Source organism: Kistimonas asteriae (genome assembly GCF_018263925.1).
Lineage (GTDB): Bacteria > Pseudomonadota > Gammaproteobacteria > Pseudomonadales > Endozoicomonadaceae > Kistimonas > Kistimonas asteriae.
The window spans coordinates 115,344-199,045 of record NZ_JAEVHF010000009.1; the positions used below are offsets into that span (position 1 = coordinate 115,344).

The window sequence follows — 83,702 nt, forward strand, 5'->3', positions numbered from 1 at the left end:
TACCCGGCTTACCAGCTCTGCGACTTTCACAGCCGCTTTCCGTCCTTATCACAGGGCACCAGTTCGCCTTTTCCTACCAGTCGGCGCATACCCGGAGCGGCAATCAGTACCCGCTTATTCTTGGGATTCAGGCAGTATTCATAATCGGATTCAACCACAGCGGCAGTGGGCTTTGCGCTATCCGCAGTCTCTCCGGCATACAACGCTTTCACCTGGACTCGCAGATCGTCCACTTTGTCACGGCCATTCAATTCGGTGTTGAACATATCCTGCGCGTGCTGGATCAGTTCATCCTTAGTGGCCGTATCAATATCAAAGATGTCCATTGGATACCTGTTCTTAAAGTAGAGAGTTCAGAAAGAGAAAAGCCCTGCCGAATGACAGGGCTTATTGAGTACCGGTTAAGACTTCTTAACCACCGACATAACCAACGCATCCGACTTCACGACCTTGCGACCGTAAACCTTCAGACCACGATGGCCCTTACCAAACTTGCTTTCCAACGTAAGCGTCTCGTGGTTAACAAACTGACCTGCAAACGCCGTCGCGTGCTTGGTACCAGCCAGAATGTTGAACTTGCCAGCGGCAACCGGCAGCGTGTTGGAGTTGTAGATCGTGAACCGATCAATCACCCCAAGGCGACCAGTACGCAAAGCAGACGAGCCATCACCGGAAAGGCTGGCGTCTTTCAATTCCGATTTCTTGATCATGCCGCATACCCAGGGCGGCAATTTGATGAAGCGGCCTGACTCCGGCACGTTGTTTTCATCGAGCAAGGTACCCATGTCAACGATGAAATCCAGCACATTGCTCTTATCCAGAACATCGCCGTTGGTGGTGTCACCAAAGGTCAAGCCAGCATTAGCCGCCATGACTGCGTGAACGTCTGTTTCAACATGAATTTTCATGTTTTCAGCAGCGTCAATGGTGGCTTCGTCCACTTCCTTGATGTTGGACTGCAAGCTCTGGATATAGTCATCCAGGAATGAATACGCCTTGGCCTGGTCAATCGGCAGGCTGATCTTTCCGGGTTCAAGACCCTGGTAGGTCACGGTGCCGTCGTAATCGTAAATATCCACGCCCGGACGGGAGCGAATCACAACCTCGGAGCCTTCGCCCTGAATCTCACCTTCCCAGTCGGTATTACAGGTTTCCATCAGGGACGTAGCGGCGTAGAACTTGGCGTTCAGCTTCTTGGAGTAGATGATAGACAGGCCGTTAGCGGCGTTGCCTGTAGGAAAAGCGGGCATTTCTCACCTCAATGGCGCGTACCTGCGCCTAGATAACCTCCCCGTTTTGAATAGCCCGGTCGATTTCCACCTCATTTTTGGCGTAATCAGCAGTAGACATCGATTCAATCTGCTTCCAGGTAAACTTTGCACGGGAGGATTGTGTTTGTGGTTGTGAGCGGCTGCGCAGGGTCGGCTCTGCCAGTTGCGCGGCTTGCTCGTGCTTATTCCCCATGCCGATGGATTGCTTGTAGCGGTCGAAGACTTCAATCACGTCATCAGCCGTGCCCGTGTTGAACGCCATTTCTGCAGCGCGCTTGTCCAGACCAGAAAGGCGACTCATCCAACCCTGGAACTCCGGAGACTGGTAAACCTGAGCATGGTCGGCGTGCTTAGCGGCAATGCGTCCGTAATAGTCCTGCTGGGTCTGCTGTTGCCGGCTGGCCTTCATTTCGCGGATAACCTCATCCTGGGCCTTGAGTTTTTTCACCAGGGGTGAAAGTTCCTCAAAGTCCTTGGCGGCGTTCTCCAGCTCATCGGGCTCGTCCGGTTTCAGTGCGCTGGCCGGTGACTGCTGGCTTAACTGGTTCAACTGCTGCTGCATGTTTTCCAGTTGGCGTCTGAGGTCAGCGTTCTCCTGAGCCTTGCGGGTATGATCGGCTCGCAGGTTCTTGTAACGTTCATCCAGATTGCCCTCCCCGGTGTCCGCATTCGGTGCGGGCGGTGCAGGCGGCTGGTCGTCAGTTACTGTGGGCATGACAGGTTCGGTGGGCTGCGATGGCGGCGTGTCCTGCGTTGCTTTATGTTCTGCAGGGGCCGGCTTCATCAACCGTTCGTAATCTGCGTTTGCTTCTGCTTCCAGTTGCTTGGGGTCAATTGCCATGGGTTTTTATCTCCTGTGGGGCCGGTAGCGTGTCCACTGAGGTTTGATGCCGGGGCTTGCGCGTGTCCGGCCATAAAAAAACCCCGAAGGCGGCAAACCAACGGGGTTTTGTGTTCAGTACCTGGCGACTAACGCCTGGCTTTTATGAATTCTTCTGCTCGATCGGTGAGCCGTAACATGTCTTTCAGTTTTCTGGCTTCACCCTGGAGCCTGAGTGTTCTGTTATGGTCGTCGCAGTTGACCAGCGACTCATGCACTTTATCCAGGCTGGCCTTGAGGTAGACCGTTAGCGCCTGGTAATGGGTGCTGAACCGGAGCGCCAGCAGGGCCTGCGCCGTTTCCTTGTCCAAGTTGAGCATTGAATTCCTCGTCGCTAACCATTGCTTTGTCGGTGTCCAGGTCGTTAGCCCGCAGGTATTCCTCCAGCAGATAACCTCGGTTGGTACGCGGTCCATCTACCGGGTTGGCGGTAAACGACATTACCTGCATCAGTTTCTGTGACTGCAGCTCTTTGGCTACCAGTGCGCTGGAGCCTTGCGCCACCACATCAAGATCGCCGCGCTTAGATTCAATGTCAGACCAACGCATAGTGAAGTGATACAGGCTGTCGATCAGAGGACGGGTCAGATAGTCATCGATATTCTTGACGACACTTTTCAACGCGACATTGGCTGCACTCATCAGCATGGACATACCAGTAGCGGTCTTGTTCATGCTCTGGCCCTGCTCGCCATGGGTATAAGACGGCAGACTGGTTTCCTCGTCAGCAAAGCGGCGGAACATTTCAAAAACCGCCTGGAGCTGGGTCTGGTTGCTCTGGATGTTGTTAACTTTGACTGCAGGGCCTTCCCCTCCTTTGCTGGAGTCGTAGAAGTTCACCTTAAACGGGTAAATCTTCCTGGCTTCATCCAGTGTCACCGATTCCGGCAGCCGGGCAACGTCGATATCCAGCATGGGACCTGCGGTCAGTGCGACGTTATCAAGCAGAGCATTAACTGCCGCATTCATGCTCGCTTGAGCATCGGACATCATGGCAGGAATACCCATCCCCCAGAACCGATGCGCCAGGGTCTGATAGGGCACGAACTTATAGGGTATGGATTCAGGCTTCAGCGGATTCAGCGAGGCCATAATGACGCGGTTACCGGTAAACCAGACGTTTGCCTGGTACTCAATGTAAGGGTCGTCCACTTTGACGCCGTAACGCTCCAGATCAGCACCGTCTATCAGTCCCCAATACTCAAACACGTCGTAACGCTTGCTGGCATCCTGATAGCGCTCGTCATTATCGTTGAGATTGCGCAGGGTGCGTTCCCACTGTTCATCCTCATGATTGCCGTTAGGGGTATCCGTGAGGATTTCACCAATGCGGTCACCATCAAAGCGAGGCACAGAGGCAAGCTGTCGCAGCTCTGAACGGGTCAATACACGACGACGAATCACGTCCTCCGGGTCTTTCGGATCAGTAGCCCAACTATTTGGGTATACCTCCCAGATAGATACATGCTCAACGTCCGGGGCAATGGTTTTCTCGCCGGTCAAATTCCACTGGCCGTCATCGTCAGACTCCCAGCCCTGGCGTTCCAGATACTTGACCGTAGCCGTTTTGAAACAGCCGGTACCAGTGCAAACCATTTCGTAGACTGTCTTTTTCAGCGCAGTGAGGGCTTCAGCCTGAACCAGATAGTCCTTGATCTGGCGTCGAATCGAGACGCAGGCTTCTTCTGCACTATCCAGCGAGTCGGCCATAATGGCGTCTTCGAGCTTGGTCAATATCTGCGGCTGCAGCTGCTCGACCAGGGCGGCACGCTGCTGTGCCGGCACCGGTTCCTGCATAGCCATTACTACTGCGTCTTGTCTGGCCTGGTTGCGAATCACATCTTTGATAGCCTTGGGCAATGACGCTATGGGTGACGGCACAATATCCCAGAAGCTATCGACCTGCTGAAACAGCATATCTATGAGCCGGGAATAGGCGGCGTTCACCTTGGTAAGCGTGATTTTTACAAAGAGCTGGGAAAGCTGGCCATTTTCCGCCATCCGTGACAGAGCTTCCGGGCTGTGCTCCCCTTTGATCGCACGATAAGCATCAAGCCACTCGGTTTCTATTTCACGGCGGGCATCTTTTCGCCGCTCCCACTGACTGTAGAGATCACCGGCCAGGGCATCCTTGACTAGCTCCGTCGTCTGTTCGGCCTGCGCCTCGGCATCCGTGTTCGGTACATTGACCGCGTTAAGGGTGGCCGATTGTGCGGTTGGTGCGTTGTGTGGCTGATACATTAGGCGTAACCGGCTTTACCTGGTGTGTAGTTGGATGGGGGAATCGCTCGCTTGATCTTCGGTAATCGCTTGACCATCTGCCTGCAAATTGCGGTGGCAATCACCCCGTCGTCTTTACAGCCTGCCTGGGCATTGGTGCTGCCGTTGTCTTCGATCACATAGGTCTGACACTGGTCGACCGCTTCAGCATCCACGATGCCGTGTATCTCATCGCGTAACAGCTCATTGAGATAGTCGATCATCAGCGGCTTGGTTTTGGCGTTGGTGTGCCAGCCGTAACGCTTGCGGCGCTTGTCTGACTTGTGTTCGGTGTCTTCTTCAACGTAGAGATTGGGATAGTTGTAACTCCCCTCAGCACCGGGCTTTAACCGGCCAATCACCGCATGACCGTGATTGTTGCGCTCAACACCGAGTAAGGCATTGTTGTACCACCGGCCTACCTGGTTCAGCATGCCAGCGAAAATGTCCGGGTCTGGATGGCCTTTGAATCGCGCTACCTGGTAGCCGTCCTTATCGGCGACATCAATCCAGCTATCGTCACCATGCTCCAACCCTTCCGCCACGTCAGCACCAATGGCGTAAAACATATCCGGCTTGGGCTTTTCCCATACCAGCAGATAGCCAGACGTGGACTCACCTTTTTGAAACTGCTTTTTATGTGACGGCTCCAGCTTATTGGCCGCCAGGTCATAGATATATTTGAAGCGGTAGCAGTTTTCTTTTGCTGCCGCCGTGTCGTTGGGGTCAAAGGCTGGACGGCCAGAAAACAGAAACGCCTCCATCACGTGGCAGGGGTATTCCTGTTTGAACTTATCAAGCGACTTCAGCTCGTAGATTTTTTTACGTCGCCATTGCAACTGCTCATCGGTCAGCGTGTGTGACCATTCAGCACCGTCGGGATGATGCTTTACCAGCAGCGCCAGTTTTCTTTCTTCGTCGGTGCGCTCAAAGTCTGCAGGCACCGGTGACACATATTCTTCCTGCCAGTACCAGGGAATAAATATCAGCTCGTACTCACCCTCACCGGCCCTGGCATCCATCACATAGTCGTAGAAGACGCCACCAACACCGTTGGCCGTGCTTTCCAGTATTCCCTCTGTACCGTCTTCATTGGATAGCGCCTGCAGTGCGCCAGCCAAATGCTCATCGGCATGCGGCCAGAATGCGACTTCCGAACCATGGAAGTAATGAAAGGTTTGCGAGCGGCCTGAACCCCGGTTACCGGCGGTGCCTACCTTGTAGTCTGATTTCAGCTTAGGGAATGACAGCTCCTTAGAGCTATCTGAACCAACTACCGGCTTGAGCATTGACGGACAAAGCTCATGGTAGAGCTTGGCCATGCTGAACAACTGACTTGTTGCTTCCGCTTCATGGGTCAGTATGTAGGCCCTCATCCCTTTGCGGCCGGTTACTTTCCAGTAGCCCCGCCCCTGGGAGTAGGTGCTGAATCCTTGTTGCCGGCCTTTCAGGACAACCTTTCTGACTTTGCCGGTACGCTTTAGCTGTTCCTCAATCTTTTCGTGGGCGTACCGTTGCGCCCTATTGAGAATAAACGGGAGAATTTGCCCGGACTTGGTTTTAATCTTTAGGCAGCGCTCAGCAAAGTTCGGGAAAAAGCGTCTGATCTTGCCAATCAGTTCTCGCCGTCTTCCCGCATCCATTACAGCCCCTTTGCCAATTCTTCCAGGTCTTCCTCGTAGTTTGTGGAAACCTCAACCCGGTCAACCCACAACTTCATGTGCTTACCGAGTAATTCCAGGGCGGCCTTTTTGTCGGCGGTCTTATAGGACAGCTCAGTGATAGGCTCGCTGTCGCCCTTAGTGCCACCGATCACCCGGTGACGTATTTCGGAAATGGTCGCCGCCACATCTGCTGGCAGCTCTTTGACCGGTATCAGCTCACCATTGTCTTTATACAGGTCCCGGGTATTGGAAAACGCCAGCTTTGCCACTTCAGCAATTACCCTGTCTGCCGTAATCAATGTGCGGCGGGCTCTTGCGTTCATCTGTTCTTGAATGGCTTTCTGTACTGGAGTTTTTTGAAGCAACTGATAACCGATAGAAGATGCGTTCTTATCGCTGTAGTCGGCGCGCCTGGCTGCTTGAGTAGCGTTAAGGTCAGTCATGTACTCAAGAACAAATCTCGCCTGTTGCGGATTTAAGGCATGAGCGTCATTGATTGCCGTCACTTCGGCAAGCTCATCATCGCTAGGTTCGCGTTCTGGCTTGCGTCGAACCCAGCCCTTCTCCTTGGCCTTCTTCCTTATAGCTGTATCAGAGCAGCCGTACTTTCTGCCCAGAGCACAATTTGACAGCTCACCAGCGCAGTAATCTATTTCGACCGCTTCCCAGTCGATTTGTTTACGCTTGCCAGTAGTCATGCAATTAACCTAACTCCGATAGTGACAGCCGCACCGAACAGGCTCGCTCCAATAAATTGTGCCAGTCCAACCACAAAGCCATTCCTGTTTACTTTGGTCAGTGTGCCAGCAATATCCTTATCGTGAGTATCAAGCCGTTCCTCAGTGCGGTCCTGGCGACGTGATAGATTGGTTATCCGCTCGTCGTGCTTGGCCAGGGCGACAACTACCTCAGTGAGCTGGTCTAGCTTGCTCTCTATCCTTGATAGCCGGTTATCATCCATTACTTACCAACCTTGGCCCTTAAAGCCCCTTCTACGGCACCGCCTGCAAAATAGAACGTTACGATTAGGGCGAAAGGCGTACCAAGTGTTTCATTGTTAAGCGTGGCAAGCTCTTTAGCCCGCATTGGCAGAATGCTTGCCCGGCATACCTGGTCAGTAGAACACGGCTCCAGAAATGCAGAGATGGCAATCATCAATGCGCAGAGAATCCAAATCAGAACAAAGGGGATACCAACCATTAGGGCGGTTAGGCGCTGGGCAACCTTAAACGGCTCATAGGCTTTGAGCAGCCGGAGATAATAGTTCGCCTTTTCCTCATCGGTATAAACAAGGGCATCGACGCCTTTGTATATCCCATCAACCGCCTTTTTGCTTCCCAGCAATCTACCGAACAAGCTCATGGGTAACTTACCGTCTTGGTGACAATGCGAACCTGGAACCGGTCAGGCAGAATCTGGCGCAGCTCGTCAATTGCCTGGTCAGAATCAACCAGGGTGTAGGTTTTCTCGGAAAGCGCTTTGCCGGTCAGTACGCAGCCTTTGGTATGCTTCACTCTGACGCCGGCATGAAACAAGATAAATGACCGATCCGGTACATCAGCCAATACCCAAACATTTTTGTATTTCTTGCCGTTGTGGGGCTGGCAGTCATAAATCCCTTCAGGGATACAGCTCACGTAAGATTGATTCTGACGCCAGGCTGGCTCGATCGTGTAATAGGTGCCACCACCAGGAACGTGCAATTCACCAATTGTGCAGTGAGGCAGATAACTGCGTTCCAGGGTAAGCAACATAAAATTTTATCCAAAAAAAAGCCCCGGTGGTTGCCGGGGCTTTTAATAATAGAATTGGGCTTAAACAGTAATAACCGACGCAATAGTGGTCAGTCTGGCATTTATTATATGTACAAATAGACAGTAGTTCAAATTTATTGAGAATATTGAACTTAATGTACTAATTTATAAAAATCACTGAAGATTCACATTGCCCACCTTAGACTCACATACTGGCTGACATAGATTGGATTGAAAAATGCCATCTCTTTTTCTCATCATGCTCACTTCTTGCAGCAATCAATAATTTTTCTCACGTGATCGCCGCGATATTGCCTAGCCGCTTTTTCATTTACAGCTTCTTTGCCAAAGTCAAAGTACTTACTTTCTTCAGGAGTAATAGACTGAAGATCAATACCAGCATAATATCTCTTACTTTTCACATCAAGTTCTTCAAGCTTCTGCTTAATCTTAACAGAATCATATTCTTCTAGATTAATCTTTGAAAACTCAACCAACAAAGTAAATGTATTAGATTTGGTAAACCAATAGCTACCTTTATTAAAGGAAAGTAAATTATAAACACTAAGAGATTTATCCAAAGCTTGCTCTATAGCCTGCTGTCTATCAAATGATGCATTATACCTTTCAATATAATCCGATACCTTTTGATTTCTATTAAAATAATCTGATTCAATAAGAGTTGCAACCAATGTCATGACGAACTGCAAATCAATCATACGCTTAACATCATTTTCAGAGAAAATATTATTATCAGAGAAGAACGTTAGTACTTTCTCTCTAAATTCTTGCTCTACTAATGAGTCAGTAACATCTTCAGTGGGGATATAATCAGCATCAACTAACTGCTTACAGAATACAATAAACTCACCATCTCCATATTGAGCATTGATCTTCTCAATAGCATTTAATGAGTACTCTGTATTATTGATTCTCATAAAAATATCTTTAATTATATCCATAGAGAGATTCTTTAAATCTCGCACAGACACAAAATAGTTAAGAAATCTTTTTTTCTCATCAACGGTCAACTCATTAAATGACTTAACCTTATTCTGACTTTTAAAATCGCCTACCGACTTTATATAATCAACTATTGTTGATAACCTTTGCTGTCCGTCAACAACAACTTCTGAGGATGTTATATTTGTAACATCCATTTCAGCACTAGCAATATAAACTTCCGGAAAAGGATAATTATAAAGTACTGTTTCAATGAAATGAAACTTATGTTGTTTTTTCCATACCAGCTTTCTTTGGAAGGTTGGATCAATAATTAATGTTTTCGCATCAATTTTATTGTAGAGCTCGATAATTTTAACGTTTGTAGATGGTATACTTTCAAGTAATTGATTCATTATTCTCACGCAATTAAATTAAGAGATAGTGTATGAATATTGTTCGTATGATATTTTTCAAAAAAATACCATGATTTATATATCCCAATATTCACATCCCTACTGTATTTTGAGGAAAGGTCCTGTTGGACTTTTTCTATATTAGGTGAAATGGTATAATTTCTAGGCAATAAATCAGGCCTTATCCATCCTTTTAAAATATATTTTGAAAACTGATTTCTTTCCCTAGCTGGAAATGAAGCTAAAAGATAAGAATCAGTATGCTCATAAAGATTCCTTAACTGCTCATCAAAAAGCCTGCTAGAAACTATTGCCACATCAAGATCGGATTTTTTATTACCCGTATCTTTATCATAATCATAATCAAAAGATTTAAACCTATATAGACCTGGCTCATCCTTATCTGGTTTTATGCTAAACCCCAGTTTTCCAGAACCAACTATCACAATATCTCTGATATGAACATTTAAGCTGTCTGCTATCGACTTCTTGAATAAAAACTCTTCATCTTCGTCATAATAAAGGTTGAAAAAATAGCTAGCACCATCTATCAAGTGCTTCTGAACGACCTCTTCTACACCTTTATCCTGGCAATCACTTTTAAACTTAACAAGTTCAGCAACTTCGATTGAACTATAATCTTGGGTCTCAAATGTATTCATAATATTCTTTGTTAGTATAAACGCCTCGCGAGAAAGTAATAAACATAAAATATGTATTGATGGATTAAACCGCCCAAGTAATTGCAAAAAATCAATCTGACATTTTATCTTCTAAATTCTGCAGCTTATAGACTGGCCAGCTGTGAAGTTGCTTAGTGATGCACTTAGAAAAACTACAACAAACACACTTTTACAAGTTATCCTCACTAATTTCAAGAGCAATCAAAGATAGCAAAGTCTAAACATAATCCATTTAACTAAACAAATTTGTTGAAAAAAATTATACTTTTCCCAGTTTGATTCTACGCTGGACACTCACACATAAAAACCAGTCGATAAAGACAGTTGAGCGAAAATCGTTATCCCTGAATAGAATTTGATGCACTTTTTACATTCTTTGGCTCAATGTATTTTTTTTGGATTATAAATTCTGAAGGCAAACTAATAACCTTGGAGCTTTCCCCATCAAAAATAGCTATTTGCTTTTCGTTTCTGATAATCATTAATCCTTTATCCACCACTTCATCATATTCTCCATATATTACTATACAGCGACTCCAATTCTTTTCCGCCTCATTCTCGCAACCATTAGAAACATAGTCCTTTATGGACCGTTCCGATACCCCATAGCCAACATTATACGCAGCACCTGGAAGCAAGACCCAGCATAAAACAGCAAACATAATAACATATACAATCAGAATCACACTATATGAAGCTAAACCACCTATACCTACAGCTTTTGTGAAATCGTTATTTTTCCAATGTAGATGCGATATAACTTTTAAAACAAAGTTATATATATCACCACCCTTAAATGATGACTCACACCTTATTACTTTTATCAGAAGATAAATAAAAATAATTAATAAAAGAAAGCCTGAGAGCAAAATTAAAAGCGATCTACTTTCAAAGGTAAGACCAAGAAAAGAAACAATCTCTTTAACGACCGCAACAAAAAAATGAGTAGAAGCATAATATGCAGACACATACGCCTCTTGTATTGTTATGGGAAAGTTAGATGTATTTATGCCGGCCCCTGCCAGAATACCCTGATTGTAACTTAAGCCAATTATATAAGCTCCTGGCGCTGCGACTGCAATGATCGACAGTATAAGACTTAGCATGTTTAATTTATTCGGTACATCTTTTTTATTTTCCACAACCCTATCCTTGCAGTGTAAGAATTGGTTTCAGGCAACATACACGTATGATTTTTAGCACTATTTTTTCTTATCTTTCCACCAAGCTTTAAGATTATCGCTATATATCGAGCATTCAGGAATTTTTATAGTTTTACTATTCCATGCTGACTTATAGGACGGTTTAAAATTCGACCCTATATTTATACCCACCCCCTGCATTGGTGTTTTATATCTACGAGATGTTTTGAAGTAACCACCTGATGAATTTTCATGCCCACTTGAATCAAACCATACCGATGATTCAATATAAGTTTGGTAATCACCAAAATGAAATGGAACTACTACCAAATCTGAAAGCCAGTAATAAACACGTCCGAAATATACCGCATGAAGCCACTTCTCCCATGCTTTAGGGCTATAGGCTTGATTGTTAAGCTTTTTATCAAGCAGGCATAACCACAGAACATATATTCCTTTTTCATGATACGTCCTTGTTCTTTTTGAAATTTCGTTAACCGTCAAATCACTTTTTTGAATTTCAATTGCAACAGGTACACCGTTAATCTCTGCATATATATCTGCCACATTATCTCCAAAATTTTTTTCTAATTCACATAATGAGACATGAGGCAGCTCACAAAGTTTATTAAATATCGTTTCCTTACAATTACGGTGTGCGTCCGACTCTCCTGCACCATACCTACATTTATACGGGGGTTTATGAGCAAAATGATGAGTTTTTATTGCTCCCTTTTTAACATTAACTTCTCTTTTACATCCTGGGCAATAAAAAGGTCCTTCAACTTTTTTAGAACTTCGAGCAATTACTTTTATTTTATCAGAATCACGAATTGCACATAGCATGTCATTACTCCTACCAGCCTAACAATTAACATCAACTCTTCCTGAACAAAAGCAGGCTCAGTTCATCATCTACAACCCAAAACACACGAGAAGATCAGCTTGAACAACTTTACTTAAGCCCTTTGAGCGCTATAAATTCCACTCATAATTCTGCCCCATAAACAAAAACCACGCTACCGCCCGCCAACTTCATACCACCATTGTCGGAAGGGCTTTAGGTAGTGTATGTATCCAGTTTCGCGCTACGACACCTCAAAAATAAAGGGGTGATCGTACCGGAAATTTGACATCTTTTGGATACCGTTACATACCGAAAAGCCAAGTGCTCGGAAATTACAAGAGTCAGCCCTACATGCTGACGGGACTCACAACTGACAGGAGTTCACTACATAGCTGTTTTCGTTACCTTGAGCCTTTGAGATCGCCCTCTCTCTATCACATTCCCAGCCTTGAGCCTTGTACTGCCTGCTCCAGGCTTCCATTAGCTGCCGTTGAGCCTTGGATAGCTGAACACCGTACTTGTCTGACATATAGAGGTAGGTTCTAGCGACGGCTCCTTTGGCTGAATCCGGTGGCTCTGCCTGCTTATTTTTGAAGTCAATTTTCATCGGGCAATCGCCATACATACTCATGCCGGGGCTACCGATCCAGGCACTGAACCGGTAGTTTGAGCGGTCACCGTTCACTTCCCCAATGGAAGGAAAGAGGTTGTGCATGTCAGCTTCTGCTTTCTTAAACCACTCATCATTCTTACTACAGTTCTTGCGCCCCCCCTCCTTCCAGCAGGCGCGGGTACCCTGTCGCGCTATGTTATAAGCAGGTACGACATGCTCCCACTCAATACGCTCAGCTCTTGTACGCTGCTTTCGGACTTTATAACCAACGGCATCCAGATCAGGTATGCCTTTCTTACCCTGCCAGATTATGGGGGCCTGACAGTATATGGTCGTCTGCCCTTTCAACTCATTCTGGTAAATTTTGACCAGGTTCTTTTTGGCTGCATAAAAACTGGTTGGCTGCGCATAAACAATGCTGCAAGGTGTAAAGGCGCTGAATAACACCAGCGAAACGATCATTAGATGTGACTTATTACGTCTGTTCACTTTAATCACCGACCTTACAGTACTGGGTAGAATTGAATGCTGATTCTACACGACAAACTCATTACTTCTTAGCAAAGCAGAGCAGACTTAAGCTCCAGCTCTGCAGCTTCGTGCGCCGCATCAAGCAGTGCACGGACCGCCTTTTTCACTTCACACTGGTGCTTGTTCACTGTTGCCTGCTGCTCACTACCACTGGCCTGGTAGGCGCTTTTGACAAGCTCCGGGCGCAAAGCTCTCAGTGTTAGATACTGGAACCTGACAGCATTATTTACCACTGTTTTCCGGATAGCGCCTGATTCAACCAGCGCACGGCGCACGTCCAACCAACCTTCAATTAACGCGGTTCTTGTATTGTCTGTCATCGCCAGCCGCAGGGTATCGTTACCTGTATCGATATTTTCGCCATCATGGGTGTAACGCATCTTGAGTACGTGGTAATGAGCCGGCTTCAGCTTTACGCGCAAAAGGCCTGCAGTCATTCCAGCTTGTGTCGCCCAATCAACACGGCACAACCTGTCTTGGTCATAATGGACTGCATTAGGCGCAACAGCCTCCAGCTCCGGCCACTTGTCCGCCAGAGCTGAAGCAAGCGCCTGCCAGCCTGCTGACTTGCAACTATCAAACAGGGAGGCATTGAACGCATTAATCAGTGCTGCTCCGGTTGTTGGATACATGCTCATTTACGTGACACCTCCAATGTCGGTATTTTCTTAACGACATTAATCTCAATGCCAAACCGCGCTTCTACTTCCCGGCGCTTGATCTTAAAAGCGTCTGTCTCAATGCCTTTGACATCAGTAAACAGCACAGAGCCGTCTGACCAGAACTCCATGAAATCAATCACCAACCGAGTGCCGCCTTTCAGGTGGAAAGGTGACTGCCTCAAAAAGAACAACAGCGCCCCGCTTGCCTCTTGCACTTTCAACCAGTCGTAATATCTGGCTTCAAGCTTGCTGTCGAAGCGGATACCATCACGCTCGGTTCTCACCGCGTTGAACTTGTGGCGCACCGGACGCATCAGCCAAATCTCCGGGTACTGCGCCACTCGTTAATGCGTGAGCGGCGAATCCATGGCGACTTGTGACCACATACAGCACAGGTGTGGCGGTACTCGGTACGCATGTAACGCCCCTTGCTGGTTCTAAGGGTCTTCGCGTCCCAGGACAGTTCGAAGGTGTGGCCGATTAGCCGGCAGAGCATCCGACTTAAAAATGAGGCCGGTTTGTTTTTGTCTTTCATAGCAATCCCCCAACAAACGATGAGCGATATACCGCCAGTTCTCTGCGAGTCTGCTCCAGCAAATCAAGCTCGTGGCCATGCTGTGCGGTGAAGCGTGCAGGACTGACGTGTACTGCATCTTCGCCTTGCCTGTGGTGGTTCGGACAAAGGGGGATCACGTCGTAGTCGTTTCTTTCCTGGCCTGTGCCGTAGCCACTGGTGATATGGTGAACCTCTGCCGGTGACTCTCCGTATCCCGCATTACGGCAGGCGATACAGCCCAACGCTGCAACGTCCCCCAGGTGTCGCCGTTGGTCAGCGGTCTTATTTTTTCTTGCCATCAAACCATCCCCAATATGCGATCAACGTGTCGATCAAGATCGGTACGGGTGTAGCTCCTTAAAACCCGATGCAGCAATACGTCGGCGGTCTTGCTGTACACAGCTTCAAACTCGTCCTGACTCATCTTTGCAAAGCTAATGCTCTTGGCTTCGACCCTAATATCTCCATTCAGGTTGGTTACCACGTCGTAGAATCCAGCAGCACAGGTCACGTCCTTACGGAACCGTTCAAAATTCTTCTGCGCTGGCAATCCCTTGTACTCACTCTCCGCCGCCTCAAAGGCATCAAAACCGATATTGAGCAAAGAAAAATACTTGCGGTGAAATCCAATGTTACGAGGCTGCTTCCACTCGCCCCGGATACCTGAACCGATCTTTATCCGGTCACATTTCTCGGCGTCCTGGTGCGTGGCTGGCACAAAACTGCCATCCAGCCGCTTGACCAGTGTCAGCGTTGTCACTTGCGATACTCCGCCGCAAGCGCGAGATGGTTATCCATCCAGCGGATAACCTCAGCCAGTGAAAACAGCATTGGGTCATTCTGCACTGGCATCAGTCGATAGCGGCGTCCGTTGTGGTTCTTCCAGTTCTTAACCGTGGTGACGTGTGCGCCGGTCAGCTTTGAGACTTCTTCCACCGTGACAAGATCATTAGGATTGCGCTTGATCCAGTCCCGTGATGACCGAAGTTTCTTGTGGTTGAACTTCGCCGCAAGCCTGCGGGAATTGATGCTGCGGCCTTGGCGTGTTGCCGATGATGCATCGAACTCGTGATTTAGCTCAATCTGTCCTACCTGTGTAACCTTGCCGCCAGACTTCAGGAAGAATTCAACCTGTGCAGCTAACGTTTCACGCTCTTCTGCACGCTGCTCAGGACTACAAAAGGCGTTGGTATTATCAGGGATAAATGCGATTTCCATTTCTTATTCTCTCTCGCTCAAGTTTTCCGACGTCCTGCCGATAAGCTTATGTTTTGTACTACCGGAATACAAGGTGTACTACTTCATAAGCCAAAAAAACACTATTTCAGTTGAGCAATGCAGCCCCATTGGCCAGTAACCAGAACATCACCACCATAAATCCTGCCAGCATTGCGCCCCCTGCCAGGGTATTCGCCAGGGATTCAGGCTCACCGTGTGTTGTCATGGGTTTGTTGTTGTTCATCTCAAAGCCCCCTGATCGTTTTTAGGAATTCAGCGCGTCCACCGCTTGGATTTATGCCCTGCTTGCGCATAGTGTCTGACAGTTGTTGTGCGTTATGCCGCTCTGTCGCCTCGACTGGGTCAATGCGGCTCAGGTCTTCCAAGGCCTTGCCAACCTTGCCGGTTATATCCTCACCTCTCACCGCCCGATTTATGAGTGTCTGGTATGCGTGATCAAATTCTCTCCTGGTCTGCTGCTCGTCTGAGTAGCCCTTTAGGGTTAACCAGCCAACTGCGCGACCGGCAAGCCTTACTGCGTCATGGCTCCAGTTCCATGAAGTGGGCTCGTGGCTGTGATTACAGGCTTCCAACCATGCGTCCCGCACTTTAGGCATTCCCAGGTCTTCAGCGGTGATTCGACAGTAATCTTCTGCAAACTCAACCGGGTCTGGTAGCCACTCAATGCGAGCGTTACGCAGCTTTTCAATGCCGTGTCGCACCATGGATGAATTCAAGCCGTTCCACTGAAGCATGTATTCATCCTTTGCCATTTCTATGATCTCCGGCGTCGGGTAAGCTGAGGTAAGCTGGTGTGGCTTCTTCAACTGCATGATCTTGAACAGGTCGTTCACTAGCTGCTGCTTGGCCTCGTTGATCTGCTCTGGGGTCGCTGCCGACTCCTGGCGCTCCCCAAATTGCTGCAATGGTTTCCTGTTTTTGGTTACGGCATCCAGAAGTTCTTTTGTTGTTTTCATGATTAACCGTCCATGCGTTTTCAAAGTTGCCAGTGTCATTCAGGAAGGTCGTTGCCTGCTTGACGTACTCCGTTCCGATCTTTCCGGTTACGTCGCAGTAATGGCGGTAACGGTGAACAGCGTTCAACAGGTCTTGCTCGCTGAAACCGTTTTTCAGGTGTATCAGGTAGGTGCGTTCGGCGGTTTTTTTGTTGCCCTTGGAACCTTGACGTTTCGGGTAACTTTTCCACCAATCTCCGAACGAATCACACAATATATTTAACTGACTGGGTAATACTGACTGGGTAACAGTAGAACGAGAGTTCACCTCGTGAACTTTCGGTGTCCGTGAAATGAACTTTCGGGATAGTTCATTTGGTGAACTTTCGGGATTGGTAATCAGACGATAAATCGTCGTTTTACTACCGCCTGTGAACACTGGTCTTTTATGTCTCTCGATGTAGCCAGCCACCTCCAAACTATTCAGTTTTTTGGCCAGTGTCGCCCGTGATTTGATCCGGGTTCTTTCCATCAGTCGTTCATAACCCGGCCAGCATTCACCATCCTCGTTGGCAAGATCAGCTAAGGCGAGCAACAATAACAGCTCAACATAATCATTTAATGGGCGCTTCCATGCCCAAACAATCGCTTCCAGACTCATACATCTGCCTCCGCCAGAAACTGCCCAAGCTCCAGCATGTCGGACTTATCCAGTCGGATAACTTGCGCGTTCTTGTTGATCTGAAGCTCTGCCACACCACCCGGCTTGAGGTTGATCTGAAACTCGGCCCGGTGTTCCCGGCCAGGCTCGAGGCCTTCCAGGCACTCCATACCCATGAGGATATTTTCAATACTGGTTTCGTAGAGAACGGCCAGATTGCTGAGCTGTTCCGGCAATGGCTTTGATTCGCCTTTCTCCCACGCAAACACCGTCAAATGATGCACACCGCAATAGTGCGCCAATTGATAGGTCGACAGCCCCGTACCCTCTCTCAACGCCTTCAGGCACTTGCCGATACCCTGATTAGGAGTGGCACGCTCAGCAGAATTAGATGGTTTGTAAAAATTTTTTGACTGCTCCATACTGAGATTGTTCATTTGCTTTTTCTCTCGAAAAGTTAATGACGTTGGCAAAAACCCGCTCCGGCGGGTTTTACTTTTTCTGGCCTTCCATTTCTTTCAGGATGTTGCGCGTTTCCTGTCCAATGAAATAATCCGCAATACTCTCAATGGTCAGCTTCCCCTTACTGGCTTTAACCATCTGGGCAATACGACGATTGGACGGATGGCGACGCTGCTCCGGCTTGGGCTTCAGATAGGCGGTGTGAACATTCAGGATTTGGCATCCTATAGCGTCCGCAAACGCCTGTTTTTCTTCTTTGGTGCATTGAAACCAGAATTCTCGCAAGTCCATAAGGCTCTCTCCGTTACTGACAACCTTACTTTAATACTTCCTGTGCTACTTTATCAAGTTATTAGTCCATTTTGTTTCTTTCACTGTATTTGTGGACGCTTAAAATAGACAAATAGTTCTAGGAATGTGTTATGGACATAAAGCAGATACGACGCGATAACGCCCTAAGAATCATAAAAGAGCAACGGATTAACCGATCCGAGTTTGCGCACAGGATCGGCAAGACTCCGCAGGTTGTCAGCGTTTATCTGCGTGATAATCCCACTCGCTCCATCGGTCATAAGGTGGCAAGAGAGATTGAAAAGGCGTTTGGATTGGCTGAAGGCTGGCTAGACAAGCCTGCCGGTGGTGGCGACAAGATTACAAAACCGGCTCCAGGTAACATAGCTGCACTGGTTCGTTATGCCGGCCAGTGCGCCAGACGTTACTCCGACGCCCAAGCCGACTGGCTGAAAGCGCGACGTGACAGCCTGCGTGGTATTGAGGATGATTTCAGTGACAGCCTTGAAAAACAGGGCTTACAGGTCACTGATATAGCTGGCACGTTTGATTACACGGTATCAAACAGCAGGCACCAGACCCGAACCATAAACCTGTTCCTGCCATTCCCCGGGTTCGATGGGTGGCAGCCTCCCCTGAGCGATTCAAGCTGGCCTGATTATCTGGTGGTGCCGTTGCTCACTGACCTGAGACTTGATTACGCCATTATCCCTGCCGCCATGCTGCGTGATGCCCTGGGGGACAGCAAAGCCCCTCTTATGGTCGATTATTCCAACCTGACAATAGGACACGGCGACAAGACTATTTCCCTCGACGACTGCATCAACCGATTCGACCTGCTCTAACCTCTCCCTCTTATTCCCTTCCCTTAACCGTCTTCCGACGGTTAGTGCAAATTGTTTAACTCTTTCTGTTGACTGTAGTACATAGTGTATTTATATTTAGTACTGCCAACGTTAAACAGCGACAGGGAGAAACAGGATGAACCACTGCCATACATCGGCGCAGGAACGCGCCTACTCAGAACACCAAGGCAAGCTGGATAAGCAGGACGCGGCCATTGAAGCGGCGGCTCTGGAAGTATTCGACAGCATCGGCGCAGCACTGATTGACGCCGCCCAAAACAGTAAGGGCAGCAATTGGGGTTCCCGTTATCAGGTAATCACCCTGGATGCAGCTTGCGCAGCAGCCTTCCACGAAATCTTTGATGACCCTGACGGCCTAACGCTGAACAAGGCCATTGACCGGGTTGTCAAAAAATCACTGGCATCTGGTGACGAGCTATGAAGCTCACCTATCTGGACGTGCTTCGAAACGATCTTTTGCGAAGTGTCGCCATGTACCGCAAAGAGCAAGAAGCCTGTAAAGGAACTGACGCAGAACAGGTGATAAAGATTCACGCTGATGCGCGTGCCTGTGTGTTGGAGCTGGTCAATACGCTCCGGCAGGAAGAAATCGAGGAGGGGAATCCGTGAGCAATGATTCAAAAAACAACACCATGGAGCTGTGGAGTCAGGTCTGCAAGACCAACCCCGCCTTCACTAAACGAGTGAATCAGCGTGGCGGCTTTACTGCCATTTGCGCCCAAAGCCAGATCATGGAGGCTACCCGACAGTGGGGTTCCTATGGTTCCAGCTGGGGATTGCGTGAAGTAAATATGGATTTCGAGACACTGCGCAAGAGTAACACATGCCTGTATGCGGCTGAGTTCTATTACCCCGGTGGCAGCTTCGTAGTAAACAACGCTATTCAATACCTGAACGGCGACCGTATTGATGATGACTTTGCCAAGAAAGTGGAAACGGACACCCTGACCAAGGCTCTGAGTCGTCTGGGCTTTAACGCTGATGTATTCCTCGGCTTCTTTGATGACCAGCGCTATATCAAGGAGCGCATCACCGAAGTGGCTGAAGCAGCCTCGCAGAACAATAATGAACCTGCTATTGAAGACCCTGTGGCAACTATCAAAGCCATTATCCAACAAAAAAACCGAACCAATGAAGAGTTCTTTCAGTGGGCCTCTCAAAAGGTTGACTGCCTTATCCAGTCATTTGACGACCTCTCCAACGATCAGCTTCAGAGCCTCGCTTATCACATGGAGAACAGCAAATGAGAGACTTTTATCAGGAGCTGAAAAAACACGCTGACACGTTTGGCTTTGACCCTACGAAAATAGAACAAGGCTCACCTGAGTGGCACCGTATGCGTGCCGGAGTAGTTACAGCGTCCCGTGCTGATTGCCTTCTTGCAGGTAAAGACACCGCAAAACGCCAAAGCTATCTTGCCGAACTGGTAGCGCAGGTTTGCACGGGCTTAATCCCCGAAGAAATTAATGCCAAGGCTCTAAATTGGGGAAAGGATAACGAGCTTAATGCCAGAGAGGCATACAGCGCGGAAACTTTCAGTGTCGTTAAGAGCATTCCCCTTATCTACAAGGACGACCTGATGCGCTTCGGCTGTTCGCCAGATGGGTTACTGAGTGAGCGGGGGCTCGAGCTGAAATGCCCCTGGGCATCGAGAACGTATATCGAATTCGTCTGCTCCGACAAGATCAAACCCGAATATCAAAAGCAGTGCCAGTTTTCCATGTGGGTAACTGACCTTGAAAAGTGGGACTTTGCGAGCTTCGACCCACGCATGCGGACCAAGAAACTTCAAATTGTAACAATCAAGCGCGACGAAAAGATGATGCGGCAATTTGATACGTGCGCAGCAGAGTTTTTAGCAGACATGGACATCATGCTCGCAAGATTGAGTACTGAGTTTGGTACTCATTGGTAATCAAGGATTAGCGAGCAATCAACCCGGCTATAGGCCAAAAAAAGAAAACCTTGGAGGGTAAACAATGAGTAATGCCACGGATGTTGTTGAGTTTATTGAAGACCTGGACGGCGGAGTACTGAAAGAGAAGCTGGCCCACATGCTGAGCGATGTAGCGCTAGGGACGGTTCTGAATGGCGACAGGTCGCGTAAGGGCAAGCTAAATCTTGAACTCACTTTTCAGCGGGTTGGTGAGCATAGCCAAGTGATCATCTCCCACAAACTCTCCCACTCCACCCCAACTACCCGGGGTAAGAAGATGGAAGAAAACACCACTGAAACCCCGATGTTTGTGGCCAAGGGGGGCCGGCTCAGCATTGAGCAGCCCAAGGAAGAACACGACGGGCAGTATGCCCTGGTTCACCAGATCGACGGTCAACGCAAGTAACCCAACGGCCAGCCTGAGCCGCAAATCAGGCAAAACCTGACCCATAAGAAATAAAGGAATGTACGACGTGGACAAGACCGCCATTGAGCAAATCCAGAAAAGCGCCAATATCCCTGCCCTGCTGCAACAGGTTAATGACCGCCACCCAGAGGCAACCGTAGCCGTGTTGCCTGATAATTTCACGATTGCTGATCTTGAGCGTTATATGCCTTACCGGAACAGTTATCGGGCCTCGATGAGTACCGATAGCATGGCGGACTTTGTTGAGTATGCCAGCGAGTTCCAACAGGAAGGTTCGCACTGCTACATCAGCACTGACAGCATGAAAGCTGAAATCGTCTTTGATCTTGGCACCCTGGGCCAGCCCGGCCATCAACGTCACAAAGCCTCACTCTCCCTGACCAGAACCGCCGCGTACAGAGCGCTGATGCAAATCAACGGTGAGCGTGTTGATCAAAAGAAACTGGCAGAGTGGATTGAAGACTGGGCCGAAAACATTAAAGCCCATGACACTGCCGGCGATTCCATGTCAGCCAAAACTGCCGCTGCAGCAATTCGCCGGATGACTATTGAACAGGTCAGAAAAGTCGAAAGCGAAGTTCAGGACTACAGCGCTAACATGAGCGCAATGGAGCGTATCGAAGCGAAAAGCAAAGATACTATGCCAGCCGGCTTTGTCTTTACCTGTACTCCGTACAACAGCCTGGGTGAGTACAGCTTTGAGGTTCGTATCAGCGTTCTGACTGGTGCAGAAAAGCCGATGCTTTCACTGCGCATTCGTCAGTTTGAACTGGCGCAAGAATCCATGACCAAAGAGTTCAAGGAATTACTGGTGAGCGAGTTAAGCGGCGGTCATATCGAAACCTATATCGGCCACTTGGGATAAAGGCTAACAAGCACTAAATCGATCCTCCGGAATAAAGGCTAACAGGAACCGGGGCTGAAATATCGGCCCCGCCAATCGAGGGAAAGTCATCATGGCAAGAGGCGTTAATAAGATCATCCTCATCGGTAATCTCGGCGGTGACCCTGAAACCCGGTACACACCGAACGGCTCTGCGGTGTGCAATCTCACTGTCGCCACCTCTGAACGTTGGAAGGACAAGCAAACCGGACAGCCACAAGAAAAAACTGAATGGCATCGGGTTGTGGTGTTTGGAAAGCTGGCGGAAATTGCCGGTCAGTACCTGGTTAAAGGCTCCAAGGTTTATATCGAGGGCAAGCTGCAAACCCGCAAGTGGCAAGACCAACAAGGCAACGACCGCTACACCACTGAGATTGTGGTCGATATGCGAGGTCAGATGCAGATGCTTGATAACCGGGATGCAGGCAACGGAGAAGGTAACGGCCAGCAATACCAGAAACAGCCTCAACGCGGTACAGATCAGCAACAAGCGCCACTGCAACAGCAGTCACCGCCAAACAGTGGGTTTGATGACTTTGATGACGATATCCCCTTCTAGATAAGGGCAAAAATTAATTATGTAGATAACGATAAAATAAAGGGCAAGCCAATGAATACAGAATTAATGTTGTTTGCTAGATACGAAAAGCCCTATGTACGACTGGAAGAAATTTGCGATGAGTTCTTTAATCTCTGCGAAAAGAAGGCAAAAGTAGCAGCTGCTTCCCAGCAGTTGCCTGTGCCGGTCATGCGCATGACTGAAAGCCGGAAATCACCACTCATGGTGCGACTGTCTGATCTGGCCCAATACTTGGATAGTCGGCATCAGACATACACTGACGCCTGGGAAAAAGTGAAGGGCGTCAGTTGACGCCCAGTGCTTCCCGGACACGTGGGTTTTTTATTTCGTTGGCCTGCCAGTATTCGTTCTCTATCACCTTGCACATGCCCCATAAATCGGCAGGCTCATTGTGCAAAAGGTGGGTATAGCGGCGCAGGTGCTCCCAGGTTTTGTGTCCACTTCTGAGTGCCACTTCAGGAATCGACATTTTATGTTCAAACAATCGTGAGATGCCGTCGTGCCGAAAGGAGTGAAAGCGCACTTCAGGGAAACCCAGCGTTTCCGTCAGTATTGAAAAACGCGACGATACAGATTTCGCCTTGTATGGAAAAATTCTATCCTCCCCTTCTATCACTGGCTGCCGGTCAATGATCTCAATGCACTCTGCCGGGATGGGTACCTTTTGGTGGTTACCAAATTTATTACTCGGGTCTTTTCGGTCTTCGATGATGACAAGACCGTTTTCCCGGTCAAGCTGGCTGCGCTTTATGCCGCATATCTCCCCCTCCCTGAAGGTGCTGTAAATGCTGAATAGCATCAGGTGGTGATATGGGATAACGCTGCTGTTGTAGTTGTATACGGCCAGCAATTCCCGATACAACATCAGAACCTGGTCTGTGGTCGGTCGCACATCATGACGGCGTGACTTTCCAACAAGCTTCAGCTTCCATAGCTCTTTCATTACGCTGTCGGTGATAAACTGCTTGAAGAAATAACCCACTCGCTTCTGCCAGTCGATAGCACGTCTCAGCACGGACACGTACAAATGATTGGTTGATGGCGTTACCTGTTCTAACCGCTTATCCAAATACTTGATCAGGTGGTCGCCAGTTATCTGGTTGCTTCGCAGTTTGCCCAGCTTTGAACGCTGCCAAAACTTGATGGCCAGCATATCTCGGTGGCTGATCTGCTTATCTTTGGGTAGTGATTCTATCTTTGTCTGGTACTTCTCAAGGTAGTCTTTCAGGGTTATGTCACCGGAACGGGATCGGGCGGCATCATACTCTGGATTATCCTGTGCCGCCTGCTTCAGCATTTCCTTTTCAACCTGCTTAGCCCAGGCAAGGCCAGAGCTACGGTCCGGAAATGTCATCTGTTCCTGTGCCTGAAAATGGGCAGTTCTGACTCTTACAATGTACTTGTAAACCGTGCCTTTTTTCCGCTTACGAATATCCAGACTAATACTCATGGCGATACCTCCTACCAGCCCTACACGCCTTAAATATTTTTGGGAACCAATTTGGGAACCAATCGTTATAATTATATAGTGTATAAGAGGCTATTTTAGTTCCCCAAAGTACCAGTCATTCACGAAAAATCAATAACTTACGATCACATAAGCGTGTATCAGTGTAATGTGGTATGAGTTCCAGGCAGGCGGTTTTGAGAATGAAAACAAAGGCTTAGACGAAGAGTAACAGTTTTGGGGTCCAATTTCGTGGACCCCAAAACCTAAAAAGGGTGGCGAATCCGGCCTGATGGTTCTGAATCAGGCCGAAACAGCCACCAGCTATACGAGGGTATTAATCAATATTAGCGGCAAGACATTCTATCTCTCTTGTTAGCTATTCTGTCTAATTTTGCAAACGCTCCACTGCAAGCCTTCCTGCCATCGTGCTCTTTCTGTAGATGTTGCACTAACCCAATAAACACATTTGCTAACCATACCCAAGCGGGTTAACGCAACCTATATAGACCTTTTACTCGCTCACCGGCTCCCGCTTAAAATACACTGAAACACCAAAGATTTATGCGGAGTCATCAAAACGTTGTCGAATGCCACCACGGGTATATCGAGCCTCTATTGCGCCACTATTAGGCCATCAAACCTTCTCAATCCATAAGTCCTCAACCCACACCAGCTCACAGGCCCCTCGACCTGTATCCTCCCGGCTCAGGCTACTGTTCCAATACCAGCCGTCAGCACCTTTGACATTTACCAGTTTGCCTCGAATATGCACAATATCGCCTTCCACCACCTCATCCAGCTGATCAGCGACGTACTCATTGGCTGGTATCATATGCATATTGGCGCTGTTGGTTTCTATCTGGCGACGTGGCACCGGGAAACTATCTACTGACCAGTAATAAAACCGGTTCCGCTGACTAATGCGTATCTGTTCCAATACTGCATAATCTGACATCACACCCCACCCTAGCGCGAGATCGGTAGGTGATATATCAGCCTCTCTCCCCAAGCGATAATCCTCTCGACCCAGCACCCGGGCCTTGAGAGAAAATTCCGCAATAGGTTCAACCTGGTAGTTATTCCAATCAAAGTCATTCGTCATCAGCAGGCGACTTTGCTCAGGAACTTCATTAACCAGTACACCTGGGCCATAGTCTATGGGACGACTGCCCCACCATCGGAGTAGGCCTCCAAGGACAACCAAGATTAATAGCCAGCGTTTCATCTATTAGTTATTGCTACTCAATCTGTATGCCAACATTGCAGCAATAGACCTTATACGACAACAATCGTAAATAGTCACCATCTCCATCCATATGAGACCTGATAACCAATCTGAGCACTCATATCTGCAATAGGTCTTTAGTGTGTGTTCTCTAATTTATCTTTTTATACCTTTCTATTCTAAGAAAAATCCTAAGGCCATACCCCCCCGCGAAAAGCCCGAACCCACCCCAAATAAGGAGGGATATTTCTAGGGCAAGACTACTCAGAGGCCCGTTAACAAAATCAAGCATTTTAAAAAAAATATAACCTGTCAGGATTCCTGCAGCTGGAAATCCCACAATATAAATAACAAAAAAGACTAATTTTTTCATAAACCTAATTCTTACCATTTTGGTAAATAGACATGTTAGATATAGTATTACTCGCAGCATTCGATATTGTTACACCACCGGGTATAAGAACAGGCTGCGGGTAACCATAAATCGCGTTAGAACCTAGCATTAATCGTGTAGCAAGTGGCAAAGAGTTATAGCGCGCCCGGTTCAGAGCAGATATTCCACTTGACATAGCCGCTCCAGCACCAGCACCAAAACCACCTACAAGAAAACCATTGATTGCAGCATCTGAAATGCTATTACAGCTTCCCGTCAATTTATTTTGTGCTGCAGTCACACCTGCACCAATTGCTGAACTCCCAACAGAATTAGACGCAATTAACCAACCAGCATTCGTGCCTACACGTACAGTAAGAGTTCCTAAAGCACCACCAAACGCACCTGAGGCTGTACTAGCAAAAAATGATCCCCAGTTAAAGTTATCAAATCCACCATTACTACTATATTGCGTCCAAACATTTATGCCACCACCTATAACAGCACCAAAAATGCACCAAGGGCATAAGCCAAAAGAGTCAATAAAATTAACTGGGTTACCGTTACTGTATACGTAAACATTCAACCCGCCATTTAACCCTATAGGGTCAGACTGAATATACCATCCAAGACTGGGATCATAATCCCTGAAGAGATTGTAATTTAGAGCGGTTTCATCATCGTAATACTGCCCCGCAAACCGCAAATTATTGGCAATCCTGCTATCGGGGTGAACTTCCGTTTCCCCAAACGCTGTCGCCCGTGCCTGCCAAGTCACAGCACCATTTCGGGTAAAAGTTTTCTGCGGGGTGCCCAGATGATCGTTCACATAGTAATGGACATTATCATCCGCCGTTCTTGTAAACAGCGGATCAGTCATCCAAAGGCTGTGAGGCTTCCAGCCGTATTCCTGTAGCAGGCTGCCGTCGTCAGCATACTCACCCACCAGACCTTCCTGGCTGTACAGGTAATGAATGGTCGTGCCTTCCGCCAGCACCTTCTGGGTACGCTGTCCCAACGGGTTGTACTGGTATTGGGCAACAGTGGCGGTGTTCTTCTTAACTGCAATCAGCCGCTCTTCACTGTTGTAAATAAACTCCCAGAACGGGATCTGATTGTCAGGATCAACAGCAATGTGCCCCTCACTGTTCCGTTTGCCGCTTTTGATGAGATGGCCGTTCTTGCCGTAGTCGTAGCTGATACCGTTCTGTTCTGTCAGCTGGTTGAAGGCATTGTATTGCCACACATCCGGTGCCAGGTCGGCCGGGCTGGATTTGCTGTCCAGCCGGTTGCCGACGCCATCGTAGCTATAGGCTTCATTGGTACGCGGTGTAACTGCTTCCCCGAAGCCATCGTTACTGATGCTGTAGTCAGCGGTCGTCAGGCGATAGAGTTTGTCATAGCTGTAGCTGGCGCTCTCTTTCGACTGCTGGCCGTGGCGGATACCCAGGCCGGTGATATTGCTTTCGTTGTCATAGCCCCAGCCCAGGCTGAGCATGCTGTTACTGGCCGGGTCCTGCGTCTGCTTGTCCAGGGGTCTGAGCAGACCGTCGTACACCATCCGGGTCGCACTGCCGCCGGGGTAGATAATCTGCGTGGGACTCAGCCACTGGTGTTCGGCGTAACTGATCCGGCCCTGGCCGGGAATCGTAATGCCACTGAGTTGGTTATTGTTATCGTACTCGTAGGTGTACGTCTGCCCTTCCGGACTGGTGTAACTCTTTTTCAGTCCGTTTTTGTAGTAGCTGTAGCCGATAGTCTTACTGAACGCGTTAGCCGTGCCTTTATTGAAGGTGGTCGTGACATCGGTGAGCCGGTTCAGGGCATCGTAGCCGTACACCGCTTCCGTCCGGTTGTCGTCATAGCCGGCGAACTGATTGGTCGGAGTGTAGCGGTAACTGACGGTTTTCTCCGTCAGGTTCTGACCCTGCTGTATGCTGGACGCGTAGTAACGTGCCTCATCCAGCCGGTTGGCCGTATCGTAGCGGTACGCTGTGACTTCGCCGTTTGGCGTGGTGATCTGGATCAGGTTGCCGTTATCGTCGTATTGGTAGCTACGGCGGGTATCACTCAAACCGCCCTGGCCGACCTTGATCTCTGCAGTCACCTCATCGCGCAGATTGTATTCAAAACGGGTTTCCCGCCCTTCCGGGTCAATCACACTGACCAGGTTATCCCGGGCATCGTAACCGTAGCGGGTAACACCCCCTTCGGCATCGGTCATGGCTATCAGCCGGTCCAGGGCATCGTACTCATAGCCACTGGTATTGCTGTTGGCATCACTGCGCTGTTTGAGGTTGCTGTCGATGAGGTAATCGAACCGACGGGTGAGTTCTGTCAACGGTGACGCTTCATCAGCGCCGGCGTTGAAATGCTGCTGCTCAACGGTGGTACGATCCCGGTTATCGTAGCGGTAGTTCTCCCTGTACGTCGGGTACTGGATGCCGGTTAAACGGGTATTGTCGTATTCCCAGGTAGTGGTGTTATCATTGCCGTCGATCAGCGCTTTCAGGCGGCCACGGGAATCGTACTCCCGCTTGAGTCGTTTCCCTTCCGCATCCAGCAGTCGGGTCAACCGGTTGGCCTTGTCGTAGGTGAGTTCCGTGCGTCCGTTCAGCGCATCAATCACCGCCGTTGGCAGACCGGCCGCGTTGCTTTCCAGGGTGGTAATTTCCCCGTTCGGATCGGTTATGGTCTGAACCCGGCCGTTGCCATCGTAGCGATAGGTCACCACCTTGTTCAGCGGATCGGTGATGGTCAGGAGATTACCGGCTGCATCAAACGTGGAGACCCAGCGGTTGCCCCGGGCATCAATGACGGTACGGGGATTACCCAGCCCGACGTAATCCTGAAACTGCGTGACTTTACCCAGTGGGTCAGTCTGCCGGGTCACATTCCCGAAAGCGTCATATTCAAGCCGGGTTGTGCTGCCCCCCGGTGCAGTCATCGCGGTGACCTGGCCGAGGTTGTTAAACGTATAGCGGGTTACCCGCTCCAGCGCTGTACCCGCTGCTTCCGTCAGTGTGATCAGATTACCGCGATCATCGTATTCGAAGTGCGTTCGGGTCCCGTCCACCGCCACAAACTCAGTGCGCTGGCCCCGGCTGTTATAGGTTGCACTGGAGGCTGTGCCGTCCGGGTATTCCGTCTTTAACAAGTCTCGCGCCCGGTTGTAGTGTTTCCGGGTGGTGTTGCCGAAGGCATCTGTCTCTTCCACCCGCTTGACGTATGGGCGTTCTTTTTCCTGGATTTTGCTCGACAGGTAACGGGCCCGGGACGCACTGCCACTTTGATAGCCATAGGCTTCTGCACCAAGCTGCCGGTAATCCTCGGAGATCCTTGTAACATCGGTGCTATTGTCCGAGAGAATGTACTTGGCGGTCAGTACGGTTTCACCGTTAACGGCCCGCCTGACCGGCTGACCCAGGCGGTTGTTCCACACTTCCGTCACAGTGCCTGAGGTGTCGGTGATTCGGGTATAGTGTTTTTCAGTACTGCTGTCATAGCGGTAGCTGTAGGCCTTACCCACACCATCACCATCCTGATAACCAAGCAGGCGGGCATTGCCGTCGATATTAAACGTGGTGATGCTCCCTTCTGGGCTGACAACCCCCGTGAGTCGTTTACCCGTGTCATCACTGTACTGCATCCCCCATTGCTGACCGCGCACAGCCGTGACTTTATCCAGTACCCCCCGGGTTAGCGTCACCGTCTTTCCCTGTGCATCCTTAACGCTCTCCTGCACCTCTTGATACTGGTAAGACATTTCACGACCGGTATGATCCCTCAGCCCTGTCAGTCGGTCGTCGTGCCAGAGGAACTTGATCACGGCCACACCCTCGGGATCCAGCACACGGCTGATACGCTGCTCATTGTCACGCTCCAGCGTAAGACCAATACCGTTGGGCCCGGCATAAGCCGTCATGCGGCCGTACTTGTCGTAGTCCGCACTGTAGCCGCGCCGATCCCGCCAGGTATATCCAGCACGTCCCTGGTCGTGGGCGACAATCGTCCACTGATCCCGATAGGTAAAGGTGCCGTTTTCACCCGGCAACGGCAGATAAGTAATACCACTTCGCATGATGGCATAGGGGCGGTTGCCGGTCGCGGGCTGGTCACTGTCGACACAACTGTCATCTGCGGTATAAGCCTGCCGGTCCCCCCCGGCATCGGTGGCAATCAGCCCTCGGGATGAAGAACGACTGACCCGGTTAGGGTCAAAGTCCGTTGGCGGGCACACCTGCGAGCCTGCTATCGTCAGGTCTGCCCAGGCCCGGTTCCATTGCCAGTTGCCACGATCCCAGACCCGGTTCACCGTCACTTCACCGGCTATGGTCTGCACGCGCAGATCCACGAAACGCTGGCGGTTCTCACCGGTATCGAAGGTGGGCTGATTGACTTCCCAGTCAATGCCCGAAACGGCCAGAACCGGTGCGCCGACCACTAACCCGCTCACCAAGAACACTGCACGGGCCAGTCCTGCCCACTGTTGCCGGGTACTGCGACCCTTCCCCCGTATTTCCACGCCCTGTAATCCCTGTTACTGAATTTTTATTGGTTCTGTCGTTCTTGCGCGGTCGCTTTGCCGCTTTTCTTGCGATGATCAGTGGCGGGCTATTGCCCGCCGAAGCCTCCACCCAGGCTGTCACACTGGCCGACTACACAGTTGCGCACATCCGCAGGGCACCAGGTATCCGCTCCACTGATAGACGTACCGCCATTGCCATAGCTGATCCCGCCACCGTAACCTCCGCCGCTTCCGCCACCGCTTCCGGTCGCCGGTGTGCTCACTCCGCCAGTGCTGCCGCAACTGCCACCCGCGACATACCAGGTCATACCGGCCCGGGAGTCAACCGTCTGTCCGTTGGCACACTGACTCTGCCACGACACACTGCCCCAGTACTGGTGGCGCCAGCAGCCAACACCTGCGGCACTGCCTCCCTCACCCGAATTGAATGACTGGTTGGCGATAATCCGGTATGGCAGGGTATAAGCTTCACCCGGCGCCAGTGTTTCCGGAACAGGTTGCAGATACTGGAAACTGGCCACGCCATTACCCTGGGGCAAATCACCTGCCAGAGCATCCGCCCGGATCAGACCATGGTTGGTCAGCGTGATCTCACCGTTAAAGACATCCCCTTTTCTCATAACCGGCAGGTTAATGCTCATCGGCTCCACTACAACCACGGCTGCGGGCACATTGGTCTTGTACTCGGCCTCCAGTTTGATCTCGTAGCGATCCTCCAGGGTGATTTCCTTCACTTCCCATTCGACAGTGATCAGGTTGTTGGTCAGGAACATCTCTTCCGCCGTCGTCACACCCGGTTTCACCCACAAACGCCCACTGACGTCTTCATGGTCATAAGCGCTGGCCCGGTAGAAGTAACGACCCGTGGGGACATTCTCCAGCAACAGGTTACCGTCCTCATCAGTAACCCCCTCATAGACCTCGGTCAACACCTGCTCGTTCTGCAGTTTAACCCGGGCTCCGGCCAGTCCCTTGATGATACGACCATAGTCGTCCAGAGTTGCGGTATAGATATCCGAGGCATGGATAAACACATTGCCTTCCCCGGCTTGGGTCACCGCCGCGTAGACCTTGTACACATAACCCAGGCCGTTACTGCTGGTGATATGCAGGTCAAAGGTGTAGTTGCCTTCGTTCAGCGTTTCATCCGGGCTCAGGTTGACCGCAACCGTGCGTTTTTCTCCCACAGGGATATCGCCTATAGCGGGGTTCACGGCCAGCCGTACCCACGGGGGTGCGGGTGTATCACTGTTTTCTTCCGTCAGTTTTGCAGTGATACCGGTAACCGCTGCCAGGCTGTTATTCGTCAGAGTCAGGCTTTCCGTAACGCCTTCCCCACGCTTCACACCGGTTTCAATGTGACCCGGTGCAAAGGTCAATGCCGGGGTACCCTCGCTGACACTGCTGTTTACCAGTAACGTCCCCAGAGGTTCATCATGGTTATCTGAACGGACAGCGAAGCGCATCAGACTGCTGACCTCCGCGTTATTGTCAGCACTGACCTGCAGGTTCAGATAACCTGTACGATTGGGCTGAATGGTGATCGCTTCCGGCATTGCCAGGGTAATCCCTGCAGGCATCGCCACGTCATCACTACCCGTCAACGGAATGGCCTCAAGGCGCACATTGGTCAGGGTTGTGTCACGTCCGGCACTGACCTGAAGAGGAATTTTTTCCGGATAATTACGCACCAGCCGCAGGTTGTAACGCTCCCAGTTCACACGCGCATTTTCTACCACAAACGTCTGCGCTTCAGCCCAGGGTCTGTCAGTACTGCCCGGATAAATAGCAACCACGCGCACCTGGCCTGACTCACCACGATCCGGCACATACGTGTAACTGAAGGAACCATCCGCACCGGTCTGTACACTGATAACCTTCTCAAAACCGCTGCGGTCAAATACCAGGCTCAACAGACGATTAGGTGCAGGTTGCTGAGAAGCCCGCTCAATCGCCTGACCCGTAATCGTCACTGGTTGCTGTCCAAATACCCGGAGCTGGTCAACCTCCGAAACAATGCCGGTATAGTTCGTTTCCACCAGCGTCAGGCGAGTACGACTACCCGTACCGGCAATGGCCACCGCATCAGGCTTGCCTCGATGATAATGGAAACGGTCAATTTCCAGGCTCAACTGCACATCATCCGGCGAACCACCCGGGACCGCCATGATTACCGGCTCACTGACAAAACGCTGTCCTGGCTGCAGCCTGGCCACGGTATCGCCATTGCCCAGGGTGATCACATCGGTACCACTGAACTGCCGTACCGGCGTGGTCGCCAGACGATTCCCCTCTGCGTCGCTCAACACCAGCCGTATTTCATTGGAGGCACTATTGCCATTGTTGCGGGCCACCAGAATTTCTGTTTCCACTGCACTGGTGTTTTCCAGCGTAAAGGTGCTCTTACCCGTAGAGCCGCGGGTAAAGTCCGTCGCACTCAATCCGGCCACCAGCCCGCCATGGCCTACCGAAACCTCGGCCTGCTGGCTGATGGTCACCTGCTCACCGGGATTGGGGTACTGGCTGATCTTCAAGCGAAGCGTAGACAGTGCATTAAGGCCGGTATAACCCCCAATGACCACTGGCACCTCAATGAAACTGCCGGCAGCAACACTGAAACTGCCTGAGCGATGACTGCGCCAGGTATTGTGATCCCGGGTATCCACTGTCAACAGCAAACCGCCAGCCCGGGTCGTACCAGTGTTATCCACCCGGAAAGAGACTTGGTTCATCACTCCCCGCTTAAGCTCCGCCTCATTGCCTGCCAATTGCACAGTCAGGGCTGGCAACCGCAGACTGTGGGGCTCACTCTCTGAACCATTGGCATCAACGGCAATGACTGTGTATAGCTGTTCACTGACCGCACCATGACTCACCTGACCACCGTTGTAGCTGATGTCAGTAATACTCTTGGCGGTCAATGGTGTGCTGTTCAGCTTGATACGACTGTCGCCTACCCCACGGTAAACATCGTAACCCGCAACCCCCTGGCCACTGTGGGACCAGCTGATCACCGGCTGCCCTCCGGGGTTGAGGGTTATGGCCAGGTTACTTACCGGCAACAGGTTGGCATTCAGATACTGAGGCATACCCGGTGCCGATTCATTGCCAGCGCTGTCCATCGCCGTCACGGTATAGGTGAATGCGGTTGTTGATGGTTCAGGATCCAGCGCAATAAAGGCGTTACCCGGAATATTGCGCTGTAATGGTTCAACATCCGTAAGATCCACGGGCTCACCCTCAGCCGTATCCAGTCGGTACAGGTTATACCTGAGCTCATGGGGAACAGCTTCACTGACAGGTGCCTGCCACTCTACCACGACACCGGCACCGTTAAGACGCAGACGCAGGGCTTCCGGCGCGTCCGGTGCCGTGCCATCAGCGATTACCATGACTGGTTGACTGGCCTCACTGATGCCGCGCTGGCCATTGGCACTGCGAATACTGGCAACACGGTACTGATACTGACCATCCACAAGTGCATTGACTTCCTGCCAGCGCTGAACATCACTTCCGGATGCCAAAACCTCAGCGACCACGTTGAAATCGTCCTCATTGGCAGCCTTGCGCTCAATCTGATAACCGCTGGCCTGTGTGACCACCTGCCAGCCCAGATCAACCCGACCTTGCGGCAAAGCCCTGGCTTCCAGACTCACAGGTGAAGCCAACGCAGGCAGCTCTCCCTGGTAGACCTCGAAGGTACGGGTACCGTTAATACGGGTACTGCGGTTACCAAGATCATCTTCTGCCTGCCAGGTAAAACCGAGTAGCTGACTGCTCCCTGCGCCAGCATCAACCGGCAAGGTAAACTCGCCGCTCAGCAGTGGCTGACCGGGAAGTGCCAGGGCATCACGAACCAACGGAATCCCAGCCTCCATTCCGACAATGGGCAGGCCATCAAGCGTCGCTACCAGCACAGGTAATACATCTGGCCCAAGGTCATCATTGAGGGCAATTCTCACTTCCACCGTTGCTGGTATATTGCCGCCTGTTAGCCCGTTGTTGATCGGATGCTCTGGCGTAATCGCCAACTGCTTAACATCCGGCCCACTGGTATCTATCCGGATGAACATTCGTTCGCCACTGACCAACTCCCCGCCCTGGTTGCCCACTGCATCAAAGGCCTGGAACGTCAGATCAGCCGTACCAGATGGCGTGCTTCCGCTGATACTGAAGCTACCGGTATAACGACGCGCCTCGTTGTAATCCGGAGTGAGGGACACCGTAATCGCACTGGCACCAAGGCTGAAGGCAAAATGAGGCGGATTACGCAACGGTTCGGTGAACCATACTTCCACTTCAACAGAGCCCTGGCCATAACGACCATCATCAGCCTGTCGCCCGCTGCTCGACAGGGTCACTGATTCGATCTTCGGACCAATGCTGTCCACTACGACTTCTGACACGCCGCCGGGCTCGCTTTCGGAACCTGCACGGGTAACAGCGGTTACCGCGTAATAGTAAATACCATCCTCTGCGGGTACGTCTTCTATACGCGTTGCCGTAATCGGCGACAGAGTTATCCGGTCGACAGTCGCTTGACCAGGCGCAGAGAATGGCTGAGAACTTCGATAGACGTAATAACCCGCCAGGTCTGCATCCACCGGCTGCCAGCTCAAGTTGACTTCGCCCTGAGCTCGGCTATTCGCATTGAAGCCGGCTGGCGCATCAGGTATCGCAGTATCCAGGGTGATGGTACGCTGCTCACTGGTAGCCGAAACTTTACTGCGCCCCACAAAACGCGCCTGTACGGCCAGGGTATTCTCACCTTCTTCCAGATCCACGCCCAGCGAGAAACGCCCATCACTTACAGCCAGCCAGTCTCCAAAAGGTTCGGCATTACGCAGCAAGCGCACCTCGGTATCAGCAACACTGGTACCCTGTACAATCTGTACGGGCTGGTTCGTGAAGCGACCATCCACCGGGCCAGTGAGAACCGGCGTTGCCGGTGCCGCCAGATCGACAGTGATGGCATAGGACTGCTCCGAGATGTTCTCAAGGGTATCCACCGCCTGCACCACCAGCACATGATCGCCGTCACTTAAGGTGCGGAGATCCAGCGGCAGTTCAAGGCCATCGGCTGGCGTCACATCCCGGGCGATCACCTCGCCATCCACCAGCAGCTGCAGACGGGCCACTCCGGAAGGATCCGTGGCCTGCACAGAAACGGTTCCATTGGTCGTTAACACCCTGCCATCTAACAGCGCTGAGCCAGCATAGGCAATCGTCGTCAGTGACGGCCCACTTTCATCAGCAAACGGAGTCACCGCCACGGGGGTCACGTCAGCGCTTTCTTTGCCGGAAAGATTTATTGCCGTGACCGCCACATAATACGTTGTTCCATTAGTCAACCCGCTCAGCCCGGCCTGACGTTGATCAGAAGCCAGGCTCAGTGCCGGGGTGAGATCCGTAATTGAGGAAAAATCCTTCTCACTGCGATAGATGCGGTAACCGGTTACCTGTTCGGCAGGTAAAACAGCCGACCATCGCACGATAGCCCGTCCATCCAGCGCTTCCAGCGTAACATTGTCGGGATTAGGCAACAGTGTCACACCCGTCCCGGACAGTCCTGATGAGGTATTGCCAGCCTGATCGACAGCCTGAACACGTATTGGGTAGGCAGTGCCCATAGCCAGTCCCTGGATGGTATGCGATACAACACTCTCGCCTGCAACCACAGGTACCATAATCACCTCTTCACCCTCAGGCCGGGTCACTGTGATACGGTAAGCGGCCAGATCACCGGCCTCATCAGGTGACGCTCCCCAACGCAACTGCAGGCTGTTACCCAATGCCATGAATGAAAGGTCGCTGATCTCGGCTGGCGCTATGGTATCGATAGGCGTGACCTCAACCGGCGAGACCACCGGATGCATATTCTCCGCTTTGTCGCGAGCAACCACGGCTACGTAAACGGTGGTATTTCTCTCCAGGTTACCAATACGGAACTGCCTGGTATCTGCAGCTACCTGACCAATAAGACCGACACCCTCATCACTCAGATTCGTAAACGGTGTGCTGCTGCGATAGACCCAGTAACTCTCAACATCTGCACCGTTGGCGATATCATCGTAACTGTCCCAGCGCAACAGGACACTGCGGCCATCGCCTTCCGGATCGGAATCAACAGCAACAGGGCCGGGGGGCGTGTTATCAAAACGCACTGTCACCGGTGTGACTTCAGAGACATTGCCTACAGCATCCCGTGCCGTGAAATGCAGCACATTATCCCCCTCTTTGAGGGATACCGACGCGCCCCATGTCGTGCCGTCACCTGAGGCGACCAGCGTGTCATACAAATAAACTGAAGAACCTGACTCGCGAGTACCCTCGATCTGTATCAGCTCTGTTTCGGATATGGCCGGTACATCCACCGCTACAGGTGGTGTTGGCGGCGTGAAATCAAGGGTAAACAGATGGTGCTGAGGGTCGGATTCATTACCCACCAGGTCAACAATGCGGGTTTCAAGAGAATACACACCCTCAGACAATGGCTGCGCAGGAGTCCATGTGATCAGACTGTCTGCAATAGACAGTTCACCGGATATTGCGACATTGTCCTTGAAAAGATCAATACGACTGGCGGCAAGATCAATACCGGTGCCAGATTCGATAACGGCTAACTGGATATTGGCAGGCGCCGTTGCCAGAGCACCCGATGGCGTCACGGTCCCAAGAACCGGCGCAATAGTATCAACCTCCAGACGAATCATTTTCGTATCAGAAGGGTTACCCACCTGATCCCAAGCCACAATCCGCACTTCTGAGATACCTTCTGGCGCCTGAACTGTATGGAACCAGGTGGTTTCAGAGGTTGACTCCGCCAGCTGGCCATTCACCATAACCTCGGCATAGGGCTCCATTTCACCACTAAAACTGACACCCCGATATGAAGAGCGATATAGATCATCCTCAAGAGTTGGAGAAATGACTGTCGGAACTGGGGGTTTGATCGTATCGACAGTAATCGCCGCCGCCTCCCTGTACAGCTCCATAGGCTGCCCGGTTTCATCCTGAGCCCCTGTTACTACAAGGTCGAAGACACCATTCAACCCATCTGGAATAAAGAGTTCGTTGTTACGAAATTCAAAACTGCCTGACCATTGCCCACCACTTAATGTGATTGCATCAGTCTCGTTCACCAAGCGAATCGTTGGCTTGATATCCTGCCGCATCGGTGAGTAAAACATAAGGGTTAATGTATTGATCTGATCAAAACCAATGCTTGTTTCCCGCCACTCTACTGACTCCAAAAGAACCAGGCGCTTTGTATCAAAGGGGCCAGTGGCATATACATTATTCCCCGTGTCCGACTCTTGAACATAACGATCACAGTTCGCTTCAAAAAGCACGTAATACTCGCCGGATGGGATATCAAGCCAGGGAAATACTACTTCTCTTTCATATACATCATCAGTATTCAGTTCAATCGAGAGCGGAATGTATTCAAACCAAAAATCATTTTCATAATCAAGTTCAGTGTCTTCACTAATCCATAGACATTCCTCCCAGTCAGTCTTAACTGGAGCAGCCCCTTGATTAATCCCTTTCCATTTAAAAGTGAGAGGTTGATTAGTCTTGAAGCTGCCAGAGACACTTGCTTCAAGGATTTTCAAATCAGGCAAGGCCACCTGCACCTCTGTTGAACGGCTCACAACAGCGCCTTGTTGATCTACAACATTTAAATATAACGTTGAACCATGCTGATTAATGTAATCCAGTATCTGATTGTAGGGAAAAGAGTGATTCGCTATTTCAATACCACCGGAAACCAAGCCATCCCCTACATCACTGGCTTGTTGCGCCGGGCGGTAATCCCATTCAACCTGTAACTGCTCACCAACCGGGTGTGCTAGATCCGGGTCGTCAATCATCGCATCAGTAACAAGGGCTCCATCGGGTTGAACCAATGGATAAGGCCCCCCAATCGATAACAGCGGCGGCGTATTCTCATAGGCAATGAATGACGTGGTTGAATTTACCAGTCCATCAGCATCCGTAACGGTCAACCTGACAGGTACAGGCGTAGTCAGCGTAAGCCCTTTTGCAAAGAGATCCTGCCGCTGTACGACAAGCGTTTTTTCATGGGTTGAGTCGACTGTGCCATCATCACCGATATCCCACTGCCAACTGATGATGCCGTTATTTGCAGTGTTTTGAGTATCAGGATCAAAGCTGTTTGAGCCATCCAGTGTAATCTCTGAATAGGAGAATGAAATTGGCGCCTGCTTCTCTAGCCGAGCAACCGGTTCTAATAATGATGCCTTGGTAAAGCCTTCATAAACGACATCCGACTGGCTGAAATTATAAAAACCAACGTGCCCTACACCAATTGGCTCAGGGTCTACAATAAGCCCACTATCCCATATCAGCGAATCACTCTCATTGTCTTTTATCAGTACCCTGATAGCACCAGTGTCCTGATAGCTCAGTGAAAACGTATATTTTCTGCTCTCTATCCAGCCTTTGCCTGTCCCGGTATCAGAGCCAAGTACCTTTATGAACTGGCTATCCTCCAGATCCCAAAATTCATTAAAATGATTGAGCCCCTGCTGACCAGAGACCTTGGCAATTTTAAACCCTTCTTCCCCGTCACCATTACTGCCATTGACCTGAAAAGCCTTTTTCCATGAAAACAGGTAATAGCTTTTTGCCAGCTCCCGGAAGCCAAAAACAAAGCCGACAAAGTCATCGTCCTCTGTTGTATCTACCGTAAAACTTCCCTCAAACCTTGAGCCGGAAAGACCAAAATCACTGATATAAAAAGTCGGATTTCCATTATTGTTTTGCCTGACACTGCTACCATCTTCAGAAACAGTCCAGTCCCCGGCACCACCATCATCATAGTCAGCCTCACTCCAGCCCTGAAGATTGACCAGGTTTTGTTCAGCGGCAATACCCTTATTGTAATGAGAAGAAATTTCTGTATCCGTGAGCATCCTGTCATAGAACGCTAACTTACTTAAGACACCGTAAAAAGGATAAGGAATAAATGACCCAGCACTACCTGTATTGGTATGTAAACCAACATCTATAGATCGAGCAACATCATCATCAATCACAAAGTCACAAGCTATAGTTTCTTTCTTACTGTTAATGTAAAAATGGCATTCTTTATCAGGACCGTTAAAAACAAAAACATAATGATTAAGATATTCACTTTCGCTTGCATTAGAATTGTTCGACACCCATTTCTTGTTATAAGCACCCTCACCAATATTATTTACTTTGAAATACAAACCACCATCACGATCGATACCAATAGCGCCATTATCAGTATCTTCAGACTGTGATGCTGTTGCAAAAACAGCCCCAGCCGAGTTACTCCAAAATTCGACAGAATAGACAGAAGCAGTATCAATGAGACTTATATTTAGTGGAAGATTTATTCCGAAAATATCTTTATAGCCTTTTCCCAACATCTTAGGCTCAAGACGCACCAAATCAGTCCCTCTGCCTATAGAGCCATCAAAACCGTTGCTAGTAATATCGACCACCTGATAATTATCAAGCGTATTCATTGACCAGTAACCCATCGGTGATGAAGACAAGATATGATTATCATAAATACTCTCATCAACTACTGAGTTGTGCTCAGTAAATTCTGGCTCGGGTTCACCCTCAACAGCAAGACTGGAAAGCGTGCCATCTACATTAACGTCTCTATAAAAATGTTTACCAGCTATCTTGTAATAGACTTTATTATTCACAAGACGCATTGAGACATCATCGTACTCAAAAACCGTATCCGCAGATTGCTCAACGACAGTATCTGTTTTCGAATCAATAATGATCCATCCCTTCTGCGCATCACACCACTCTTCGGAAGGCAAGAACACATATCGGCCATGTGCGACACCGACATTATAAAGCGACTGATCGTCAAAAAACTGTTTCACGGCTCCCATATTGCCTTTATCGAGCTGGGAATAAACAACCAGCCCCGCCCGCCTGGAGGCAATATACAACTTGTCATTCAAAAAATAGGAATCGGTCAGGTCTCGACACTCACCCACATAATCACTTCGTTCACTGATACGGGTAATGGCATCATTGGCATAATGGTATGACTTAATGCCTGCACTGCCATGTAAGACATAGAAGTAACCTTCTTCATCCAGGTAATAGTCAAAAGGCCGATGGTACTCACCCAAAGACCCGGTATAGGACTCACCGTATTCGGCTACCTTTGCCTTGGCTAATTTGTCATATGCAACGAGCTTATACTGCGATGGATTTTTAGCGCTGTAAGCACAAATAAATGCCTGTTCCTGATCAAAACAGAAAATAGCTATAAAGCCATCAACACTGGGAAAATCATTTGGATCAATCAGCTTCCTGTATGTTCCATCCACCAGCACCTCTGCCCTTGCCCCCATCGACAACAGGAACAAGGCCAACAGCGCCCCTGTAAATGCTCGCAACAACCCTGTACGCATATCCAAACTCATATTATTACTATTCTTCTTAACAGCTACGAACCACTGTAGCTACAACTTATCTTTATTCTTCAGACCCTGAACGCGGCCCTGTTCAATACGCTGTCCAGGATGAGGCAATCAAACTGTCAATCCTTGCCCGATCACCACCCAGTACAATCTTGGCACCCAGTACAGGCTTGCCATGAGGGGTCATAAGATCAACAAACGCCTGAACCTGATCGGCTGTGATATAAAAGCCACCCGCCTCTATACGTTCTATGCGGTGACTGGCTGGCTGTGAAAACCAGTTCACAACAGCAATTCGTTCAAGAGTGCCCAGAATATAAATCTTCAGATCATTGCCATCACGAATGATCCAGATTTTCCGGGGCTCAGTATTGTGCGTGATTCTTACGGTATCAACATCCTGTGAACTGCCCGCATCCGCGATATCAATTTTGAAATCACCACTGCGGAACAGGTAGGTATCGCCACCATTACGACCTTCAAGACGGTCATGTCCAGAACCACCAGCCAGAACATCCTGTTGATCGGAACCTATTACGGTGTCACCACCACCACGGCCATCAACCAGTGCAATATTACGTAAACGGGTACCCGAAAAGTCCAGTCTGTTTGGCGCACCATTTCCCTGTACCGAGTCATAGCCAATCAGACCATCAATCACTTCCACGCTGTTTTCACCACCAAAGGCACTGAGCAGGAAGTCATCATTGCCATCGGTTCCAAGCAGGGTATCGATCCCGGCTCCGCCGTTCACAATTTCATGATTGCCGTCGTTGTTAGCGATTTCGATGATATCGTTACCCGCGCCACCATAAACAGCGTCCGTGCCAGGCCCGCCATCAATACGATCAGCTTCAGCAGAACCGATGATGGTGTCATTACCTGATCCGCCTTTAATGCGGTTGATGCCACGTAATAACGTCTGACTGAAGTCCAGCGTATTATTACCACCTGTACCGGCAAGCCAGTTATATCCACCATCACCGTCTATTTCTTCGATACTGTTGGATGGCCCGAAACTATCAAACCGCAACTTATCATTGAGAGGGCTGCCCACAATGACATCTCGTCCTTCCCCCCCGTGGAAGTATTCAGTGTCATTGGACTCACCACTGATCAGAAAACGGTCATCGCCACCGTGACCATACACCTTGTCATGACCGGTTCCGCCACGGATGACATCTCGCCCATTACTGCCGTAAATGACATCGTCACCTGCCTCTCCGTCAATCAAGCTAATGCCGGTAAGCACCGTATTGCGGAAATCCAGTACGTTGGCATTTCCATCCCCCGACAGGATGTTCACACCTGCCAAACCGTCAATTTTCTCCACGGTAAAATCATTCTCAAACTGGCGCAGGCGAATCCGGTCATCGGATGCTGACCCCAGAATCCGGTCGAATCCGTCACCGCCATTGACACGATCGGAACCAGTGGCATTCGCAAAAAACAGAAAGCTGTCATCGCCACCATTACCGTACAAGCTGTCACTGCCCGGCCCGCCAATGATGTTATCTGCCTGACGACTGCCTCGCAGGGTGTCATCCCCAGCCAGTCCATTAATGTGGCTGATTTGCTGTAGAAGTGTATGACTGAAGTCCAGGGTGTCATTACCCTGAGTGCCTTCTATGACGTTTCTACCTGCCCCTCCGGTTATTTCTTCTACACGGTCCAGTCCGGCAAAGGTCTGAAAACGGAACACGTCATCACTCACCCCTCCGAGGACACGGTCATAACCGATCCCACCATTAACCTTGTCTGCGTGGCTGTCGGAACCGGTAATTACAAAAGTGTCATCACCCAGATCACCCCGGAGTGTATCCGCTCCACGCCCACCGTTAATGATGTCATCCCCGGCTAAGCCATCAATGTAGTCATCGCCATCATGACCATTGATAACATCCCTGCCTAAGCCTCCTAATAAGGTGTTATTGCTGTTATTGCCATCTTTTGCCGCTTCCGGCGCCCCAGCTTGAATAAGCCACTGCAATTTAGCAGGATCCCAACCGGATTCTGCAGAGTGCTGTACAGCCAAGGTTTCATGACTGAACACACTGGTACCGTATGGAACGCGTGGAAAGCTGACACTGCCCCCACCCATAAGCACCATGTCACTGCCTAATACGGTCAGCTGGGCCGAAGCACTACTCAATGGTTCTTGATTGTTGTCAAGGCGCGCCCTGAAACGTGTCGTTAGCCGCCCATCACTGCCGGATAACTGCTCCTCTATGCTGTAAGAGCAGACAAACAACTGCTGACCGGGCTGCTCATTGTCAGCATTCGTTAACGCAATGGTGTCAATAGCCATCTCGCTATATCGAGGATCATCACTGACGCCTGGTTGGAACACCACGCCAACACGCTGATTTCCATCCACGACACAGTCATCCATACCCTTGACCTGAATGACCTGTTCACGATCCCAATTACCATGGGTAAACTGCAGATAATGCTTATCACCAAGAATGGCTGCTTCTTCCGGATTACTCAGGCTGAAGTTAAACGTGACACTGGCCCCATCCTGCACTTCATCATCAAGCCGGATACCAAAGGACTGTACGGACACACCCGTCTCTTCCAGTTCATATCCATCCATAGCCCTCACAGATACAGAACCCCTAGGCGGTAATAAGGTTATGGTATATGGGCTTTCGATTACGATGCTGCTTTCATCATCACGGATCTCAGCACTGAGCTGATAGTCACCGGATTCAACACCTGAAAGATCCCACAGGAATGAATCTGCTTCACCATCTTCATCCTCCTGCAAAGCCCCCTCTTGAGCAGGCGTTATCAACTCCCCGTTCGCAAATAGGCGAATGACTGCACTGGAATCCGGGTCACTGTCAGTCCATCGAATGTCAACCTGCCCCCCGGTAACCCTTAGATCCGCAGCGGGCTCAACAAAGGTGAAACGGGGGACATCATCAATACCGTCCCGATTCACGAAAAAGCGGCTGTATTCTGTCCAGTCGCTGGCCTCTCCATGCTCATCTATGGCTCTTGCCCGCCAGAGGTACCAGGCGTTGTCAGCCAAATCAAACTCAACAGGAAAAACAGGACTATCCTTCACCCCTTGCGCAAGAAGAGTCGGCGGCTCACCAGTATCTACCAGTTCAAACGCATACCGTAATGTATCTCCATCAAGGTCAATTGAAGGGTTCAAAACCAGGCTGGGCTGCAGAATTTCGACCCAGGCACTTGCTGCCGGGTTAGCAATAGTCGGTACTGCTGGCGCATCATTCGCCGTATTAGCAAAGAAGCGACCCTGGATCCAGTTACTGGCACTCATACCATCACTGGCCTTAGCTCGCCAATAATATTGCGTATTATCCTGCAACGCAGGCAGGGTGATACTAGTATGCCCAGTGCCTTCTTGAACATTGTCAAACACTTGCCAATGCTCACTATCGAACGTGTTGACGGTATCCAGTTCGAAGGTGTAGGTCAGTGTGGCTTTTTCCGGATCAACAGCGTTACCGACAACTACCGACTGGTTATCCAGTATTCGTAGTTCACCGCCATCCTGTGGCGAGACCAAGTCCGGTATTGATGGCGCATCATTCACCGTACTCACCAGGAATGCGGCCGGCTCACTGCTCGCTGTCGCACCATGCTCATCCGTTGCAATAGCCAGCCAAAGGTACGTGCCATTTTCTTCGAGAGCATCGGGCACCTGCCATGCTGTCGATCCGTTGTCGCCCTGAGCCAGTCCATCAATAAAAGCCACGGGCGTTTCAAAATCACTGTCCGATTCATTAAACAGCTTAAAGCTGTATGTAAGGAGGTCACCATCTACATCAAAGCTGTTATTGACGGCCAAAGTGGGGGTCAGGGTATCCACAACACTTAAATGCTCAGGCTCGCTGATGGAGAAAGCAACCGGTGCATCATTTTCGCGATTAATAAAGAAAGTGCTGCTTGCCCATTCACTGGAAGCTAATCCGTTACTGGCTCTTACTCTCCACCAATACTGGGTATTATCTGCAATAGCCTTACCTTCGACTATTGCATCTTCGGTTACAATCCACTCTGTGACACTGCTGGTCTCAGCCACACCATCAACACTAGCCAGAAGATCCGTCATTGACTCATCGCGATACACTTCAAAGGCGTAGGTCACCAACTCACCACTGCCATGAACACTGTTGGTTATTCCAAGCACAGGGGTCAGAGTCACTACCTCCCTGCCCGGTAATGGCGCATTAATATCCGGCACACCGGGCGCCACCTGCTTTACCGTTGGGTCAGTACCACTGTCAAACTCAACAAAGTCGGAATATCCATCATTGTCATAATCACCAGAGCCATCGCGCTCTAAGCTATTGAAATACGTCTGCTCCCATTCATCATTAAGACCATCACCGTCTTTATCATCTGCGGGGTTAACAGTTAGCGCCACCTCTTCGGAAGCGTCCAGCTCGCCATCGGTGGCAGTAAAGATCAGTTTGTATACGCCAGCCTGTCCGACCTCAGGAAACCATTGAAACACCCCCTTACCCTGTCCTTCATCAGTAAAGGTGGCGCCTGTCATGAGGTTCTTTACAGACAGAGCGGGAACAGTTTGGTTTGGATCAGTTGCTTGCACCAGAAAGCCAATCTGACCACCTTCATGCGTAGTACGAGGCATGAGTGCTGCAAACACTGGAGGCTGCGGCACAACTTCACTGTCTGCAAATTCTACGATATAAGAAGCGCCAGGCTGGTAATCGAAGATATGTACAAAATAATTGAAACTGATATCGTCTTCCGCCCTCTCCTGAGTCAGCCAGAAGTTCGCGTCATTGAGCTTTTTCCCATCAGCACGGTATACCTTGCTCAGAACCTTCCCGCCCCGGTAAGGATCACGCAGCTTGAGATAACCAAATCCTGTGCCAGCATTAGACACCGTGAGATCATGCTGAAAAGAGGCACCTGATGCAGATCCGCCGCCCAGCGATCCAGTCAGTACCTCGACTGGCCAACAGTCACGGCAATCTGGCGTCTGGCTGTTCAACGTGTCTGATTCATAAAGGCGAAAACCCTCAGAATCTTTAGCCAGAAAGTCTTTTACATTGTCACGGCCCGGCAAATCCACCAGAACATCACGTATAAGAAAATGCGTGTTTACGCCTTCCAATAAAGACGTCAGCTCCCCCCCTAACTCATCAGCGTGGGTGTAATCAGCAGAAAAGGAAATAAACTTTCCAGAAAGGGTCGTCTCCATTTCCCAGCGACCCATTTTGTTTTCCTGAGGGGCAAAATCACCAAAATCAATCAATAAACTGGGTGTGACTGGTTGATCATCAAGGTAACCACCATTGATTTTGAAACCAATCTGAAGCCCCTGCTCGTTTTCTATAATGCGGGGTTGAGCGGACTCAATCCGGACTTTATTGGCAGGGCCATAACCATTATTTCCTATGCGTACACCCAAGGTGTACGGTATGGCTGGCTCGATCTCCGGGGTAAATGCATCGTCCGCCGTAACTTCTTCAGTAAGGAAATAATCCAGCTGCAATTTGGGTTGTGGTTTAACAACTATGCTATCTGGCGTTACTGTGACGGACTGTTCTTTACCACCGTAGGTATAAGAGAGGACCGCACCAACAAAATAAAGCTGACCATCACGTTTCTGACCTGCCGCCCCTGCAGTAGGGATAATCAACCACTTGATTTCACCGGTTGTGGAGGCCGAAAGCTGACCGTCTGTAATTTCACCCGATTCACTTTCTATCAGGCTGGCAATATTACTACTATGGTCTTTCCGGATAAAAAACCTGGCACCATTGGTATCATCAGGATCTGTCGCGACTACTGCAGTGGTATCAGATGTAACATTAACAGGATTACCGGCATCATCCTCAAACAATACCGAAACCTTGATATTATCTAGCGCCATGGTATCTAAACTGTTGGTGATACGCATGGTAGCTTCGAACGCCTGACGCTCCAGCGAGAGATCTTGCTGAATTTCAATCTTTACGACAGCACAAAGCTTCTCTTCTGCTTTCGCCCATGTGGCCGTCAGCAACATCCCTACTATCGCCCAAACGCCAAGGGCACTCCCGATACGACGCCTTGCCACTGCAACTTCCTTATATTTCTAATACTTTTTTATTAAGAGAGCCGAACATCCATACACTGTCAGCCTCTACGATATATACATCACCTTACACGAACAGGTATTAGTACTACCGTATTATATATAGGCGACAATCTACTACTATTTTTAGTCATTCTCAATTACTTATAAGCAACTTTTTTCTCTTAACAAGAACACGATGTAATTGCTGCGATATAGCTGGTCAATTTCCAATCAAACGAAACCGTACAAAAGCCTCACTCGCCTTCGATGAGGCAACCAAAAGCCGTTTCATCTACTCACAGAATGATGAAACACAACATCACCTTTATTTCAACCTGCTCTACCTACAAATCACTAACCAATTGGTATTTATTAGCGTTATCTTACCAATCAGAGCAATCGTACTTTCACACTATCTTCAGGTATAACAAAACGTTCACTAAAACGTGCATCTTCATCATGCCCTAGCAATCTGAATACCACATAGTCAGTATTTTTTTCCTTCAGAATGCGATTCTGAGCATCCATAAGCTGCCAGACATTACCATCGAAATATTCCGTCCAATTGTGATAATCAACTGACGTCAACACCTTCCCTCGGTCACTTACCACAAAACCAGCCACCGGACGTGCAGGAATTCCCTGACTGCGCAAAAGGGCTGTAGAAAGGTACATAAACTCAGAACAGTCCCCCTTTTGATGGCGAAGCGCATAAAGCGCCCCCAGGCTTTCTTTCACATAACCTGCGTCATCAATATGATTACCAACAACGGTATTGATTGACTCAACTTTCTGCTGAACAGCCATACTTGAAAACTGCTCTGAAAAAGCCTTTACATCCGGCGAATCAATTTCAACATATGGCGCACTAGCCAGATAAACCCCCTCATCAAACTCAACCGACTGAGGCTGCATGGACATTCGCAGTAAAGCCGTCACTGTTACAACTCTGCGACCATTTGGTGGAAGATTTAGCACCTTTAAATGAAGGCTTTGATTTCCATATTGATCATCTTCAAGGGAAAATTGCGCCCCCGCAACTCTAACCTCATCGACCATCTGAGATGCCGTCTGTTTCACTGGGGCATAAACCCACAAACCCACACTCTCAAGCAGCTGTGCTGATGTATTCGTTACTTCGATACTATAACGAAGGGTTTTAGGAATAGAATAAGATGCATTATCAACCGTCAAACCCTCATTATTTTCTTTAGACATCCATACCGCTCCCCCCAGCAGCAGTACTACCAACATCACTGAAGCAACAAGATTTCTCACAAACACCTCTTTTTAGATAAATCAAAATGCCTTGACAGTCCTGTCAGATCATTCTTCTTAAACTGCTCTGCAACATCATCACCCGTTCCATCCAGTAAATAGATATTATGCAATCCAGCTTGAAGTAACTGATGATAAAGGGCCTGCGAATACCCTGAATACCGATCGATCAGGATTATTGGCTGCAATCCGCCTTTTGAGTAGAGCCGCTGCCTGTCAGCCAATTCCTGCCAGAACAGGTCACCTTCACTACGCCCTTCAGTGAATATAAAAGGCAAGGTTTCCAACGTTCGGGGCACGGGTACATCCATAAAAATAACGACAGGCTCACCTTGTACCAATTCATTCACTAACTTCATGGGTGAAATAATGGTGTAATCTTTCACAGTCTGCAGATGTTCTTGACCACTGAGCTTAAGGCCAGAAACACCCTCCATAGCAACAGCCACATCAAACCCTTTATTGCGCAAGTCATGGCAAATTAACTGTTCACGGCTGCGCTCAAACCCGCCCCCAACAAGTAACAACTTTTTGGGCTTGAGATATTGCTTCGTATGAATAAACTCGGGACGTATATTAAGCACATTCAAACGACTCGCCCCGGCAGACAAGCTGCCATCAAGTGATATGAGCTGGTATTCATCGAGGTTTTGATCACTAATCGACAGGAAACATGAATCATCATAAGGCAGACTGTTTGTGCACTGCCCAAAGCTACCATCTGCAGCCTTAACCGCGAACGGCAGCAAAAGAAAAAAAGATATATACAACCATTTATCCATATTTATACCTGAATACCATCCGATCAGGACGATATAACTCCATAGTCGTTTATGATTCTAAACTCGTACATCGCAATGACAGACATTTTGGTCACTGTTTCGATTGATTCAGGTTCAAAGCTGGCAAGATAAGACGCTCATCATCTGAGACCCCAGCATTATACCCCTCAAAACTCAATGCCTGCTGCTGTGCACGCATAAAGCTGTACTTCCCTCCAGTCACATTGAGGACTTGATGGGTATCCTGCAGTATTGTCGGCTTCAGAAAAACCATCAGATTTTTTCGCTTGCGCTCTTTCTTATCACTACGAAACAGGCGACCTACAAAAGGCATATCACCAAGAACGGGTACTTTTTGCACCGTTCCAGAAACTTCATCAGAGATCAGGCCGCCCAGGACCAATATACTGCCACTTTCGACTTGCACCTTTGTATCAATAGAACGCGTGCGTGTGATTATATCAGCCGCCTCAGCACTGTCCGTAACACTGGAGATTTCCTGAAATACATCCAGTGTAATCGACTGTTCTTTGTTCACCTGCGGCGTAATCGTCAGCTTGATACCAACATCCTTCCTCTCAATCGTCTGGAACGGGTTATCCGTAGAGGAGGACGAACTGGTTGATTGCCCCGTGACAAAAGGAACGTTCTCACCAACAACGATTTTCCCTTCCTCATTATCAAGTGTGATTAAATTAGGTGTTGAGAGAATATTGATCTGATCATCACCTGAAAATGCCCGAATCAGACCCCGTAGAGAGCCATTCCTGTAAAAACCCAGGGAAAGCCCCGCCCCAAGCGCTGGTGAATCCCCTTCATAGAAACCATCCAGGCTACCTTGCGCGCCAGCATCCAACCGTGTGCCACCAAACCAGCCATCACCATTAAGAGAACTGTCTGACGTGTTCCATTGAACACCAAGGTCCTGAATTCGATTATCACCCACTTCAACAATGACAGCTTCAACATAAACCTGCGCACGGCGTATATCCAGTTTGGATAATAGGCGCTGCACCGTTTTGATATAGCGATTGGGTGCAGAAATAATCAATGAATTCGTGCTATCACTGGCTTTTAACGCAATCTGAAGGTCCTCACCCGCAAGGTTCTTATCTCGCTTCTGCAGGCTGGTCATGATGTCTTTCAGAATTTCTGCCGCTTCTGATGCCTTGAGATAGTGCAGATAAATGACATGAGCTTCATCGCTGATTTCCTCTTCCTGATCCAGCCTGTTGATAATGCCTTTAACAGCACTAACACTCTCTTCTGGTCCTGAAAGCAACACCGTATTAGTTCTTTCATCAGCAGCCATCATCGTACGCATATGTGGTAACAGCTTTTCTTCCTGCTTTCCAAGCATACCGATCAATACACTGACCACTTCCTTAGCATTCGCATATGTCAGTGCGACAAACTCAATTCTAGGTCGCTGTCGCTTGTCTATCTGCTGAATAATATTCTCAATGTCATTGATTGACCCTGATCGATCCAATATCAGAAGCGAGTTACTATCTTGCAGTGCAGCCACATAACCACTTGGCGGAACTAGCGGCTTAATCAATTGCATAGCCAGTGATGCTGGTATATATCGAGTCCTGATAACTCGAATCACCGTATCTTCATCTCCTGATGTACCCGTAAGGTATGGGGCTCCACTACTTCTTGCCAGCGTATCCGGGACAACTGTGGCCATTCCCCCTTTTTCTAGCAGCACAAAACCATTGACTTTTAAAACAGCCTTGAACACCTGCCAGGCAGAGGACGGTGCCATTGCTTCTTTAGTAAGAACAGTAATTTTCCCTTTAACTCTTGGATCAATGATTATATTTTTTCCCTGCTCTGTTGCCATCCACTCAATAAACGACCTGACATCGCCATTTTTCATGTTGATATGGATAAGACGCTCTGACCCCACGTCTGAAACATCATCAGTTGCAGCATCCGTAGCAGAAGCAAATACCTGCTGCTTAATATTCTCAGCGATAGCACTATCTACAGCGAGCCCTGTAGATAACAGAAAAACCATCCTTAGCACATTCGACATTTTTATTATTTTCACATTACAACCTACAGCTTTCTAGTTGGCAGCGTAACGATCTCTTAAGGCTTGAAGTTTTTCCTGTAGGGATTCAACTCCTGCCATGGCAACACTTTCCGTTTGGCTTTGAGCAACTTTCGAGATTGCTTGTGGTCTTGGAGCCTTCGCAATGACTTTTTCATGCACTTCCTCAAAACGGCTGAATCTGATATTTTCCAGCCGCCCTTCACGCTCAATAGTCACCACATTTGGCGCAATAGCTTTTAGTACAATCCCTTGGGCTAGACGATCTCCAACATGATACAAACCGGACTGATCACTACCTGAGATGAGTGCAGCTGCCCCCTGTTGCTCTCCAGAATAAAACACAGCATCAAGCGTTAATTTCAGCTCCGTATCAGGTAACTCATCCTGAACCGGTGCTGAATCTTCGCTTTCCTGATATGCGCCAAATAAATTCAGATTCATCACCTGCAGATCGACGATGTTCTGACTTCCAGGCAGGGTTATAGAGGAAGGATCGACATCCGCGACCCCAAGGGCAACAGGCTCAGTTAATGAGCTGTATTGATAAGCAGAAAACGAAAAACGTGCAACCATTCCCGCGACCAGAAGACCCGCTAGAAACATACCTCGTTTTCCGGCAAGCACTCTGAGTTTATCCATGCGCAGTACTACACTCCCATTACATCCACAGATCAGAACATGTTTTTCTTGTAGATACAATTATTCTGACCTAGATCAACATCGCGATCATAGCAAATTGAAGCTTATGGGTACTATATGCCTCTATGTGATCATGTGCGCATTGAACTGAGACAGATTTTATTGGCAACTCCATCAGAGATGGCCTCCTTTGAAGTGTCCACAAGTACCGCCTCATATCAATCCTCAGACTCCAACGCTTTCAATGTAACCCCTGAAGCATTCTTCCAGGCCGTCAGACCATTCGTACTACCCCCACAAATAATTGCACCTGCAGTACTGGGGCTGCCGAACTCATGGTCTGCAGTAAACACATAACCGGAATCGGTCTTTTTCAGGACCCCATTGCCAATCAGCTTTTCTCTCAGCTCCCGGATGCCATTGCTGCAGGAAGGCTTTAACTCATATACCGCCTCCGAACCAGAGTAAACGACAAACCCCTGCTCAGTACGCTGGCCGGTAGCGGTCAGCTGCTTGATGCGGTAATAGAGCGTTGTGTCTTCTGCCCTTTCAACGGTTCCTGCTTGTTTTCGGGCAGGCTGTCGCACCGGGGTAAAATGCGTGACACCGAGTACCGGCAACAACTGCATCATGTATTCGATAAAACTTTCCATTTCAGCCGTATCCGCCTCTGACAGTTTTGCCCCACTGGACACTGAATTTTCCAGCTTTGCCCGTCCGGTCGCCCTGGCCATCACGATCAAACGACCTTCGATGTATTTCACATGGGCCTTGGTCATGTAGTCGTTCTGGCTGATAAAGATAGTGATGGTATTCCAGAAATCCTGATTCACATGCTTGTGACCGGTGGCCAGCCGTTTGCGCAGATGCTCAGCTTCGCCAATATAGATCGCCGGTTCATCGGTTTCCGGATCAACGCCGGTCAGCAGATAGATGCCCGGCTGCTCCAGCTCTTCGCGGGCCAGGAAATCCCTGAATTCACTGCGGGGACAGGTTACCCCTTTGCCATTCCAGTTGGACAGTTCAGCCGTTCGCAACCCTGTCGGGCTACCGTTGGCGAGGAAGAGGCGGATTGAAGCGGGATGCATGAAATTCAGACTGCTCAAAAATAGAAGAAAACTGACGGGTATTATTGCCAGATGTTTCTCCGAATCAACGCATTTTATTCGCCGTTTTTACATAGACACCGTTTTCCTGTGCGAATAGTCAGCTACGCCATTTTATGGTTTCATAGTCCGCCATTAACGCTCTATACACAACACATTAAAGCTACCGGGAACCATGCTGAGCCAGGTCACTGATTGACCTCGGAAAAATCTCCGGGCGGTAGCGTGCCTGCGGTAATGTTGTTCCGCAAGATGCTGCCTTGGAAGCTCGCAGCCACAGGCCAACAGGCAGAATTGAAAGCCACCAGCCAGACACAGGGTTCAAAAAACTATCTCTCTGTGCTCACTATCACGATCTGCCGTCTATGCAGCCTTTACCGTGAACTGTTGATGTAGACACTGAGCAATAAATTAAAATCGCTCGCATCCGACTTAAACACTATTTTTCCCCTTATTTCGTCACGAGCAACCATGCCCAATACTCAATCGCAAAATAACCTCGCCGCTTTTATCTGGTCCGTCGCCGATCTGCTGCGAGGTGATTTTAAACAGTCCCAATACGGACGCATCATTCTGCCCTTCACTCTTCTGCGGCGTCTGGAGTGTGTTCTGGAACAGTCTAAAGACGCGGTACTGGCACAGTATGAAAAAGTGAAGGCGATGAATCTGCCGGAAGACGGCATAGAGAAGATGTTGCTGCGGGCAACGTCGGGCTTGTCGTTCTACAACACCTCCCCCATCAACCTGTCTAAGCTAGGTCAGGGCGACATCAAATCCAACCTGGAAACCTATATCGAGTGTTTCTCCAAAGACGCACGGGAAATCTTCGAGCATTTCCGGTTTGATGAATTTATCGGTGCCCTGAACGACGCCAACCTGCTTTACAAGGTGGTGGACAAGTTCGCCAGTACCAATCTCAGCCCTGCCCGAATCTCCAACCACGATATGGGCCTGGTGTTTGATGAGCTGATTCGCCGGTTTGCGGAAGGTTCCAACGAAACCGCCGGTGAGCACTTCACCCCACGGGACATCGTGCGCCTCACCACCTCGCTGGTGTTTATGGAAGACGATGCCCTGACCAAGGAAGGCATTATCCGCACCATCTATGACCCGACAGCGGGTACCGGCGGTCTCCTGTCATCCAGCATGGAGTATGTGTACGACCTGAACCCGAAAGCGGTGATGCGTGCTTTTGGCCAGGAGCTGAACCCGGAATCCTACGCTATCTGTAAAGCCGATATGCTGATCAAGGGTCAGGATGTCAGCCGTATCAAACTGGGCAACACCCTGTCTAACGACCAACTGGTGACCGACCGGTTCGACTACATGCTCTCCAATCCGCCGTTCGGTGTGGACTGGAAAAAGATTGAAGGCGAAATCAAGGACGAACACACCTTCAAGGGCTTTGACGGCCGCTTCGGCCCCGGCCTGCCAAGAGTGTCCGACAGTTCCCTGCTGTTCCTAATGCACATGATCAGCAAGCTCAGGGACAATACAGAGAATGGAGGACGAATCGGCATCATCCTTAATGGTTCGCCGTTGTTTACTGGTGGTGCGGGCAGTGGTGAAAGCGAGATTCGCCGTTATGTTCTCGAAGCCGACCTGCTGGAAACCATCGTCGCTCTGCCGACCGAAATGCTCTACAACACCGGTATCGCCACCTATGTGTGGGTGCTGTCGAACAAGAAAGCTGGAAGCCGTAAAGGTAAGGTGCAACTGATCAACGGCGTGAACCTGTGCGGCAAAATGCGTAAGTCGCTGGGTTCCAAGCGCAACATCATGAGTGATGCGGATATTCAAACCATCACCCGCTGTTTTGGTGCTTTTGAAGCGGTTGAGCCGCAGGTGCTGGACAAGCCTGCTGAACAGAAAAGCAGCCGTGGTCGTCAGTCGGCCAGTGCCAAGGTTGAAGCACCCAAGACCTTTGCCAGCAAGATCTTCAACCACCACGAATTCGGCTACCGACGTATTACCATTGAGCGTCCACTGCGCCTGTCTGCCCGGATCACCGATGAAGCCATCGAAGGCTTACGGTTTACCCCCAAGCCGTTTAACGCAGTGATGCGCTGGCTTTATGAAACATTTGGCAATGAGTGCCACCAGCATCTGGCGGAAAATGAAGCCGTTATTCGCACCAGGATCAAAGCCGATTTCAAGGAACTGAAGGAAAAGCAGATCAAGGAACTGCTCAGCCCCACGCTTTGGCAGTCCCAGCTTGCCCTGATGGAAAAGGCCAAGGCATTGCAGACTGAAATCGGCTCAGTGCAGAGCGATGACTTCAATACCTTTGAAATCACCCTGAAAGTGGCCCTGAAGAAAACCGGTATCACGCTGGATGCCAAAGAGAAGAAACAGTTCCTGGAGGCCATTACCCACAAGAATCCGGACGCTGAACCGGTTGTTAAAAAAGTTCTTAAGGAAGAAGAGCAGCCTCTCTACGGTGCCTTTCTGTACAAAGGCAAGGTCGTAGAATTCCAGCCCGATGGGGATCTGCGGGATAACGAAAACGTCCCTCTCGATCCATCCGTCAGCACCACCACATTGATCACAACCTACTTTAACCGGGAAGTCGCTCCCCATGTGCCCGATGCCTGGATCAATGCCGACAAGTGTGATGAGAAAGACGGTGAGATCGGTATTGTAGGTTACCATATTAACTTCACAGGATGCTTTGATGGTCTTTGCCCTAACGATAGAGACCCAGCATTTATTGGAAAACCCTATCGTCTGAAGAATGTCGTTATAGAAAACAAAGAAGGAGTTTTTTTTCTAGATAGACATACAGGCAGAATAACTGAACATGAAAAACTGAATAAAGATACAAGTAAGCTTCCTCATACACGTTTTGATATTGACACCGAAATACTCAATTATGAATTTTATAACATCTTCATTACTCAAGATGAAGGTAAAGACTGGCTTGACAGCTCTTTTTTAAAAAACTCAGGAACTAGGAATATTAGCTTCTCTTCGTGGCGAAATGCTCGAATCATGCTACCCCCGATAAAAAGCCAGTTGGACCTCATTAATTTATTTACAGAATGTGACTCAGTCGCGGCTCGTATAACGCATATAAAAAACTCAGCATTTAGCAACTTTAAAGATGCCCAACAACAAATCCAGCCATTTCAAGGTGTCACTGATCGTTATGATCATGAATTTTCACATTTGTTGCCAACTCCGCTAGCCATTCTTTGGCAGCTTGCAGAATCAAAATTTAATGACAAAGAACAATGTGAACTATTCAGCAAATTCTATGAATATCTAGGACTCTATTTATCATCAATTATTTTTAGCCTGAAAAAGCCGGAGCGAAAACAATTCTATCAAAATGGAAAAAATAAAAACAACCTCATAAGTTTAACAATGGCTTTTAGCCATCACCGCCTAAATGATTATAAGAATCAATTAACAGATTCAAACTTTGCGTTTAAAGAAATATATAGCCAAGCTATTATTGAATTACTGCGCAATGCTACTGAGCTAAGGAACGATATTGCTCACAGAGGACTACCTTCAGCTCAATCTGTTGCAGATTCCAAGCGGAGAGTGAATCATCTTAACAGTACTCTTCAAGCTATATTAAGAAATTTTTTCGAACAAAGCACACTGGTTAGACCGATGCAAGCTAGATTCGATGGCAGAACTTATTCTTATGAGGTAGAAATTCTTAAAGGACTGGGAATAAATCCTTGCAATACAGCCATCATAAAAACTCATACCCCAATGATTTCTAGCGAACTCTATATAATTAACGAAGAAATTTCTTCAACTGAAGCTGCGTTAACGCACAAGCTTTTTCCATTAATGATTATGGATGAAACGATCAAAGATAGTGAAATAATGGGCTTTTACTTTTACAGCGATCCTCAAGCAGACGAACTTAGATATGTATGCCCATATCCAAATATTGAAACCTATAAATTCAAGTCTCAAGAACTAATCACTGACTTTTTAAATGACTAATACAAACTTCTCTCAAACTGCCGCCTTTATCTGGTCCGTCGCCGATCTGCTGCGTGGCGATTTCAAGCAGTCCCAATACGGGCGCATCATCCTGCCCTTCACCCTGCTGCGACGTCTTGAGTGTGTTCTTGAACCATCTAAAGAGGCGGTACTGGCACAGTATGAAAAAGTGAAGGCGATGAACCTGCCGGAAGACGGTATGGAGAAGATGTTGCTGCGGGCAACATCGGGCCTGTCGTTTTACAACACTTCGCCCATGAACCTGTCTAAGCTGGGTCAGGGCGATATCAAATCCAACCTGGAAACCTACATCCAGTGCTTCTCCAAAGACGCACGGGAAATCTTCGAGCATTTTCGGTTTGATGAATTTATCGGTGCCCTGAACGACGCCAACCTGCTGTACAAGGTCGTGGGCAAGTTCGCCAATACCAATCTCAGCCCGGCCAAAATATCCAACCACGATATGGGTCTGGTGTTTGAAGAGCTGATTCGTCGGTTTGCGGAAGGCTCCAACGAGACAGCCGGTGAGCACTTTACCCCACGGGACATCGTGCGCCTCACCACCTCGCTGGTGTTTATGGAAGACGACGATGCCCTGACCAAGGAAGGCATTATCCGCACCATCTATGACCCGACAGCGGGTACCGGCGGCTTCCTGTCATCCGGCATGGAGTATGTCTACGACCTGAACCCGAAAGCGGTGATGCGTGCCTTTGGCCAGGAGCTGAACCCGGAATCCTACGCCATCTGCAAAGCCGATATGCTGATCAAGGGTCAGGATGTCAGCCGGATCAAACTGGGCAACACCCTCTCTAACGACCAACTGGTGACCGACCAGTTCGACTACATGCTCTCCAATCCGCCGTTCGGTGTGGACTGGAAGAAGATCGAAGGCGAAATCAAGGACGAACACACCTTCAAGGGCTTCGACGGTCGTTTTGGCCCCGGCCTGCCACGGGTGTCCGACGGTTCCCTGCTGTTCCTGATGCACCTGATCAGCAAGCTCAGGGATAACACAGAGAATGGCGGCCGCATCGGCATCATCCTCAATGGTTCGCCGTTGTTTACCGGTGGTGCGGGCAGTGGTGAAAGCGAGATTCGCCGTTATATTCTCGAAGCCGATCTGCTGGAAGCCATTGTCGCCCTGCCGACCGATATGTTCTACAACACCGGTATCGCCACCTATGTGTGGGTGCTGTCGAACAAGAAGGCTGCAAGCCATAAAGGCAAGGTGCAACTGATCAACGGCGTGAACCTGTGCGGCAAAATGCGTAAGTCGCTGGGTTCCAAGCGCAATGTCATGAGCGAGATGGATATTCAAACCATCACCCGCTGTTTTGGTGCCTTTGAAACGGTTGAGCCTCAGGTGCTGGATAAGCCTGCTGAACAGAAAAGCAACCGTGGTCGTCAGTCGGCCAGTGCAAAGCCTGAAGCGCCCAAGACCTTTGCCAGCAAGATCTTCAACCACCACGAATTCGGCTACCGACGTATTACCATTGAGCGTCCGCTGCGCCTGTCTGCCCGGATCACCGATGAAGCCATCGAAAGCCTACAGTATGCGCCCAAGCCGTTTAATGCAGTGATGCGCTGGCTTTATGAAACATTTGGCAATGAGTGCCACCAGCATCTGGCCGACTCTTTATTAGAGAATGAAGCCGTTATTCGCACCAGAATCAAAGCCGACTTCAAGGAACTGAAAGAAAAGCAGATCAAGGAACTGCTCAGCGCCAAGCTTTGGCAGTCCCAGCTTGCCCTGATAGAAAAGGCCAAGGCATTGCAGACTGAAATCGGCTCAGAGCAGAGCGATGACTTCAATACCTTTGAACTCACCCTGAAAGCGGCCCTGAAGAAAACCGGTATCACGCTGGATGCCAAAGAGAAGAAACAGTTCCTGGAAACCATTACCTACAAGAATCCAGAAGCAGAACCGGTTGTTAAAAAGGTTCTGAAGGAAGAAGAGCAGCCGCTTTACGGTGCTTTTCTGTACAAAGGCAAGGTCGTAGAATTCCAGCCCGATGGTGATCTGCGGGATAACGAGAACGTCCCTCTCGATCCATCGGTCAGCACCACCACACTGATCAAAACCTACTTTAACCGGGAAGTGGCTCCCCATGTGCCCGATGCCTGGATCAATGCCGACAAGTGTGATGAGAAAGACGGTGAGATCGGTATTGTCGGTTATGAGATTCCCTTTAACCGGCATTTCTACCAGTACCAGCCGCCACGTGCATTAGAAGCCATTGATGCTGATCTGGATGCCGTCAGTAAGCGGATTATGACCCTGCTGGCCGAGGTACATTCCTGATGACTGGCAAATATCAAGCGTATCCTGAATACAAGGACTCCAGGGTGGAGTGGTTGGGTAGGGTTCCTAAACATTGGAACGTTACAAGACTCAAACATATGGCTCAGATTAGGAATGGTCAGGATTACAAATTGGTTGAAGCTACTACTGGATACCCTGTCATGGGATCTGGTGGCCAGTTTACCTATGCGACCAAGTTTATGTACGACAAAGAATCTGTACTACTTGGTCGTAAAGGAACGATTGATAAACCACTTTACATAAATAAGCCGTTCTGGACGGTAGATACGATGTATTACACCGAGATAAACAAAGATATTCCAGCGAAATATCTCTACTATCTCGCACTAACAATTCAGTTCGATCGTTACTCGACGAATACAGCACTGCCCAGCATGACTCAGGAGCACCTGGGAAACTATTCCTTTGGTGTACCTGAAAGCGAAGCCGAGCGAATCCAAATAGCCAACTTCCTCGACCACGAAACCGCCAAAATCGACACCCTGATCGAAGAGCAGCAATCCCTGATCCGGCTGCTGAAAGAAAAACGACAGGCGGTGATCAGTCATGCCGTCACCAAAGGTTTGAACCCTGATGCACCGATGAAGGACTCCGGTGTGGAGTGGCTGGGGGAAGTGCCGGAGCATTGGATTATAAGTAAGTTCGGTTACTTATCATTAGTCGTTAGAGGCGGTTCGCCGCGGCCTGCCGGAGATCCTGCGCTGTTTAATGGTGACTATTCTCCATGGGTAACGGTTGCGGAAATAACCAAGGATGATGAAATTTATTTAAATGAAACAGAGACATTTCTAACAAAGAAGGGCTCTCAGCAGTGTCGTGTTTTTAAAGCAGGAACCTTACTGCTTTCAAACAGTGGTGCAACACTGGGAGTTCCTAAGATCCTAACGATTGATGCGAATGCTAACGATGGAGTTGTAGGCTTTGAACAACTGAGACTCAATCATCAGTATTGTTACTTCTACCTCTCCATATTGACGCAAGATATACGCGAGAGAATCAAGCAAGGCTCCGGTCAACCAAACCTCAATACCGATATTGTTAAAGAGATTGCAGTACCAATCCCACCAAACGATGAAATTATAAAAATCGTTGACCATATAGGTAAAATTCGATCTCAATATGCTGAACTAATGAGGCAAGCTAAAGACGGCATTAAACTACTCGAAGAACGCCGCACAGCCCTAATCTCTGCCGCTGTCACCGGAAAAATTGACGTCCGTAACTGGATCGCGCCAAAAACAGCGCTGGAAAATGAGCCCTGCGATTCCGACATTTCCACCATCCAGAGCAATTACCAAGAACAAGCCGTAGAGGACATGTAATGAGCAAGGATGCCAGCGTAGAAGCCGTCTTTCAGAACGAGATCATCGCCCAGATGCAGGCCAATGGCTGGCAGCTGGGTTCGGGGGATCATTATGACCGGGAAACTGCTCTGTACACCAATGATGTGCTGAGCTTTGTGCAAGAAACCCAACCGAAGGAATGGGCCAAGTTCTGTAAGGTGTTCCCGACCGACTCGGAACAGCACTTTATCAGCCACCTGGTCACTCAGCTTAAGAAGGCTGATCCGAATGCCATTGATAAAGACCTCCGCAGCTACGGCACCCTTGGAGTATTGCGACACGGGCTGAAGATTCGTAATGCCCGTTTCTCGCTGTGTCAGTTTATGCCGGAGCATTCGCTGAACCCGGAGACGTTGGCTCGCTACAAACAAAACCGCTGTCGCATCGTTCCGGAGCTGGTGTACAGCCCATATGCCACGGCGGAGCATCTTGCTGCTACCGGTAAGAAGGCGAAAGCCTGGCGTATTGACCTGGTGCTGTTTGTGAACGGTTTGCCGGTGGCTACGCTGGAGCTGAAGTCGGAGTTTAAACAGTCTGTCGATAACGCCATTCGCCAGTACAAAACCACCCGTCTGCCGAAAGACCCGGAAACCAAAAAGCCGGAACCGCTGCTTACTTTCAAACGGGGTGCGCTGGTGCATTTTGCCGTGAGCCAGTATGAAGTGCATATGGCGACCAAACTGGCGGGCGGAAATACCTATTTCCTGCCGTTTAACAAAGGAACACGTGAAGGCGGTGCCGGTAACGATGTGCCGGAAGATGAAAATCGTTATGCGACAGACTACCTGTGGAACGAGGTGCTGACGCCCGATAACCTGCTGAACATACTCGGTCGGTTTGTACATCTGGAGATTAAAGAGGTTGAAGACTGGGAAGGCCGGAAGTCCAAAAAGGAAACCCTGATCTTTCCCCGTTACCATCAGTGGGATGTGGTCAACCGCCTGATAGATGCCGCCAAACGTGAGGGGACGGGCAACAAGTACCTGGTGCAGCACAGCGCCGGTTCCGGTAAGTCCAACTCCATCGCCTGGACGGCCCACCAGCTCTCCACCCTGTACGATAACGACGGCAACAAGACGTTCCATTCCATTATCGTGGTCACCGACCGCACGGTGCTGGACGACCAGTTGCAGGACACGATTTATCAGTTTGAACACGCCGACGGTGTGGTGGGCCGGATCAATAACAAGGAAGGTGACGGTTCCAAATCCGAGAAGCTGGCAGCGGCGCTGGAAACCGCCCAGCCGATCATTATCGTCACCATTCAAACCTTCCCCCATGTGCTGGCAGCCATCGAGAACAGCACCAGCCTGAAGGAACGCCGTTACGGCGTGATTGCCGATGAGGCGCACTCTTCGCAAACCGGCTCTACCGCCCGACAGTTGAAAGAAGTGTTGATGGTGGACGCCGCTGATGCGACGGATGAAGATAAGCCCGTTTCTTCGGAAGATATTCTGGATGCAACGATTGCCGCTCGCAAAGGCAGCAGCAACCTGAATTACTACGCCTTCACTGCAACGCCCAAGGCGAAGACGCTGGAACTGTTTGGCCGACTGCCAGACCCGACGCAGCCCGCTTCGGAAAAAAACCTGCCGGAAGCCTTTCATGTGTACTCCATGCGTCAGGCCATTGAGGAAGGGTTTATTCTCGATGTGCTGAAGAACTACACCAACTACCAGGTGGCGTATCAGCTCGCCCAGAAGATTGAAGCCGCCGATCAGGAGGTAGACAGCAAAAAGGCCAAGGTGAAACTGGGCCAGTGGGTACGGCTCCATGAGTACAACATCGCCCAGAAAGTGAAGGTGATTGTCGAACACTTCAAAGACAATGTGATGGGGCTGCTGGGTGGTCAGGCGAAGGCGATGGTGGTCACCAGTTCCCGTAAGGAAGCGGTGCGTTACAAGCTGGCGCTTGATAAGTACCTGGCTGAACAGAAAAGCCATATCGCCGTTATGATTGCTTTCTCCGGTGAGGTGGAGTTCCACAAAAATGATCCGGACAGCCTTGCCCTGCTGGATCAAAAATTCACCGAAAAGAGCATGAACCCGGCACTGAAAGGTCGGGATATGCGCAAAGCCTTCGACACCGATGACTACCAGATCATGCTGGTCGCCAACAAGTTTCAGACCGGCTTTGACCAGCCCAAACTCTGCGCCATGTATGTGGACAAGCCGTTGGGTGGGGTCGAATGTGTGCAAACCCTGTCGCGCCTGAACCGTACCTATCCCGGCAAGGAAGTCACCGGCACCTTTGTGCTGGATTTTGTGAATGAGCCGGATGAGATTCTGGCAGCGTTCCAGCCTTACTATCAGACCGCTGAACTGGCGGATGTGTCGGATCCGGACAAGATCTTTGAACTGTATGAAAAGCTCCGCGCCAGTGGCATTTTCACCTGGAACGAAGTGGAGCAGTTCTGCGATGCCTTTCTGGTGAAAAGCAAAAGCAATGCCGCCATCAGTAACATCTGCAAACCGGCGGTTGAACGCTGGCAGAAGCGGTACAGTTCCGCCATTGATGCCTATCTCCATGCCAAGGATGTGCTCGATCGCACCAAGAAAACCGGCGATGCGGTGCTGATGGCCAATGCTGAGAACAGCTTCAAGGACTGCAAGAAAGAAAAGGATGCGCTGGAAATCTTCAAGAAAGACCTGGGCAGTTTCACCCGCTTCTACGAGTTTATGTCCCAGATTGTTGACTACGACGACAAGGAACTGGAAAAACTCAGTCTTTTTGCCCGTTACCTGCGGCCACTGCTGCGGGAAAAGGTGGTTCAGGAAGACGAGATTGACCTGGAGAATGTGGTGATGAGCCACTATCGCCTGTCCAAGATTCGCCAGCAGGATATCAAACTGCAGGAAGATGCCGAAGGTTATGAACTGGAGCCGGGTAGCGATGTGGGTTCTGCCAAAGCCAAGGACAAAAAAGAAGAGTTCCTGTCACAAATTGTGGCGCGCCTGAATGAGTTGTTTATTACCGACAACCTGACCGATGGCGACCTGATCAACTATGCCTATGCCGTCCGGGACAAGCTGACCGAGAATGCCACGGTGATGAGTCAGATCAAGAACAACACCGCTGAGCAGGCCCTGCTGGGTGACTTCCCGAAAGCCATTGATGATGCCGTGATGGACAGCAATGAAGCACAGCAGGAAATGATGATGCAGTATCTCTCTAACCCGGATGTAGCCCGTGGGTTTGCGCGGGTGGTGTTTGATATGTTGAAGGGGTGAGGTAGTCGCATAATGAGTAGTAATCATGCCGACACTGTCGTAGTGCTGGACTTTGAAACCACCGACCTGTCGCCGGATATGGGCGACCGGGCAATTAAGATAGGCGTCCTTTACAGCTGATTTTCCCTACATTTGATCGTGCCCATGAATCAGCATTCAAACACGTACAGAGGAACCTGGCAGGAAAAAAATGCTCTTCCTGCCAGTGATATCTCAATATTATTTATTTAAGAAGACACAGTTTGCCTTGCCTAACGCAGTAACTTCATCATTAGGATTATCCCATATAATGTCTTTGTCTTTCTTATAGGCGATACCAATCCGCTCGGAGATTTTCCTTTTAGTGTCGCCAATTTTCGTCATGTAACAGTACTGATAATTTGGTTTGTCTAGATGTTCAGGACTGTAGGTATATCCCGTTACAATTTCTCTACCTCCCTCCAGTTCGACAGATTTAAATACCGTAAATTCAGTCGATATTTTGCTTGAACTGCCAGCAGCATTTTTTTTGTGCTTTTCGGCAAGAGAGGCTATTTGCGGATTTTCATCATTGCGTTTATCAAGCAGCATCTCTTGGAGCTTTGTTAATTTGGCAAGGTACTCTTCGAACTTTACAAGTTCATTTGAGCTGTAATTGAGTGTAACCATTCCTTCAAGGTTGTGCGTACATAGCCAAATGATGGCAGCCAGCACAATGACGATTGCACTGCCCCCCACCGCATAACGCATGAAAACCTGTGAAAGTCTTAACTGATTTTCGATACGGCTGCGCTGCAGCAGAAGCTCTTGCTGAGCCTCTGCGGCTTTTACGTGCGCATTAATGTGGTCAAAATTGTGGATGGTATAGCTTGACGACATCCTGCTAACGCTATCTTCAGACACGCACGACCTCGCCACGATCTACGCTGAGCATATGTGGATCATTGGTGTATAAGGGAACATGCACCAATTCTCTCTTAATGATCTCAACGGGTACTTCCTTGATATGTACCTTTTCAACGGGCACTTCTTTCACGATTTCAATAGGTACCTGCTTAACAACCTCGACAGGGACTTCCTTTATCACCTCAACTTCTACTTCCTTTGTAATCACTTCGGTAACAATCTTTGGGTTTGTTGCGCGTTTGCTCAGCGCTACAAACAAGCGACGTAATGAGTAAAGCGTTTTTCGTGCCAATGGGTGGTGTTCATGGTCATCTTTAAGGTGGCCAAACCGTAACGTTAAGCTCGCCAATGCCAGGATGATACCAGTAAAAGATACGATAAATGCCAAACTGCCAAACCATACGGTAGCAACGGTGGCCACCTGTTTGGGGTCAAGATCCGCAGCAGAGTCCTTGTTGTAAAACGACTTTGCAACACGGTAAACCTGCTGGTCAGCCACTTTATCATTAATATTACTTCTTAGAACGAGTGCCTGTTCATTCAAGGGAACCAATTCACTCTCGATTGAAGCGATACTTTCCTGGCGTTCTTTATAAGTAGCCATCAAGCGGTCACGTTCCGCCTCGTTCTGCTTCATCTGCACACCGTACTGCTCGCCAAGATCCTTCTGCTCTGCCTCTAATACCTGTAACTGACGTTTGGTATCTTCATCCTGCGAGGCTGTTATTTGCGAGATGTCACTATTGATAGCAACCAATTCCTTTCTTGGCTGTATCTTCTTTGCCTCATAACGCTTGTTAATCGCATCTGTTTGGCTTTGTACCCAGCGCGACAGCTCGTCTGATACCTGTAGTGATGAGGTATTATTTAGCTGCTGTCGAAGTGTGTTAATGCGCTGTTGTACCGGCGCTATACGCTTATCCCAGCGTTTTTTGACCACGGGCTCCCACAATATATTAGATTCAGCTAATTCCTGTGTTTGACCACTTTCAAGTTTCTCAAGCTTGTTAAGCTCATTGTCAAGTTGATTGCGAAGATCTGTCCGCTTGGTATCTGTTTCATTGTTGGTGGAAGCCGCACGCTGCTTATATTGTGCTTCTACACGCTCTATTTCAGCTTTGCGTTCTCCCTCATAAGCATTGATTTGATCAAGATACTGTTGCCTTAATTGCTCAAGGCTTTCTAGTTGCGATTTGCTGACCGAAGCTCTTACTTGCTGGCTTTTTTCTCGAATAGCATCAGTCCGCTGCTGATATTCACTGGATAGAACTTCCCTGCGTGTTGAATATTGCGTCTCAATACTGTCAAGAGTTATAGAGTTTAGTTCTGAAATCCTGCGCTTTTTCTCATCAATAGCCTCGTCCAAGCCGGTTAATTCGCGCTTGTATTGGTCAACGACAAGTGTAGTACGAGCAAAATTCCGCTCAAAGCCATTAAAGACGCTTTCAAAGGTAACGCAGGCAATGAAAATAAGGGAACCAAGAAAAACCGATCGCCACAACAGTCTTTTAGAGTGGTAAAACGCCGTTGCCATGGGAATCTTTGTCAGCTCTACAACCGAAACCATCAAGAAAGGCAAGGCAGCCAGTAGAGAGCTTGGTGAAAATAACGATACATTTGTTTGGCTATTGGCTGATATCGCCTGGTTAGTCTCAATGAGCACCATGAAGGTGATGGCCAAGCCTATGGCACAGGCAAAAATTTCTGTTATCCATGCAAATACAAGAAGTTTTTTTCCTGCATCAAGTCGAGCCTGTTCGAATGCTAAAGCTGTCAATTTAATAGGTTCCAGTAAAATTTCTAATATATTGGTACTAGTGTGCTTTTATATGGCAGACCAACCACATCATTAGCTTTGATGCTTTTGATATGGAAAGCATGAAGTATTGACCTTAAAGTTTCTTGCAAGTCACGATTTTGCATCCCTGCACATTTGAATAATTCGTTGCATTCAGCCCATAGACTTGGATGTATGATCGACATGCAAATATAAAAAACATGCGTTTTTAGGTAAATATGGATATTTACAAATTCATGACATCCAAAGTAAGGTGATACAGTTCTAAATATAGGGATTAAACCTAGCTAATTTTTATTCCATATAGTCGTTTAATCTGTCAAGCTGAGCAGACCTCGCCTGAGTCAGTAATGTGCCCCATTGTTCAATCGATACATCAGGATTGATGGTATGTAAAAAGCGCGATAACTGATCACGGTAACCGATCCACTGACGCTGAACCTTTCGGACATCCTCCGCTGTAACTCGCAAGTTGAAAGCTTCATACGGCTGCTTGCGTAATTTATCAATCACTGTTTGATAGATTTTATTCAGTGCCTTATCTGCAGACTTATAGTCTGTTGTCGGTATTGGAACTTGCTTCTCAACAACAAGATTGATCAGGCCAATAAAAGCATCAAGCTGGTTTGTGGTGGAAGCCTGAACCCAAGCGTTTCTACCGCTCCCGGCATGAAACTCTTCTGTTTCAGCTTTGGTTTCAATAAAGGTTTTAGCGACGTCATATATCTGCTGCAGATAGATAAAGTTTTCGGAAGAGAAGTGTGGCTTCAACTGTTCTAGTCTGGCAAAACGCTCCTTTTCTGCAGCCTGCTCCATGCGCATGGCACAATAACCGGCACCGTAGCCACTTGTGATGTGATCACAGATGTTAAACGGCTTTTGTGTACCCGCTTTCCATTGCGCATGTACCGTTTCTACGGCATCTTCCGTTTCAGCGATAGCCCAGCCGCCACGGCACACCAGCTGCAGGGTTAAGCGATCGTCCTCTCTGAGAAAACGCCCGCCACGTGAAGCTTCCTCCGCCAGTTCCCAGACAAAATACTCAAGTCCACGGCTTTCTTCATACAGTTGAGTCAGACCGTATTTTGACAAAAAGGCTGGCAAGCTGAACTTCCCTGCTTCGGCGCACCGTGACAATATCGAGGTTTTACTGGCACTGATGGCATCAGGATTAAAGCGCAATGCGGATTGCACTATTCGCAATGCCATGGCGGGGTCTGAAGCCTGTTCACTTTCAGCGTTATAAAACAAACGATCCAGCACAATCTCCAGCGCTTTTTCATGGCCAAGTCGTGCTGCATCCAGGTAGTGCTCAAATGCCTGTTGCGGTTCAAGGTCAAACTTTGTGGCGAGAGCATAGCTGGCCTCACCCGAATGCTGTTCTGCAGCCTGTGCAAATAATGCAAGGGCTTTCTTTTTCTGGCCCGCAGTATATGCGTGTTCGGCGTTCTCAAGGATCGCATCGACATCACGTCTGCTGTTCTGAGCGATGTCAGGTGCTTGTGACGCTGGGCTGCTTTCCTGAACACTCAACGACAATGTTTTAGACACCATATTTCCCAAAGCTCTGCGGTAATAGTTCGAATCATTATCAGAGGGCACGTTATGGCTTTCTGAACTGACAGATACCGCTAAAGCACCTGATGTACCGAGCAAAAAGGTAATCGTAAAAGCAAATAGTCTGCTCCTATTGATAGCTCTTTTTCCTCTAACCATCGTTACAGTGGGCATTACGCAAACCTTCATTGTTGAATGTGTCAGCCAGCTCAGCTTTGTATGATGGCTGAGCAACTCAAGGGATTCTTTGGATTAAACGATTGACGAAACTGCGAGGGGCTAAAAAATATTTTTCCAATCATTACCCCCGGAGCATCCCGTCATTCGTTATGCAATGAGTGGTGGCTATCCAGCCCCAATCAATCTCTACAAAAGGATCATGGTAATGACACAAGACAACAATGTTTTTTATCGCCTGGCTCGAGTTATCAAATGGGCTGGTGTGCTCTTTAGCGTTGTGTCTCTGATCCTGTTTAGTATCTGGTGGTTTAATGGATTACTTGCTTTCTGGCAGGCTCTTCTGGCACAGGCTGTCATCGGCGGCCTGAGTATGTGTATCACATCAGCAAGCAGCTATTTGCTTACCGGTAAGACGCAAGTATAAGGTCGTATATTAGGCGGGGGGGGCATGCGTTATGTTTTACCTGTATTGATTTTGGAACGTTTGCCTTTCACCCATGTTTTATAACTTCTGCCGACGAGTCATTCTTACTTTATCGTTCATTGTCGCACTATCCGGTTGTGATGCTGTTGAGCAAGCGGAAACAGGTGTGTTAATGAAGGCTGAAGTACTGTTCAAGGAAGGTCATTTCAACGAATCATTCACGCTCTATGAGAAAAATCTCGATCCATCAACGTTGATAGCAGGTATTGATGAAGCCAACTACAGCAGGATGGCAATGGCTCTTGGCATGATGGGCAAAGGCCAGACTGCTGTGGATTTGCTACAGGAGCGACTTCGTTTATATCAGGCAACTGCAAAGCCTGCCGACAAGGCGTTGCTGGAGTTAACCGCCAGTATCATGTTTCTACAGCTGATGGCACAGGATCCTGCAGCTGCTATAGAAACAGCCAGAAAACTACCGACTGACGTCACCCGCCAGGGCGCGGAAGCTTCCCGTTTATTTTTAATACTGGGTGAAGCCTGGATCCAGATGGGTGACTATGTTCATGCCGAGCGCGCCTATCAGTTAGCGATGATGGAAGCGGACGATGTATTGACCAAAACATCGATCATTAACCGTTATGGGACTCTGCTTAACGAAACACGTCGAACTCGAGCAGCCATTGATCTTTTCAGGCAGCTGGAGACATTGTCTCCCCCAGATCGAGAAGCTGATCTTGCACTGTACAACAATGACAGAGCCGTCGGCCTTATTTTGTATGGCAAGCTTCTTATGGAAAGGGCGGAAGCCAAGCCCGCCTTGCGAGCTGAAACTGTTGAAAAGGTCGGAAAGCTCTATCTTGAGGCGATGAAACTGGTAAACAAGCTGCCCGAGACAACATTTTTCCAAGGCACAAAGCATTACGTAAATCTCGAAACAGGCAAAGCCATGGAGACGATGGGGTATCCAGACATGGCGATAGAGCTTTACAACATGATGCAGTCTAATCTGTTTTCGCACTCCACAGAGGATCCCATGACAGCGCGTGTGGCATGGGATGTGGCTGTGCGTCACAGCAGGCTCACCAATGTTGCAAATAATAAGCAAGTCCAGCTTGCCGAGGCCAGAGTCAATACCTACCTGCAGACATTCCCTTTAGATAGCCAGCAATTACTGGCGCCTTTGGCTGACTTGGCACTAACACAACTCAGAAATGGTCAGGTCGAACAGGCACGTAACATGGTGGATATTGCCATTACTAACTATGCCAAACCTATCGCTGATTATGGTGTTTGTTTTAGTGGCCTTGAAAACCTGTATGCCGATGATCTGGTAACACTCTATGATCCAAAAACCTTGTTACGTTACGCTAATGCGATATTAACGAAATTCTTGATCGCCAATAGCCGTGGACTCAATGTATGGCAATCTAATAATTGCCGTATGGCGTTATATACCATCCTTTGGACAATGGAGATGCTGCAAGATCAGGTGGATGATCCCGCTGATCAAGACCTACTGGATTCCATCGTCGTTTTAGCAGCACAGATTCATCAATATGGCCCGCTGGCACACTCATTAGTAATGCGTAAACTAAAAAATGATTCGGTTAATCAACCCTATCATGATGATTTCAACCGTATCGTTGCTATTGGTGAGCGGCAGACACGACTGAGAGCACAGCTTCGGCATCTTTTGGCAGAAGGCTTTGGAGATAACCAGTCGAAAGTGGAGAACGTATCCCAAGAGATTGAAAATCTCGCACTGGAATACGATAGGCTTATAGCGAGTATTCCGGAAAAATACCCGAACGCGACACCGCCACAGATCCCTCTACCGGTGAGTCCCCTTTCACTTCAACAGCATCTTGATCGTGATGACGCCATCATCATCTGGCTTGTTGAGGATTACGATGCGCTGGCTGTTGTCATCACACGAGATGAGGTACAAACAGTGCCTCTCTCTGTCTCTCTTGATGAAATAGAACAACGGGTGACTGAGACTCGCGCTAGCCTTGATCAGCCTGGCCTACGCTCGGCAATGGATATTCGTCCCTTTGCAATGGAGCCTGCCTACCAGTTATATCAGGACACCTTCAAACCGCTACAACCTTACTTGAAGGGTAAAAAGAACCTTTACCTGCTTCCGGATGGACCTCTGGCAAAGCTGCCGTTACAAATTCTGCCAACTCAGTTGCCTGAGAAGGCTATTTCATCACCACTGGATTTTGTGCGTTATCGTTCGGTGTCATGGCTTGGTAACGAGTATCTGATGAGCTATCAGCCATCTTTGAGCAATCTCCATACCCAGCTGACGTCACCCAAAGCGACATCCGATAAAAGCAAACGGCTGGCGTATGCCGGCTTCGGCAATCCGAAAATGCAACCCGTTAAAACGATGGAAACGTGGGACAATGCGTTTACGGAGGCTGGTGAGCATCTGCAGGATATGCGTCAACAGTTTCACGCGTCGTTCAGCTTTATGGGGAATAGCACACAGGAAAGCTTGAGTCGTTTGGCTCCATTGCCAAAAACAGAGCAGCAGCTCCGTCGAATCGGGCAGATTCTGGGTGAAGATGACTATATTTATGTCGGGAAATCCGCAACGCTGGCCCAGTTGGAACAGTTACCGTTATCACGCTTTGAAACACTGGTATTTGCGACTCACGGTCTGATGGCGGGTGAAAGCACACCGGAGCCGGGGTTGGTTATGACTCCAGTTAATGGAGATTATTCAACCGCCATACTGGATAGCAGCACGATTGCAGGCCTGAAACTGGATGCAGACCGTGTCATTCTGTCCGCCTGCAATACTGGCGAACTCGGTGAGGAGAACGGACTAGCAAGTCTCAGCACGGCGTTTTTCTACGCCGGAGCAAGAAGCCTGTTAGTTTCACACTGGTCTACTGAGCAATCTGCGACAACAGCATTGATCGTTAAACTCTTTGCAGAACTTCAACTGTCACCGGAACAGGGGCTATCCGCCTCCTTACAACGGGCGGCACACGACATGCGTGATCATGACAAAAACCTGTTTCATGCTCACCCAATGTTCTGGGCACCATTTGTGGCTATTGGCCAGGACCACTAACAACTTTTACCACTAAAACGATGTACAACATGCCTTACTCAGTCCCTTATGGCATTTACGCAGGAGCCCGCTTGGATGTCTAACATAATGGCGGATGAAGCGCTTATTGAGCGCTATAACAATGGCGATGCAGCCGCTTTTGATATTCTCTATGAACGTTACCGGCAAAGCTTCTATAACTATATGGTTAAAACTACCGGTGATGCGGGGCTGGCAGATGATATTTATCACAACTGCTGGGAAAAGATCATTGAAAAACAGGAAGAATTTGTTCTGAGGATTCAGGCTGGCGATCCACCGTTCAAGTTTGCCAGTTATCTCTTCTCAATGGGTAAAAATGCCTGGCTGGATCATACGCGTTCTGCCTCTTACAAACGTCAGGTATCGTTAGACGGCGACAGTGATGATGAAGAAAGTGTCTCACCATTAAGTGGTTTCAGTTGTGATGACACAACCAACCCGGATGAACAGTACCGGCATAAACAATTACTGAAAAAAATTAACGAAGCGATTGGCCTGCTGGCTCCTGAACAGCGTGAAGCCTTCATGCTGACTCGGGAAAATCGCCTGACTCTGGAGCAAGTCGCTGAAATCCAGGGGGTTGGCCGGGAAACGGTTAAAAGCCGCAACAAATATGCGCTTCAGAAGCTGAAGCATCTCTTGCAGGAGTGGTTGCCATGACAGATTCCAACGAACGTGAACTGCAGGCTTTTGATGAGGCGCTTACACCACTCTATAAGGAAGCCATGATCGACCCGCCAGATCATCTGGATAACGCAATCAAGGCAAAGGCCCGTCGTGCGGTGAGTGCAGGTCCATCACGGGTAACATTAGACAGTACTCAGACAAAAGCCGGTTTTTTCCGTCGCCGCGAACTCTGGCAAGTACCACTATCGCTTGCTGCTGGCTTGATGCTGGGTGTTCTCATTATGCCAGGTACTCGCCAGACTGATACCTCGGACATCTCATCCAGTGAAATGGTTTTCATGGGGGATCAGCATACGGCGTCTGAGGAAGTTTCTTCTCTGGAAAACCTGCCACCAGAGGAATGGGTGCGTACTATTGCCAGCTTGCTACTGCAGGGTGATACGAAGAAAGCGGAAGCCCTGTTGATAGTGTTTAATCGCCAGTTTCCTGAATTTACAACACAAGATAAAACTCACTAATATGTGATGCTCAGGGCTTTGGGCAACAAATATCGATAGCCCTGAGCATCACAATTTAAGTTAAAATTATGTTCAATCGCAGTGCTTTAATTGTAGTTCCGCGTATTTTTTTCCTGCGACATCGAAGTAATCCATTGCATAAGTAACCCCATATTCATTAACAAGCTTTCTTATTAGTTGATCTTGGCAATAGTTAACTTTTGCCTGAGCCATTGCACTTTTTAATTGCTGCGAGACCCCTGAATTGAAATTATTAACTTCAATATTGGCTGTTACGCGAAATGCAAATGTATTGCTTCCCGAAAAATAATTCACAGCCGTAATGCTTTCATATTGGTCAATTTGAATGGGTAATGATTGTCGCATTTTACGAACAACGTCTTGAGCAACACTATAAGGTATTTTTTTTGTTGAAGCATGTGCATCCCCATATTTTGCTATCCCTACAACTATTAGAGAGACAGCGCATATTACAATGATACGTTTCTCTTTTTTGAAAAACAAAGAGGCGACAATTCCGGCAGCGACTGGAATAATCATAAATCCGATAAAACGAAATAAAAAATCCATAAACATCCTAAATACAATTTTATTGCTAATATGTCTTGATAACTAATGTGAATTTAGAGTGATATTTTAATCAAAAGCCAGAAGTTAACTACTTGCAACTAATAATCATGCTTCTTGTTGTGACTGATGAACCATAAAGTCCAAACTGGTTTCCTGAGAATGCACTTCCTTGATCACCGCTTCTTTCAAGAACGACAAAACCACGACTACCACAAATATCACCTGCTTTTTCATAACACATGCCCCAGTTTCGGGCATTCCCTGAACAGTTAATGTTGTATCCTTCTTCTCCACCTGAGGTATATGTTCTGCTTGCTGTTGCACAACCTGTTAGTAGAAGTAGTATTGAGGCTGTGTAAAAAAATGGCTTCATAATATATTTGCTCCAAATACGCATGTAAGGTTTTAGTAAATTTCAAACAGCAAATTTATGTGTAAGCATAAGCGTAAGTTTCTTTAAGCTTATCTGTAAAAGCTGTATTTGTAATAGATAATGAATGATTTCTAATGTTTAGTTAGTGGCCAATGCTACCTGACTGACTAGGCCTTCGCCCGAGGCACAAGTAGCATAAACACCAGTCCTACATCAATGCCCCCTAAAATGTTGATTAAAATCCAATATCATTAACGAATAACATTCGGTTGCCAGACAAAAGGCTTTTCAAAGCATTTGTCGATCTGTTTTTTTGTGAGTTTTCCTGTATGTCTTTTTGCCTGAGCTGACCATACCGGACATTTGCTATCAAAGTTGCTGATAATGCCCATAGAGTTACGTCGGACTCCGAGTACTTTAGTGCTCATGTTTGCTATATCTCCAGTATTGCGTCGGAAGCCACCCGCTTAGTGATAGCTAAATCCAAATACCAACCCGTTTGATTACATAACAAACAATTGCCAACTAGCGGTAGTCTCTTCGTGTACTACCAGATCATTAATCAGCAAGATACGGATCGCATAGTTATATAACGAACGCTGCTGCCGGAAGGGGCTAAGCCAGGTGATTTTTTTTCATTGCACACAACCACACTCCCGAAAGCTTGTGGTTTGGCTTTATGGGAGGTGGTGATGCTGTCTTGATCAGCGCTCAGGATCAGTCGTTATTAACAGGACACATTGGCGTCACCGTATACAGTGTAGGGCTTGTCTTCCATGCCGCACCGGAGATCAGGTCAATGGGGATAGTGATCAGGCCAAAGTCAATGAAAATGCCAAGAAGAGTGGTGGCATCAAAAGATTCCCCTGTTTGGATAATGAGATCCTCACAACCTTCCTTGGTGACTTTGATCGTATGAGTATCGCCTTTATCGACCTGTGCCATCGCGTCGTCAATGCCCCGCTTGACGCCATCTACATAGATGACCGTTCCTTTTTCCAAGGAGTTGACACTGATCGTATCTTGCGTACCTTTAATTACAGAAGCACAGCCCGTCATTAATACTGAAAACATGCACATTGCAGTGATAATCAGTTTTTTTCATTCGTTTTACTCCAGTCTCCCTGTATTGAATGCACAGAGCTTACCGACAGGGAAACAGCAAGCCCTGAAAAAATGCGGTTAAAAAAATTGAGAACGACGTGTTGTATGGATTACTTATTCAGGCAGCCATCTCACAATCGATATCCACCATGCCGGCAACTTCCTGTATGAACTGATTCCAAATTCCCTGTGCTCGAATACGTACTAATTCCTCTGTGTCCCGGTAATCAGGGCTTTGAAACCAGAGAGCTGAAGCATCAGCAATACGATCCTTATATCCCGGCCCCTTTCCCCACTCTTTTTGCAGGCTGCGCCAATGATCCCAATCCTCCTTGAGTGGTTCCTTAATCATTTCGAGGGACAAGTTAAACCCCTGTGTGTAAATCTCTTGAGTCTGATGCTCAACGGTCGTTTTGATTTGATTGATGAAACCAGTCGCACTTGAATCCTGATCGGTTCTTTCCAGCAGATTATCCAGCAGGCAATCTATCTCTCTTTTGAGTGGTTCGAAGTGTGCCACCAGTTTGCTACGGCTTGATTGCGCCAAGACGTGATAAAAGTCCAGGTTGTACCATTGGCCTCGCCGGTTAACGCTAGCCCTGACACTCCCGGGATGCGAGTGACGGATTTCATTGGCCAGGTCTTTAAAAAAATCCTGTATGCCATCTACATTGACTATCACTTTCCGCAACCATGGCTCGAGTGTCGTTCTGACTGTTTCAATCGCTGGATTGACACGATGGCTTTCCGCTTCAAGAGACAGCTGTTGGATGGACGTCTCAAGGCTGTCAATTTCGCTGAAAAGACGAGCCTGCAGTCTGGCAAGCTTATCTGTGATGACAGACTGTAATGGTTCGATGTCGTCATTCAGTGCATTGTAAAACTCTATATCAATACCCTTCAGTCTTAAGGACTGCTGCAGCTGCTGTTCGACCTGTTCGTGACGAATAGCTCTGCCAAGATCGACATCATTAACGGCTTCATCAATGTCAGTGGTGTTTTCAGCATCACCTGAGCGATCCAGCACCAACAATAAAGTCTCATCTGCCAGGTAATCAGACTGGCCACTTTTCATAGCCACATCCAATAACGATTGAGTGGCCTTGTCTGGCGCATCATTAAACCCTGTGCACAGGATATTGAGTGTGCGGCGGCAGTTCATTTTATTCAGCAGATCCGCACGATTGGCAGTATCATCAATGCCTTTGGTGTCCTGAACATTAATGGTTCCAGCATCAGACGGAAACAGTGTCTGGTTGACCCGGATGATAATTTTTTCTGGCAATGTCGCATGTGAATGACGGCCATTGTTCAGTGCAGAAAAGGTACGCTGAAGCCAGAGCGCACTGTTCTCAATATCCCCTCCGGACGGTGTAAACGTGGTTTGGCAGCGATCCTCCAAATTGATGATGTCTTTGATCTTCTGAATAAACTGCTCTTTGTCCCCCAGCTCATCAAACAACTGTTCTGCAAGGTCAATTGACTGAATGCGCCTTTCTGTGGTTCGGGTTCGCTTGATCTGCAAGCCCAACATGTTGCGTAAAGCTCGCTCAACCTCGCTACTGGGTTTAAGGCCCGCAGTGGTGCCACTCAGCTCCTCCCCTCGTTTGCTGGAAAGGTACTGAGCAAATTCGTCAAGATAGGCATGAACGGTTTCTGGTGCGGACGGTACAATTGAAATACTGACGTCTTCAGCAGACTGAAGTTCTACTTCGCAGACAGTTGTACGACCACTGCCTGTATTGAGCATCGCACCATCTTCGGTATGTAGCCCAAGCAGATGGCATATTGCGGAGGTTTTACCCACTCCAACACGCCCCATGAACGAAATATTCCAGGTGTTGCCGCTCAGCCTTGTTATGGCATCGTCCAGTAATTTTCTGGTGTTCTGTAGTTTGTTAAGCAAGGTTGAATCCTGTTCAACCTTGTCCATGGTCTCAGCAATTTTGCAGCCAAGGTCAAGAGCTTTTTCCTGGTAGAGCTGAATATTGGTAGTCATGATGTTTATCTCGTTGGAACTATCACAGTTACCGATATAACGAGACAGAAATAGAGAAGGGGCTAACAAGTTAAATCTATAAGAACGATTTTTTTACTATTGAAAACAGAAGTAACATATTGACTTTATCTGAAGTACAAATTGGCAATCAATACATTGAGGGTATCACCCACGGAGCTGGCAGTTGCTACAACCAGTATTGGATATTATTGAGGAATATGTTGAATAAGTGGCTGATACGCTTGAATTAGCGTTCACCCTGACTGTCTAAGGCATTAAAGCTCTATCCAATACAACACCCCGCCCTTAGAGGGCGGGAAAAACCTGATTATCTACTCATATAAACTCAGGAAAAGATCATACTGCTGAACAAACAACTTAGCTGTAGATTAATCTACGGTTGCAACAGTCCAAACACGCTTCAAAGGAAGCTCAGCTTTGATTTCATCATCCAGTTTTTCGTAGTGCTGAAAAAGCTGTTCAAGCAAATCATGCTGTGTCCACAGACGCACCCGGAAAAAGCTGGACGCCAGTTCTTTTTGCACATTATTCTTGAAGCCGCCCCAAGCGATAAACAACCCTTGGGTTGCATTGAACTTGGTCATTGCACCCATTAGCTTGTCTACGGTAGGTCTGTCGATCTGGCCACTGCTGGATTTGACTTCAATACAGATGCGCTGTTGGCCAAACCCCATAGGACCATCTCCGGCTAGTATATCCACGCCTCCATCAGCACCTTCGGGGCTCTGCCAGCAAGTATATCCTTGAGCTTCCAGTATAGCTTTGACTAATCGCGTCAGGTTATGCCCTTTGAATTTCGCCTCTATCATCCTGATGATCTGACCGTGCCCCAACTCTTCCAGATCAGAATCCGCACTTTCATCACTGGCATCAGTCTGATTTGAATTGCCTGCGGTACTGGAAACAATCTGCTTCTGGGTTTCCGGCTGCCAGCCGGACGTGGCCATTTCGTTAAGCCGTGCCTCGGCATTATTTCGGGTGATTCGGCAAATGGTCAGAAATGCTCCAAAGCTGTAGAGCAGATCTTGGGAAAAATATGAACGCGGAACGCCTTCAGTCTCCCACTCTACCGAGCGCCAGTGGAAATAAGGATTCTCTGCGCCACTCTTATGTTGATACTCCGATGTTATCGTGCCTACATAGATAACCGGTTGAGTCTTTGAGGGCAGTATCACCCTATCCCCCAGCTTCATTGCATGAGCAAAAGGCCATATCTGACTAGCATTATTAATCAGCCGTTTAGGCTTTTCATCACCATAAAGCTGTCCTAAATGAGTAATTAGCTCACCGCGATCCTCAAAGCTGTAAAGGGAAATATCCAGATCATCCCAAGTCAGGTAAATACGTTTTTCCTGAAGAAACCTTTGCTCATACTGCCCCTGTGCACCAGCCCTAACCAGCCAAACTGCCATAATTTACTTGCCAAGCCCAAATAGAGGTGAAAATGTGAGAGATACCCATCAGAATGGGAACTCGATATTACCAGACAATGACAGAGTGTTCTGCAGCCGTATATTGGGATGATGTGCCACCCCATGAGGAGCTGCTAGCGAAAGAGCTGAAACTCATTTTTTACCCTTCCCTGTAATGCAGCATTAAAGCCCCTTGTGTGGTTACAACATAAAATACTCCTTATTTTTTGATCAATATTTTAAACACAAACCCAAAATAGGATCGCATTCTGTAAACCCACATTATTTTGGCGCACCTACATGTGCCATGAACTTCCTCTATAGCCCTCTCTTTCTATCAACTCCCCCCTCTGTGAGTACAAAAATTATTTTGGCGGTCATACCTCCATGGGGTTGTTTTCACACAAAGGGGGGGTACCGCCAAAATATGACTCTTTACGCGAGTCAGGAGTGTATTTTCACGCTACGCCACACGAAGCTGTCCATTATATTTTACGCCCTATTGAGTTCTTTTAATGAGCAAAACATAACCTGTGTGCGCAAGTGGTATGCACTTCCTGGCCTATAAAAACGTCAGTTGAATTGTGTGCATGTTGAGATACTCTCGCTATCAAAGAACGCCACAAAAACATCTGTGACAAGGAGAGTCGATACATGACAGATGATGAAGCTTACACCCTATGGGTAACGCTAGAAAAAGCCGCACGTTTGACCGGGTACAGTACGAATGCACTGCGCCTGAAGATTTATAACGATGTACTCACTGAGAATTATCATTGGATACGAGGCAAGGATGGGCGCCTTTTGATGAACATTGATACTTTTTGTGAGTGGATTGAGTATGGCTGATTCAAGGAGGAAACAGCATGCTGATCAAGAACCTTCTGATCCCCAAATGGATTACAGTCGCTTTGGCTGCCGAACTGACAGGCTATTCAAGCAAGGCGCTTAACCAGAAGATCGATAAAGGCCAGCTTCCCTATGGGGTAGTCTGGATCAATGCGCCTGATAACCGCCGCATGATAAACCTTCAACAATTCATGCGTTGGCTGGAAGGTGAGATTGAGACTTAGCATTAACCCTGCCTTGCCTGACAGTACTGGCTAAGGTGGGTTCTTTTGTACAACTGATCTGTTACTCGCTTCCGCCCTTTCCTAAAGCCACCAGCTTCAATGCTGACTATATGTTCAGGCAAGCATAGCCAGCACTATCTTGTTTTGGTTAAATACAGCCCATAAAGACGACAGATAAACAATAAATTGGGTGTGTACCCCCATGAAGAACCAAGCGTCTCTGCCATTACGCTCTAGATTGCACCACTGTGTTGATGGTCATACTGAGTAATGAGTACCGTCAGCGCCTACTCCACACAATCACTGACGCTACTTGAAACACTGCGTAAATTGGTGCTTGACGAAAAAGAAGCGGCAGATGCCCACCTTCGTGAAATCTGGCGCCGCCCCCTGAACGAGCGGATAGAAAAAGGCTGGTGCCTTCCATTGAGCCGAATGCAGCCAGGACCATTGCCCGATCAGCTAATTATTCACTTTAAAGAAAATCTGTCCCGTTTCCGTGAAGGGGATCTGGCTTGCCTTAATCCTGGCGACCCGTTTGAGCAACCCTGCTGGCATGAACTACTCATTGAAGAAGAAAACAGTTCAAGCCTCCTTGTCAGCCATAAGCAGGCACCAGACATTCTGGCCTTCTGCCAAAGCCACCAGCAGCTCTGGACTCTCGATACCGATACGATGGATCTGACGGCTTACTACCTGAACGCCATTGATGATCTTGGTAAAACCCGTATAGGTCGTGAACGGGTCCTGCCACTACTGCTAGGACAAGCTGATAGTGCCATGGATGCAGACGACTACCAGTTTGCCCACGAGTACGCTCTGCAAAGTGAATGCAACGATGATCAGGCCGATGCAATTGCCAGTGGATATGCGACAGCCCTCGATTTCTGCACCCAGGGGCCGCCTGGTACAGGCAAGACGCGCACCCTGGCCCACCTTGTAAGCTTGCTCGTAGAAAAGGGTGAACGGGTACTGGTCACCGCCCATACGCATATGGCGATCAATAATGCACTGAATAAGATACACGAACTCGCGCCTGAGCTTCCCATCGTCAAAGTCAGTGTTGCCAGCGGCAGCAAAGCCCTGAATCCCGCTATTGATCGTGTTGATCGTTTCAACCTGTGGGAACAGGCTTCAACTGCCAGTCATTATGTCGTCGGCGCCACGCCTTTTGCCTGTCGAAGTTCCCGACTGGCGAATCTTACCTTTGATACCGTCATTTTTGATGAAGCCAGTCAGGCGACAATCCCGCTGGCGTTGATGGCGATGTTAAGCGGCAAACGTTACCTGTTTTTTGGCGACCATCAACAGCTACCGCCAGTGTTACAGTCACGATCAAGGCTGCATGACCGCGAAGTATCTGTGTTTGAGCAGCTGATTCACAACCGGGAATCCGTCATGCTGACCGAAACCTGGCGTATGAATGAACCCCTCACTCGCTGGCCCAGCACACTGTTCTATGACAATCGGTTAACCGCTTCTCCACTGTCCCGCACACGTCAATTATCACTTCACTGCAACGATACACCGCTGGCGAATATTCTGAGCCCTGACGCCCCAATGGTCTGGCTTGACCAGCCACTCGGCACCGCACAATCTGTCAATGCCACTGAAGCAGAACAGATTGCCAACCTCTGCCGTGCCCTGATAAAAGGTGGCGTCAGCCCGAATGAGATCGGTGTTGTTGCCCCATTTCGTTCCCAGGGCAGGCAAATACGCAATGTGCTGCACACACTACTGGGGAGACCAGCCGAAAGCATCGTGACTGACACGGTAGAACGTATGCAGGGACAGGAACGGGACGTCATTCTGTTGTCACTGACCAGTACTGACAGCAACTTCGTCAGAGCCATCGCAGAGTTCTGGTATCAACCAGAGAGATTGAACGTATCGGTAACACGGGCTCGCTCAAAGCTGATTATTCTTGGCTGTGCCGAACTGCTTGACTGGACACCTGATAACCCGTTACTGGCACGATGGATCTCGGGGTTTCGTGCTCTTTACGCTGCCTGTCTTAAAAAAGACTGGCCAACCCATGATATTGACGTTAACAGGATGTCTCATGGCACGCTGCATTCCTGATAAGGCTTTAAACGACAGTACCGAAGCCGTAAGACTCTTCAATCTGCTGAAACGCTCGCTGGACGACAAGTACATTCTGCGCCAGCGCATCCCCGGCGAAGACTGGGCGCCGACATTCTGGATAGAACACGACAGCGGACGACATCTGTTCCTGGTCGTTTCGCCGGTTAAAGCCGGAGAGATTACGAAGCTGGCCACCAGCAACACGCCAGACTTATTTGGCAGTGCCAAAACAACCGCCCCTTTTGGTACCGGTGAACAACAGCACCTTGAAAGTTTCTATACACGGATTCAACAGGATCTCACTGGTTCGATGCCGACGGGCCTGATCAGAACCGTTGCCCCTGTCGCCGTGGTCTTTTTTAATTTGCGACAGGCTGATATCAAGGACCTGCTCGATAGCCCAACCGCTCTCCTTAAAACAACCCCCGCAACTTGTGGTGAACAACTGAAAGGAGAAAAAGGTGCTGTATGGATTAAACGCCACCTGGGCCTGAACGCCGGCAAGCTGCTGCCTGAATCACTGCGCAGGACATTCAGCCCGGAAACCATGGTTCCCACGTCCATCACAACGCGACGTATCAAGCGGCAGGACAAGCGTGAACGCCAGACCGGGTTCTTTCTGGACTATCAACAGGAGTGGGCCAGCAAGATCGATCTGGCCCCACCGGAAGAGCATGTGCAAATGAGCCGCGACTTTTCCCTTCGCCTGCTCAATGGCGTGGCAGGAGGCGGAAAATCCTTAATTCTCCTTTACCGCGCCCGCCTGCTTCGTCAACTGTTTCCAGACAGCCGTATACTCTGCCTGATACACAACCGCCCTGTTACCCGTGAAATGGAGCGACGCTACCGCATCCTGACCAACGATGACAATGGCGTACTCTGGCTGACCTTCATGGCCTGGTGCAAGCAGTTCTACCCGCAAGGCAAACCATTACAGCCCCATATTCGCCATTCTCTGATCAGTGGTATCCATCGGGAATTTCTCAGTCAGTCCCGCCTGACAGCATCCCAACTGGGAGATGAGTTCACGTTCATTAAAGATCGCCTGATTTTTTCGGAAACTGATTACCTGAATGCCGATCGCACAGGCCGTGGATTTGCCCTGAGGGAAAGTGAGCGAGCGCTCGTGTACAGAGCACTGGAAGCCTATGACCGCAAGGTCACCGCTATACCGCATCGTTTTGACTGGGCCGACCTGCCTCGCATTGTCTGGCAACAGTTTCAAAGCGGTACCGTCAGTGTGCCTCAGTATGAGCATGTTTTAATTGATGAAGCCCAATTCTTCGCACCCGTGTGGTTTGAGCTGGTCAAAATGATTACCAGCAAGGGCACGGGCCAACTGTTTCTCGCCGCCGATCCATCTCAAGGATTCCTTAAACGACGACTCAGCTGGGTTCAGGCTGGACTGGAAGTCCGGGGACGAACACATAGGCTGGATCGAAGCTACAGGACAACCACTGGCATACTCCAGGCTGCTACACGCTTCAGAAAGTTACGCCTGAGTGATGATCCGGAACAGTATGTAGAGCCTGCCTTCACAAATATGCCCGTTGGCGACAGTCCACGCCTGATTCTGACAGACTCACCCAATGATGAAATTCTTCGGACAGCCGGAGAGATCAAGTCTTTACTGAATGCCGGTATACCGGGGCGGGATATTCTTGTTGTCTATGCCGATGGCATCCGCCAACAACCCCTGACCGATGTATTTGAACAGGCATTAGGAAAAAAATGCTACTGGCTCATGACCTCGAAGGCCAAGGATAACGAACAGGCTGTCAGGTTATGCCCTTTAGGTGCTGCAACAGGGCTAGAAAGTCCCATTGTGTTTCTTCTTGGCTTGCAGGGATTACTGGATAAGGAATCTGCCCTGGAACTCACGGATGATGAACGAGCCGAACTGGTTGAAGAAAACACGCGAAAAATCTACATGGCCATGACCCGTGCCGGGCAGAAGCTGGCGATTACCTGGCCGAATGATGAAGTGCCAGAAGTGATGGTATCGGCGCTGAGCTCACCGTCCAATGAGAATGCTGTGGCTGTGTAGACGTCAACAGACACTCTCACAGCTTGGCTGAGGGTGGTGAATGTTTAGTAAGACAAACAGGGAAGGGCTTTCAGGATAGAGCAGGCTTGATGTTGTTCTGAATTATAAACCTGCTCTAGTGACAACTTTTTGATGGAGATGGTAACCGACTATCTCGCAATGGTGGGTTACTCGACACTACGAGTGCCTTTGATCATCTCCCAAGTGTCTGAATACATTTGATGCCGGTTATCCAGGTATTCCGCCAGATCTTTTAACCTGACCATGTAAGGCGCTTTACGGCTATCTGACATTCTTACCACAGGAACCGGTAACTGTTGGCTGGCTGCTGCCTGTTTGGCTTTCTTGGCGCAAAGATTGAAATACTCTTCGCATATGTCTTCCAGATGCACATACGGCTTTTGATATCTGGCGTATAAGACGAATTCTGTGTTCATGTTGGATATCCCTTCCCAAAAATATTACCTGATTACCACCTAACATAAGCCATTCTCCCGTCTAAACTTACGACACTGGTTTTCCTTGGGTTAGGAGACGTGTCATGGCCAGGAACAAAATCCAGTTTCAGAAAGGCATGAGCCTTGTGGAATT

Annotated in this window: 65 protein-coding genes (1 of these 65 only partly in view); 21 read left to right on the plus strand and 44 right to left on the minus strand. The window is 48.8% G+C overall.

Annotated features, from left to right (window positions below; all coding sequences use genetic code 11):
• From KHS78_RS11805 to KHS78_RS11925, 25 genes are all read right to left on the minus strand, one after another.
• Positions 1–30: the 5' portion of a phage adaptor protein gene (locus KHS78_RS11805; protein ID WP_211828672.1), read on the minus strand. Its footprint begins 624 nt before the window's first position; 30 of the gene's 654 nt are visible here — the first part of the coding sequence; its start codon is at positions 28–30; its stop codon lies off the left edge, out of view.
• A complete protein-coding gene (locus KHS78_RS11810) occupies positions 27–326 on the minus strand; it encodes a hypothetical protein (protein ID WP_211828673.1) in 300 nt (99 codons plus the stop codon). The genes KHS78_RS11805 and KHS78_RS11810 overlap by 4 nt, the downstream gene beginning before the upstream one ends.
• Before the next feature lie 75 nt (positions 327–401).
• Positions 402–1,250 carry a major capsid protein gene (locus KHS78_RS11815; RefSeq protein ID WP_211828674.1) on the minus strand — a complete coding sequence of 283 codons (849 nt, stop codon included), beginning with the start codon at positions 1,248–1,250 and terminating at the stop codon, positions 402–404.
• 28 nt (positions 1,251–1,278) lie between these two features.
• On the minus strand, positions 1,279–2,112 hold the full coding sequence (locus KHS78_RS11820; protein ID WP_211828675.1) for a hypothetical protein: 834 nt from the start codon (positions 2,110–2,112) through the stop codon (positions 1,279–1,281).
• A gap of 258 nt (positions 2,113–2,370) precedes the next feature.
• On the minus strand, positions 2,371–4,392 hold the full coding sequence (locus KHS78_RS11825; protein WP_211828676.1) for a portal protein: 2,022 nt from the start codon (positions 4,390–4,392) through the stop codon (positions 2,371–2,373).
• Positions 4,392–6,053 carry a terminase large subunit gene (locus tag KHS78_RS11830; protein WP_211828677.1) on the minus strand — a complete coding sequence of 554 codons (1,662 nt, stop codon included), beginning with the start codon at positions 6,051–6,053 and terminating at the stop codon, positions 4,392–4,394. Before KHS78_RS11830 ends, KHS78_RS11825 begins: the two co-directional genes overlap by 1 nt.
• Positions 6,053–6,772 carry a terminase small subunit gene (locus tag KHS78_RS11835; protein WP_211828678.1) on the minus strand — a complete coding sequence of 240 codons (720 nt, stop codon included), beginning with the start codon at positions 6,770–6,772 and terminating at the stop codon, positions 6,053–6,055. Before KHS78_RS11835 ends, KHS78_RS11830 begins: the two co-directional genes overlap by 1 nt.
• Complete coding sequence (locus tag KHS78_RS11840; RefSeq protein ID WP_211828679.1) at positions 6,769–7,035, minus strand: hypothetical protein; 267 nt, start codon at positions 7,033–7,035, stop codon at positions 6,769–6,771. Before KHS78_RS11840 ends, KHS78_RS11835 begins: the two co-directional genes overlap by 4 nt.
• A complete protein-coding gene (locus KHS78_RS11845; RefSeq protein WP_211828680.1) occupies positions 7,035–7,436 on the minus strand; it encodes a hypothetical protein in 402 nt (133 codons plus the stop codon). Before KHS78_RS11845 ends, KHS78_RS11840 begins: the two co-directional genes overlap by 1 nt.
• Positions 7,433–7,828, minus strand: coding sequence for a DUF5675 family protein (locus KHS78_RS11850; RefSeq protein WP_211828681.1), 396 nt, complete (start codon positions 7,826–7,828; stop codon positions 7,433–7,435). Before KHS78_RS11850 ends, KHS78_RS11845 begins: the two co-directional genes overlap by 4 nt.
• 263 nt (positions 7,829–8,091) lie before the next feature.
• Positions 8,092–9,186, minus strand: a complete 1,095-nt coding sequence (locus KHS78_RS11855) for a DUF262 domain-containing protein (RefSeq protein ID WP_211828682.1) — start codon at positions 9,184–9,186, stop codon at positions 8,092–8,094.
• A gap of 5 nt (positions 9,187–9,191) precedes the next feature.
• Positions 9,192–9,848: a hypothetical protein gene (locus tag KHS78_RS11860; protein WP_211828683.1), complete on the minus strand. Its 657-nt coding sequence runs from the start codon at positions 9,846–9,848 to the stop codon at positions 9,192–9,194.
• 359 nt (positions 9,849–10,207) lie between these two features.
• Positions 10,208–11,011, minus strand: a complete 804-nt coding sequence (locus tag KHS78_RS11865; RefSeq protein ID WP_211828684.1) for a hypothetical protein — start codon at positions 11,009–11,011, stop codon at positions 10,208–10,210.
• Positions 11,012–11,071: 60 nt separating this feature from the next.
• Complete coding sequence (locus KHS78_RS11870) at positions 11,072–11,857, minus strand: competence protein CoiA (protein ID WP_211828685.1); 786 nt, start codon at positions 11,855–11,857, stop codon at positions 11,072–11,074.
• Positions 11,858–12,222: 365 nt separating this feature from the next.
• The gene (locus KHS78_RS11875; RefSeq protein ID WP_343216909.1) at positions 12,223–12,960 is read right to left on the minus strand and encodes an endonuclease; all 738 of its coding nucleotides are present in this window, start codon (positions 12,958–12,960) and stop codon (positions 12,223–12,225) included.
• 68 nt (positions 12,961–13,028) lie between these two features.
• A complete protein-coding gene (locus tag KHS78_RS11880) occupies positions 13,029–13,640 on the minus strand; it encodes a hypothetical protein (RefSeq protein WP_211828686.1) in 612 nt (203 codons plus the stop codon).
• Positions 13,637–13,978: a DUF1064 domain-containing protein gene (locus KHS78_RS11885; protein ID WP_211828687.1), complete on the minus strand. Its 342-nt coding sequence runs from the start codon at positions 13,976–13,978 to the stop codon at positions 13,637–13,639. The genes KHS78_RS11880 and KHS78_RS11885 overlap by 4 nt, the downstream gene beginning before the upstream one ends.
• Before the next feature lie 217 nt (positions 13,979–14,195).
• The gene (locus KHS78_RS11890) at positions 14,196–14,519 is read right to left on the minus strand and encodes a Ref family recombination enhancement nuclease (protein ID WP_211828688.1); all 324 of its coding nucleotides are present in this window, start codon (positions 14,517–14,519) and stop codon (positions 14,196–14,198) included.
• On the minus strand, positions 14,519–14,980 hold the full coding sequence (locus KHS78_RS11895; protein WP_211828689.1) for a DUF1367 family protein: 462 nt from the start codon (positions 14,978–14,980) through the stop codon (positions 14,519–14,521). Before KHS78_RS11895 ends, KHS78_RS11890 begins: the two co-directional genes overlap by 1 nt.
• Positions 14,977–15,438 carry a hypothetical protein gene (locus tag KHS78_RS11900; RefSeq protein WP_211828690.1) on the minus strand — a complete coding sequence of 154 codons (462 nt, stop codon included), beginning with the start codon at positions 15,436–15,438 and terminating at the stop codon, positions 14,977–14,979. Before KHS78_RS11900 ends, KHS78_RS11895 begins: the two co-directional genes overlap by 4 nt.
• 106 nt (positions 15,439–15,544) lie before the next feature.
• Positions 15,545–15,682, minus strand: coding sequence for a hypothetical protein (locus tag KHS78_RS11905; RefSeq protein WP_211828691.1), 138 nt, complete (start codon positions 15,680–15,682; stop codon positions 15,545–15,547).
• A 1-nt stretch (position 15,683) separates the two neighbouring features.
• On the minus strand, positions 15,684–16,271 hold the full coding sequence (locus tag KHS78_RS11910; protein ID WP_246506410.1) for a replication protein P: 588 nt from the start codon (positions 16,269–16,271) through the stop codon (positions 15,684–15,686).
• Positions 16,198–17,055, minus strand: coding sequence for a helix-turn-helix domain-containing protein (locus KHS78_RS11915; RefSeq protein ID WP_211828693.1), 858 nt, complete (start codon positions 17,053–17,055; stop codon positions 16,198–16,200). Before KHS78_RS11915 ends, KHS78_RS11910 begins: the two co-directional genes overlap by 74 nt.
• Positions 17,052–17,492: a helix-turn-helix transcriptional regulator gene (locus tag KHS78_RS11920; RefSeq protein ID WP_211828694.1), complete on the minus strand. Its 441-nt coding sequence runs from the start codon at positions 17,490–17,492 to the stop codon at positions 17,052–17,054. The genes KHS78_RS11915 and KHS78_RS11920 overlap by 4 nt, the downstream gene beginning before the upstream one ends.
• Positions 17,493–17,547: 55 nt before the next feature.
• A complete protein-coding gene (locus KHS78_RS11925; RefSeq protein WP_211828695.1) occupies positions 17,548–17,808 on the minus strand; it encodes a hypothetical protein in 261 nt (86 codons plus the stop codon).
• Between the two features lie 131 nt (positions 17,809–17,939).
• Between KHS78_RS11925 and KHS78_RS11930 the strand changes: the two genes are divergently transcribed.
• The 9 genes from KHS78_RS11930 (at position 17,940) to KHS78_RS11970 (ending at position 22,791) form a co-directional block, all read left to right on the plus strand.
• Positions 17,940–18,653 (plus strand): helix-turn-helix domain-containing protein, encoded by a 714-nt coding sequence (locus tag KHS78_RS11930; protein ID WP_211828696.1) that lies wholly within the window; start codon positions 17,940–17,942, stop codon positions 18,651–18,653.
• 136 nt (positions 18,654–18,789) lie between these two features.
• Positions 18,790–19,095 (plus strand): hypothetical protein, encoded by a 306-nt coding sequence (locus KHS78_RS11935; protein ID WP_211828697.1) that lies wholly within the window; start codon positions 18,790–18,792, stop codon positions 19,093–19,095.
• A complete protein-coding gene (locus KHS78_RS11940; protein WP_211828698.1) occupies positions 19,092–19,283 on the plus strand; it encodes a hypothetical protein in 192 nt (63 codons plus the stop codon). The genes KHS78_RS11935 and KHS78_RS11940 overlap by 4 nt, the downstream gene beginning before the upstream one ends.
• A complete protein-coding gene (locus KHS78_RS11945; RefSeq protein WP_211828699.1) occupies positions 19,280–19,921 on the plus strand; it encodes a hypothetical protein in 642 nt (213 codons plus the stop codon). The genes KHS78_RS11940 and KHS78_RS11945 overlap by 4 nt, the downstream gene beginning before the upstream one ends.
• Positions 19,918–20,589 (plus strand): lambda exonuclease family protein, encoded by a 672-nt coding sequence (locus tag KHS78_RS11950; protein ID WP_211828700.1) that lies wholly within the window; start codon positions 19,918–19,920, stop codon positions 20,587–20,589. The genes KHS78_RS11945 and KHS78_RS11950 overlap by 4 nt, the downstream gene beginning before the upstream one ends.
• A gap of 64 nt (positions 20,590–20,653) precedes the next feature.
• Complete coding sequence (locus KHS78_RS11955) at positions 20,654–21,016, plus strand: hypothetical protein (RefSeq protein ID WP_211828701.1); 363 nt, start codon at positions 20,654–20,656, stop codon at positions 21,014–21,016.
• A 67-nt stretch (positions 21,017–21,083) separates the two neighbouring features.
• Positions 21,084–21,902 carry a DUF2303 family protein gene (locus KHS78_RS11960; protein WP_211828702.1) on the plus strand — a complete coding sequence of 273 codons (819 nt, stop codon included), beginning with the start codon at positions 21,084–21,086 and terminating at the stop codon, positions 21,900–21,902.
• Positions 21,903–21,993: 91 nt separating this feature from the next.
• Complete coding sequence (gene ssb, locus KHS78_RS11965) at positions 21,994–22,479, plus strand: single-stranded DNA-binding protein (RefSeq protein WP_246506413.1); 486 nt, start codon at positions 21,994–21,996, stop codon at positions 22,477–22,479.
• A gap of 51 nt (positions 22,480–22,530) precedes the next feature.
• Entirely contained in the window at positions 22,531–22,791 is a 261-nt protein-coding gene (locus KHS78_RS11970) for a pyocin activator PrtN family protein (protein ID WP_211828703.1), read from the plus strand.
• On the opposite strand, the gene KHS78_RS11975 is transcribed toward KHS78_RS11970, so the two are convergent.
• The 10 genes from KHS78_RS11975 to KHS78_RS12020 form a co-directional block, all read right to left on the minus strand.
• Positions 22,784–23,950 carry a tyrosine-type recombinase/integrase gene (locus KHS78_RS11975; RefSeq protein ID WP_211828704.1) on the minus strand — a complete coding sequence of 389 codons (1,167 nt, stop codon included), beginning with the start codon at positions 23,948–23,950 and terminating at the stop codon, positions 22,784–22,786. The genes KHS78_RS11970 and KHS78_RS11975 overlap by 8 nt on opposite strands.
• 634 nt (positions 23,951–24,584) lie before the next feature.
• On the minus strand, positions 24,585–25,175 hold the full coding sequence (locus KHS78_RS11980; protein ID WP_211828705.1) for a hypothetical protein: 591 nt from the start codon (positions 25,173–25,175) through the stop codon (positions 24,585–24,587).
• 377 nt (positions 25,176–25,552) lie between these two features.
• On the minus strand, positions 25,553–30,073 hold the full coding sequence (locus tag KHS78_RS11985) for an RHS repeat-associated core domain-containing protein (protein WP_211828706.1): 4,521 nt from the start codon (positions 30,071–30,073) through the stop codon (positions 25,553–25,555).
• Between the two features lie 89 nt (positions 30,074–30,162).
• Entirely contained in the window at positions 30,163–40,527 is a 10,365-nt protein-coding gene (locus KHS78_RS11990) for a fibronectin type III domain-containing protein (protein WP_211828707.1), read from the minus strand.
• Between the two features lie 82 nt (positions 40,528–40,609).
• On the minus strand, positions 40,610–46,591 hold the full coding sequence (locus tag KHS78_RS11995; protein WP_211828708.1) for a calcium-binding protein: 5,982 nt from the start codon (positions 46,589–46,591) through the stop codon (positions 40,610–40,612).
• A 390-nt stretch (positions 46,592–46,981) separates the two neighbouring features.
• The gene (locus KHS78_RS22585) at positions 46,982–47,869 is read right to left on the minus strand and encodes a transglutaminase-like domain-containing protein (RefSeq protein WP_211828709.1); all 888 of its coding nucleotides are present in this window, start codon (positions 47,867–47,869) and stop codon (positions 46,982–46,984) included.
• Positions 47,866–48,651, minus strand: coding sequence for a rhodanese-like domain-containing protein (locus KHS78_RS12005; protein WP_211828710.1), 786 nt, complete (start codon positions 48,649–48,651; stop codon positions 47,866–47,868). Before KHS78_RS12005 ends, KHS78_RS22585 begins: the two co-directional genes overlap by 4 nt.
• A 91-nt stretch (positions 48,652–48,742) precedes the next feature.
• Entirely contained in the window at positions 48,743–50,710 is a 1,968-nt protein-coding gene (gspD, locus tag KHS78_RS12010) for a type II secretion system secretin GspD (RefSeq protein WP_211828711.1), read from the minus strand.
• Between the two features lie 18 nt (positions 50,711–50,728).
• Positions 50,729–51,355 (minus strand): type II secretion system protein N, encoded by a 627-nt coding sequence (locus tag KHS78_RS12015; RefSeq protein ID WP_211828712.1) that lies wholly within the window; start codon positions 51,353–51,355, stop codon positions 50,729–50,731.
• Between the two features lie 218 nt (positions 51,356–51,573).
• Positions 51,574–52,443, minus strand: a complete 870-nt coding sequence (locus KHS78_RS12020) for a GIY-YIG nuclease family protein (RefSeq protein ID WP_211828713.1) — start codon at positions 52,441–52,443, stop codon at positions 51,574–51,576.
• Between the two features lie 489 nt (positions 52,444–52,932).
• Here KHS78_RS12020 and KHS78_RS22305 point away from each other — a divergent pair, with 489 nt between their 5' ends.
• From KHS78_RS22305 to KHS78_RS12040, 4 genes are read left to right on the plus strand one after another with little or no spacing between them, the layout of a single operon-like run.
• Positions 52,933–56,427, plus strand: a complete 3,495-nt coding sequence (locus KHS78_RS22305) for a type I restriction-modification system subunit M (protein WP_246506415.1) — start codon at positions 52,933–52,935, stop codon at positions 56,425–56,427.
• Entirely contained in the window at positions 56,420–58,732 is a 2,313-nt protein-coding gene (locus tag KHS78_RS12030) for a type I restriction-modification system subunit M (RefSeq protein WP_211828714.1), read from the plus strand. The genes KHS78_RS22305 and KHS78_RS12030 overlap by 8 nt, the downstream gene beginning before the upstream one ends.
• The gene (locus tag KHS78_RS12035) at positions 58,732–60,075 is read left to right on the plus strand and encodes a restriction endonuclease subunit S (protein ID WP_211828715.1); all 1,344 of its coding nucleotides are present in this window, start codon (positions 58,732–58,734) and stop codon (positions 60,073–60,075) included. The genes KHS78_RS12030 and KHS78_RS12035 overlap by 1 nt, the downstream gene beginning before the upstream one ends.
• Positions 60,075–63,326, plus strand: a complete 3,252-nt coding sequence (locus KHS78_RS12040) for a type I restriction endonuclease subunit R (protein WP_211828716.1) — start codon at positions 60,075–60,077, stop codon at positions 63,324–63,326. Before KHS78_RS12035 ends, KHS78_RS12040 begins: the two co-directional genes overlap by 1 nt.
• A 219-nt stretch (positions 63,327–63,545) precedes the next feature.
• On the opposite strand, the gene KHS78_RS12050 is transcribed toward KHS78_RS12040, so the two are convergent.
• The 3 genes from KHS78_RS12050 to KHS78_RS12060 all read right to left on the minus strand — a co-directional run bounded on the left by KHS78_RS12050 (position 63,546) and on the right by KHS78_RS12060 (position 67,740).
• Positions 63,546–64,208 (minus strand): hypothetical protein, encoded by a 663-nt coding sequence (locus KHS78_RS12050; RefSeq protein WP_211828717.1) that lies wholly within the window; start codon positions 64,206–64,208, stop codon positions 63,546–63,548.
• Positions 64,201–65,988 carry a hypothetical protein gene (locus KHS78_RS12055; protein WP_211828718.1) on the minus strand — a complete coding sequence of 596 codons (1,788 nt, stop codon included), beginning with the start codon at positions 65,986–65,988 and terminating at the stop codon, positions 64,201–64,203. The genes KHS78_RS12050 and KHS78_RS12055 overlap by 8 nt, the downstream gene beginning before the upstream one ends.
• A 315-nt stretch (positions 65,989–66,303) precedes the next feature.
• Entirely contained in the window at positions 66,304–67,740 is a 1,437-nt protein-coding gene (locus tag KHS78_RS12060; protein ID WP_211828719.1) for a lysozyme inhibitor LprI family protein, read from the minus strand.
• Between the two features lie 211 nt (positions 67,741–67,951).
• On the opposite strand from KHS78_RS12060, the gene KHS78_RS12065 reads away from it, so the two are divergent.
• The 4 genes from KHS78_RS12065 to KHS78_RS12080 all read left to right on the plus strand — a co-directional run bounded on the left by KHS78_RS12065 (position 67,952) and on the right by KHS78_RS12080 (position 72,427).
• Entirely contained in the window at positions 67,952–68,170 is a 219-nt protein-coding gene (locus KHS78_RS12065) for a hypothetical protein (RefSeq protein ID WP_211828720.1), read from the plus strand.
• A 73-nt stretch (positions 68,171–68,243) separates the two neighbouring features.
• A complete protein-coding gene (locus KHS78_RS12070) occupies positions 68,244–71,261 on the plus strand; it encodes a CHAT domain-containing tetratricopeptide repeat protein (protein ID WP_211828721.1) in 3,018 nt (1,005 codons plus the stop codon).
• 75 nt (positions 71,262–71,336) lie between these two features.
• Positions 71,337–71,942 carry a sigma-70 family RNA polymerase sigma factor gene (locus KHS78_RS12075; protein ID WP_211828722.1) on the plus strand — a complete coding sequence of 202 codons (606 nt, stop codon included), beginning with the start codon at positions 71,337–71,339 and terminating at the stop codon, positions 71,940–71,942.
• Positions 71,939–72,427 carry a hypothetical protein gene (locus KHS78_RS12080; RefSeq protein ID WP_211828723.1) on the plus strand — a complete coding sequence of 163 codons (489 nt, stop codon included), beginning with the start codon at positions 71,939–71,941 and terminating at the stop codon, positions 72,425–72,427. Before KHS78_RS12075 ends, KHS78_RS12080 begins: the two co-directional genes overlap by 4 nt.
• 72 nt (positions 72,428–72,499) lie before the next feature.
• On the opposite strand, the gene KHS78_RS12085 is transcribed toward KHS78_RS12080, so the two are convergent.
• The 5 genes from KHS78_RS12085 to KHS78_RS12105 all read right to left on the minus strand — a co-directional run bounded on the left by KHS78_RS12085 (position 72,500) and on the right by KHS78_RS12105 (position 77,906).
• Positions 72,500–72,997 (minus strand): CidA/LrgA family protein, encoded by a 498-nt coding sequence (locus KHS78_RS12085; RefSeq protein WP_211828724.1) that lies wholly within the window; start codon positions 72,995–72,997, stop codon positions 72,500–72,502.
• 105 nt (positions 72,998–73,102) lie between these two features.
• Complete coding sequence (locus KHS78_RS12090) at positions 73,103–73,321, minus strand: hypothetical protein (protein WP_211828725.1); 219 nt, start codon at positions 73,319–73,321, stop codon at positions 73,103–73,105.
• A 766-nt stretch (positions 73,322–74,087) separates the two neighbouring features.
• Entirely contained in the window at positions 74,088–74,444 is a 357-nt protein-coding gene (locus KHS78_RS12095; protein ID WP_211828726.1) for a peptidase associated/transthyretin-like domain-containing protein, read from the minus strand.
• A 148-nt stretch (positions 74,445–74,592) separates the two neighbouring features.
• Positions 74,593–76,473 carry a hypothetical protein gene (locus KHS78_RS12100; protein ID WP_211828727.1) on the minus strand — a complete coding sequence of 627 codons (1,881 nt, stop codon included), beginning with the start codon at positions 76,471–76,473 and terminating at the stop codon, positions 74,593–74,595.
• A 389-nt stretch (positions 76,474–76,862) separates the two neighbouring features.
• Positions 76,863–77,906 (minus strand): restriction endonuclease, encoded by a 1,044-nt coding sequence (locus tag KHS78_RS12105; protein ID WP_211828728.1) that lies wholly within the window; start codon positions 77,904–77,906, stop codon positions 76,863–76,865.
• A 654-nt stretch (positions 77,907–78,560) separates the two neighbouring features.
• Between KHS78_RS12105 and KHS78_RS12110 the strand changes: the two genes are divergently transcribed.
• From KHS78_RS12110 to KHS78_RS12125, 4 genes are all read left to right on the plus strand, one after another.
• Positions 78,561–78,755 carry a hypothetical protein gene (locus tag KHS78_RS12110; RefSeq protein WP_211828729.1) on the plus strand — a complete coding sequence of 65 codons (195 nt, stop codon included), beginning with the start codon at positions 78,561–78,563 and terminating at the stop codon, positions 78,753–78,755.
• Between the two features lie 17 nt (positions 78,756–78,772).
• Positions 78,773–78,979, plus strand: coding sequence for a hypothetical protein (locus tag KHS78_RS12115; protein WP_211828730.1), 207 nt, complete (start codon positions 78,773–78,775; stop codon positions 78,977–78,979).
• Between the two features lie 270 nt (positions 78,980–79,249).
• Entirely contained in the window at positions 79,250–81,061 is a 1,812-nt protein-coding gene (locus tag KHS78_RS12120) for a DEAD/DEAH box helicase (protein WP_211828731.1), read from the plus strand.
• A complete protein-coding gene (locus tag KHS78_RS12125) occupies positions 81,042–83,111 on the plus strand; it encodes a DEAD/DEAH box helicase (protein WP_211828732.1) in 2,070 nt (689 codons plus the stop codon). Before KHS78_RS12120 ends, KHS78_RS12125 begins: the two co-directional genes overlap by 20 nt.
• A gap of 167 nt (positions 83,112–83,278) precedes the next feature.
• On the opposite strand, the gene KHS78_RS12130 is transcribed toward KHS78_RS12125, so the two are convergent.
• On the minus strand, positions 83,279–83,548 hold the full coding sequence (locus KHS78_RS12130; RefSeq protein WP_211828733.1) for a pyocin activator PrtN family protein: 270 nt from the start codon (positions 83,546–83,548) through the stop codon (positions 83,279–83,281).
• Positions 83,549–83,702: the final 154 nt, after the last annotated feature.

Excerpts from the sequence above, each read along its gene's own strand:
- KHS78_RS11890 (WP_211828688.1), bottom strand. The coding sequence starts at position 14,519 with ATGGCAAGAAAAAATAAGACCGCTGACCAACGGCGACACCTGGGGGAC.
- KHS78_RS12130 (WP_211828733.1), bottom strand. The coding sequence starts at position 83,548 with ATGAACACAGAATTCGTCTTATACGCCAGATATCAAAAGCCGTATGTG.
- KHS78_RS12080 (WP_211828723.1), top strand. The coding sequence starts at position 71,939 with ATGACAGATTCCAACGAACGTGAACTGCAGGCTTTTGATGAGGCGCTT.
- KHS78_RS11950 (WP_211828700.1), top strand. The coding sequence starts at position 19,918 with ATGAGAGACTTTTATCAGGAGCTGAAAAAACACGCTGACACGTTTGGC.
- KHS78_RS11810 (WP_211828673.1), bottom strand. The coding sequence starts at position 326 with ATGGACATCTTTGATATTGATACGGCCACTAAGGATGAACTGATCCAG.
- KHS78_RS12105 (WP_211828728.1), bottom strand. The coding sequence starts at position 77,906 with ATGGCAGTTTGGCTGGTTAGGGCTGGTGCACAGGGGCAGTATGAGCAA.
- KHS78_RS12100 (WP_211828727.1), bottom strand. The coding sequence starts at position 76,473 with ATGACTACCAATATTCAGCTCTACCAGGAAAAAGCTCTTGACCTTGGC.
- KHS78_RS12020 (WP_211828713.1), bottom strand. The coding sequence starts at position 52,443 with ATGCATCCCGCTTCAATCCGCCTCTTCCTCGCCAACGGTAGCCCGACA.
- KHS78_RS11935 (WP_211828697.1), top strand. The coding sequence starts at position 18,790 with ATGAACCACTGCCATACATCGGCGCAGGAACGCGCCTACTCAGAACAC.
- KHS78_RS12110 (WP_211828729.1), top strand. The coding sequence starts at position 78,561 with ATGACAGATGATGAAGCTTACACCCTATGGGTAACGCTAGAAAAAGCC.
- KHS78_RS11925 (WP_211828695.1), bottom strand. The coding sequence starts at position 17,808 with ATGGACTTGCGAGAATTCTGGTTTCAATGCACCAAAGAAGAAAAACAG.
- KHS78_RS12075 (WP_211828722.1), top strand. The coding sequence starts at position 71,337 with ATGTCTAACATAATGGCGGATGAAGCGCTTATTGAGCGCTATAACAAT.
- KHS78_RS12070 (WP_211828721.1), top strand. The coding sequence starts at position 68,244 with ATGTTTTATAACTTCTGCCGACGAGTCATTCTTACTTTATCGTTCATT.
- KHS78_RS11885 (WP_211828687.1), bottom strand. The coding sequence starts at position 13,978 with ATGCGTCCGGTGCGCCACAAGTTCAACGCGGTGAGAACCGAGCGTGAT.
- KHS78_RS11975 (WP_211828704.1), bottom strand. The coding sequence starts at position 23,950 with ATGAGTATTAGTCTGGATATTCGTAAGCGGAAAAAAGGCACGGTTTAC.
- KHS78_RS12060 (WP_211828719.1), bottom strand. The coding sequence starts at position 67,740 with ATGCCCACTGTAACGATGGTTAGAGGAAAAAGAGCTATCAATAGGAGC.
- KHS78_RS11860 (WP_211828683.1), bottom strand. The coding sequence starts at position 9,848 with ATGAATACATTTGAGACCCAAGATTATAGTTCAATCGAAGTTGCTGAA.
- KHS78_RS11845 (WP_211828680.1), bottom strand. The coding sequence starts at position 7,436 with ATGAGCTTGTTCGGTAGATTGCTGGGAAGCAAAAAGGCGGTTGATGGG.
- ssb (WP_246506413.1), top strand. The coding sequence starts at position 21,994 with ATGGCAAGAGGCGTTAATAAGATCATCCTCATCGGTAATCTCGGCGGT.
- KHS78_RS11915 (WP_211828693.1), bottom strand. The coding sequence starts at position 17,055 with ATGAGTCTGGAAGCGATTGTTTGGGCATGGAAGCGCCCATTAAATGAT.
- KHS78_RS22305 (WP_246506415.1), top strand. The coding sequence starts at position 52,933 with ATGCCCAATACTCAATCGCAAAATAACCTCGCCGCTTTTATCTGGTCC.
- KHS78_RS12015 (WP_211828712.1), bottom strand. The coding sequence starts at position 51,355 with ATGGATAAACTCAGAGTGCTTGCCGGAAAACGAGGTATGTTTCTAGCG.
- KHS78_RS12085 (WP_211828724.1), bottom strand. The coding sequence starts at position 72,997 with ATGGATTTTTTATTTCGTTTTATCGGATTTATGATTATTCCAGTCGCT.
- KHS78_RS11850 (WP_211828681.1), bottom strand. The coding sequence starts at position 7,828 with ATGTTGCTTACCCTGGAACGCAGTTATCTGCCTCACTGCACAATTGGT.
- KHS78_RS11830 (WP_211828677.1), bottom strand. The coding sequence starts at position 6,053 with ATGGATGCGGGAAGACGGCGAGAACTGATTGGCAAGATCAGACGCTTT.
- KHS78_RS11870 (WP_211828685.1), bottom strand. The coding sequence starts at position 11,857 with ATGCTATGTGCAATTCGTGATTCTGATAAAATAAAAGTAATTGCTCGA.
- KHS78_RS11835 (WP_211828678.1), bottom strand. The coding sequence starts at position 6,772 with ATGACTACTGGCAAGCGTAAACAAATCGACTGGGAAGCGGTCGAAATA.
- KHS78_RS12065 (WP_211828720.1), top strand. The coding sequence starts at position 67,952 with ATGACACAAGACAACAATGTTTTTTATCGCCTGGCTCGAGTTATCAAA.
- KHS78_RS12005 (WP_211828710.1), bottom strand. The coding sequence starts at position 48,651 with ATGGATAAATGGTTGTATATATCTTTTTTTCTTTTGCTGCCGTTCGCG.
- KHS78_RS11880 (WP_211828686.1), bottom strand. The coding sequence starts at position 13,640 with ATGAGCATGTATCCAACAACCGGAGCAGCACTGATTAATGCGTTCAAT.
- KHS78_RS12120 (WP_211828731.1), top strand. The coding sequence starts at position 79,250 with ATGAGTACCGTCAGCGCCTACTCCACACAATCACTGACGCTACTTGAA.
- KHS78_RS12040 (WP_211828716.1), top strand. The coding sequence starts at position 60,075 with ATGAGCAAGGATGCCAGCGTAGAAGCCGTCTTTCAGAACGAGATCATC.
- KHS78_RS11840 (WP_211828679.1), bottom strand. The coding sequence starts at position 7,035 with ATGGATGATAACCGGCTATCAAGGATAGAGAGCAAGCTAGACCAGCTC.
- KHS78_RS11955 (WP_211828701.1), top strand. The coding sequence starts at position 20,654 with ATGAGTAATGCCACGGATGTTGTTGAGTTTATTGAAGACCTGGACGGC.
- KHS78_RS11855 (WP_211828682.1), bottom strand. The coding sequence starts at position 9,186 with ATGAATCAATTACTTGAAAGTATACCATCTACAAACGTTAAAATTATC.
- KHS78_RS12035 (WP_211828715.1), top strand. The coding sequence starts at position 58,732 with ATGACTGGCAAATATCAAGCGTATCCTGAATACAAGGACTCCAGGGTG.
- KHS78_RS11930 (WP_211828696.1), top strand. The coding sequence starts at position 17,940 with ATGGACATAAAGCAGATACGACGCGATAACGCCCTAAGAATCATAAAA.
- KHS78_RS11820 (WP_211828675.1), bottom strand. The coding sequence starts at position 2,112 with ATGGCAATTGACCCCAAGCAACTGGAAGCAGAAGCAAACGCAGATTAC.
- KHS78_RS12125 (WP_211828732.1), top strand. The coding sequence starts at position 81,042 with ATGGCACGCTGCATTCCTGATAAGGCTTTAAACGACAGTACCGAAGCC.
- KHS78_RS12095 (WP_211828726.1), bottom strand. The coding sequence starts at position 74,444 with ATGTTTTCAGTATTAATGACGGGCTGTGCTTCTGTAATTAAAGGTACG.
- KHS78_RS12115 (WP_211828730.1), top strand. The coding sequence starts at position 78,773 with ATGCTGATCAAGAACCTTCTGATCCCCAAATGGATTACAGTCGCTTTG.
- KHS78_RS11900 (WP_211828690.1), bottom strand. The coding sequence starts at position 15,438 with ATGGAAATCGCATTTATCCCTGATAATACCAACGCCTTTTGTAGTCCT.
- KHS78_RS11825 (WP_211828676.1), bottom strand. The coding sequence starts at position 4,392 with ATGTATCAGCCACACAACGCACCAACCGCACAATCGGCCACCCTTAAC.
- KHS78_RS12030 (WP_211828714.1), top strand. The coding sequence starts at position 56,420 with ATGACTAATACAAACTTCTCTCAAACTGCCGCCTTTATCTGGTCCGTC.
- KHS78_RS11970 (WP_211828703.1), top strand. The coding sequence starts at position 22,531 with ATGAATACAGAATTAATGTTGTTTGCTAGATACGAAAAGCCCTATGTA.
- KHS78_RS11990 (WP_211828707.1), bottom strand. The coding sequence starts at position 40,527 with ATGAGTTTGGATATGCGTACAGGGTTGTTGCGAGCATTTACAGGGGCG.
- KHS78_RS11910 (WP_246506410.1), bottom strand. The coding sequence starts at position 16,271 with ATGCAGTTGAAGAAGCCACACCAGCTTACCTCAGCTTACCCGACGCCG.
- KHS78_RS11920 (WP_211828694.1), bottom strand. The coding sequence starts at position 17,492 with ATGAACAATCTCAGTATGGAGCAGTCAAAAAATTTTTACAAACCATCT.
- KHS78_RS11905 (WP_211828691.1), bottom strand. The coding sequence starts at position 15,682 with ATGAACAACAACAAACCCATGACAACACACGGTGAGCCTGAATCCCTG.
- KHS78_RS11815 (WP_211828674.1), bottom strand. The coding sequence starts at position 1,250 with ATGCCCGCTTTTCCTACAGGCAACGCCGCTAACGGCCTGTCTATCATC.
- KHS78_RS11940 (WP_211828698.1), top strand. The coding sequence starts at position 19,092 with ATGAAGCTCACCTATCTGGACGTGCTTCGAAACGATCTTTTGCGAAGT.
- KHS78_RS11980 (WP_211828705.1), bottom strand. The coding sequence starts at position 25,175 with ATGAAACGCTGGCTATTAATCTTGGTTGTCCTTGGAGGCCTACTCCGA.